The sequence below is a fragment of the Flavobacterium sp. I3-2 genome (assembly GCF_013389595.1).
Taxonomy (GTDB): domain Bacteria; phylum Bacteroidota; class Bacteroidia; order Flavobacteriales; family Flavobacteriaceae; genus Flavobacterium.
This window is the reverse complement of record NZ_CP058306.1, coordinates 634,091-749,433: the sequence shown is the minus strand read 5'-3', so window position 1 is coordinate 749,433 and position 115,343 is coordinate 634,091. Positions and strand designations below refer to the sequence as shown.

The following is a 115,343-nucleotide window of genomic DNA, read 5'->3' as shown; positions in this document are numbered from 1 at the left end:
GTGATTTCGTTTTTGTTGTATTTCCCGATGATTTGTTCGTAATCTGTATCTATTTCGTAAATGATGCCATCTTCAAACCAATAAAAATCATTTACAATTTTTTGTTTTTCTAAGTCAATTTCACAAATACTTAAATCTTTATAATAAACTTCTAAAATATTATCAGATGCAATATCGTATTCAAAAACGCTTCCGTTCAAATATTGCGCGCTCATATTTTGAATAATGAATAAAAAGGCTAGAATAAGAAGTTGTTTCATTTCAGAAATCTGTTTTCGATTTATATGGATAAGTGAAATTAATAAATTTATCTTTGTAAAAAATTATCACGTGCAAAATATTCAAGTAATATTATATACAGACGGTTCTTCGCGAGGAAATCCTGGTCCTGGTGGCTATGGATTGATTCTAGAATGGGCAGGTAAAAATGTTTTTAAAGAAGTTTCTCAAGGATATCGAAAAACCACAAATAATCGCATGGAGCTTTTGGCAGTTATAACTGGATTAGAAATGTTAAAAAATCCTGGCATTTCTGTTTTGGTTGTAACCGATTCTAAATATGTTGTTGATGCGGTCGAAAAGAACTGGGTTTTTGGTTGGGAAAAGAAAGGATTCAAGGATAAAAAAAACCCAGATTTATGGAAACGTTTTCTGAAAATTTACCGCCAACATCACGTTTCTTTTAAATGGATTAAAGGACATAATAACCACAAAATGAATGAACGTTGTGATGTTTTGGCAGTAAATGCTGCAACTAGCGGAAATTTTTTAATAGATGAATATTACGAAACTTTTGAGAATAATTAAATTGTGAATTATTAACATTTTCAGTGGTTTAAAAAAGTTGTAGAAATTTGAATTTTAAGTATATTTGCGTCTTCATTTAGAATAAAGAATATGAATAAATTATTGATTGTAGGAACGGTTGCTTTTGATGCAATTGAAACACCTTTTGGGAAAACAGATAGAATACTTGGTGGTGCAGGAACTTATATCGGATTATCTGCTTCTCACTTTAATGTAAAATCTGCGATTGTTTCTGTTGTAGGTGACGATTTTCCTCAAGAATATTTAAATCTTTTAACAAGTAAAAATATCGATACAACAGGAATTGAAGTAGTTCCTGGCGGAAAAACTTTTTTCTGGAGTGGTAAATATCATAACGATTTAAATTCGCGTGATACTTTAGATACACAATTAAATGTTTTGGCAGATTTTAATCCAATTGTACCAGAAGATTTTAAAGATGCTGAAGTGGTAATGTTAGGAAATTTACATCCAAATATCCAAATCGGAGTTTTAGATCAAATGACTAAAAAACCTAAATTAGTGGTTTTAGATACGATGAATTTTTGGATGGACTGCGCTTTACCAGAATTAAAAGAAGTAATGAAGCGCATCGACGTTATTACAATTAATGATGAAGAAGCACGTCAATTATCTGGCGAATATTCATTAGTGAAAGCTGCTGAGGTTATTCACCAAATGGGGCCAAAATATGTGGTGATCAAAAAAGGTGAACATGGAGCTTTATTGTTTAATGACGATCACGTTTTCTTTGCGCCAGCTTTACCTTTAAAAGAAGTTTTTGATCCAACAGGAGCTGGAGATACTTTTGCTGGAGGTTTCTCTGGGTATTTAGCTCAAAGCGAAAATATTTCGTTCAGTAATATGAAAAATGCCATTATTTATGGTTCAAATTTAGCATCGTTCTGCGTTGAAAAATTCGGAACAGAACGTATGGTCAATCTTTCTGCAACAGAAGTTGATGCTCGCTTACAACAATTTAAAATGTTAACGCAATTCGATATCGAATTAGCTGACTAACTATATACAAAATCAAGCCTCCTCGTGGGGCTTTTTTTCATCAAACAACACAACAACTACAAGAAGCTATGAGTGACGCGATCAAACACGAATGCGGAATTGCACTTTTAAGGTTAAAAAAACCTTTAGAATTTTATAAAGAAAAATACGGTTCTTCTTTTTATGCGATACAAAAAATGTATTTGCTTATGGAGAAACAGCACAATCGTGGGCAAGACGGTGCTGGTTTAGCTAGTATTAAATTAGATATGGAACCTGGTGAGCGTTACATTAGTCGCGTACGTTCTAATAAAACATCTCCAATTCAAGATATTTTTTCTCAAATCAACGGAAGAATTAACGAAGAATTAGAAGCTCGTCCAGAATTAGTTAATGATGTTGCTGCCCAAAAAGCAGATTTACCATACGTTGGCGAAGTGTATTTAGGACACGTTCGTTACGGAACTTTCGGAAAAAATAACATCGAAAGTGTTCACCCATTTTTACGTCAAAACAATTGGATGCACCGTAATTTAATCGTTGCAGGAAATTTCAATTTAACTAACGTAAAAGAATTATTTGCAGATTTAATTCGTTTGGGACAACATCCAAAAGAAATGGCGGATACGGTTACCGTTATGGAAAAAATTGGACATTTCTTAGATGATGAAGTTACCGATTTATATTTCGATTGTAAAAATGAAGGTTTGTCTAAAAGAGAAGCTTCTCCGATTATTGGCGAACGTTTAGATATTGGACGAATTTTAAAACGTGCTTCTAAAAACTGGGATGGTGGTTTTGCAATGGCTGGTATGATTGGTCATGGTGATGCTTTCGTTTTACGCGATCCGGCTGGAATTCGTCCAGCTTTTCATTATGAAGATGATGAGATTGTTGTAGTTGCTTCAGAACGTCCGGTTATTCAAACGGCGTTTAATGTGCCATTAGAAAGTATTAAAGAGTTAAATCCTGGTGAAGCAGTCATTATCAAGAAAAATGGTAACGTTTCTTTTGAGCAGATTTTAGACCCTTTAGAAAAGAAATCTTGTTCTTTTGAAAGAATTTATTTCTCACGTGGAAATGATGCGTCTATATATAAAGAGCGTAAAGCTTTAGGTAGATTAATGATGCCTTATATTTTAGATGAGATTCAAGGTGATACTCAAAATACGGTTTTCTCTTATATTCCAAATACAGCCGAAACTTCGTTCTTTGGTATGATTGAAGGAGCTCAAGATTATTTGAACGAAAAGAAAATTGCTGCTATTCTTGCTAATCAAGGAGAATTATCAGCTGAGAAGTTAAGTGAGATTTTATCTACTACAATTCGTACAGAAAAAATCACGATTAAAGATGCTAAACTTCGTACGTTTATTACAGATGATAGTAGTCGTGATGATATGGTTGAGCATGTTTACGATGTTACTTATGGAGTTGTAAAACCTACAGATACTCTGGTTGTTATTGACGATAGTATTGTTCGTGGTACAACTTTAAAGAAATCAATCATCAAAATGTTAGACCGTTTAAATCCTAAAAAGATTATGGTAGTTTCATCGGCGCCGCAAATCCGATACCCTGATTGTTACGGAATTGACATGGCTAAGATGGAAACTTTAATTGCTTTTACGGCTTCATTAGAATTATTAAAAGACCGTAATATGTATCATATTGTTGATGAGGTTTATGCAAAATGTAAAGCACAAGAAAATTTACATGATGCAGAAGTGATTAATCATGTAAAAGAAATTTATGCTCCGTTTACTGACCAAGAAATTTCTGATAAGATTTCTGTGATGTTACGTCCAGATACAGTTAAGGCTGATGTGAAAATTGTTTTCCAAACGGTTGAAAATTTACATCAAGCTTGTCCAGATAATTTGGGTGATTGGTATTTTACCGGAAATTATCCAACGCATGGAGGTAATCGAGTGGTAAATCGTGCATTCATGAATTTCTATGAAGGAAAAGACGCAAGAGCGTATTAAATATAAATCTTAATTTTTTAAAAAAGCATCAAGTTTTCTTGGTGCTTTTTTTTTGTTTACCGCAATTTTTTATCGGTTTACCTATGTTTTGTTGCTTTTTTTTCTTTTGGCACAAGTATTGAAATTCTCTTAGCAAATAAAATAACAACAAAATTTAAATATCATGAAAAAATTAATGACCGTAGCCATGTTAGCTTTATCAGTAGCAACTTTCGCGCAAACAGGAAAACAATCAGATAAAAAAAGTAAAGAAAATCAATCAACTGAAGTTCGAGTTAAGAAAGAAGGCGATAAAAAGGATTGTAATAAAAAAGAAGGTCGTAAAGACGGTAAACATAAAGGAGGTAAAAAAAGAGGAGGAGATAAATTTGCTAATTTAAATTTAACGGATGTTCAAAAATCACAATTAAAAGATTTGAAAGGCGAACGCAAATCTAAAGGAGAATTAGCTCAAAATACAAAACCGTCAAAAGAAGAAATACAAGCAAAAAGAGCAGAGCGCGATGCAAAAATCAAAACGATTTTAACTCCAGAACAATATCAAAAATTCTCTGCTAAAAAAGAGATGAAACAAAAAAAAGAAAGTAAAAGTTAATTGCTGAATTAACATTAAAAAAATAGAAATTATGAAAAGTGTTTATTTAATTGCAATGTTTGCTCTTTCGTTTGGAGCATCTGCGCAGCAACGTTCGGTATATCAAGAGGGGCAATCTCCAAAATATCAGCACGAACGACGCGAAGTTGGAAGACAACAACGTCTTGACCCGTATAAGCAAAAATATGATTCTAAAGATTTTGATTATCGCGGATTAGATTTGTCACGTAGTCAAAAACTAGAATTAGATGATTTAATGTTTCGTATGCATCAAGATATAAAAATCGCACAACGTAACTACCGTCGTCCAGAATTTCAGATTCGAAAAATTGAAAAAGCTTACGATTTAAAAATCTCTAAAGTTTTATCTAAATATCAGTACGATAAATTTATGAAAATGTATGCATATCAATATCCAGGCTTTGGTTATGGAAGCGTATAATTATCAATCTAGTTTTTTAGTATATTTATGAAATCCAATAAACATCATTTTGTTTGTTGGGTTTTTTGTTGTTTTGTCAGAAACGATTTGTATTTTTACATCTTTATTTAAAATCATTCTAAATATCATGATGAAAAAATTATTCACTTTTATGTTGTTATTAGCAACGACATCAATATTCGCTCAAGAATTAAAACCGTATCAAATTTATAATTCAAAAGGAAAGAAAATCACATTTGAAAAAATGGTAAAAGAACTTCAAAAATCCGATTTGATTTTGTTTGGAGAATTTCATGATAATTCAATCGTGCATTGGTTGCAATTAAAGACGATAAAAGCTTTAGCTGAGAATAAGCCGTTGATTTTAGGAATGGAAATGTTTGAACGAGATAATCAGGTTTATTTAAATGATTATTTAAACGGAAAGTTATCTGATGAGGATTTTGGAAAATCGGCTCGTTTATGGAATAATTATAAAACGGATTACAAACCATTGGTTGACTTTGCAAAAGAAAATAAGATGGAAGTGATCGCTACAAATGTGCCAAGAAAATTTGCAAGTCTTTTATATAAAGAAGGAGAAGAAGCTTTGTTAGCTTTGAATGATGAAGATAAACAATGGATTGCTCCGTTGCCTTTTCCTTATGATGCAAGTTTACCTGCTTATGTAAAAATGATGGATATGTTCAAAGATAGTGACCATGCAAATCCCAATTTTCCAAAGGCGCAAGCTATAAAAGATGCAACGATGGCATATTCAATTGTTCAGAATTTTAAGCCAAATAATTTGTTTGTGCATTTTAATGGAGCGTATCATTCTAACGATTACGAAGGTATTTTTTGGTATGTCAATAAATATAATTCAGATATAAAAATGACTACAATATCTGTTTTACAAAAAGCTAATATTAATGAGATATCTTTAACAGAAAAGCAACTTGCTGATTATATTATCATTGTAGACGAAGATATGACAAAAACTTTTTAATGTTTTGCTTGAATGGGTTCTTATTTGTAATCATTTTAAATACGTAACAATTAGAACAAATTACTTTGCTTGTTTTTGTAAATAGCCTTACTTTTGTATGATTTTTTTAAGGAAAAAAACTACTAAAATTACATTATGGCAAAATCTGCACTTTTAAAGTCGTCAATCGGTAAGAAATACTGGATGGCACTTACGGGTTTATTTTTATGCGTGTTTTTGATAGGTCACTTAGTGGGTAACTTACAGTTGATTTTTGGAACTGATTTGCAGTTCAATCAATATGCTTACTTCATGACTACAAATCCTGCGATAAAAGTTTTATCTTATGTTACGTATATTTCAATTTTATTCCATGCTATCGATGGTATTTTATTGACAATACAAAACAAAAAAGCAAGACCAGTTGGTTATGCAAAAAACAATGCGGCAGCAAATAGTACTTGGGCATCAAGAAATATGGCTGTTCTAGGAACCTTGTTATTGGTTTTTATCGCTACTCACATGGTGAATTTCTGGGCTAAAATGCATTTTGCTGAAATGCCTTTACAAACTCAAACGTTGACTAACCCAATGGGACAAAGTGTTGTTTATAACACAACAACGGGTAGTTTTGTTGATGCAGCTCAAGTTCAGATGGGTCAATTAGAATTAAAGAATGGAAAAGAATTTTACATTCCTGGTTCTGATATTAAATTTGCAGAAGGGTACAAAGATTTATACAAAATCACAGTTGATTTCTTCAAAGATCCAACTTACGGATTAGTATTTACGTTATTCTATGTGTTATCAATGGTAGTTTTAGCTTTCCATTTATCACACGGTTTCCGTAGTGCTTTCCAATCTTTAGGAGCTAATAATCCTAAATATAACGGGTTAATTAATGTAATTGGTTTAGGATTTGCTTATATCGTTCCTGCGTTATTTGCTATTATTCCATTATACCTTCATTTTGTTAAGTAATCTAAAAAGATAATTGATTATGAGTTTAGATAATAAAATACCTCAAGGTCCAATCGATACGAAATGGACAGATTATAAAGATCATATTAACTTAGTGAATCCTGCAAACAAACGTAATATTGATGTTATTGTTGTTGGTACTGGTTTAGCAGGTGGTTCTGCAGCTGCTACTTTAGCTGAGTTAGGATATAACGTAAAAGCTTTTTGTTACCAAGATTCTCCTCGTCGTGCGCACTCAATTGCAGCTCAAGGAGGTATCAACGCAGCAAAAAACTATCAAGGTGACGGTGACTCAATCTACAGATTATTTTATGATACTGTAAAAGGTGGAGATTACCGTGCTCGTGAAGCAAACGTTCACCGTTTAGCTGAAGTTTCTGTAAACATCATTGACCAATGTGTAGCTCAAGGTGTGCCATTAGCTCGTGAATATGGAGGTTTATTAGATAACCGTTCATTCGGTGGAACGCAAGTTTCTCGTACTTTCTATGCTAAAGGACAAACAGGACAACAATTATTATTAGGTGCTTATTCTGCAATGAACCGTCAAATCGGTCGTGGAAAAATCAAAATGTACAACCGTCACGAAATGTTAGATGTTGTATTAGTTGGTGGAAAAGCACGTGGTATTATTGCTCGTAACTTAATTACTGGAGAATTAGAACGTCATTCTGCTCATGCTGTAGTTATTGCTACAGGTGGATACGGAAACGTTTTCTTCTTGTCAACAAATGCAATGGGATCTAACGTAACTGCTGCTTGGAAAATCCATAAAAAAGGAGCATATTTCGCAAACCCTTGTTATACACAAATTCACCCAACTTGTATTCCTGTTACTGGAGATCACCAATCAAAATTAACTTTGATGTCTGAATCTTTACGTAATGATGGACGTATTTGGGTTCCTGCAAAATTAGAAGATGCTCAAGCAATTCGTGAAGGTAAAAAGAAACCTACTGATTTAGCTGAAGCTGACAGAGATTATTACTTAGAGCGTCGTTATCCATCTTTCGGAAACTTAGTACCTCGTGACGTTGCTTCACGTGCGGCTAAAGAACGTTGTGATGCTGGTTTCGGTGTTAACGCAACAGGAGAAGCTGTTTATTTAGATTTCGCTGCTGCAATTGATCGTTATGGTAAAGAACAAGCTCGTATTCACCATTTAGACGAAAATGATGCTAAATTAGTTTATGATTTAGGTCAAAAAGTAGTTGAAAATAAATACGGTAACTTATTCCAAATGTACTACAAAATTGTAGATGAGGATCCGTATACAACTCCAATGATGATTTATCCTGCAGTTCACTACACAATGGGTGGAGTATGGGTTGATTATAACTTAATGACGACTATCGAAGGATGTTACTGTATTGGAGAGGCTAACTTCTCTGATCACGGTGCAAACCGTTTAGGAGCTTCTGCTTTAATGCAAGGTTTAGCTGATGGTTATTTCGTATTGCCATATACAATTGGTAACTACTTAGCTGATGATATCCGTACAGGAAAAATTCCTACGGATACACCTGAATTTGACGAAGCTGAAAAAAATGTAAAATCATTAATTGATCATTTAATGAGCAATAATGGTTCACATTCAGTTGATTATTTCCATAAAAAACTTGGAAAAGTAATGTGGAATAATGTTGGTATGGCTCGTAACGCTAAAGGTTTAACTGAAGCTATGGACGAAATTGCTGCTATTAGAGAAGATTTCTATAAAAATGTAAAAGTTTCTGGAACAGCTAACTCTTTCAACCAAGAATTAGAAAAAGCTTTACGTGTTGCCGATTTCCTTGAATTAGGAGAATTGTTTGCTAAAGATGCTTTACACCGTGAGGAATCTTGTGGTGGTCACTTCCGTGAAGAGCATCAAACTGCTGAAGGTGAAGCGCAACGTGATGACGCAAACTTCGCTTATGTAGCTGCATGGGAATACAAAGGTAATCCTAGAGAAGCTGTTCTTCATAAAGAAGACTTAGTTTACGAAAACATTAAAATGGTAACTCGTAGTTATAAATAATTTAGTCAAAAGTTAAACGTCAAAAGTTATAATGCCCTGGCTTTAAGACTTATGACTTTAAGACTTTAAAAACTAGTCAAGATGAATCTTACATTAAAAATTTGGCGTCAAAAAAACGCACAAGATAAAGGTCAAATGGTCGATTATAAAATCGGCGGTATTGAACCAGATATGTCTTTCTTAGAAATGCTTGATGTTTTAAACAATGAGCTTGTTGAGAAAGGTGACGAACCAGTTGCTTTTGATCACGATTGTCGTGAAGGTATTTGTGGAATGTGTTCTTTATTTATTAATGGTGAAGCACACGGTCCAGATCGCGGAATTACAACTTGTCAATTACATATGCGTAAATTCAAAGAAGGCGATACAATTTATATCGAACCTTGGAGAGCTAAAGCATTCCCAGTAATTAAAGATTTAGTTGTAGACCGTTCTTCTTTTGATCGTATTCAACATGCAGGTGGATTTATTTCTGTAAATACATCAGGAAATACGCAAGATGCAAACAATATTCCAGTTAACAAACACGATGCAGACCGTTCTTTCGATGCTGCAACTTGTATCGGATGTGGTGCTTGTGTTGCAACTTGTAAAAACTCTTCAGCAATGTTATTCGTTTCTGCAAAAGTTTCTCAGTTTGCTTTGTTACCTCAAGGTAGAATTGAAGCTACTGAACGTGTGTTAAACATGGTTGAAGCTATGGATAACGAAGGTTTTGGTAACTGTACAAATACAGGTGCTTGTGAAGTTGAATGTCCTAAAGGAATTTCTTTAGAAAACATTGCTCGTATGAATCGTGAATATTTATCAGCTTCTATTAAATAATTTGTTAAAAATTATCATTATATTTAAAGCTCTCTATGCAATAGAGAGCTTTTTTTATTTTAAACCAACTCTATTTTATGAAGAATTATTTACAAATGGTACTGTTTTTTTTAGCTTTTAATGCTAATGCACAGTTTATTCATTTAAACTCAAATGAAGAATCTGAAAATCCTGTTACTATAGTTTTTGAAGACGGATCTGTTAAAGATGGATTTGTTAAGAATAATAAACCGAAAAATAAAATACTTCGTGCTGTTGCTATGGGGTCTAATTCAAATGCATTTTCAAATCCTGAATTAATTGTAGATAATATATTATTTAAACCATCTGAAAATGAAACTGAGTATAAAGAAATTGATGTAATGACAATTTCTCAAGTCATTTTTAAAAATGTTGAAAATGGATTTATTATCTATGATAGAACTACTATGTACGATATTAATGCCAAAACCCTTAAAATAGATTATGATAACCCCAAAAAAATGTTTTTCCAATCCAATAATCTAACAGGTTTTAAACGTTATAGAATTTTTATGAGAGCTACAGAACGAGGTAAAACTGTTATGTACACACCATATTATTTTATCAAATCACCTAATAAGAATGAAGTTGTTTCTATAAATCCTTGGAGTATGATTATACATAATCGCGTAGTTAATTATTTTAAATATATGGGAAGCGATTGTCAAGCTTTTCTAGATTATCTAACGCTTTTAGAAGATAAAAGTTCAATTGAGTTTAAAGAATTTAAAAAGGCAAAGAAAGAATATAAAGCAGCTTTTAAAAAAATGATTAAAGAAGAAGCTAAAGAAAATAAGAAAAATAAAATTAGTAACCAATATCTTGTTCAAGAAAATAGTGCAAGATATTATGAAGGAATTTTTGAATACATGTATCAAAAATATCTAGAATTTAATTGTAAAAAGTAATGATTTCAATGCAAATATACTATTCCGTATTTTTGCATTTTAAATAATTACTATGAAAATTGCTTTAATTCAATATGCGCCAGTATGGGAAAATATTGATATAAATATTCAAACCTTAACTGCTAAAATAGATCAATTAGAATCAGATGTAGATTTGGTAGTTCTACCCGAAATGTTTTCTACGGGATTTACAATGAAGCCTGATTTGGTTTCTGAAACTGAAAATGGTAAAGCCATTAAATGGATGATTGAAACTGCAAAGTCCCAAAACATTGCCATTACAGGGAGTTTAGTAATCTCAGAAAATGAAAAGTATTACAACCGTTTGTTTTTTGTTTTTCCTGACGGAAATTATAAAACCTATAATAAGAAGCATTTGTTCTCTTTAACTGGAGAAGAAAATGTCTATGAGCCAGGAAATGATAAATTAATTGTCAATTATAAAGGTTGGAATATTTGCCCGTTGATTTGTTACGATTTACGTTTTCCAGTTTATTCTCGTATTGTTGACAAAGCTTACGATTTGTTGATTTATGTGGCTTCTTGGCCAGACCAGCGTATTTATGCTTGGGATACACTTTTAAAGGCTCGAGCAATAGAAAATATGAGTTTTGTTGTTGCTGTGAATAGAAGTGGAAAAGATGCTTTAGAAAATAAATATTCAGGGCATTCTCAGGTGATTGATTATATGGGGCAATTCATTCAAGAACCAATGATTGATGAACAAATTGTTATTGTTACTTTGCAAAAAGAGGGTTTAGAAAAAGCTCGAAATCGTTTTGCTTTTTTAGACGACGCTGATCAATTTAAAATTAGATAAAAACAAAAACCGAGTTTAAAAGCTCGGTTTTTTTATACTAATTTGGTATGACTAATGTTTCATTAACTTCCCAATTGGCTCGTACATCAATTGGTTTTTCAAACAGATAAACTTTTTCTGGTTGTTGTTTTAAAAGATAATTTCCAGTGTCAAATTTTCCATTTTTGTTTTCATCAACTATAATTCGAACAAAATATTTACTTGGCTTTAAATTCGGAAATTCAACCGGATTATTTTCTTCAATTATTTTAAATGCAATAATTTGTTCCTTCTCGTTGAGCAATTCAATAATCAATGGAAATTGTGAAGTGTTTCCTAAAGTCAATGTTAGATTTCCAAATTTGGTATAAGCATCAGTCTGAAAAGTAGTTGATAAACTATCGTTTGATTTGTTGTAAAAATCGACAATTGCACCTGGTAACATTTCAAATGAATATTTTTGATTTTCAAGTTTTTCAAAATCAATAATCATTTTCAAATTCAATTCGTCATTGATGATATTGAAAGGAACTTGAATAGAATCCTTGTTGATTAAATTCATCTTTTTAATATCAAAAGATTGAACTGGTGTAGAAGTTAAAAGTTCAATTTTATCTGTAAAATCAATGTTTCCGTTCTTGTTAAAAGAAATACTAAGCGAATCAATCTCTTTTAATTTTCGTGGTTTATTGACGAATGATTTCTCGTAATTACCATTTTTAAAATTAAACTGAATCGAATCGTAAGCAATCTTTGGAATAAAAATATGAACCGAATCTTTTTCTTGAATCTTAGAAAATCTTACATCAATTGGTCTATTGTTCGCTAAGGCTTCAATTTCTAAGTTTTTATAATCTCCTTCAAAAGGAACCAACCATTTGTTTTGACTAACCATAGAGGGTTTTGATACTGACGGAAGTTTTTCTTCTTTAAATAAAACTAATTCTCTTAAAGAATCGTTTGGTAATTGAATAGGTCCTCCAAAAAATCCGATTTTCTCTGTCTTTGGTTCAAATTTGTTGTTGCCATTTCGGTCTTTCATCGCAACTAAATAATATGAACCTTCTTTTATATTTTCTATTGAGAAGGTGGTCAAGCTGTCTAAAGTGTTTGTGATGTAGATTGGTTTTTCTTTATAAACAGTCGAATCGTTAAAAGTCGTTGCATCATACAACATTACTGAAACAAAATTATCTTTTTTGAAATTATAACTTTCTTTTATTGAGCCTTTGATTTTTAAAGAATCAATATAGCTACCAGTTGAAAAAATATATTTAAAATCAGTTAGAATATTCCCTTCATTATTATCAGCAATACTTTGACCAAAATTAAAACTATAGGTAGTGTTTGATTTTAGTGAATCTAAAAGTTTTATTGTAATTGTTTTAGTTGCAGCACCTGCTGGAATGATTTCTGGTTGTGTATTAAAAGGAGGTGAAATGATTAAATTTTGATTGATTTTGTTTAATTTAATATATTCATCAAATGTGATTTTTATTTCTTTGGCATCAAAATTCGTTGAAAAATTTTCAGGGATACATTTCAAAACAACTGGCGCAAGTGTATCCGCAGCTCCTCCAGTAATATAACCGCGTTTTGCACAACTTGTTAAAAGTAAGCATGAAACAAAAAAGATTGCAAGTGTGTATGTTAGAAATTTCATTAATTACAAATTTCTACAAAGTAACTATTTTATTTTAGAGTTTAAAAATGTTTTATGCGATGTTATTTCGTCACAGCTATAAAAAATGTACTTATTTTACAATCGGGTATTTTTAGTAATTCTTTTCCCAAGATTTCTATTGTAGAACCAGTGGTCACAACATCATCAAGAATCATAAAATGTTTACCATGATCAGATTCGTCAAAACAAACTGTAAATAAATCCGTTTTTAAAGCGCTTCGTAGAAATAGATTTTTTTTCTTTGCTTGTGGAGTTGTATAAAAATTTCGAATTAATCTTTTTTTATTATAAGGAATTCCAGTTAATTCAGATAATCGATTACCAAAAGAATCAATTTGATTATAACCTCGTTCTCTCTCTTTTTTTTTATGAAGTGGAACTGAAACTAGCTCGTCAATATTTCTGAAAGCAAGATGGTTTTTAAAATTTTCATAAGTCAATTCCGCAAATAGAACACCTATGTTCTGTTGGTTTTTGTATTTTAACTCATGTATTAGATTGTGTGAAATTTCTTTTTTGTCATAATATAATAATCCGTTGGCGCTAACTAGTGGAATTTTTCCAAAAAAACGAGTAAGTAAAGTCGGATTAGAATCATTTCCAGGAACAACAAAATCTAAACTATGTAAACATTCAATACATATAAAATGATTTGTATTGATAATTGTTTCATTACAACCAAGACATTTTTTCGGAAAAATTAAATTGAATAGATGTTGAAACATATTCTTCGTTTTTAGGTTTTGTTAATTTACAAAAAAATAAATCAACTAAGTTTTTAATTTTTTACAAAGAACAATTATTTATAAACTATTTGCTATTTTTGCACTATGGCAAAACAAGAAGATATTTTTAAGAATGTAGTTTCGCACGCAAAAGAGTATGGATTTATTTTTCCGTCAAGCGAAATTTACGATGGTTTGAGCGCGGTTTACGATTATGCTCAAAATGGAGTAGAATTAAAGAAAAACATCCGTGAATATTGGTGGAAATCAATGGTTCAAATGCATGAAAATATTGTAGGTATTGATGCTTCAATTTTTATGCATCCAACCACTTGGAAAGCATCAGGTCACGTGGATGCTTTTAATGATCCATTAATTGATAATAAAGATTCTAAAAAAAGATATAGAGCGGACGTTTTAATTGAAGATTATTGCGAGAAACTTTGGCAAAAAGCACAAAAAGAAATCGAAAAAGCTCGTGCGCGTTTTGGTGAATCTTTTGATGAAGAACAATTTGTTGCGACAAACGGTAGAGTTGTAGAGTATCTTTCTAAAAAGAAAGAGATTTTAGAACGCATGGCTCATGGTTTAGAAACTGGTGACTTAGCAGATGTTAAGTTGCTGATTGAAGAATTAGGAATTGCTGATCCAGAAACAGGTTCAAAAAATTGGACTGATGTTCGTCAGTTTAATTTAATGTTTGGAACTAAATTAGGTGCTTCTGCTGATTCGGCTATGGATTTATATTTACGTCCAGAAACAGCTCAAGGTATTTTCGTGAATTTTTTAAACGTTCAGAAAACCGGACGAATGAAAATTCCTTTTGGAATCGCTCAAACAGGAAAGGCTTTCCGTAATGAAATTGTTGCACGTCAGTTTATTTTCCGTATGCGTGAATTCGAACAAATGGAAATGCAATTTTTTGTAAAACCAGGAGAAGAAATGAAATATTACGAGTATTGGAAAGAAACTCGTTTAAGATGGCATTTGTCTTTAGGTTTAGGAAAAGAAAATTACCGTTTTCATGATCATGAGAAATTAGCTCATTATGCAAATGCTGCAGCTGATATTGAATTTAACTTCCCATTCGGATTTAAAGAACTAGAAGGGATTCACTCTCGTACAGATTTCGATTTGAAAGCACACGAACAATTCTCAGGAAAAAAATTACAGTTTTTCGACAACGAATCAAATTCGTCTTACGTTCCGTATGTGGTAGAAACGTCTGTTGGATTAGATCGTATGTTTTTGGCAGTTTTCTCTAAAGCTTTAGAAGAAGAAACTTTAGAAGATGGTTCAACAAGAACAGTTTTAAAATTACCTGCAGTTTTAGCTCCAACAAAAGCAGCCGTTTTACCATTAGTTAAAAAAGATGGCTTACCAGATGTAGCTCGAGAAATCATCGAAGATTTAAAATGGGATTTCAATGTGGCTTATGATGAAAAAGATGCGGTTGGTCGTCGTTACCGTCGCCAAGATGCATTAGGAACACCTTTCTGTATTACGGTTGATCATCAAACATTAGAAGATAAAACAGTTACCATTCGTCATAGAGATACCATGGAGCAAGAACGTGTTGCAATTTCTGATTTGAGAAACATCATTAACGAAGATGTTTCTATGAGAAAATGGTTGATGAAAATGTAAAAATAAAAAAAGTTGCTTTTTTAAGTAACTTTTTCTTTTTTAATTAAAAAATTATATTATATTTGAACTGTTTCTGAAATATAAACTATTTCTGAAACAAAAATGAATATTTGATTCATTTTATAAGTGGTTGGTTAGGTTGCTCAGAAATGAGCAACCTTTTTTTTATAAATAACAATTCTTTAAGAAAAAATGATGTAGTTATTTATCATTTAGTTTTTTAACTTTGTAAACTAACTTAATTGTATTTATTATGTATCCAGAAGAAATAGTAAAACCAATGCGCGAAGAATTAACTTTAGCAGGTTTTCAAGAATTATATACAGCTTCAGATGTTGAACAGGCTTTGTCTAAACCAGGAACAACCTTAGTTGTTGTAAATTCTGTTTGTGGTTGTGCGGCTCGTAATGCACGTCCAGGAGCTCGTTTTAGTTTAGATAACGAAAAAAAACCAGATCATATTGTAACTGTTTTTGCAGGAGTTGATAAAGAAGCTGTAAATGCCGCTCGTGAAAAAATGTTTCCTTTCCCTCCATCATCTCCGTGTATGGCATTGTTTAAAGACGGTGAATTAGTTCATATGTTAGAGCGTCATCATATCGAAGGACATCCTGCGGAAGTAATCGCTGAAAATTTAAAAGAAGCTTACAATCAAAATTGTTAATCTTTTTGCTTTGAGATAAAACAAACCACCTTTTTTGAGGTGGTTTTTTTTATAAAATCGTATATTTGAACCAAAATATTTGTTATAGTGGAAAAAATTATATCATATCCTATAAGTGCAATTTTTTATCTTTTACTAGGTCTTTGTTTGGTAATTTTTCAACCAATTCAATGGGTATGCTATAAGTTCTTTGGTTATCAGGTACATAATCAAAGTGTGGTTGTTTTAAATTGGTTTTTATTAAGATGTGTTAATGTGCTTGGAACTACTGTTTCTGCAAAAAATGTAGATCTTATTCCAAACGATAAACCTATAATTTTTGTTTCTAATCATCAGTCGATGTTTGATATTAGTGCAATTATTTGGTTTTTACGAAAAGCACATCCTAAGTTTGTAAGTAAAAAAGAATTAGGAAAAGGAATTCCAAGTGTTTCTTTTAATTTAAAATATGGTGGTTCTGTTCTTATCGATCGTAAAGATCCAAAACAAGCTTTACCTGCAATTAAGGGATTGGGTGAGTATATTCAGAAATATAATCGTTCGGCAGTAATTTTTCCAGAAGGAACTAGATCACGAACGGGAGTTCCGAAATCTTTTTCTGAAAATGGCTTGAAAATGTTAGTGAAATATGCGCCAGATGCTTATGTTGTGCCGCTAACAATTAATAATTCTTGGAAATTGTTTAAATACGGAATGTTTCCGAATGGTTTAGGTGCAAAGGTTTCGTTATTTGTGCATGAACCTTTAAAAGTTTCAGATTACGACTTTAAAACTCTTTTTGAAAAGACTCATGAAGCAGTAATCTCTAAAATTGAATACTAATTGTTGTTATTAAACAACGAATAAAATGATAATATGTCAATAAAAAATGTGCGTTTAGAAGTAATGCAATTTCTGGAAAAAAATATAGATAGTTTTGTAGAAAATTATTTAATTCCAGTTGAAAAAATTTGGCAACCATCGGATTTATTACCTGATTCAGAAAGTGAAAATTTTTTAGAAGAAGTAAAAGAATTACGTGAGTATGCTAAAGAATTGCCTTACGACTTCTGGGTTGTGATGGTAGGCGACACAATTACAGAAGAAGCATTACCAACTTATGAATCGTGGTTGTTAGATGTTGAAGGTGTAGATCAAAGAGGTGGTGAAGACGGAAGTGGTAACGGTTGGGCAAAATGGATTCGTCATTGGACCGGAGAAGAAAATCGTCATGGAGATTTGTTAAATAAATATTTATATTTATCAGGTCGTGTGAATATGAAAGAGGTTGAAATTACTACGCATCATTTGATAAACGATGGGTTTGATCCAGGAACAGATAGTGATCCATATAAGAATTTTGTATTTACAAGTTTTCAAGAATTAGCTACTTATGTCTCACATAATCGTGTTGCACAAATGGCTAAAAAACATGGTGATCATAAGTTATCAAAAATCTGTAGATTAATTGCAGGGGATGAAATGCGTCATCATCATGCTTATTCAGAATTTGTTGATCGAATTTTTAAAGTAGATCCATCTGAAATGATGTTGGCTTTCCATTATATGATGAAAAAGAAAATCACGATGCCAGCAAACTTAATTCGTGAATCTGGCGGAAAAATTGGGGATGCTTTTCATAATTTTTCTGATTCTGCTCAAAGAATAGGTGTTTATACGTCAATGGATTATGTAGATATTTTAGAAAAATTAATCAACCGATGGGAAATTGATAAAATCAATAATCTTACCGATGATGCAGAAAAAGCTCGTGATTATTTAATGAAATTACCAGCACGTATGGCTAAATTAGCTGACAGAATGAAGGTTGCAGAAGAATCTCATGTGTTTAAATGGGTAACTCCGGCTATAATAAAGTAACGAAAGAAAGCTGATGATAACATCGGCTTTTTTTAATTCTATTAAAAATGAATAAGATAGAACAAACGATTAGTTTTGTAAAACAGGAATTGCAAAATGCAGAATCTGGACACGATTGGTTTCATATTGAGCGTGTTTATAAAAATGCATTAAATATAATTGAAAAAGAAGATGCTAATAAGGAAGTTGTATTATATGCAGCTTTGCTTCATGATATTGCCGATAGTAAATTTCATCAAGGTGATGAAACTGTCGGTCCTAAAAAAGCGGCTTCGTTTTTAGAGTCAATTTCTGTCAATCCCGAAATAATAGATCATGTAGTAAAAATCATCGAAAATATTTCTTTTAAAGGTGGAAATTTTCAACGTAATTTTAACTCAATCGAATTAAATATTGTTCAAGATGCAGATCGACTTGATGCTATCGGTGCGATCGGAATTGCTAGAACATTTAATTATGGAGGGTTTAAAAATAATTCAATCCACGATCCTGAAATGGCTCCTAAAATGAATATGGCGAAAGAAGAATATAAAAATCATAAGGGAACTACGATAAATCATTTTTATGAAAAATTATTACTTCTTAAAGATTTAATGAATACCGAAACAGGTAAAGAAATTGCAAAACAAAGACATGATTTTATGTTGTTGTTTTTGTCACAGTTTTATTCAGAATGGGATGGAGAATTATAATAATAAAAAAGGCACTTTTATTTAAAAGAGCCTTTTTTGTTAGATGTATTAAAATTATTTTTTGATTACTTTTTTGGTAGCTTGGTTTGCACCATCTTTAATTGTAAATAGATAAATACCTGATTCATATTGATCTAGATTAACTTCAGTCGAAATTAAACCTGAGTTTTCAATGTTATAAATATTTAATTTACGACCTCTAATATCATAAACTTCAATTGTTATTTCATTTCCAGTATTTGAATTAAATGAAATGGAAACATTATCAGTAGTTGGGTTTGGATAAATTTTTAGGTTTTCAAACTCAAAATCTTTTTTTCCAGCCGTAATATTTATTTCAATAGGTTTAGATACCGTGTAGAAGATGTTTCCTACAGCTTCGATTTTAACATGAGCAAAACTGCTTGCGTCTGTTAACGCTGGAACGGTTATGGTGTAGCTACCGTTGTTAGGTACATTTGATCCAACAACAAATGGATATGTTTGACCATTATCTTCAGACATTAGAATGTTAACATTTGATGTGTTTATTCCATTTGCTGTTGTTCCTGCAACATTCCAAGTAATTGTTTTTTGTTCTCCAACTGACCAGTTTGGTTCTGTAGTTGTTGTAATATTATTAGGATATGTTATAACAAATGGACCAACATTAGCAAAAGTAATTTGTATATCAGCAGAAGTGGTTTGTCCACCATTAGTTGCGTTATTATCTCGAACTGTAGTTGCAAATGACATGTTTCTAGCTACTGAAGGTAATTTTTCCCATGTAGTTGAAACTACACCATCACTGTTTGATGTTCCTGCTAAAACGGTTGCTGTAGAAGGAAAAGATCTTGATGAATTACTAGTTGGTGCAATTGATCTAAAATTTGGACCTGTACTTGAAGTTGCCACAGGTGGTTGTGTTGATGATTGGTTATTAGTTTGTTCCCAAGTGTAAGTTAAGCTATTTGGATTATTGGAGTCCGTAGCTGTTGTTGTTAATATGAAAGGTGTTGAATGTGGAATGGTTCTGTTTCCAGAAGTTGATGTGATTACTGGTGTCGGGTTTGATGAAGAGATTATTGTTGCACAGTTATTTTGACTTGATTGTAAGAAATCGACAATTTCTCTAATGCTTATTTGATTAAAATAGGCGTCTGAGTTTTGTTGTACATTAATTTCATCTCCACAAATTCCAGCGTAAGACATTATTGTTGTGCCACTTCCAGGTTCAACAGCAGTTGGTAAATTTCTGTTTCCGCCACCGCAAGATCCAGTAGTTCCATTGAAAGTATGATTTGCTCCAAATTGATGCCCAATTTCATGAGCAACATAATCAATGTCAAAAGGATCGCCTATAGGATTCGAAGAACCCGTCATTGCAGTGGCTTTAAAAGAATTATTACACACTGAACCTAATGCAGCTTCTCCGCCATCTCCAATACTTACAACGTGACCTAAATCAAAATTTGAGCTACCAATTACATTTGTTATAATTACTTGATTTTCTCCTGCTAAATCGGCATTCTCACTATCTGTAAAATCGTCAGAATTTATAAATATTATTGTATCGTTGTTACTAACTAGAATTAAACGAGTTGATAAATCTCTTTCGTAAATAGCATTGATTCTGTTAACGGTTACATTCATAGCGGATAAAACAATTGCTTTTTTTTCAGCTTCTGTAGTTTGCGGAATGTTGCTTGGGGCGTTATTTACATGATACGCTGCGTATTGAGTTGTACAAGCTAATGCTAATCTGAAAGTTCTGAATTTATTATCAACACTTAAGATTTGATTTTCAAAATTTTCGTTTTCAAATGAATGATTTGAGTCGTTAGCTTTAATGTTGCAAGTAAAGTTTGTGTTTTTGTTGACGATATTCTTTTTTTTGTAATAAATAAATGAATTGAAATCTGTTGTAAAAGTGTCTACATAGTAAGTTGTTCCTTCGCCGTCATAGCCCATTATGTGCATTCCAAAAGCTGGAGTAATGCTGATTTTTATGATATTAGTTGGGTCTTTTTTATTGATGCCAGTAAAATTTTGAATATTTGGATATTTATTTGCTAGTTCGGGTTCAAGCATTGGTGAATTGTAAATTTCGAAAGCAGAAATATTTCCATTGGCATCTGGAAAATTGATGAATACATTTGAAACTGAACTGCTATAGTCTACAGGTGCTAAGATTAATTGATCAATTAAAGAGTTTAAATTTACTTTAAATAAAGTGAATTCATTTGGAGAATTTTTTCGTGGTAATTTTTCAATATCTCTAAGTTCTTTTTCATTTGTTTTTATCCATTGAACATTTTGAGCAGAACTTGTAAAAATTGAAAATATTACAAATACTAGGTAAAGATAATGAGATTTTTTTTTCATTTTTTAAGTTTTAAGTTAGTTGATTGATGTAAATTTAATATTTTTTTAATAAAAAATTAATTTTATTAAAAAAAACACAAAAAAATGAATTTATGTTTTTTGTCTGAACAACAATTACTATTTAGAAACTTAAGTTTTAATAAAAAAACAGCGAAACTAATTTTAATTAGTTTCGCTGTTTTTTTATTTTGAAAAGCTATTTTCAGTAAATAAATTAATCTAAGGGATTATTTTTTAATAACTTTTTTTGTGGCTTGGTTTACACCATCTTTTATTGAAATTAAATAAATTCCTGATTCATAGTTGGCTAGGTTGACTTCAGTAGATATAAAACCTGTGTTTTCTATATTATAAGAATTCAATTTACGACCTCTAATATCAAAAACTTCCATCGTTATTTCATTTCCAGTATTTGAATTAAATGAAATGGTAACCTTATCAGTTGTTGGGTTTGGATATAATGAGAAATCTTCAAAATCAAAATTTTCATTTGCAGCTGTAATGTTAATTCCAATTGGTTTTGATACTGTGTAGAAAATGTTTCCTACGGCTTCAATTTTAATACGAGCAAAACTATTTCCGTTTGTCAAAGCAGGAACGGTTATCGTGTAACTACCATTGTTAGGAACGTTTGATCCAACAACAAATGGATAAGTTTGACCATTATCTTCTGACATAAGAATATTAACATTTGATGTGTTAATTCCATTTGCTGTTGTTCCTGCAACATTCCAAGTAATTGTTTTTTGCTGACCAACTGACCAATTTGGTTCTGTAGTCGTTGTAATATTGTTAGGATATGTTATAACAAATGGGCCAGCGTTTGCAAATGTAATAGTCACATCAGCAGATTTTGTTTGTCCACCACTTGTTGCGTTATTATCTCTTACCGTTGTAGCAAAAGACATGGTTCTAGCTACAGAAGGCAATCTCTCCCAAGTGCTTGGAACAACTCCGTTCGAGTTAGTAGTTCCTGCTAAAACGGTTGCTGTAGAAGGAAATGATCTTGAAGAATTTGTTGTTGGACTTAATGATCTAAAATTTGGACCTGTACTTGAAGTTGCAACAGGAGGTTGAGTTGATGATTGCGTGTTGGTTTGTTCCCAAGTATAAGTTAAACTGTTTGGATTATTTGTATCTGTTGCAGTTGTAGTTAGTATAAATGGTGTTGAATGTGGAATAGTTCTGTTACCAGAAGTTGATGTGATAACTGGTGTTGGATTTGTTGAAGAGATTAATGTTGCGCAGTTGTTCCAGTTTGATTGTAAAAAACTTACAATTTCGCGAATACTAGTTTGATGAAAATAAGCATCTGAGTTTTGTTGTACATTGATATTATCTCCACAAATTCCAGCATAAGCCATAATTGTAGTTCCACTTCCAGGTTCCACAGCAGTTGCTAAATTTCTATTTCCGCCACCACATGATCCAGTAGTGCCATTAAATGTATGATTAGCTCCAAATTGATGACCAACTTCGTGTGCTACATAATCAATATCAAATGGGTCTCCAACTGGATTAAATGAACCTGTAATACCGTTTGCTTTACTACTAGAATTACAAGGGGCTGGAGATGCAAGACCACCGCCACCAGTACTTACTGTGTGCCCGATGTCGAAATTTGCACTTCCGATTGTATTTGTAATAACAGATTGACTTTGGTCAATTAAATCGTATGCTTCCCAATTGTTGAAATTATCACTAGTAATAAAAATAATATTACTATTGTTAGCTACTAAAACCAAACGAATGGCTAAATCTCTTTCGTAAATAGAATTTAATCTGTTTACTGTAACATTCATTGCAGATAATACGATACTTTTCTTTTGAGCTTCTGTTGATTGAGGAACGTTATTAGGTGCAGCGTTTACATGAAAGGCTGCATATTCTGTAGTACAAGCCATAGCTAGACGATATCTTCTGAATTTGTTATCAGTACTTAAGATTTGATTTTCAGAAGTAATTTCATTTTCTTCTATGTTTGCATTATTTGGTTCAACTAAACATCTAAAGTTTGAATTTGAATTTTGAATATCATTTCTTTTGTAAAAAATATATGAATTAAAATCAGTTGTATAAGTATCTATGTAATATGTAGTACCTTGACCATCATATCCCATAATATGCATACCAAAGGCAGGAGTAATACTGATTTTGATTACATTTGAAGGGTCTTTTTTATTAATTCCTGTAAAGTTGTGAATGTTTGGGTATTGAGCTGCTAACTCAGGTTCTAACATTTGTGATTTGAAAATTTCAAAACTTGAAATGTTACCATTCCCATCAGGAAAATTAACATAAGTGGTTGATGAATTATTTGTTTCATCATCGGGCGCACTTAAAAGTTGATTTGTTAAGCTAATTAGGTTAACTTCAAAAAGTTGAGAAGAAGTAGGGTGGTTTCCTCTTGGCATCTTTTCTTTTTCAGAAAGTTTTTTTTCATCAATTGATTTCCATTGATTACTTTGGGCAAAAACTGTTATTGTTGAGAAAAATAAAAAGAATAATGCTAATAATTTAGTTTTATTTGACATTTTGTAATGTTTGTTGAATTCTATTTTGTAAAAGTAGCTTTTTTTTTAGAGAATATAAAGTTGAGTTTAGTTAAATATATCTTTAAAAGCTGATTTTTTTTTGATCAAAAAAACTAAATTTGCATAAAATCTTATTATTTTGAAAATTTTTCATTCCATTTTTGACTTTGCGTCTAATAAAAAAACGGTTTTAACTTTAGGTACATTTGATGGAGTTCATTTAGGACATCAATCAATATTAAATAAAATAATTGAGTCGGCTCATCATGCCGATGAGGAAAGTTTAGTGCTGACTTTTTTTCCTCACCCAAGAATGATTCTCGAACAAGATTCTGATATAAAACTTTTAAATACAATTCAAGAAAAAGCAGATTTACTAAATAAGCTTGGCTTAGATCTTTTGGTTATTCAAAAATTCGACAATTCATTTTCGCAATTAACTCCAGAAGATTTTGTTAAACAGATTTTAGTTGATATATTTAATGTTAAAAAAATTATCATTGGATACGATCATCGCTTCGGAAAAAATAGAGCCGCAGATATTCATGATTTAATTGCGTTTGGTAAAAAATATAATTTTGAAGTAGAAGAAATTTCGGCTGAAGAAGTAAATCACGTTTCCATAAGTTCGACTAAAATCAGAACTGCATTACAGCAAGGAAATATTTCATTAGCTAACGAGTTTTTAGGTTACGAATATTTCTTAAGCGGAACAGTTAAAAAAGGACGTCAATTAGGAAGAACAATTGGTTATCCGACGGCAAACGTTTATGTTGATGAAAAGTATAAATTAATTCCTGCAATCGGAGTTTATGCAGCTTATGCAATTGTTGATGAAGTAAAATATTTTGGAATGGTCAATGTCGGAACGAATCCTACAATTAGCGAAAATTCATTGACTATAGAAATAAATATTTTTGATTTTGATCAAGATATTTATGACAAACAAATAACAATTGGTTTTATTGATAAAATTCGGGACCAAAAAAAATTTGATTCTTTAGATTATTTGAAATCAGCTTTAGCTAATGATAAATTAGTGACTCAAAAATTAATAACTTAATAATATGACACAAAAACTTTTTAAGTCGGTTGACAACGCTCCTTTAATTTTATTTAGAATTTTCTTTGGACTTGTATTTGCCTTTGAAAGTTTTGGTTCACTTGCAACAGGTTGGGTTACTCGTAATCTTGTTGAACCTCGTACAAATTTTACCTTTATTGGATTTGAGTTTCTCTTAAATCTGATGGGAGATTATATGTATGTTCATTTTGCGATTATGGGAGTTTTAGCTTTTGGGGTTACTTTTGGTTATAAATATCGATTTAGTATTATTACCATGACCATTATGTGGGCGATGGTATATTTTATGCAAAAAACTTCTTATAACAACCATTATTATTTGATGATGTTGGTTGGAATTATTATGAGTTTTTTACCTGCAAATAGATTTGCTTCAGTAGATGCTAGATTGAATCCTTCGATTAAGAAAAATTATATGCCCAATTGGATTTTGTTGGTTTTTATAATTCAAATTTCATGTGTGTATTTTTATGCAACGATTGCTAAATTCTATCCAGATTGGTTAGACGGAACGGTAACTGGGAATATGTATCGAAGTATGAAAAAGTTTCCTGCTTTTACCGAATTGTTTCAAAATCATTATTTTCATCTGTTTATTGCTTATGTTGGAATTGCTTTTGATGGTTTAATTGTTCCTGCATTGTTGTGGAAAAGAACTCGAATTTTTGCAGTTGTTTTATCGTTGATTTTCCATATTAGTAATTCCATAACTTTAGAGATTGGCGTTTTTCCTTATTTCGCATTAGCTTTATGTGTTTTCTTTTTTCCTCCTGAACAAATCAGACGTGTGTTTTTTAAGAAAAAACAACCATTGGATGAGACAACACCCGTAGTTGATTTAGAATCAAAAAAAGTGTTTCAGTACTTTTTTATACCTTATTTAATCATTCAGGTTTTACTTCCAATTCGTCATTGGTTTATAAAGGGAGATGTTCTTTGGACGGAAGAAGGTCATCGGTTAAGTTGGCGAATGATGCTTAGAAATCGTTCGGGTTACGCTAGATTTCATGTGGTTGATAAAGCTACTGGAGAAAAATTGCCTTTTAAGATGGACGAGTTTTATAATAAAAAACAACGAGCACGTATCAATACGCCGGATATGATTTGGCAAGCAGCTCAATATATAAAGAGTGAATTTGCAAAAGAAGGAAAAGATGTTTCAGTGTTTGCTGCTTCGAGCTATGTTTCTATAAATAGTAAACCGGGTTGTCAGTTGATTGATCCTGAGGTTGATTTAACTACAATAGAATGGAGTCATCTTAAACATCACGATTGGATTTTACTTTTAAATTGCTCTGTAGATTTATCATCTCGAAAAGTCATTAATTCAAATATTCCGTTAAAAGTTATAACACCGTAAGTGAAATATTGAATCCAATCGCCTAAATTTACATAAGTTGTTTTGTTCTCAATGTTTAAGGTCATTGGTAAGTGTCGATGTCCAAAAATAAAATAGTCGTTTGGATGAGTTTGCATTTTTTTCTTTGTATAAAGAATTAGCCATTCTTTATCTTCGCCAAGATATTTAGCGTCTTCATCTCCAGAAATTAATTTGTTTTTTACAGATAGATATTGAGCTAGTTTAACTCCTAAATCTGGGTGTAACCAACGGAATAGCCATTTTGAAAACGGGTTGGTAAAAACGCGTTTCATTCTTTTGTAGCCAAAATCTCCTGGACCTAAACCATCACCATGTCCAATAAAAAACTTTTTTCCAAAGAATTCAAATTCTTTTGGTTCGTGATAAACAGGGATGTTTAGTTCTGTTTGGAAATAATCTTTCATCCATAAATCATGATTTCCTACAAAAAAGAAAATTTCAATTCCGTTGTCTCGCATTTCGGCTAATTTACCTAGAATACGAACAAATCCTTTTGGAACAACTGTATTATATTCAAACCAAAAATCAAATAAATCTCCTACGATAAATAAAGCAGCGGCATCTTTTTCGATTAATTTTAACCATTCTAAAAATTTCTTTTCGCGAGGTAAACTTTGTTCACGCGTTGGTGCACCGAAATGATGATCCGATGTAAAATATACTTTTTTATCTGTAGGAATATTTAATTTCAATTCTTATAAATTATCAGATTGATACCATTCTGCATAAGAACTTTCGGTTTCTTGTAAACGCAAAGAAAATAATTTGATGTTTTGGGGTAAACGATTTTTAATTTTTTGAGCAAAATCAATTACCATATTTTCGCTTGTTGGTTGGTAATCTACCAAAATTACATGATGACCTCTTTCTTCCAGTTCTTTTGCTAGTTCAACATGCGGTGTGTTTTTGTTAAAAACAGTTGCGTGATCAAAAACTTCGACGATTTCTTCTCTAACAATTTTTTTTAAATCGCTAAAGTCTATGACCATTCCAAATTTTACATTATTCGAATCTTCAATCGGAGATCCAATTACAGTAACAGAAAGTTTGTAACTGTGTCCGTGTACGTTTCTGCATTTGCCATCATATCCATATAAAGCATGACCTGTTTCGAACGTGAATTGTTTGGTGATTCTAATATTGCTCATTGTTGTAAAAATTTACGCAAAATTAATAAAATATGCCGAACAAATTCTTAAAGCTAATTAAAAAAGCATCTTTTCGAAGATGCTTTTGTTTTTATTTGTTTTTGAAAGCGTTTAAAGCCTTAACTGTAAAATCGGACAAAACTAATTTGCCAGAAATTCCAGCGCGTTCTTTTAGTAATTCTGTCCAATGTTCAGTGTCTTTCCATAAAACTTTTTTCATTTCAAGTAAGGCTTCTGGGTTGTAGTTTGATAACCTTGTTGAGAATTTTTCAATTTCTTTGTCCATTTCTTGAATGGTAGAGAATACTTGAGTGAATAATTTGTTTTCTTTAGCCCATTTTGCAGATTTCCACGTTTCGGCTTCTAAAGTCATTTCGCTCATAGCAGGAAATCCAATTTTTCTTGTAACTGCCGGCTCAATAACAAAAGGTCCAATTCCGATTGCTAGTTCCGAAAGTTTAATTGAAGCATTTTCTGTTGCAAAACAATAATCGCACGCTGCTGCTAAGCCAACGCCTCCGCCTACGGTTTTTCCTTGTACTCGTCCGATTATTAATTTGTTTGAAGTTCTCATGGCGTTTATCACATTTGCAAAACCGCTGAAAAACTTTGTTCCGTTTTCTAAATTATTGATTTGTAATAGTTCGTCAAAAGATGCACCTGCACAAAATGCTTTTTCGCCTTCGCTAGCAAGTATGATTAATGTGATTTCTTTGTTAGAATTTAATTCGTTTATTGCATTTGTTAAAGCTTGTAATTGTTCGCTTGGAAATGAATTGCTAGCAGGATGATAAAAAGTTATGGTCGCAATTTTCCCTGTAAGTGTTGTATTTATAGTGCCTGTTGTTTGCATTTTGTGTTGTTTAATGCGACGAATTTAATCATTTTAAAATTAATGTTTAATTATTTAACTTTGTGTCTTTAAAATTAAGTAGGTTATGATAAAAGATTTAATTTCTACTGTATTGATATTGTTTTTTGTGAATGTTTATGCTCAAAATAATTTTGACTTTTACAATGTTTATGAATTAAATATTTCTGACTTAAATAACTTGACAACAAATGAAAATTATGATTTCGGATATAATTTTTCGATTGATTCTTCAAAATCAATTGATTTAGGTTATTATTTATGGATTGAGAATACGTGGTATAAAGTTATAAATGATAAGGAGATTTTTTTGGTAGAAAAAAAATCACCATTGTATTTTAAAGTTGATAAATCCAATCGTAAGGAATTACAAATTAAAGATTCAGTTGGAACGGTATATTCTTATAAAGTTGAGTTGTTGGAATCTTATTTAGTTTCTGAATTGATTTATAAAACTAATTTGAATGTTATTCAAAATATTGCTCAGGCAGAATTAATTCCTATTATTGATAAATCAAAAGCTAAAATTGATGAAGTTGTAGATGTTTTACCTGTAGCTTTGAATGACAAAGATAATTTGAACTCATCAAAAAAAATTAATGTTGCTAATGCTGATGCAATGTTTTTTAATGATGCTACTATGTTGGATGAGAATTTCAATAATCAAGATGATGATGTGATTATGTCAGAAAAAAATAAGGTAGAGATATTTGAGTTGCAAAGTCAAAACCAAATACCAAAATTGATGACAGGTTTTTTTATTGCGCCTAATGTCGAATTAACTATTTCTGCAAGAAATGGTAGAGTTCTGTATTTTGATTTATTTGATTATTATGAGAAGAATTTTGCTAATTTGGTTGTTAGTAGTTCAAAGGTGCCTTCTGAAGTAAAATTGTCAAATCTGAATTTTGAATATCAGGTGACTTTTTTCAATGATCAAGAGATTGAAATTTTGGAAATTTCGAAAACAGGTGTTTTGAAATATAAAATTATGAATTCAGACTCTTCTAAAGTTTCGAATATAAATGTTAGGTATTTCTTAAAATAATTAAATCTAATTTTTTAAATGAACCAGTCTACAATAGACTGGTTTTTTTTGTATCTATTTATTTTTTAATTAAAAAAGTAAATATTTATTATATTTTAATGCTTAATGTGTTTTTTTTTAGAATATTTTTAGTAATAAAAAGTTTTTTTTTATTGTTTTTGTTAACTGATTTTTAATAAAAATGCATTTTTTTTGATTTTATTGTATTTTTTACTCTATTAGTTTAATTTTGTGTAATTATTTTTGTTAATAATTGTTTTTTTTAGAAAGTTTTTCTTAATATTGTCTTAAATAACTAAAATACATAGAAAATATGAAAAAGATTACATTATTAGCGACCTTATTAGGTTCGGTTTATTTTTCAAATGCTCAAGTTGGAATTGGAACTCCAAGTCCAAGTCCATCTGCAATGTTAGAAGTGCTTACAGAAGACAATAATTCTAAAGGGGTGTTGATTCCTAGGGTTACATTAGCTGACACAGAAACAGTTTTGAAAGCAAGTGTTGTTCAAGAGAATAGTTTGTTAGTTTACAATATAGCTGTCGGAACTACAGCAGGAAAAGAAGTAAAGCCTGGGTTCTATTATTGGCAGAATACAGGTTCAATTGCTAGTACAACTGGTAAATGGATTAGAATTATAAATCAAGCTGATTTAGACGCTGTGATTGGAACTCAAAATTCAGATATTACCAAAATAAAAGCGCTATTGAATGCTGTTTATGGTACTAATAATATTGGTGGTGCTACAGGCGATACGTTTGGAGGAATGGTTTTTACTCCTGCAATTGTAGACTGAGATGATCCAAGCACTCCAGCGGTTGAAACAACATTTAATAGTCCTGCTAAAATTGAATATTTAAAATGGAATGGAACTGCTTATGTAAAAGAAGATATTACTTCAGTAATTTCTAATTTGATTAATGCAAACGAATCTAAAACTTCATTACAAACTTCAACAAATAAAAAGTATCAATACTATGTTTCTGAAACTTATTTAGGGGTTTCTACAAATCCAGCGGTAACTCAATCTGTAGTTGATGGTTGGGCTGCATCGCCTCCAACAGGTGTTTATATCATTGATTTTGTAAAAGGCGTTTCTAATAGCTTTTTAGAGCTTTCGACTTCGATTACTAATATAGCAAATACAACAGGTGGATTTTATACTGTAGAAGAATATATTCAAATGTTAGCAAACACGCCAGTTAATGGAGATACCAAAATCGTTTTGACTGGTGCTGGTACTCCAGCTGATCCATATATAGCAAAACTACAAAAATGGGATGCCTCTGCAACACCACCAGCGTGGGTTGATGTAGATAATGCTGCTTTTTCTAAAATTGTAAAAGATAACGAAACAAAAACTGTTGTAAAAACTTTAGATGGTAGAACATTTTATTTCTCTGAAGCTTTTACTGGAGATGCTTCTACTGTAACTACGGCAGCCGCATCTGGAGTTTTTGAATTACATATGGGAAATACAGGTTTTACAACTGCTGAAATACCTTTGGCTCAGAATCCAGGTGGAATTGTAATACCTGCAAATACATTGTATTATATTAATGCAACAGGTGTTAAAATAGCTATTCCAATGAATGATATTGTTTATCAAGGTATCAATCAATTTACTAATCAACAAATTAATAGTACAAAATTAAAATTAGGCGATGATTTGTCAACGACTTCGTTTACTGGAGATACTATAATGATTGGGACAACTTTGAATTATATTTATCGAGGTGCATATACAACAACAGTAACCGCTAAAGAAGCAAATACTTCGGGAGTTACATTAGGAGTTTCTGGTAATAAAATTTTATCTATTGATGTAAGATATGACACAGGTATTGTTGCTTCGGTTACTGATATGACTCTATCTGGGACTGCTCTAGGTTTTAAAATTGGTTCTGGAAAAATGTATTATGTGTTAGGAGATACAAATATTACCGCAGACGTAATAGTTGAATTTGCTTCAACAGTTGCACCTTCGTTTGTGACTCCTTAGATTACAAAAAATATCGACAACACCAAGTCAGATTTTGATTTGGTGTTAAACGATATTTTTTAAATACTTCAAAATTACATACACGCCCAAATTATGAAAAAAATATACTTAGCATTTTTATTTCTTATTTCAATTTTCGCACATGCTCAAGTAGGTTACGGGACACCTACGCCAGATAAATCTGCTGCTATTGAAATACTTGCGCCAGATAAAGGAATTTTGATACCGCGTATTGAACTTACTTCTGATACACAAAAATTGCAATCTAGTATTAATAATGCAAATGCTTTATTAGTTTTTAATAATGGAGCCGCTTTAACACATGGTTTTTATTATTGGAAGGCAAATTTCAATAATCAAAATGAAAATGATGGAACTGGTAAATGGATAGCATTAGGGTCGGATTTTTCTTCGATGCCTAAGTTCTTTTACATGCCGTCAATCATTATTAATACAAGTGTAAATGGTACTTTTAAAAGAAATTTATATGCAGAATATAAGGCTCAATTTACTGGTAAGGAATTTATTTTAAACTCTTCAACGGGGGGTGATGTTGGGGCAAATAACAGCCTGAAGTTTGTGAAAAGTACTGGAGGATCACCTGAAACTACTGCGCCAAACGAAATTCCTTTTGTTTTACAACCAGCAGATTTGTGGTACTATATAACAGATTACGATGCAACTGCATTGAGTAGTTTAACTATAGATGCAAATGGAATCTTGACATATACAGTTATAGGTTCTGGGACTGATTATTCTTTCGTGAACATTGTTTTCGTAGTGAAATAGTTGTTTAACTTTTAAACTTAGAAAATGATGAAAAAAATAAACATATTAAAAAATTTGTTCATATTGTCTTTTATGATGATAGGGGCAAATGTGTTTGCGCAAAAAGTAAGACCTACAACTTCTTCTTCAACAAATAATACTTTTGGAGTTGGCCTTACTGTTGCGCAAAGATTAAGAGCGTATGATGTTTCTGAGACTGTAAATGAAATAATTATACCAGGTGAAGATACTTTTACCCAGTTGACAGTTCCTTCTAATCTTGCACTTTATTCAACAGCTCCTAAATTAACTCTTGAACATTCTTCTATAGTTGTACCTGCAAATAAAAATTATTTTATAAAGTTTGACTTAAAAGAAGGTCAAATTTTAGATAGTGTATTGGGAGGCTATGTTGGAGATTTATTAAATAATGTAGTTAGTGCAATTGCAGGGGGGATTCCAAATACTAAATTTACTTTTTCAAATTCCACTACATCTTTTTCTGCTGGAACACATGGTTACTCTGTTAATGATCAACTTAAGATGAAGTTTTTAAGAGATGGATTGGGAAATAATTACATTATGGTTAATTTAGATTTTCCATTTAATAAAATAGAAATTCATCCAGATGCAGGTGGTGTATTAGGTATTGCCGAACGTTGGACCAAAATTTATGATTCTTATTATTATAGTTCAAATCCAGAATGTTTTTCGTTTTTAACCTATAGTCAAGTTTCACAATCTCTTTTAACTGCAGCAGGAACTTCTGGTATACAAAATCCACAAAGTGCTATAGATAATAATCTTGAAACATATTCAACTTTTGGAAATCAATCTTTATTAAGTTTAGGTTTAGGGATGAGTATGGAACAATTTTTCCAATTACCTGATCCTTCTAATAATAAGTTAGTCCGAATTAAGATGCAGATGCCAGCTAGCTTGCTAGATGTTTCTGTAGCTTCAGGTATTGAAGTTAATTTTTATAATGGTTCTACAAAAATAAGTTCTCAAATGGTCGATTCATCTATAATAGGGGCTGATGTATTAGGTTTAATTAATGCAGGAAATAATGTTCCATTTAGTTTTCTAGCAACGCCGCCAACCGATGCTGCAGGAAATAGATTAAATTTTGATAAGGTTTCAATCAGTGTAAAACAGCCAGTTAATTTAGAAGTGTTAGATGTTACTGGTGATTTAAGAATTTACGATGTAGCTTTTGTTGATATTAAACCAGAGGTTAAAAAAGTATGTTCTAGAGAGTTTATTACTAATAATATTCGCGAACGTAAGTTTGATATCAGACATATCATTCCAAATTTTAATGAAATAATTCCGGGTAGATATTTAATTGTCGATCAAAATCAAAATGTTATTATAGATCAATTAAGTACTGCAACTTATCCTACAGTTGAAAGTGTTAAATGGCAACCTTTAGGGACATATTATATAAAAGGTATCAATGAACCAGGTTATTGTTCAAATCAATACGAAAGTTTTGTTGCTGAACAAGATAAACAATATACTATAACAGGGAAAAGTGCTATAAGTTTGCCGTTGGATTCTAATAATGATAATACTCCTGACGCTTCATTTATATTTACTTCGTCGTTATATAGTTCTGATTTACCAGATAACACTGGAGTTCGTATTTACGATGAATTAACAAATATTGATGTAACAAATCAAACAGTTAGTTTTTCTGCAATTGGAAGTTATAATTATTATGCAAAATCTGTAAATGCTGCTAATGATACTAATGTTACTTGCGATATTGTAAAAAGAATCACAGTTTATGTTTACGATCAAGAAGAGTGTGAATATAGATTTCAAAGAGTAGGAGCTAATTATGAAACAGTTAGTCAAGTTACATTACTAGGTATTCCATTAGCAGGGTCTTCAAATAGTGCGGCAACTATAGATAAGTCTTTGCAAATTACTCCTGATCTGTATATGTATGACTTGTCTACACATGGATCCATATTTAATGAACTTACATTGGCAGGTTTAGGAACTATTTCTCAAGATTTACTTTTTAAAACGGGTGATAATATAAATGCTTCTAGTCCAAATAAACAAATAGCTCCGGGGACTCCTTTAACAATAAAATTAGGTCAAGATTATAGTGTTTTAGAAGTTTTAGGCGGTATTACTATTAGGCCAATCAATACATTTGGACAACCTGTTGGTTCTCTTTTATCTATTGGTGAATTTGACTTGGCAAATGTTTTGGTTGGAGATAATGTTTTTGAATACACTTTTGTACCCAAAGGAGATAACGGTGAAAATATTTGGTATTCCGGAGTCAGAATCAATTTAGGATCTGTACTAGGTGTTGGTAATACCGTAAAAATTTATGGAGCTTATATTGATGAACGTGTTGCAATAGCTGGTTACAAATGTAATTCAAATATTGTAATTGAAGGGGCTGAATCTAGAGTACGTGATGCAAATGGTAAATTAGAGACAAATTTAGATACACATTTACTATTGAATACTTCTGCTAGTGATGTATTATATGGGACTGAGGATACTGGGTTAGGTGTAGCTACGTCTTTAAGTTCGGTATTGTATCCCTACTACGCAGCGGATGCAATTGAGGATACTACAAATGTAAATAATCCATTAAATGGGACACCTAATTATCAAACAGCAGCCGTTTTTAATTCTTCAGTAGGAGCATTAAATAAACAAACTTTAACAGTTAAGTTTAAAGATATTGCTCGTCCAGGCGATAAGGTTAGAATTACAATGAGTTCAGAAGGTATACCTGTTTTAGATTTAAATCTATTATCAAACTTTACAGTCCAACGTTATTTAGGTTCAACACCTATTGGAGATGAAGTTACAAAAGATGACTTTTCATTAATAAAATTGGATTTATTAAAGTTAATTGCAGACCAAGCTTCAAATAAATATGTATTGACTTTAGAAGGTATTGGAGCTTCTTTTGATCGTGTTGAATTACATATGGATAATGTTGTGTCAGCAAATCTATTAGGAACAAAAACATATATTTACGACGTTTCGGTAATTCCAAATTTCGAATTCAATGAAAACGTTATATTCTGTACATCTGCTCCTTTTAGAGTTGAAAAATTGGATCCATGTTCTGGATATAATTTGTCATTTGTTTATGCTACATTAGGTGCAGTTGCTGATCCTATTACTGGGGAATTCGATATTCTTGGTTGGAATGATATTCAAAATTCAACTCTTCCAGAAATCGGTGCTAATGACCCTCGTTATGATGATGAATATCATCAATACCAATTAAATAAATTATATGCAGAATATAGCTCTGTTAATAATTTATATTTAAAGGTTGTTACAAAACGTCAAGGGTGTATATACGGAGATACTCAATATTTTAAAATAAAAATAAAAAATTGCAGTACAATATCCAATCCAATGATTCGTACAAGATTGAAGAGTAATTAATCTAAAAAGCAAAGTATGAAAAAAATGAATTATCTTTTAGGTAGTATAATCTTATTAGCTTCTGTTTTTGGATTTGCACAAAACAACGTCGCGGTTAATAACGGAATAATGTATATTTTACCAAATACATTAATGTCCTCACATTCTAATTTTGAGAACTCAACAACTGGAATTGTGTTTAATGATGGCGAATTTCAGTTTTATAAGAATTATAAAAATAACGGTATGTTCACGCATACTACAAATGCTACATCAGGATATACGGTGTTTCAAGGAAACGATCTCCAAATAATTTCAGGAACACAACCTTCAAAACATTATGATTTGTTATTTAATAATCAATCAACAGCTTATGCATTTCAATTAAATAACGATTTTTTAATCGATGGAACTGCAAATTTTTTAAATGGAATTGTTAAAATAAATCGTAATCAAGAAGGAGCTATGTTGTTTACAGAAACTGCAAAACACATAAACACATCTGATAAAAGTTATGCCGAAGGAATGGTCGAAAAAAGTGGTAGCGCATCTTTTACTTTTCCAGTAGGCGATCAACAGTTTTATCGAGCTGCATCAATAGCTTCTTCAAAAAATATTAATTCGCTTGTAAAAACAGAATACTTTTTCAAAAATTCAAATAACATTCATCCACATCACCATAGAGCTAATGAGCTTGAAATTATTGACGACAAAGAATATTGGACAATTAATAGAGAAGAATCTAATAATAATCTAATATTAACATTGACTTGGAATGAACAAACAACACCAGCTGATTTAATAGACGGTGCTCAAAATCTTGTTATTGTTCGCTGGGATGAAGAAACAAATTCTTGGATTAATGAAGGTGGAATTGTAGATTTTGCTGAGAAATCTGTAACATCTCCTGTTGCTATTTCAAAGTTTGGTGTGTTTACTTTAGGTAAATTGAAAGATGCTGAAATTCCTGAGTTTGATGTAATTGTTTATAACTATTTAACAACGAACGATAACGGTAAAAACGATTATTTAATAATCAAAAATATCGAACGATACCCTGAAAATAGTTTAGAAATATACAATCGTTATGGAGTTAGGGTTTATAAAACGAATGGATATGGTATAAACGGAAATGTTTTTGCTGGATATTCTCAGGCTAAGGTAACCGTAGATAAGAATGAAAAACTTCCGACAGGAACATATTATTATATTCTTAATTATACGAAGCATGACAAATCTGGAGGCACTCAAGTGATTAAAAAAGTAGGATATATTCATTTAGAAAATCATTAAACATGAAAAGAGATTTTAAATTAATTGTATTGTTCATATTGAATATTTCTACTGTTTCTGTCTTCGCTCAACAAGAAGCTAATTTTAGTCAATATATGTACAATTCTTCGATAATAAATCCTGCATATTCAGGTTCTCGAGAAGATTTAACTATTTATGGTCAATTTCGTTCGCAATGGGTCGGAATGGAAGGAGCTCCACAAACAGCTTCATTAACCGTGCATTCACCGTTTACTTATTCAAAATTAGGTTATGGTGTTTCTATAATTAGTGATAAGTTGGGAGCAATGAATGACAATACAGTTGCAGTTGATTTAAGTTATACCATTGATTTTGATAGCGATTATAAATTAGCTTTTGGTGTAAAAGTTTCCGGAAGTTTTCTAAATGTAGATTACAATAAATTAACTATTTATGATGAAACAGAAGGAACAGATAATCTAAAAAATCAATTTAATCCGAATGTAGGTGCTGGACTTTATTTATATTCAGAGCAAACTTATTTTGGAATTTCAGTTCCATATATGTTAGAATATGATCGAGGAAATGATCAATTGTATGCTACGATGAAACGTACCATGCATTTTTATGGAACTTTCGGTCATGTTTTTGATCTTTCAAGAGAAATCAAATTTAAACCAACTTTACTAACCAAAGTAATTCAAGGAGCACCATTACAAGTTGATCTTTCTGCAAATTTCTTATTTAGTGAACGTTTTACAGTTGGTGCTTCATATCAGTTTGATTCGTCAGTAAGTGCATTGGTAGGTTTCCAAATATCAGAACAGTTTTTTGTTGGATATTCGTATGATTCAAATGTTACTAAGTTAGCTCATTATAACAGTGGCTCTCATGAGGTTTTTTTACGTTTTGAATTATTTAATAAGTACAAGCGTTTTACTACACCAAGATTCTTTTAAATATGATAAAAAAAATAACAATTTTAGCTTGTGTTTTTTGTGTGTTTATATCTAATGCACAACATGTTCAAGAATTAAAGGCAAATCGTAATTATCAAGATTATGCATACATTGATGCTATTTCAATTTATACTAAACTTGCTGATAAAGGTTATGAATCAGAAAATATACTTAGAAAACTTGGAAATGCTTATTATTTTTCGGCAAATTATCCAGAAGCTGCAAAATGGTTTGGTAAACTTTTTCAGATGACAACCGAGGTAGAGCCCGAAATTTATTTTAGATATTCTAATGCCTTAAAATCGATTGGTGAAATTGATAAAGCAAATCAATTTCTAGAAAAATTTAATCAATTAAGTCAGAATGATTCTCGAGCAATTAAATTCAAAAATAATCCGAATTATCTTAAAGATATTGAGAAGCAAAAAGACAAATATTCGATTGGAAAAGTAAATTTAAACTCAAAATATTCAGATTACGCAGTGACTTTTTGGAATGATAAACTGATTTTAAGTTCAAATCGTCCGGCTAGTTCTAAATCCAGTAAAAAGAATTCTTGGGATGGTCTTCCATTTTCTTCTTTGTTTATATTGAATGAAAATCAAATTGAAAATTTTGATGAATTAGATTCAAAATACAATATTTCAACACCAGCTTTCACTAAAGATGGAAACACCGTTTATTTTACACAAAATAATTTGAAGAAAAATAAAAAAGAACATGGTTTTACATCACATTTGAAAATTTATAGAGCTGATTATATCAATGGAAAATGGGAAAATATTTCTGAACTTCCTTTTAACCATGCAGATTATAGTTGTGCACATCCTGTTTTAAGTACTGATGAAAAAATGTTGTTTTTTTCTTCTGATATGAACGGTACTTTTGGAGATAGTGATATTTTTAGAGTTAAAATATATGAAAATAATCAATATGGTTTACCTGAAAATTTAGGAAAAAAAGTCAACACAGAAGGAAAAGAAACTTTTCCATTTATAAGCTCTGACAATGTATTGTATTTTTCGAGTAACGGACAACTTGGTTTGGGTGGATTAGATATTTTTAAAATCGATTTTAATGATGAAAATGCTGAGGTTGTCAATCTAGGGGAACCTATTAATGGTCCATTTGATGATTTTGCAATTTATTTAAAGAATGATAATAAAACTGGATATTTTGCATCAAACAGACCTCAAGGTTTAGGTTATGATGATATCTATTCGATTAATGATATTGTACGTCCTCCAAAACCGATTCCATATTTGCATTCATTTTCAGGAAAAGCTATCGATCGATTAACTGAAGCTCCAATAAATCAAGTGAAAGTTTCCGTGTTAAATGCAAATTTTGATTCTATTTATGATGTACTTTCTGTTGCAAACGGAACATTTCAATTACCAAAGATTGCGGGAGCGCCAGGAGATATCGTTTATATAAAAGCAGAGCATCCTGATTATATTACAGAAGAAAAACGAATGGTTTTGCCTGAAATTGCAGGAAATACTCCAGTTGTAATCAAAATGGATAAGCGAATTGTCGAAGTTAAAAAAGGTGATGATCTTGCAAAAGTTTTTGAAATTGAAAATGTAATTTATTTTGATTATGATAAATCAAATATAAGAAAAGATGCAGCTGTTGAATTAGCTAAAGTTTATGAAGTTTTGTCTGAATATCCGAAAATGAAAATTGATGTTCGTTCACATACAGATAGTAGAGGATCTGATGCTTATAACCAGAAACTATCGGAGCAACGAGCTCGTGGAACAATCAAATGGTTGGTTGAACAAGGAGTTGATCCATCTCGATTAACCGGAAAAGGTTATGGCGAATCGATGTTAGTAAACGAATGTGAAAATGGAGTTACGTGTTCTGAAGAACAGCATCAGAAAAATCGTAGAAGTGAATTTATAATTACAGATTTATAATAAGTAAATTAAATAATCATATTAAATAAAAAAGGCATTATACAATTTGAGTATAATGCCTTTTAAATTCAGTCGTGTTTTTTTTGGTTGTCTTCTTTGGTTTTAAAGACATTTCAAATGTAGCATACTTATTAGTATTGTGCGTAAGGGTTTACCCTGAATCTTTTATTTTAGTGTAAATTTTCTGATTTTTTTCTATGTTTTTTAATCATATAAAATATTTATTCAACATTTCCAATACAAATGTATTTAATATCAACATAATAATCCATACCGTATTTCGAGCCTTCTCGACCTTGACCGGATTGTTTTACTCCGCCAAACGGAACCATTTCTGATGAAATTAAACCGTCATTTATTCCTACAATTCCGTATTCTAAAGCTTCACGAACGCGCCAAGTTCTGTTTAAATCTTTGGTGTAAAAATAACTAGCTAAACCATAAATCGTATCATTTGCCATTTCAATTGCTTCTTCCTCGGTTTTGAATTTAAATATCGGAGCAATCGGTCCAAAAATTTCGTTCTTAGCTAAAAGCATATCTACAGAAGCATCTATCATTATAGTTGGTTCAAAAAACTGAGGTGCTATAAAATTACCGCCAAGTACAACTTTGCCACCTTTTTTAATTGCGTCAGTTATCATTTCTTGCATACGAGTAATTGCCTTCGAATTGATTAAAGGTCCGATTTTTACATCCGTATCTAAACCATTCCCTATTTTTAAGGATTTAGTAGCTTCAATAAATTTTTCGACAAAAGTTTCATAAATGTTTTCTTGAACCAAAATACGATTCACGCAAACACAAGTTTGACCTCCAAATCTGAATTTTCCGGCAATCGCTCCTGCAACCGCTAAATCAATATCGGCATCATCAAAAACAATAAATGGAGCATTTCCGCCAAGTTCCAAACTCATTTTCTTTAACGAATCTGAACATTGTTGCATCAAAATTTTACCGACAGTTGTTGAACCGGTAAATGAAATTTTAGCCACTTTTGAATTTTCACAAAGTTCTTTTCCCATTTCAGAAGCATTGGTACCAACAACCGTATTGATTACACCTTTTGGAAAACCAGCTTTGTGTGCCAAATAGTTTATAGCTAAAGCAGTTAAAGGTGTTTCTTCACTTGGTCTAATTACAACTGTACAGCCAACAGCTAACGCCGGAGCTATTTTTCGTGTTATCATTGCTAAAGGAAAATTCCAAGGTGTGATTGCACCAACAACTCCAACAGCTTGTTTTAAGGTAATGATTCTTTTTTCTGTAGTGAATCCAGGAATAACATCTCCGTAATTTCGTTTGGCTTCTTCAGCAAACCATTGAATGTATGAAGCACCGTATTCGATTTCTCCTAAACTTTCAGCAATCGGTTTACCCGATTCTAAAGTCATAATAGTTGCGATTTCATTTTTGTTTGCAATAATTAAATCGTACCATTTCATTAAAAGTGAACTACGTTCTTTAGCCGAAGTTTTTTTCCAAGTTTTAAAAGCTTCCGAAGCTGAATCGATTGCTCTTTTAACCATGGTTCGGTCGTCGTTATAAACGCGACTTATTATAGATAAATCAACGGGATTTATGATTTCAAATTGTGTTGTGTTTTCGTTTATCCATTCGCCATTAACAAACGATTTTTCGAATAATAAATCGGTATATGTCATTTGATATGTTTTTATTACAGATGTTTTTTCAATGTATTAAAGTTACAAAAGAAAAGTTGATTGTGTTAATTTTAAATAAAAAGACCAACTATTCAGTTGGTCTTTTAGTGTCATCTTTATGTTGTTCACGAACAGCTTTGTAATAAGCAGCTCTACTTAATGGTTCGTATTCTTCAGTTTCGCCAAGCATTACAATATCTTGATTTTGTGCTTTTCTGAAACTAAAATGAGCTAAATTTCCGGTGCGTGTGCAAACTGCATGAACTTTAGTAACATATTCGGCAGTTGCCATTAATGCAGGCATTGGTCCAAACGGATTTCCTTTAAAATCCATGTCTAAACCAGCAACAATAACTCTAATTCCTGCGTTTGCTAAATCGTTACAAACTCGAACAATTTCATCGTCAAAAAACTGAGCTTCATCAATACCAACTACATCGCATCCGTCAGCTAAAATTCGAATATTTGCTGCAGCCGGAACGGGAGTTGATCGAATGGTATTACCTTCGTGCGAAACCACATCAACATCGTCGTATCTTGTATCAACAGCAGGTTTGAATATCTCAACACGTTGTTTAGCAAATTGGGCACGTTTTAATCTACGAATTAATTCTTCTGTTTTACCAGAAAACATAGATCCACAGATGACTTCGATCCATCCAAATTGCTCTTTATGATTTACGGTATTTTCAAGAAACATTTTCTAAATTTCGGGTTGTGTAAAACAGAATTTTCTGTTACTTTGTAAAAGACAAATTTATCAAAAAAAGATTGGTATTATTTCAAATCTAAAAAAAGTTATGAAGAAAATAATTGAATCGGAATTAATCAGTATTGCACATCGAATTCTAAAATTGAAAGATAAAGCCGATATCGATGCTTTGTATAATGAATCTAAAAATGTCTTTGAAAAAATTTCCGTTTTAAAATTTTATGAAGATAATAAATTTAGAATAGATCCTTCGATAACTGAAGAAAATATACAGAAAGCTTTGTTTTTACAACAAGATAATGAATCTAATTTGGTTGCACCAAAAGAAACAAACATTGAAATGCGCGATGCTTCGATGAATCAAGATTTGATAAACGAGTTGATTGAAGATTCAGAAAATTCGGAAATTATCTCATTTGATGATCAAATCAATTTTGTTTCTGTTGATGATATATCGATTAAACAAAATCAAGATTCTGAAATTTTCGAAATTAAAAATACTGATGATGAAAATCGATTCGTTGAAAAAGAACAGCTTGAAGTTTTATCCAATGAAGATGAGGTAACAATTGAAAAAGCACATGTTTTGTCAGAAGAGCTTAAAGTTGATCCTATTTTTGAAATGCCAATTGAAGAAATATATTTTGAAAAAGTTAATTCAGAAAATACATTACAAGATTTAATCTCTGAAGAAGAAAAACATCCAAATTTCGAGAATCAGCATTTGATTGATAAGTCTGAAAGTAATGAAATTCCGTTTCATCAAATTCCAATCAATAAAACTATTAACGATGCTTTTTCGCATGTAATTACTGTTGGGTTAAATGATAGAATAGCCTTTGAGAAGAATCTTTTTAATGGAAGTTCAGAAGATTTAAATCGTGTGATTTCGCAGTTAAATACGATCGAGTCTTTTCAAGAAGCTCAAGATTTTATTGATGATTTGGTAAAACCTGATTTTAATTATTGGAAAGGTAAAGAAGAATATGAAGAAAGATTTATGCAGTTAATTCAAAAAAGATTTTTATAAGTGAGTAAATTATATATCGTTCCGACGCCAATTGGCAATTTAGACGACATGACTTTTAGAGCCATTCAGGTTTTAAAAGATGTTGATTTAATTTTGGCCGAAGACACAAGAACCAGTGCAAAGCTGATGAAGCATTTTGATATTACTACTCAAATGCATAGTCATCACATGCATAACGAACATAAAACAGTCGAAAATATTATTCAAAAATTAGAGCAAGGAATGACCATTGCTTTGATTTCAGATGCAGGAACTCCAGCAATTTCAGACCCAGGATTTCTTTTAACTCGTGCTTGTGTCGAAAAAGGAATTGCAGTTGAATGTTTACCAGGAGCTACCGCTTTTGTCCCTGCATTGGTGAATAGTGGATTGCCGAATGATAAATTTGTGTTCGAAGGGTTTTTACCTGATAAAAAAGGACGACAAACACGTTATTTAGCTTTAGCAGAAGAAACACGAACGATGATTTTGTATGTTTCGCCTCATAAGTTGGTTAAAACATTAGGTGAGTTTATTGAGTATTTCGGTGCAGATAGGCAAGTTTCTGTTTCGCGTGAATTATCAAAACTACATGAAGAAACGGTAAGAGGAACCGCAATCGAAGTTTTAAAACATTTCGAAGAAAAAGCTCCAAAAGGAGAAATAGTAGTTATTGTTGCAGGTAAAGAAAAAGTAAAAAAAGAAAAAAATGGCAACACACAAGATTAATACAGTTTGGAAAGGTAATATGCAATTTGAATCTTCAAATCCAGGCGGTTCTTTAAAAATTGATGTTGCTGAAGATTTAGGTGGGAATTCTGATGGTTTGCGTCCTAAAGCTTTGATGCTTTCTGCACTTGCGGGATGTTCAGGTTTAGACGTAGCTTCGTTGATGAAGAAAATGCGACTTGAAGTTTCTGATTTTTTTATCGAAACCGAAGGTTTTTTAACAGATACCGAACCAGCAGTTTACGAAAAAGTAATAGTTACTTATAATTTTTCTGGTGAAAATCTAAACGAAGAAAAATTAACTCGCGCTGTCGATTTGTCGGTCGAGAAATATTGTGGCGTCATGCATATGTTTCGCTCTTTTGCCGAAATAGAAATTAAAATTATATTTAATAAATAATATTTTGGGCGTTCCCTCGCTCATTAATATATAATTATATTTTAGTGGAAAGCTCGGTCGGGCTTTCCGCTAAATCTTTTTTTTAGTATTCTATTGTCATTCCGACGATAGGAAGAATCTCTAACTTTTATAGTTATTACCAATTAATATAAACCAAAAAAAGGATACCGCTTTAATCCCTAACGCAATCCAAGTCTTAAAGTCAAAAGTTCAAAGTCAAAAGTTTAATGACCAAAGTTTGAAAAAATATCCTGCAAGGTTTTCAAAACCTTGTAGGTATAAACTAAGATTTTAATTTTTTTGTCATTCCAACGACAGGAGGAATCTTTTACTAACTCCGACAGAGTTTCAAACGCTGTCGGAGTTTTTTATTATCTGTGATTGTTTAAAGTAGTATTGTCATTCCAACGTAATGAGAAATTTTTTTTATGATCTAAAGATTCCCGACTTCGTTTCACTACGCTCAGAATGACAGTTTTTATTTGTTATTAACTTCGTTTAGTTTGAATTTTCCATTTATCCTTGATTTTTTTCTAAATCTGATAGAGTAATATTAAAATTATTCGTCATTTTAAATAAGAGATATGATATATAACGGTATTTTTAAATATAATTCAATAAATCAACTAAAAAAAAATAAATTTTTAGTTTTTTATTTGTTTTTATTGTGTTTTTTTAAATAAAAATAGTTTTTTAACAATTAATGGGTTATATTCGTTGGTATTAGAATTAAAAAATTGTTAACCTTTTAAAAAAAGTGAAGAATGAAAAAAATTTACTTATTGTATCTGATGCTCTTACTGCCGCTGATACATTACGGACAAATAAACCAGTCCTATAATTGGGATTCTGGTTTAGAAGGATGGGTTTCATCTGGTAGTACCACAATGAATTCTACAACTTATGGATGTAGTTCAGGTGCTGTGAGAACGAATATTTATTTTGATTTTTACGATTACATTAGTTACGAAACAAATAATTTTCGTTCTCCATTATTATCAGGCTCTAATGGTGATCTAGTTACTGTTAATCTTAAGTATCGAGCTGTAAATTATAATTATAGTGCTCCAGCAGCAGCAGCAGCTTCTGGTTCATTTGAAGTTCAAATGCAATGGTCAAGTACTGCAAGTGGACCTTGGACTAATTTTGGGACTTTAACAATACCTGCACTTGGTTGTACTGATTTTACAGGTACTTTTACACCTGGGACTGGTGATGTTTATATAAGATTTGTTTCTAATCTTTTAGATGATGATGAAGATCTTCAGATTTATTTTGACGATTTAACTATTCTTCAAGGACCACCACCGACATGTATTGCTCCGACAAATGTTGTAATAACAACGGTAACACCTAACTCAGCAATAATTAATTGGACAGCATCTACAAGTTTGCCAGCTAATGGTTATATGTATGAAGTTCGAACAGATACTAATCCAGGTGTAGCTGGAGCTGCTCTAGTTGCTTCAGGTACAACAGTAGCAGGTATTACAACTGCGAACCCAAATACATTATCAGCAAATACACAATATAATGTTTATGTAAGAGCAAATTGCGGATCAGGAGATTTGAGTGGATGGAGTGCGATTTCAACATTCAGAACACTTTGTTTGCCTTCTAATGTACCATATCTAGAAAATTTTGATTCATATGCAGTAGGTGCTTTTCCACAATGTTGGACGAGACCAGTACTATATTCTGGTTATCCTTCAGTTGTTGCATCAAATAGTTCAAGTGGACCAAATTCGCTTAGATTTCAATCTTTGACCACAGCACCCACTTATGCTATTACACCAGCATTCAGCCCGAATATTGAAACATTACGTGTGAAATTTAATCTTAAAAGAGAGGGCGCTAATTCAGGTCAAATCGAAGTTGGTGTAATGACAGATCCAAGTGATTTGAACTCTTTTGTGTTGATTCAAAGTATCAATCCTACAGATTATGTTTCACATGAATATACAATTCCATTAAACACTTCTAGTATAACAGGAACAAATCGATATATTGCGTTCAAGCATATATCAGGTGCTTCTAATTGGTATTATTGGCTAGATGACGTTGTTGTTGAAGAATTGCCTTTATGTTCAGATGTTTTTGGTTTGGCTACTTCAAATACAACAAAAAGTACGACAAGAATTTCTTGGAACGGTATTACACCTGAACCAGCAAATGGATATTCATATGAAATTAGAACATCTGGATTACCAGGGACTCCAGGAGCAATCCAGTCAGGGACTGTTGCATCAGGTGTTCATTTTAAAGATTTGATTAATTTAGTACCATTAACAGATTATACCGTTTATGTTAGATCATTATGTGGTTCAACTCAAATAGGAAATTGGTCTGCACCTTTTGTTTTCAAAACACTTTGTAATCATCCAGATTTAGTTTTAGCTACACCGGCAGCAAGATGTGGTGAAGGAACGGTTGACTTATCTGCATCATTTGATTCAGGAGTTTTGAATTGGTATACTTCTCAGACAGGAGGAAGTGTATTAGGGTCAGGAAATACATTTACAACTCCTGTAATTAATACAACTACTAGTTTTTGGGTAGATTCAAGTTTAATTGGAGCGACAGAAATAGGTGGTAAAGCTGTGCCAGGAGGTGTGTCTTATACGAGTGCCTCAACTTATGGTTTAATTTTTGATGCCAATTCAGGATTCAAAATAGAAACAGTTGATGTGTATTTAGCATCTAATAATGCAGGAAGCATTGTCGTAAATCTAACAAATAATTTAGGAACAGTTATAGATTCTCGTACAATAGCTGTGCCAACAGGAAATGCTATTTCTCCGGTATTGCATACATTGAATTTGGATATGAATGTTCCTGTAGGTACTGGATATCGATTACTTGCTACTTCTTCATTAAGTTTAGTGAGAGATTCTTCTGGTAATACATATCCGTATGCTTTGGGTAGTTTAGGTTCTATAACAGGAGGGTATTTATCAGGTGTGTCATCTTCATATTATTTCTTCTATAACTGGTCAATTAAATCAAACTGTAGTTCACTTCGTACAGAAGTTGTAGCTACTGTTACTCCAGCTCCAGTTTTGACATTGTCTGATAATCAATTAGAAATTTGTGCAAATACTTCAGCTTTACTTTCTGTAACTGCAGGAGCTTCTGATTATGATTCATTTGTTTGGTCTCCAGCTACAGGTGTAACGGGTAATCAAACGACAGGTTGGACATTTAATCCTACTCAAACTACAGTTTATACATTAACTGCTTCACAAACTAGTGGTTCATTATGTGTAACTACAAAAGAGTTGAATGTGGTTGTTAATCCATTACCTGTATTTACTGCTTTAAATGCAACTTATGATTTTTGTGCCAATGTAGCTCAAGAATTGAATACTAATTTAGTAAATACATCTCAAGTAGTTGTTGGAACTGGAACAAACGAATCGCTTTCAACAGACAAAGAAACGGCTTTTGAAAATTATTATGGAGAAGCTAAAAAGCAATTCATATATACAAAACAAGAACTTAATGATTTAGGAATTACTTCTGGAACAATTTCAGGTATTGCATTTAATGTTTCGTCATTAGGAACTTCAGCAACTAATAATAATTATACAATTAAAATTAAAACTGTAGCACAATCAAATTTTGCTAATAGTACTTTCTTGACTGGTGGTTTTACAACAGTTTATGGACCTGTTACACATACTCATACAGCATCTGGTTGGCAACAAATTGATTTTTCAACTCCTTTTGTTTGGGATGGTGACTCAAATTTACTTGTAGAAATTTTTAATGATGGTGCTGGAACAGGATCAAATGCTAAAACGCAATTTACTGTCACTTCTGATAATAAAAGTTTGTACACAAGGTCAGATACAGCAGGTGAATCCTTGAATGCAACTACGGGTACTTTATCAGCAAATAGATTAAATGCTAGGTTTGTATTTCAAGATTTAGCAACTGCGACTTGGTCACCACAGACAAATCTGTATATGGATCAAGCGGCTACTCAACCATATACTGGAGGACATGCAACGAAAGTTTATGTTAAGAGTTCGCAAAATGGAAATACTGTTTATACTGTTAATATGGTTAGTATAGAAGGTTGTGTACAAGATGCAACAACATCAGTCAATATAACTACAGTATCTGATCCAGTAATTGCAAATCAAACTTTCTGTGATGAAACAGAAGTTTCAGATATAATTGTAACAGGATTAACTACCGGTGCAACATTGAAATGGTTTGATTCGATAAACTCAACAACAGAAATTACTTCTATTACAACTTCAGGAACTTACTATGTGGTTCAGGAACTTAATGGTTGTTCTTCTTCGAGAGTTTCTGTAGATATCAATATAAATGATGTAAATGTAGATCCAGTAACAAACGCAACCCAAGTTTTTTGTGGTGTTTATACAGTTGCAGATTTAGTAGCAACTCCATTAACTGGAAATACAATTGGTTGGTTTGATAGTGCTACTTCAAATACACCTTTAGCTACTTCGGCTACTTTAGTTAGTGGAACTTATTATGTAGCGCAATTTAATGGTAATTGTTGGTCTCCTAAAGTTGAGGTTGTGGTTACAGTTGGTACTGTTCCTGCTGCACCAACAAGTGTTAATCAAATTTTCTGTGGAGTTCATACTTTAGCAGAAGTTGATTTGGGTCAAGCATCAAATGCTATCTTAAATTGGTACACTTCAGCAACTTCTGCTTCTGTGTTACCATTGACCACTCAGATTATAACAACTACTTATTTTGTATCTCAAACAATTGATGGTTGTGAATCTTCAAGAGTTGCAGTACCGATGACTGTTCAAGCTGTTTTATCAGCGCCAGCTGCACCTGCAACACAATTGTATTGTGGTATCACTACAATAGCTAACCTTAATGCAACAGCAGATGTTGGTGGTACAATTGGATGGTTTGATTCTTCAACTAGCAATACTCCATTAGCTTCAACACTGAATGTGGTTACTGGAACTTATTATGTAGCGCAATACAATGGAGCATGTTGGTCACCAATGACTACTATTCAGGTGACTGTTGGTTCAGTTCCTGTAACTCCTAATAATGCACCTTTGCAATTATGTGGTTCATATACTTTAGGACAAATTTCATTAGGACAACCAAATAATGCCACATTAAATTGGTATGCGACACAAACTTCAATGCCTGTTCTGCCATTATCAACAAATGCAATAACAGGTACCTATTATGTTTCGCAAACAATTGGAGGTTGTGAGTCAGCTAGAGTAATGATAAATGTTACTTCAACAGCAGCTCTTGGATTACCAACAACAGTTGCTCAGACTTTTTGTAGTAGTGCAACTGTTGCAGATTTAGTCGTGCAAGGTGTTTCTGGGGCAACTATTAATTGGTATAATGCAGCTAATGCTTTGAATCCATTAGCGCCAAGTACAGTTTTAGTTACAGGTACTTATTATGCAGAGCAAGCAATGAATGGTTGTACGTCAGCTAGAATTGGAATTGCAGTTCAGATTACTTCAAGTGCAGCTCCAACAGTGAATCCATTTGATTTCTGTGGAAGCGGACTTGTCTCAGATTTAGTAATTCCAGCTCCAACAGGAACTACTTATAAATGGTATAATTCGCCTTCTAATCCGACAGAGTTAACTCCCGATACGGCTTTAGCTACGGGAACTTATTACGTTTCTAGAGTTCAAAGCGGATGTGAATCTGCTAGAGCTTCAGTAGAGGTAACAATTCATTCAATACCAGATGCTCCAACAGGAATTACGCCACAAACATTTATTGAAGGTTCAACAATAAACGATATTGTAATGAATCAATCAAATGTAACTTGGTATATATCTGCTGAAGATGCTGCAAACGGTGTTAACCCTTTGGTTCAAGGTATGCCATTGGTAAACGGAACAACTTACTACGGTGTAATAATCGGAACAAACAATTGTCCAAGTTTACCATTTGTGTTAACAGTAGATGTTTATCTTTCTGATAAAGGATTTGTTAAAAATGAATTGAAATATTATCCAAACCCTGTTGAAGATATTTTTAACGTTACATATTCAGAACGTATTTTACAAATAGAAGTTTTTGATATTTTAGGTAAGCGAGTTAAAGTCAAATCAACAGATGATAAAGAAGTTAATATCGATTTATCAGATTTAGCAAGCGGAACTTATATGCTCCAATTGAAAACAGTATCAAAACAACAATTTATAAAAGTTGTAAAAAAATAAGAATTTAAAAGACTTATGATTTTAATCCAGAGGGGAATTTTTCTCTCTGGATTTTTTAATAAATATTTATAGAAAAAAATAATCTATTTTGTTTTTTGTAATGTATTTTTTAACATTATTTTTTTATATGTAAAAAAATAATCTATTTTTGTTAGTTACTATAATTATTAATTAACTTAAAAAAGTTATTTCTTATGAAGAAAATTTACTTACTTTTTTTGATGCTTCTGCTCCCATGGGTGCATAATGCACAAATAAATTATTCTTATGGATGGGAGCCAACTGGCTTAGGTAACTGGGTAAACTCTGGTTCTGCTAGTATGGGAAGAACAACAACTGCACCTTGTGAAGGTACTGCATCTGTTAGAACTAATTTCTATTTTGATTGGTTTGATTATTATTATGATAATATTTTTAGGTCACCTTCTTTAGGTACTTCAAATCAAGGTTTGGTTACTGTTAATTTATCTTATAAGGTAATTAATTATGCTTCAACAGCTACACCTGCATCTTATTTTAAGATTAAGATGCAATGGGCTAATGCAACTACTGGTCCATGGAATGATTTTTATGAAATAAATAGTTCAAATCATACAGCTTCGACAACCTGTAGTACGGTTACTGCAACTTTTGTTCCTTCTTCAGGGGATACGTATATGAGATTTGTATCAGAAGATTTGTCGGATGGTGATGGAGATTATTATATTTATTTTGATAACGTAAATGTTACTCAAGGAGTCACTCCTACATGTTTTAGACCAACTGATATTTTAGTTTCGGGTGTAAATTCAAACTCTGCTACTATAAGTTGGACAGCTCCTACAAGTATCCCTTCTGATGGCTATATTTATGAAGTAAGAACAGATGAAAATCCTGGAACTGTTGGTTCTGGTTTGATTGCTTCGGGAACTACTTTGTCAGGCGTTTTGACTGCAAATATTTCTAATTTATCTGAATTAACTAATTATAATGTTTATGTAAGATCAAATTGTGGCTCAGGAGATTTAAGTTTTTGGAGTTCTAAAGTAGCTTTTAGAACAACATGCGATAACGAAATTGCGCCAACTGCTGTAGAAACATTTAGTACTTACACGGGGTCAATTTCTACAACTAGTTTACCATGTTGGCAAGAGAGAGTTGGTGCTAATATAGGTGATGCTTTAACAGGAACTACTAGTAGTTGGACTTCGGGAGATTATAATAGTTCAAGTTCAAATCCTAATGGGAAAGCTTTATATATAAATTTGTATGGTGATGATAAAGAATGGATGATTTCTCCTTCAATAGATTTAGGCTTAGTTTCAGGTCCTAATTTTAGGCTTAAGTATGATGTGTCAGTTATTCCCTATTCAGGTTCTTCAAGTGTTACTAGTATGGGAGCTGATAAATCAGTGACAGTTTTGATTTCAACAGATAATGGGCAAACTTGGTCAACTACAAATATTCTAAAGGTTTATAACGATTCAAATATACCTTATAATTTAGTAAACCCTGAAACTATTGATTTAAGTGCATATTCAGGAGTTGTTAAATTCGCTTTTTTTGCAAAAAGCACTAGTACATCTACTGATTTTAAATTTTATATAGATAATTTTGTTGTTGAACCACTACCAACTTGTCCAGATATTACAGGTTTGCAGGTGTCAAATGTAACTAAAAATACCGCCAAACTTTCTTGGAATGTACCAAATCTATTACCAGGAATCGGATATGAATATGAAGTCAGAGCCTCTGGAGATCCAGGAACACCTGGAGCTATATTTACAGGAGCGGTTTCTTCAAGTGAATCATTCCATAACCTTGGTAATCTATTGCCATCTTCGCAGTATACAGTTTATTTAAGAGCGGTTTGTAGTGTATCTCAATTTGGTTTATGGTCTTCAGGAATTACGTTTACAACACTTTGTGATTATCCTGATTTAGTTTCGGCGCCACCGGTAACCAGATGTGGTATAGGGACTGTAAATTTATCTGCTGATTTTAATTCATCGCATGTTTTTTGGTTTGATAATGCAGTAAGCGGAAATGTTTTAGCAATTACAGAAGATTTTACGACACCTCAATTGTCAGCTACTACTACTTATTATGCAACAGGTGGAAATGTAAGTACAACTCCTTCGTTAATTAATGCAGGTGCTGGTGACTTAACTTCAAATACTTATTCTAATCCGTTTTATAGTGCTTGGAGCAATAATCATACACAGCATTTAATTACGGCAAGAGAATTATTAAATTATGGTGTTGGTCCAGGAGCAATTAATTCAATCGCCTTAGATGTTACAAGTATTGGTACTTTACCAATGATTAACTTGTCGATTAAGGTTGGTACAACAACACGTTCTGCATTAGAAACTTTTGATACAAATGCAGTAATGACAAGTGTTTATACGTCAGCTTCTTATTTACCAACTGCTGGTGTTAATACTTTTGTGTTTACAACTCCATTTGTTTGGGATGGTAAATCAAATATCATAATTGAGTTTTGCCACGGAAATTCAGCTTCGTCAGCTACTATGAGTAGAACTATAAAGTCTGTAGAGACTCCATATAAAGCTACAGTAAAGGCTCATGTTACTTCTTCTACTTCTGCAGAAACAGTTTGTGCAAACACTTCATCGAATTTAGAGAGTTATTTAAATAGACCTCAGTTTATATTCAATGCAAATACAGTTTGTGTTAATACTACAGGTACAGCAGTAGTTGCTACTGTTACACCAGCTCCAGTTTTAACATTGTCTACAAATAGTGTTGAAATTTGCGAAGGACAAACGTCAACAGTAACAGTTACAGCAGGTGCTGCAGATTATAGTTCATTTGTTTGGTCTCCAACAACAGGAGTTACAGGGAATGCGACAACTGGTTGGGTATTTAATCCTACAGAAAGTACAGTTTATACATTGACAGCATCTCAAAGCACAGGATCCTTGTGTTCTAATGCGCTTATAGTTGATGTTAAAGTAAACCCACTTCCTTTAATGTTGGATTTAGGAGAAGAACATCAAGTTTGTGCAGGAACAGTATTGCAGCTAAAAGTTGGTGATAATACAGTTTGGCCGTCTAATTATTTTAATTCGTTTGAGTCATCTCAAGTTCAAGGTTTTGTTACAAGTGCTACAGGAGGTGTTTCTACAAATACCACGACCCTAGTTGCAAGTGTTGGAGCAAGATCTTTACAAATTACACATGCTTCTAGTGCTTCTGGATATGTTACGCTTACAAATTCACTTGATCTGTCTAGTTTTGCAACACCATATTTATCTTTTGATCATATTGCAGCATTGGAAGGTTCGGGAGATTATTCATATGATTATGGATACGTTGAATATAGTTTAGATGGAGGAACAACTTGGGTTGTTTTTAAGCCAGCAGATTATGTTGGAACAGCTGAAGCTATAGGTTCAACTGATGCAATTGGACAACGTTTTTCAACGAGATCTTATGCTGATTGGAAAGCGGCTATAACTTCTTCATCTAGTGACCCGACGAACGCTTTGTGGAAACCAGCTCGTTTTAATTTTCCAACAAATGGAGATCTTTCAAATGTAAAAATTAGATTTAAAGTAACTTCTGATAGTTCAACTAGCTATGCAGGTTGGTTCATCGATAATGTAAATATTAAAGAAGCTCCACTTACAACAGCAATTTGGACCCCAGCTACTAATTTATATACCGATGCTGCTGCTACTGTACCTTATGTTGCAGGTTCAGATGCTGCTATAGTTTATTTTAAATCTGCTGTAGCTATGGCTGAAACAGATTATGAAGTAACAGTAATTAGTGCAGCTGATTGTTCAGTAACTCAAACAGTAGCAATCACAAATGTTTTTGTTGATACACCAGTTGCTGCAGATCAATCATTCTGTGATGAAGTAGAAGTTTCTGATGTAATTGTAACAGGCTTAACTACTGGAGCAACATTGAAATGGTATGCTTCAGAAACTTCAACAACAGAAATTACTTCAATAGCTGCTACAGGAACTTACTATGTAGTTCAAGAGCTTAATGGATGTTCTTCATCTCGAGTTGCTGTAGAAATTGAACTAAACGGCGTAAATGTAGCTCCAGTTGCTCCAGCAAATCAGAACTTCTGTGGTATCGCTACAGTTAGTGATTTAGAAGTTACGGCTTTAACAGGAAATACCATTGGATGGTTTGGTAGTGAAACATCTACAACAGAATTGACATCTACAACAGAATTAACCTCAGGAGTTTATTATGTTTCTCAGTATAATGGACATTGTTGGTCTCCAAGAGCTTCAGTGACGGTTTCAGTTGTACCTGTGCCTAGTGCGCCAGCAGTAACAGCACAAAACTTCTGTGGAACACGTCCTTTAAGCGAAATTAATTTTGGACAAGCGTCAAATGCTACATTGAAATGGTATGAAACAGCAACATCAACTGCAGTTTTACCAATGACATTGTCAGTAGCAACAGGTACATATTATGTTTCTCAAACAATTGGAGGATGTGAGTCATCTCGAGTTGCAGTTTCAGTAACTGTTCAAGCAGTTTTACCAGCTCCAGTTGCACCAGCAACTCAGTTATATTGTGGATCAACATTGATTTCAGATTTAGCAGCTAATGCAGCTTCAGGCGGAACAATCGGATGGTTCTCCTCTATGACTTCAACTACGCCAATTGCTTCAACTCAGAATGTTTCAACAGGAACATATTATGTAGCTCAATTTAATGGAGCTTGTTGGTCAGATAAAACTACCGTTCAAGTTACAGTAGGAACTGTGCCACCAGCACCAAGTAATGCAAATGTACAGTTATGTGGAAACTATAATTTTGGACAAGTATCTATTGGTCAAATATCAGGAGCTACTTTAAATTGGTATGAAACATCAACTTCGACAACACCTCTAGGGTCATCGACAAATGTTGTAGGAGGAACATATTATGTTTCACAAACAGTAGGAGGATGTGAGTCGGCACGTGTAATGATTACTATAACACAAACAGATGCTTTAAGTAACCCAACGGCAGTTTCTCAAACTTTCTGTGGTTCAGCAACTGTAGCAGATTTAGTAGCTCAAGGTTCAGTTGGATCAACGATAGTTTGGTATAATTCATCAGTAGCATTAAACCCATTATCGCCAAGTGCAGCTTTAGCAACAGGAACATATTATGCGGCTCAAACAAGAAACGGATGTTTTTCAGCTAGAGTTCCAATTTCTGTTTTTGTAGTTTCAGTAGCAGGGCCAAATGTAGATACATTTAATTTCTGTGGAAGTGCAAAAGTTTCAGATTTGGTATTGCCAACACCAACAGGAGTTGTTTACAAATGGTTTAATTCACCATCAAGTTCGACACAATTAAATGCTGATACAGCATTAGCTTCAGGAACATATTTTGTTTCACGTACACAATTCGGATGTGAATCAGCAAGAACGGCTGTAACAGTAAACATAAATTCTGTTCCAGATGCGCCAACTGGAATAAGTCCTCAAACATTTATTCAAGGTTCTACGATAAATGATATCGTAATGAATCAACCAAATGTGGTTTGGTATATTTCAGAACAAAATGCAAGAAATGGAGTAAATCCATTAGTTCAAGGAATGCCTTTAGTAAACGGAACAACTTACTACGGTGTAATAATCGGAACGAACGGATGTCCAAGTTTACCATTTGCGTTAACAGTAGATGTTTATTTATCAGATGATAAATTCGTAAAAGAAGATTTGAAATATTATCCAAACCCAGTAGAGGATTTGTTAACAATATCATATTCAGATCGTATTTTACAGATAGAAGTATTTGATTTATTAGGTAAGCGAGTTAAAGCTCAATCAACAGATGATAAAGAAGTTAAAATTGATTTATCAGATTTAGCAAGCGGAACTTACATGATTCAATTGAAAACTGAAAATAAATCACAGTTCTTGAAAATTATCAAAAAATAAATTTTACTAAATTAAAATTGGTTTTAATCCAGAGGGAAATTTTCTCTCTGGATTTTTTTATTAATTATTTTGACAAAATTATGAAGTGCTAAAAAAATATGAAATGTCAATTTTGATGTATTTTAATAAGAAAAGTGTTTTTTAATGATTTTTTTTTGATATGTAAAAAAAAAATCTATTTTTGTTAATTACTATAATTATTAATTAACCTAAAAAATTATTTTTTTAATGAGAAAAATTTACTTATTATTTTTGGTATTGTTACTCTCAATGTTAAGAGTCAATGCTCAGTCTAGTCTTTATCAATTTACAATTGAAAATGGGACTTATGTTCCGTTAACAGGAGGAATTGTTTTTCAGACATCTTCAGGTGATCCGATAGCAGCTGTTAACGGTGATCCAGGACAAGATTCAAAAACTTCTGCAGCAGTTACAATTCCTGCATTTGAATTTGCAGGGGTTACTTATACAAGTGTAAGGGTAACTTCAAATGGTCAAATGGTTTTTGGGTCTACAGGAACTCTTTCTGCATATGAGTATAAGGCTATTAGTACTAGTTTTGCCGATAACAAAGTATTATCCCCATTCGGTGCAGATTTAAATGTTGGAGCTACTGGGATTTCAGATATAAGATTTCAGGTTGTTGGAAATGAAAGTGTAGTTGAATGGAGAAATTTTAGAAGATTTGGAAAAACAGAATCATTTAGTTTCCAAATTAGAATGAATAATACAACAGGCGTAATAAAATTTATATATAATGGTAATCCACCTTATGATGTTTCAACAGATTATTATCCGCAAATTGGTATAAAAAATAGTACAAGTGATTATCAATATCTAATTTTAGGTTCAGGTGATTCATGGGTGAATGCAAATACATCAATTACAGGAGTTACTTCGAGTTCAATATGTAAGTTTAATGGGGTAACTGGTTTTGTAGATGGATTGACCTATGTTTTTACTCCTCCACTTCCTTGTGCAGGTGTTCCAAATGGTGGTTTAGTTTCAGTTGCCAGACAAAACTTGTGTTCAGGTGCAACTCCTACAACAATTTCTGTTGGTCTTGTAAATCCAGGTTTATCAGGTATTTCTTATAAATGGCAAGAGTCAACAGATAATGCTACTTGGACTGATGTTGCAGGTGCAACAGCAGGCATTACATTAAGTTATACGCCGCCAGCATATAATGGAACGACTAAATATTATAGATTAAAAACAACTTGTGCTAATGGGGCAGGTGTAGCCTATTCTACTGTTTGTGAGATTACTGGTGCAGGAGCTCCTTTGTCAGCAACATCATTAACTTTTTCTAATGTTACAGATTTTTCTATGAATATAGGATGGATTAATGGTGGAGGAAATCGTAGAGTTGTTGTAATTAATGATACTAATACTTTTGTTAATCCAGTTGATGGAAATGATGCTGCTTTAGTTGCAGCAACAGCCTATTCAGGTTCTGGACAGCAAATTATTTATGACGGAACAGGGACGTCGGTTTCTGTAACACAATTAAACTGTTCTAAAACATATTATGTGCGTGTTTATGAATATGTACGTTGTGGTTCAGCGGCACCATATAGTTATAATTATGGTGTAGCATTAAGTGGTTCTCAAATGACAACCGCAACTACATTGAGTACAACTGTTGTAAACATGCCTGAGGCAATTACTTTAACGGGCTTTACGGGTTCAAATTTATCAACAGTTTCACCTGGTTGGGATGAACGAGCTGGTGACGGATCTTTTACAACAACAACTTCAGCATGGACAAATAGTTCAGTTAATGGAGTTACAACCGCTAGAATTAATCTTTATACTACTTCAAGAAAGGAATGGATTATTTCACCTCCTGTTAATTTAAATGAAGCTTCGAGAGTAACTTTCAAGGCTGCTATGACTGCTGCCACTTCAACAACTGTTGCGAGTAACGGGGGGATGGTTAATACAGATGATAAAATACAAGTGATGATTTCTACAGATGCTTGTGGAAATATTTGGACTCCGTTGTACACAATTGACGCCAGTAATGCTGCGCAATTTGGAACTAGTTTAGTTCCACAAGAAGTATTGATACCTTCCTCATATATCGGTCAAAATGTTCGAATTGGATTTAAGGCAGTCGATGGTCCAGTGGATGATACTAACGATTATTACTTCCATCTTGCTGATATTGTCATTGAGAAATTACCAGCATGTTCAGATGTTTTTGGAGTTACAATTACAAATGTAGCTAAAAATTCAGCTACAATTTCTTGGAATGTTTCTACTCCTGCGCCGACTGTTGGATATGAATATGAGATTAGAACAACAGGTGAGCCTGGTACACCTGGAGCTATTCAGACGGGTACTGTTACTTCTGATTTTAATACTAAAAATGTGACTGGATTGCTTCCAGAGACTGGATATACAGTTTATGTGCGAACAAACTGTCTTTCTGGTCAGAATGGCGCTTGGTCAGAAGTTAAGACATTTACAACACTTTGTGATTATCCAGATTTGGTTTCAACTACTCCAGGTTCAAGATGCGGATTTGGAACAGTGAACTTGTCTGCTAATTATTTAAACAACCCAATTGTTTCTTGGTATAGTTCTTCAACAGGTGGTTTGCCATTGTTTACAGGTGCAAATTTTGTTACTCCAAATGTTGATACAACGACTAGCTATTTTGTTCAAGCTGGTGTAGCAACGCCTAATTCAGTTGTTAAAGTAGGAAATGGAACTTCAAATTCAACAGCTGCTGGAGAGTCACCACTTTACTATAATTATGGAGGGTACAAGCATCAATATATTTACACTGCTGAGGAGTTGTTGAATGCGGGTTTAATGGCTGGTCCAATAAATTCTGTTGCTTTTGATGTTAAAACAGCTAGTTCTGTTAATAGATTAGGTTTTACTATTTATATAGGAACTACTACTCAAAATACAGCTACTTCAACACATATTTCTGGTTTAAATTTAGTGTATTCTAATGCTGCACAACCAATGAATTTAGGAGTAAATCCATATGTGTTTACTACACCATTTGTTTGGGACGGAACAAGTAATATTGTGGTTCAAGTAAATTGGAGTAATAATAATGGAGGTAATAATTCTGAATCTGGTTCTGTTGCTTATCATTCAACATCTCCAGCTAGTAAAACTACATATACATATGTAGATAATAGAACAGTTGCTCAGCTTTTAGGAACATTAACAGGAGGCGTGCCAAATGATTCTGGTACAACTTCTGGAGGAACTACAACAAGTTCGAGTAGAGCAAATACATTTTTTAATGGGGTTGCGATATGTTCTTCACCACGAACAGAAGTAGTTGCTACTGTTACACCAGCTCCAGTTTTAACATTGTCTACAAATAGTGTTGAAATTTGCGAAGGACAAACGTCAACAGTAACAGTTACAGCAGGTGCTGCAGATTATAGTTCATTTGTTTGGTCTCCAACAACAGGAGTTACAGGGAATGCGACAACTGGTTGGGTATTTAATCCTACAGAAAGTACAGTTTATACATTGACAGCATCTCAAAGCACAGGATCCTTGTGTTCTAATGCGCTTATAGTTGATGTTAAAGTAAACCCACTTCCTTTAATGTTGGATTTAGGAGAAGAACATCAAGTTTGTGCAGGAACAGTATTGCAGCTAAAAGTTGGTGATAATACAGTTTGGCCGTCTAATTATTTTAATTCGTTTGAGTCATCTCAAGTTCAAGGTTTTGTTACAAGTGCTACAGGAGGTGTTTCTACAAATACCACGACCCTAGTTGCAAGTGTTGGAGCAAGATCTTTACAAATTACACATGCTTCTAGTGCTTCTGGATATGTTACGCTTACAAATTCACTTGATCTGTCTAGTTTTGCAACACCATATTTATCTTTTGATCATATTGCAGCATTGGAAGGTTCGGGAGATTATTCATATGATTATGGATACGTTGAATATAGTTTAGATGGAGGAACAACTTGGGTTGTTTTTAAGCCAGCAGATTATGTTGGAACAGCTGAAGCTATAGGTTCAACTGATGCAATTGGACAACGTTTTTCAACGAGATCTTATGCTGATTGGAAAGCGGCTATAACTTCTTCATCTAGTGACCCGACGAACGCTTTGTGGAAACCAGCTCGTTTTAATTTTCCAACAAATGGAGATCTTTCAAATGTAAAAATTAGATTTAAAGTAACTTCTGATAGTTCAACTAGCTATGCAGGTTGGTTCATCGATAATGTAAATATTAAAGAAGCTCCACTTACAACAGCAATTTGGACCCCAGCTACTAATTTATATACCGATGCTGCTGCTACTGTACCTTATGTTGCAGGTTCAGATGCTGCTATAGTTTATTTTAAATCTGCTGTAGCTATGGCTGAAACAGATTATGAAGTAACAGTAATTAGTGCAGCTGATTGTTCAGTAACTCAAACAGTAGCAATCACAAATGTTTTTGTTGATACACCAGTTGCTGCAGATCAATCATTCTGTGATGAAGTAGAAGTTTCTGATGTAATTGTAACAGGCTTAACTACTGGAGCAACATTGAAATGGTATGCTTCAGAAACTTCAACAACAGAAATTACTTCAATAGCTGCTACAGGAACTTACTATGTAGTTCAAGAGCTTAATGGATGTTCTTCATCTCGAGTTGCTGTAGAAATTGAACTAAACGGCGTAAATGTAGCTCCAGTTGCTCCAGCAAATCAGAACTTCTGTGGTATCGCTACAGTTAGTGATTTAGAAGTTACGGCTTTAACAGGAAATACCATTGGATGGTTTGGTAGTGAAACATCTACAACAGAATTGACATCTACAACAGAATTAACCTCAGGAGTTTATTATGTTTCTCAGTATAATGGACATTGTTGGTCTCCAAGAGCTTCAGTGACGGTTTCAGTTGTACCTGTGCCTAGTGCGCCAGCAGTAACAGCACAAAACTTCTGTGGAACACGTCCTTTAAGCGAAATTAATTTTGGACAAGCGTCAAATGCTACATTGAAATGGTATGAAACAGCAACATCAACTGCAGTTTTACCAATGACATTGTCAGTAGCAACAGGTACATATTATGTTTCTCAAACAATTGGAGGATGTGAGTCATCTCGAGTTGCAGTTTCAGTAACTGTTCAAGCAGTTTTACCAGCTCCAGTTGCACCAGCAACTCAGTTATATTGTGGATCAACATTGATTTCAGATTTAGCAGCTAATGCAGCTTCAGGCGGAACAATCGGATGGTTCTCCTCTATGACTTCAACTACGCCAATTGCTTCAACTCAGAATGTTTCAACAGGAACATATTATGTAGCTCAATTTAATGGAGCTTGTTGGTCAGATAAAACTACCGTTCAAGTTACAGTAGGAACTGTGCCACCAGCACCAAGTAATGCAAATGTACAGTTATGTGGAAACTATAATTTTGGACAAGTATCTATTGGTCAAATATCAGGAGCTACTTTAAATTGGTATGAAACATCAACTTCGACAACACCTCTAGGGTCATCGACAAATGTTGTAGGAGGAACATATTATGTTTCACAAACAGTAGGAGGATGTGAGTCGGCACGTGTAATGATTACTATAACACAAACAGATGCTTTAAGTAACCCAACGGCAGTTTCTCAAACTTTCTGTGGTTCAGCAACTGTAGCAGATTTAGTAGCTCAAGGTTCAGTTGGATCAACGATAGTTTGGTATAATTCATCAGTAGCATTAAACCCATTATCGCCAAGTGCAGCTTTAGCAACAGGAACATATTATGCGGCTCAAACAAGAAACGGATGTTTTTCAGCTAGAGTTCCAATTTCTGTTTTTGTAGTTTCAGTAGCAGGGCCAAATGTAGATACATTTAATTTCTGTGGAAGTGCAAAAGTTTCAGATTTGGTATTGCCAACACCAACAGGAGTTGTTTACAAATGGTTTAATTCACCATCAAGTTCGACACAATTAAATGCTGATACAGCATTAGCTTCAGGAACATATTTTGTTTCACGTACACAATTCGGATGTGAATCAGCAAGAACGGCTGTAACAGTAAACATAAATTCTGTTCCAGATGCGCCAACTGGAATAAGTCCTCAAACATTTATTCAAGGTTCTACGATAAATGATATCGTAATGAATCAACCAAATGTGGTTTGGTATATTTCAGAACAAAATGCAAGAAATGGAGTAAATCCATTAGTTCAAGGAATGCCTTTAGTAAACGGAACAACTTACTACGGTGTAATAATCGGAACGAACGGATGTCCAAGTTTACCATTTGCGTTAACAGTAGATGTTTATTTATCAGATGATAAATTCGTAAAAGAAGATTTGAAATATTATCCAAACCCAGTAGAGGATTTGTTAACAATATCATATTCAGATCGTATTTTACAGATAGAAGTATTTGATTTATTAGGTAAGCGAGTTAAAGCTCAATCAACAGATGATAAAGAAGTTAAAATTGATTTATCAGATTTAGCAAGCGGAACTTACATGATTCAATTGAAAACTGAAAATAAATCACAGTTCTTGAAAATTATCAAAAAATAAATTTTACTAAATTAAAATTGGTTTTAATCCAGAGGGAAATTTTCTCTCTGGATTTTTTTATTAATTATTTTGACAAAATTATGAAGTGCTAAAAAAATATGAAATGTCAATTTTGATGTATTGTGGTTATTCTTTGTGATTTTTTGTTATTGTGATTTTTTATTTAAAATAATTACTTTTAAATTGTGTATATATCTGTTGCTTTTGTTATTTTTTTGATTAATTTTAAAAAATATATATTTAACTAATTTTAAAACTTTGTTTTTTTTTTACTAACTAACAATTAATTTATGAATGAAATTACTTTAAACAAATTAAGAAGAGGTTATGAAAAAGGGCTCAACCGATGGCTTTTTCATAAGTTACTTTTCGTAATGGTATTATTTGGATCAATATCATTAAATGCGCAAATTCATGTAGGTGCAAGTGGAACTACTACTTCTACCTATTTCCCAATTTATGGTTTGTATGATTATAGCTATAGTCAGCAAATTGTTTTGGCAAGTGAGTATGCCGCTGCAGATGGTATAGCAGGTCCGATTACCCAAATAAAATGGAAGATTAAAACCGGTGTTAGTAATTATGAAGACTGGAATAACTGGACCGTTTATTTAAGTCATACAACGAAAACTACTTTTAGTTCTTCAACAGATTATGTTCCTTTTGCAGATTTGACTCAGGTATATTCTGGGTTAATAACTTTTGATGGAGATGATACTTGGATTACAGTAAATTTAGCAACACCATTTGTTTACAATGGAACAGATAATATTTTAGTTGCAGTTGTTGAAAATACATTAGGATGGAGTACTTCTCCTGAATTCGCTGCATATGTAGGATCTCCTTCGTCTAGTTATAGAGGTCTTTATGGATATCAAGATGATGATGAAATAGATCTTACGGATCCATCTTCAACTGTTTATAAATCTAGAGGTAATACATTGGCGCAAATTCAATTTACAGGAACATTGACGCCTTGTGCTACACCTCAGAATGTTGTAATTACCAAAACACATAATAGTGCAGTTGCAACTTGGACTATTAACCCTTCTGCGAATTTAGGGTATTTATATGAGTTGAGAACATCAGGAGCAGCAGGAAGTGGTACGACAGGTTTGGTAGAAAGTGGTACAGTAGCTGCTGGAGTAAATACAAAAACATTTAATAGTTTACTTGGTAATACAAATTATACTTTGTATTTGAAATCTAATTGTACTGGGTATACTCCTGTTTGGGGAAATGCAAATAATTTTTTAACAGAATTGTTGCTTCCTAGACCTTGGTTCGAACCTTTTAATACATCAACTGTTCCGGCAGCAATGATAAGTAATCAGACGTTAACGAACTCTGCTACAATTATGCCGGGTGGTTTTACATATTATTATTATCGTAATTTAGTTGGTGAAGGTGCTACATCAACTACTACCACAATGAATATTGGCGCAATTGTAGCTGGTGATATATTATCTTTTAATTATGGATTTAGAAATTATTATGTAGATGTTCCTAGTGCGGGTGAAATGGAAGTTTTGATATCTACTGATTATGGAAATACATTTACAAATATATCTACAATTCCAGTTCAGAATGATTTAGGTTGGCAAACTTTTGAATATCCATTGAATTCATACATAGGACAAAATGTTAAAGTAAGAATTATTTATACTTTGGCGTCAGGAGATGCTTATGTAGCATTGGATAACTTTTATATCGGACCATGCGGATTACCTGCGGTTCCAAGTGTACAGTCAGTTACTCAAACCAATGTAGTTTTGACATGGGCAGGTAACGCTTCTGATAATTATCAAATTGAATGGGGAGTTGCTGGATTTACACAAGGTTCAGGTACTGTTCTTAATGTTGGGGTTTCAGGAACTACTATCAATAATTTGACAGCAAATACAACCTATGAATATTTTATTAGAAAGACTTGTTCTTCAGGTGAATCTACTTGGGTTGGAAGATATAAATTTAAAACAACTTGTGATCCTTTTGTTGGAGCATTCTCTGAAAATTTCTCTGGTGTTGCAACTGGCTCGTCAACAAATTTAACACTTCCTGATTGTTGGTCTTTTTATGATGGAGGTATAGGATATGGATATGTGGGGACAACTGCGTTGGCTTCACCTAAGTCATTCCAGATGTATGATAATGGAGATTTAATAAATCCGTATATTTTAATTTCTCCTGAAACACAAAATTTAGGAAATGGTGGTTATAGAGTAAAATTTAATGCGAGATCAGGTACTTCTGGACAAACATTAATATTTGGAACAATGTCTAATCCTTTAGATGCTTCAACTTTTACTCCTTTGCAAACATTTGCATTGCCAACAACATATAATGTAAATGCAACACCATATTTTGTCGTGTATTTACCAGAAGGAACGAATGATTATTTTGCATTTAAACATGGCCAGCAAAGTACATACGTAACGATTTATATTGATGATATTTCTTATGAACCAAATCCTGCTTGTCCTGAACCAGTGAATTTAAGCGTTGAAAAGAATTTAAGTAGTTTAACAGCTAATTTAAGATGGGATGGACCAGCTAATATTCCTAATAATTTTGAAGTAGAGTGGGGAGTTGCTCCATTTGTTCAAGGTGCAGGAACTGTAGTTAATGCAACAAATACTTCTACAATGATTTCGAGTCTTATTGCAGACGAAACCTATTCGTTTTATGTAAGAAGAATTTGTGGAAATGAAAGTACTGCTTGGGTAGGACCATATACTTTTGAGATGGGATATTGTACTTCTATTCCTACTTCAAATGATGGAACAGGTATTGGAAATGTGACTATCGCAGGAGTAAGTATGGATTCTCCTAATGATGTTACATATGAAGATTTTACAAATCAAGTTATAACTTTTAATGCAGGAGAAGTAGTTCCAGCTTCTATCACTTTTAATACTGGTTTTACATATAATACTAATATTTGGGTTGATTTAAATAATAACGGAGTTTTTGAAAATAATGTAGAATTGATTTATCAAGGAGAATCTTTAAATGATAATCCAACAACATTAGATGTTTCTTTTACTATTCCAGATGATTTAGGTTATCTAACTGGAGCTTATAGAATGAGAATTGGAACTGCTGATTCAGGTCAAGCTATACCTAATTCATGTTATTCGGGTTCTTGGGGAGTAACAGTAGATTTATTAGTAAATATTACATTCCCATGTATCCAACCAACAAATGTTAATTTCTTGGATATTGGATATGAGTACGTAGTGTTAGATTGGGATGGACAAGGAAATTCAGGATTTGAATTAGAATATGGTGTAACTGGTTTTACTCAAGGAACAGGTACAACGATTCTTAATGTTACAAAACCTTATACATTAGAAAATTTAACTCCTGGTACAACTTATGATTTCTATGTAAGAAAAAAATGTGGTGATTTATATAGTGATTGGAGTACAGTAACAACTACTTATGTATTCTGTGATACACCAGAACCTACTGGAGATGGTGCGCAAACATTGGTTTCAGATGATACTTTGGCTCAACTTGTAATTAATGGAGTAAATCTTAGATACTATTTAGATCCAACATTGACTACTGAAGTTCCAGCTTCAACAGTGCTTCAGTCAAGTGGAGTTTACTATGTTACGCAAACGATAAACTGTCAAAGTGATGCATATTTGATTGTTGATGTTACAGTTTTACAGCGAATTGCAATGCCAGTAGTGCCTTCAGGTCAAAACTTCTGTGATAGTGGTACTATTGGAGATATTCCGGTTACTTCAGTTTCTGGTGCAACTGTTATTTGGTATGCAACTGAAACTAGTACGACACCTTTACCTTTAAATACGCCACTAGTAACTGGTAATTATTATGTTGTTCAAACTGATGGAGTTACAACTTCTCATAGAGTAATGGTGCCAGTTGTTATTAATACAACTCCTCCAAATCTTGTTTCTCAAACAATCAGTTTGTGCGGAAGTTATACTTTCGGAAATTTATCAATTAATAATCAAACCGGTACAACTGTAAAATGGTATGTTTCGCAAACTGCAACAACTCCAATTGGAAATAATGTACCAGTTGTTACTGGAACTTATTATGTAACTCAAAGTTTCGGTACTTGTGAATCTCAGAGAGTTCCTTTCCAAATAACTCAAAATGAGTCATTGAATAAACCAATTGCGGGCGCTCAAAACTTCTGTGGAAGTGGAACAGTTGCTAATTTAATAGCTCAAGGAACTGCAGGTGCACAAATACTTTGGTATTCTTCTGCAACATCAACTAATGCATTGTCGCCTTCAACTCAATTATCAAACGGAACATATTATGTAGCTCAAACTATGAATGGATGTTCATCTGAGAAAAGAGCGGTTGCTGTAAGAGTGATTTCGATTTCGGCTCCTCAAATTTCAGCATTCACAGTTTGTGGAGGTGGTACGATTTCAGATTTATACATTTCGACACCTGCTGAAACATCATATAAATGGTATTTATCTCCATCTAGTGATTTTGAATTAGCACAAACAACACCTTTGGTTCAAGGTACATATTATGTTGAAAGAGTTCAATATGGTTGTGTTTCTGCTAGAGCGATGGTTCAAGTTAATATTGGTGCAGTTCCAAATCCGCCAACTGGTGTAGCTTCTCAATCTTATGTTGAAGGTTCAACAATTGCTAATTTGGTACTTAATCAATCGAATGTTGTATGGTATGCTAGTATCAATGATTCTCAAAATGGAGTAAACGCACTACCATCTTATACGCCTTTGGTAAATGGAACTGCTTATTATGCGGTAATTATTGGTTCTAATGGATGTCCAAGTTATCCATTTGCAGTAACTGTCCAAGTTTATTTATCTAACGATGAATTTGATAAAGAAGGATTGAAATATTATCCAAACCCAGTAAATGATGTTTTAAATATCAATTATGTTGAATCTATTAGATCGGTCGAAGTTTTCGATTTATTAGGAAAACGAGTTAAAGCTCTAAATACTAATGAACAAAATATTCAAATTGATTTATCTGGTTTGGCTTCTGGAACTTACATGATCCAGTTAAAAACGGATACAAAAACACAATTTATTAAAGTAATTAAAAAGTAATAATGAAAAAGCCGGGATGTAAATCCTGGCTCTTTTTATTTTGCGATTGGAGATAAAAAAACGATGAAAAATATTTTCATCGTTTTTTTTGTTATTTAGATAATTCTGTAAAATATTTAAAAAACAAAGGAATGGTTTCGATTCCTTTTAAGTAATTAAATACGCCAAAATGTTCGTTTGGTGAATGAATCGCATCAGAGTCTAATCCGAATCCCATCATGATTGTTTTTGATTTTAATTCTTTTTCAAATAAAGCTACAATTGGAATAGAGCCTCCTGAACGAACTGGAATTGGAGTAACTCCAAAAGTATCGGTATAAGCTTTAGAAGCAGCTTGATATCCAATAGAATCGATTGGTGTTACATATCCTTGACCGCCATGATGTGGGGTTACTTTAACTTTTACAGATTTTGGCGCAATACTTTCGAAATAGTTTTTAAATAAAGTTGTGATTTCTTCCCAATCTTGATTTGGAACTAAACGCATCGAAATTTTAGCATAAGCCTTTGAAGCGATAACTGTTTTTGCACCTTCGCCAGTGTATCCACCCCAAATTCCATTTACATCTAAAGTAGGACGTATAGAATTTCTTTCGTTTGTAGTATAACCTGTTTCACCATAAATATCTTCAATGTCTAAAGCATTTTTATAATCTTCTAATGAGAATGGACGTTTTCCCATTTCGTCTCTTTCTTCACGAGAAAGTTCTTCAACTTTATCATAGAATCCAGGAATGGTAATGTGATTGTTTTCATCATGTAGCTGTGCAATCATTTTAGATAAAATGTTAATTGGATTGGCAACAGCACCGCCATATAAACCTGAATGTAAATCTCTGTTTGGACCAGTAACTTCTACTTCAACATAACTCAATCCTCTTAAACCAGTGGTAATAGAAGGTTGTGTATTTGAAATCATTCCTGTGTCAGAAATTAAGATTACATCGTTTTTAAGTTTTTCTTGATTTCTTTCTACAAACCAAGCTAAAGATGCAGAGCCTACTTCTTCTTCACCTTCAATCATGAATTTTACATTGCAAGGAAGTGTATTTGTTTGCATCATTAATTCTAAAGCTTTAACATGCATAAACATCTGACCTTTGTCATCACAAGCTCCGCGAGCAAAAATAGCTCCTTCTGGATGAATAGAAGTGGTTTTAATGATTGGTTCAAACGGAGGTGAATCCCATAATTCGATTGGATCTGCTGGTTGAACGTCGTAATGTCCGTAAACTAAAACTGTAGGTAATGAAGAATCAAAGATTTTTTCGCCATAAACAATCGGGTATCCTGGTGTTTCGCAAATTTCAACTTTATCACATCCTGCTTTTTCTAAAAAATATTTTACTTTTTCTGCAGTGTTTAAAACATCTTGAGAAAACGCACTGTCTGCACTAACAGATGGAATTTTTAAAAGGTCAATTAGTTCATTTATAAAACGTTCCTTGTTTTTGTCGATGTAATTCTTAATGTGTTCCATGGTTTGATTTTGTATGAAAGGTTAAGTTTTACAAATATAATTATAAAAAAAATAATATTTTTTCTTGCAGGATAAAAAACCATTCGTATATTTGCAACGTCTTAAAGAAACAACGGTAGCTTTTGTGAAGTCAATGTTTCTAAGCCATAAGCGGGTATGGTGAAATTGGTAGACACGCCAGACTTAGGATCTGGTGCCGCAAGGTGTGAAGGTTCGAGTCCTTTTACCCGCACTTCAAAACCTCTTCAGAAATGGAGAGGTTTTTTTATTTATCCCTAAAATAATATTTTTTAATTGATCAGCTTTTTTGTTTTTTAATTACGTATTTTTGAAAGTTAATGAAAATTATAAAACTAAAACAAATTAGTGTTTTTTTTGTTGGTTTAAATATCCAAAACTTTTAGAATACTTGATTAGTTTTGAATTTAGAGTTAATAAATTGTTTATCTGATAAAAATTGGTTTAAATATTTTATATTCTACATTCTAAGTCTTATTTTTGCGTTTACACTATTAATGAATTTAGCCTAGCTTAACTATAAAGCATATTTTATGAAAGAAATTACAAAAGAAGTATATCTAAAATGGTATGAAGACATGCAATTTTGGAGAAAGTTTGAAGATAAACTTGCTGCTTTATATATTCAACAAAAAGTAAGAGGATTTTTACACTTATATAATGGACAAGAAGCGATCCTTGCTGGTGCATTACATGCAATGGACTTGTCTAAAGATAAAATGATTACAGCTTACCGTAATCACGTGCAACCAATCGGAATGGGAGTTGATCCTAGACGTGTAATGGCTGAACTTTTAGGTAAAGCAACCGGAACTTCTCAAGGTTTAGGAGGTTCTATGCATATCTTTTCTAAAGAACATGGTTTTTACGGTGGTCACGGAATTGTAGGTGCACAAATTCCTGTTGGAGCTGGAATGGCTTTCGCAGAACAATATAAAGGTACAGGCGGAGTTTCATTAACTTATTTTGGAGATGGAGCTGCTCGTCAAGGTTCATTACACGAAGCTTTTAATATGGCGATGTTATGGAAATTACCAGTTGTTTTTATCTGTGAAAATAACGGGTACGCAATGGGAACTTCTGTAGAAAGAACAGCGAATCATTCTGATGTTTGGAAATTAGGTCTAGGATACGAAATGCCTTCATTTGCTGTTGATGCGATGAATCCTGTGAAAGTTGCTGAAGCGATGTTCGATGCAATGGAAAGAGCACGTCGTGGAGAAGGACCAACTTTCTTAGAAATGAAAACGTACCGTTACCGCGGGCATTCAATGTCTGACGCGCAACATTATCGTACAAAAGAAGAGGTTGAAGAATACAAAAAAATCGACCCGATTACACAAGTATTAGATGTAATCAAAGAAAATAACTGGGCAACTGACGAAGAGATTGAAGTTATTGACCAACGTGTGAAAGATTTAGTTTCGGAATGTGAGCGTTTTGCAGAAGATTCTCCATATCCAGAATTAAATGTTATGTACGATGTGGTTTACGACCAAGAAAATTATCCATTTATACCTCATAAATTATAAAAAATGGCAGAAATTATTACAATGCCACGTTTAAGCGATACCATGACTGAAGGTACCGTTGCAACTTGGCTTAAAAAAGTTGGAGATAAAATTTCTGAAGGAGATATTTTAGCAGAAATTGAAACGGATAAAGCGACGATGGAATTTGAATCATTTCATAACGGTGTTTTATTACATATTGGAATCCACGAAGGTGAAACAGCTCCAGTTGATAGCGTATTGGCTATTATTGGTAATGAAGGTGAAGATATTTCAGCTTTATTAAATGGTGCTTCTGCTCCGGTTGCTGAAAAAAATGTGGAAACTTCTGCTCCAGTTCAAGAAGTAAAAGCAGAAGCTAAAACTACTGAAATACCTGCTGGTGTAAAAGTAGTAACTATGCCTCGTTTAAGTGATACGATGACGGAAGGAACAGTTGCAACTTGGTTGAAAAAAGTTGGAGATAAAATTTCTGAAGGTGATATTCTTGCTGAAATTGAAACGGATAAAGCTACTATGGAGTTCGAGTCGTTTAACGAAGGAACTTTGTTGTATATCGGAATTCAAGAAGGACAAACAGCACCAGTTGATAGTGTTTTAGCAATTTTAGGTCCAGAAGGAACTGATGTTTCTGCTATTGTTGCTAACGGCGGAAAAGCTCCTGAAGTTTCTAAAACTGTCGAAGCTCCAAAACAAGAAATTAAATCTGAAGTTAAAGAAGTTACAACTCAAGTTGTTTCTAATGCAAACGGTAGAGTTTTAGCTTCGCCTTTGGCTAAAAAAATTGCACAAGATAAAGGAATTGATATTTCTAAAGTTGCGGGTTCTGGTGAAAACGGACGTATCGTAAAAAGCGATGTGGAAAACTTTACACCACAAGCAGCAGTTGCTACAACTGTTTCTGCTCCAAAAGCTACGGTTCAAACATTTGTTCCTGCTGGAGAAATGAACGCTGAAGCAATCAAGAACTCTCAAATGCGTAAAACAATTGCGCGTCGTTTAGCTGAATCTAAATTCACAGCGCCGCATTATTATTTAACTATCGAAATTAACATGGATAACGCTATGGAATCTCGTAAGTTAATTAATTCGTTGCCAGAAACGAAAGTGTCTTTCAATGATATGGTTGTGAAAGCATGTGCAATGGCATTGAAAAAACATCCACAAGTAAATTCATCTTGGACTGAAGAAGCTACAATTATTAATCATCATGTGAATGTTGGTGTTGCAGTTGCTGTTGAAGACGGATTAGTAGTTCCTGTGGTTAATCATACAGATTTGTTGAGTTTATCTCAAATTGGTACATCAATTAAAGATTTAGCAGGAAAAGCACGTAATAAAAAATTACAACCTAAAGAAATGGAAGGTTCAACATTTACGGTTTCTAACTTAGGGATGTTCGGAATTGAAGAGTTTACTTCAATCATCAACCAACCAAATTCTGCTATTTTATCTGTTGGTGCTATTATCGAAAAACCAGTAGTTAAAAACGGACAAATTGTTGTAGGTAATACAATGAAAGTTACTTTAGCTTGCGACCACAGAACGGTTGATGGTGCTACAGGGGCAGAATTCTTACAAACATTGAAACATTTTATTGAAAATCCAGTTACCATGCTGGCTTAGTCAATATTTTTGAATAAATCTCAAAAGCCCGTTTTGTTACTTCAAGACGGGCTTTTTTTTGTATTTTTGTTTTCAAATCATGCAATTATGAAAAATATATCTTTAGTGTTTTTACTTGCTTTAGTTGGATTGAGTTCGTTTGCGCAAACTAATCAAACGTATCAAATTAAAGAAGAAAATATAATCAAAACTTTAAAATATTTAACTTCAGACGAATTAGAAGGACGTGATTCTGGCTCAAAAGGAATTGAATTAGCTGCTAATTATCTGGAAAATCAGTTTAAAGAAGTTGGAATAAAGCCTTATTTTAAAACCTACTTTGATACCTTATCAAACTTTAAACCTGTAGCCTATAATGTAGTTGGTTTGATTGAAGGAAATGACTCAGAATTAAAAAACGAATTTGTTATTCTTGGTGCACATTACGACCATATTGGTAGAATCGCTGCTGTTGATGGAGATGATATTGCAAATGGTGCAAACGATAATGCTTCTGGAACTACGATGGTATCTGAAGTTGCTAAATACTTTGCAGAAACTAAATCGAACAAACGTAGTATTTTGGTTGTTTATTTCTCTGCCGAAGAAAAAGGTTTACTTGGCGCTTATTCATTAGCTGAAAAATTAAAAAAAGAGAACTTTAATTTGTATTTGATGTTGAATTTCGAAATGTTAGGAGTTCCGATGAATAAAGATTACGAAGTTTTTATTACTGGTTTTAAGAAATCGAATATGGCTCAGAAAATGAACGAATATGCAGGAAGTAATTTCGTAGGATATTTACCTCAAGAATTCCAATATCGTTTGTTTATGGCGTCTGACAATTTTCCATTTTACACGGAGTTTAACGTACCTTCGCAAACCATTTGTACGTTCGATTTTGATAATTTTAAATATTATCATCATGTAAAGGATGAATTTGAAGTTATGGATACCAAGCACATGACCGAATTGTCAAATAAATTATTACCAATTGTTACCAAGATGGTTAATGCAACATCGCAAGAAATAAAATTAAACGAAGAATGAAAAATATATTGATAACCGGGACTAGCCGAGGTATTGGATTGGAATTGGTTAAAAAATTAGCACACGAAGGAAATCGTATTTTAGCAGTTTCAAGAAAAATTGCAGATGAATTAAGTTTATTATCAAATGTAACTTATATTTCTGCTGACTTATCTAAAGCGTCAGATTTAGAAAAAGTAAAAAATGAAATTCAAATCAATTTCAAAAAAATTGATATTCTAATTCACAATGCGGGGGCTATCGTAAATAAACCATTTGCAGAGATTTCTTCAGAAGAATTTGAATACGTTTACAAAGTTAATGTTTTTGGCGTAGCAGCTTTAAATCGTACCGTTTTACCTTTTATGCCAAACGGAAGCCATGTGGTTACTATTAGTAGTATGGGCGGTATTCAAGGAAGTTTAAAATTCCCTGGATTAGCAGCTTATAGTTCAAGTAAAGGAGCTGTAATTACGCTTTCTGAGCTCTTGGCCGAAGAATATAAAGTGCAAGGTGTAGCTTTTAATGTTTTGGCTTTAGGAGCCGTGCAAACTGAAATGTTACAAGAAGCTTTTCCTGGTTATCAAGCACCAATTAATCCGGAAGGTATGGCAAATTATATTGCTGATTTTGCATTGAACGGGAATAAATATTTCAACGGAAAAGTTTTAGAAGTATCATCATCAACACCATAAATTTGCAAACGGTTTTACAAAAATATTTACCCGAACATGCGGTCGTGCCAGTTTTTGAATTGATAAAAAATAATCAAGTTCATTTAAAAGTGGTTAATGAACGCGTAACTCGTCATGGAGATTATCGTAAAAATCCCGATGGTTCACATGCGATTACAGTAAATTCAAATTTAAATAAATACCGTTTTTTAATTACCTTAATACACGAAATTGCTCATTTAGTAGCTTTTAAAAAATACGGTCGAAACATCAAACCGCACGGAATAGAATGGAAACATTCGTTTCAATTATTGATGATTCCGTTTATAAATCCGAATATTTTTCCGAATGAAGTTTTACCTTTAATCGCTAAACATTTCCGAAATCCTACAGCAAGTAGTGACACCGATGCGATGCTTTCGATGGCTTTAAAACGTTATGATGCTCCTAACGAAAACTATTTTATAAATGACTTACCTTTGGGATGTTTTTTTAGAATTCCGTCTGGAAGAGTTTTTAAGAAAGGTCATTTACGTGTAAAACTTTTTGAATGTATGGAAGTAAAAACCGGAAAAACTTATTTGTTTAAACCTAATGCAGAAGTTGAGCTGCTGAAAATTAGTTAATCTAATGAACGAAAATTATTACGCAATTATAATGGCAGGCGGTGTAGGTTCACGCTTTTGGCCAGTAAGTACACCTGAGTTTCCTAAACAATTTCACGATATGTTAGGAACGGGAGAAACTTTGATACAAAAAACATTTACACGTTTGAGTCAATTGATTCCAAAAGAAAATATATTGATTTTAACCAACGATAAATATGCTGAAATAGTTCAAGAACAATTGCCGATGATTAATAGCGAGCAAATTGTTTTAGAACCAGAAATGCGAAACACGGCTCCTTGTATTTTATATGCATCGATGAAAATTAAAAAAATGAATCCGAATGCGTTGATGATTGTTGCGCCGTCTGACCATTGGATTGAAGATGAGGTACAATTTGTAGCTAACTTACAACGTTCGTTTGACATTTGTGAGCATGATAATGTGTTGATGACTTTAGGTATTTTACCAACATTTCCAAATACCGGTTACGGTTATATCGAGTTTGATAAGTTAGATTCGCGTCAGGTTAAAAAAGTGGTGCAATTCCGTGAAAAACCAGATTATGTTACCGCTAAAAAATTCATTCAGAGTAGAAATTTCTTATGGAATTCAGGAATTTTTATTTGGAGTGTTTCGTCGATTTTAAATGCTTTTGAGAAATTTCAGCCAGCAATGTATCATTTATTTAACGATGGTTTTGATAAATTAAATACAGAAGATGAAGCTGATTTTGTGGCTGATAATTACGGTAAATCGGATAATATTTCGATTGATTATGCGGTAATGGAAAATGCTCAAAACGTATTTGTTTTGCCTGCAACTTTTGATTGGAATGATTTAGGAACTTGGGGTTCACTTTATGATAAGTTACCGAAAGATACCAATGAAAATGCAGTTGTAAATGCTACGATAGTTATTGAAAATGCTTCGAATAATATCATCAGAACCAACGCCGGAAAAAAAGTGGTTATCGATGGTTTAAATGATTACATCATTGTAGATGAAGACGATGTTTTATTGATTTATCCGAAAAAGAAAGAACAAGATATTAAGCAGATTGTTGCTAAGATAAACGCAAAGTAAAATCTATTTATAAAATAAAAAACGCTTCGATATCGAAGCGTTTCTTGTTTTATACTTTATTCTTATTGTGGAAATTACGAATCTCTTTTAATAAGTCTGATGAATATACAAAGTCAATAATATCTGGATTTTCTGTGTGCATAATTTCTTTATTAGTTCCAGTCCAAGCTAATTTTCCGTCTTTTAAGAAAACAATATGTTCTCCAATTTGTAAAACCGAGTTCATATCGTGTGTGTTAATTACGGTCGTCATTTGATATTCGTGTGTGATTTCTTGAATTAATTCATCAATTACAATTGATGTTTTTGGGTCTAATCCTGAGTTTGGTTCATCACAAAATAAATATTTCGGATTATTTACAATAGCACGAGCAATAGCAACACGCTTTTGCATTCCTCCAGAAATTTCAGATGGCATTTTTAAATTTGCATCTTTTAAATTCACACGTTCAATAACTTCTTGAGCGCGTTCTTTGATTTCTTTGTCTGTTTTTTGAGTGAACATTTTTAAAGGAAACGCAATATTTTCTTCCACATTCATCGAATCAAACAAAGCTGAACCTTGAAAAACCATTCCAATTTGTGTTCTGATTTCACGTTTTTGCATTATATCTAACGTAGCGTAATCTTGACCGTCAAATAAAATTTGACCACTATTTGGTGTGTGAACTCCTAAAAGTGTTTTCAGCATTACGGTTTTTCCCGAACCTGATTGCCCAATGATTAAGTTGGTTTTTCCTTTTTCGTAAACAGTAGAAATTCCTTTTAAAACTTCTTTTCCGTCAAACGATTTTCTAATATCTTTTACCTCAATCATTAGCTTAATAAAATTTGAGTTAATATATAGTTCACTAAAATGATGGCAACACTCGTCCAAACGAATGATTTTGTACTTGCTTTACCTACTTCAAGTGCACCACCTTGCATATAATATCCAAAATAAGATGGAATGGTTGCTAATAAAAATCCAAATACAGCTGTTTTAATAAAAGCATAAACGATATGATATGGTGTAAAAGAATCTTGTAAACCATAAATAAATTCTTCACTTGATAAATATCCTGCAAAAACACCAGCAATGTATCCTCCAAAAATTCCAATAAACATACTAATTGCAATAATGAACGGATAAGTTATTGAAGCAATTAATTTAGGGAAAACTAAGTAGTTCAATGAATTAATTCCCATTACTTCAAGTGCGTCAATTTGCTCAGTTACACGCATGGTTCCAATACTTGAAGTGATATAAGAACCCATTCTTCCGGCCATAATTATGGAAATAAAAGTAGGCGAGAACTCTAAAATAATAGATTGTCTTGCTGTAAAACCAATTAAATATTTGGGAATAAGCGGATTGTTTAAGTTTAAAGCGGTTTGTATGGTAACAACGGCACCAATGAAGAACGATAGAAAACAAACAATTCCTAAAGACCCGATGATAAGTTCATCTATTTCTTTGAAAATTAATGTTTTCATAATTCTCCATTTTGTTGGACTCTTGAACATATCAGCCAACATTATGAAGTATTTACCTATACTTTTTAACATGTTTATCATACGGAATAAAATATTTCGCTAATTTACCAATTTCAAATGAGTTTCTTGTTTATTAAACCAAAAACTAACCAAAGACTTTTTCTTTAATTTTTTTCCAACGGTAATTTCTGATGAATTTTGCTTGTTCTGTGGTTACCAATAAAGGTTTGTTTTCTTTTTTTGCTTTTCTAAAACCGTTGATGTAATCGATAAATAACAAAGGTTTCTTTTTACGCAAAGCTAATTTTAAACCTGCAATTGCGGTTATTGTAAATCCGTATCCTAACGTATAAAAAGCTTCACCTTGTTTGTAACGTGCAGTTTTATTGTAATTAGCGCCAGTTGGTTTTAAATGTTTAACCTTTAGTTCAGCAATTGTTTTTATTTTCCAACCGTAAAATCTACATAAAAGTTCATCGACCGTATCCCAACCCATTGCAGTTTTTAGACCACCAATTTGTTTAAAACAATCTTTTCGGTAAGCCTTAAATGCTCCTCGAATATGGTCTTTATCGGTTAAGTTTTCTAAAATCCATTCGTTGTTTTTTTCGATATAAGCAAATCCGCCAACCATTCCAATTTTATTATCAGATTGAAATGTTTTTGCGATTTCTTCAAAATAGTTATTTGGTAAAATCAAATCGGCATCAAGCTTTACAATAAAATCATAATCATCATCCAAAACTTCTAAACCTTTTTCAAATGCCTGAATTACTTTACTTCCTGGTAAATGAATGTTTTCTGAGACTTTTAAAACTTGTTTGAAAATTCCATATTTTGATTCAAATTCAGAAATAATTTCAGATGTTTTATCGGTTGAATTATCATTAACTACGATTACTTTTTTGGGAAGTAAAGTCTGATTCAAAATGGATTGCAACGTAACTTCGATAAATTTTTCTTCGTTGTAAGCTGGAATAATTATGTAATAATTCATCTTAGATGCGTTCTGCGTAAACTAAATAATAACGTGGTGTAAATTTTCTTAAAATCGGACGAATTCCAATTTTTTTTACTGGATGCGCCCATTTGATTGAATCGATGATTTTAAAACCAGCTTTTTCTAATAACCAATCCAATTGCCAATCTTCAAATTCGTGATAATGTCTGTCCCACATATCGGTTTTGCTTCTGTAAGCAGGCGAAAACCACAAGCGCAACGGAACCGAAATAAAAATCTTATCAGCTTTACAATGTTGTAAAACAGTAAACGGATTCAATAAATGTTCAAATATTTCAAAAGCTGTTAACACGTTGTATTTGTTATTGTCAAGCGATTCATAATTCAAATCAATATCTTCACCTTTGGTGTTTTGAACTTTAAAACCTTCAGTTTTCATCAACTTCGAAAGCGGATTTTCTACACCTAAATCCAAAATATCCTCAGATTTTTTTAAGTGTTTATTTAAGAAATTCAAGGTTTTTTCGAATCTTTCTTTCGGATATGTTTTTTCGTACATCTTTTAAAACTATATATCTTTTCACTTTTCAAAAAGAATATCAATATTACGATTATATTTGTAAAAATTACCACAAATGGATTCTAAATTTTCGAGTAAACAAGCCTTATTATTCTCAATAATCAACTACATTGGAGTTGCTATTGGAATGATTTCGACTTTGTTTATTTATCCGAATGATAAAGAATTTCTCGGAATTGTAAGGTTTATCGACGGGTTTGCTCAAATTTTATATCCGATTATGGTTTTTGGTGCTTCAACTGCATTGTTAAATTTTCAGCCACAGTTAAATGCTTTTTTACAGCGCAAATTATTCTCGTACAGTGTAGTTTCTATTGTTTTTATGATTTTATTCTGTACTTTTTTTGTTAGCATTTTTTATTTTCTAGAAGTTACTAAAAACACCGAATATTATATTTACGGATTTATCATTGCTGTTTTTTTAGCCTTTGTTGATTTGATGAAACGGCAAGCTTATAATTTACAAAAAATAGCAGTGCCTACTTTTTTTGAAAAAATAATTCCAAAAATAACCTTGCCTTTAGCCTTTATTTTGGTGCTTTATTTTTCTTTTTCATATCATCAAGCTTTAAGAATTTATACGTTTTCTTTTTTAATTATTTTTATCGCAATTGCTTGGTATTTGCTTCGCATTTTTAAGCCTGTTTTTAGTTTTAATTATCAAGATTTGTTTCAAGAAATTTCAAAAAAGGAATATTATAAATACAGTTTATATGCTTTTTGTGCAAGTTTAGGTTCTTTTTTTGCTTTTCGTATCGATTCGATTATGATTCCCGAATTTATTTCTAACGAAGCAAATGGAGATTTTAATATCGGTGTAAATTTAGCAAACGCTTTGATGATTCCAGCAACTGGAGTTTTTGCGCTTTATAGTCCGATTATTTCTGAAGCTTTAAAAAATAACGATTTTAAAATCTTAAATCTCAAATATGCAGAAGTTGCTAAGAATTTATATTTTATTGGAATTTTAATGTTTGGATGTTTGCTTTTAGGAATTTCAGATTTTATTGCATTGCTTCCTACAGCTCAAAAATTAGCACCAACAATTCCAATTTTGTATATTTTAGGATTAAACGTTATCTTAAATATGGCAACCGGATTTAATACAGAAATCATTGCATATTCTAAATTTTATAAATTTAATTTAATTGCCATTTTATCGTTAGCTATTTTAAACATCGGATTAAATTTCTTAATTCTTACTCAAACTTATTATGGAATTATTGGAGTTGCCTATGCATCATTATTTTCAATGTTTATTTTTAATCTAATTAAAATGATTTTTATTTATCGTAAGTTTAAAATGGTTCCTTTTTCAATGACTTATTTTAAAACGGTTGTTTTATCAATTATTTTATTAGGGATTTGCTTTGTACTACCGTTAGATTATTTCAATAAATTCGGATTTATCGTTCGATGTATTTTATTTTCGTTCGGATTTATGAGTATTGTTTTTATGACAGGCTGGGTTCCAGAACTTAATGTAAACGTTATAAAAATATGGAAAAAACTAAAAAGTTAAATTATTTAGAATGATTCAAAATAATTTGGTAAGTTAAGATTTTTAAAATAATTTTGTCGAAAATTACTGTTTAATTCAATTGTAATGAGCAATTGTACGACCCACATTTCAATGAAATTATTTTATTCACTTTGCTTTTTCTTAATCAATTTCTATTCGATTAACGCACAAGAATCACTTATTAAGGTTGAACAATTTTCACTAGATTCTAAAATTCTTGGAGAAAATCGCGAAATTGATATTCATTTACCTAAGAATTATTTTAATACAGAATTCGATAAAGCTTATTATCCTGTAGTTTATGTTTTGGATGGCGAAAGAAATTTTCCGATGTTAACAGCATTAGAAATTTATGGTACACGTAGCATGTATCGTGCTTTTCCAGAAATGATTATAGTTGGTATTCGTAATATTGACAGAAATAGAGATTTTACACCTACTGTTCCTTCTGATACATCTTCAACTAAAAAAGCTAATTTTCCAACATCAGGAAAAGCAACAGAATTTTTATCGTTTATAAATGACGAATTAAAACCTTATATTGATTCAAATTTTAGAACAAATGGATATAATATTTTACATGGACATTCATTTGGAGGATTGTTTGCTTTAAATACATGGGTTTCTAATCCAAATAGTTTTGATGCTTATATTGCAATTGACCCGAGTTTATGGTGGGATAATCGTGTTGTTTTTGATAGATTGAAAGAAGCTGTAGAAAATAATACACTTCCGGTTAAAAATGTTTATGTAGCATTAGCCTTTGAGTCTCAAGAAGCCTCAAAAGATAGATTAAATCACGGTGGTTCAATCCGTGAATTTTGTGAAAAAGTTTTAACTTTAAATCCTAAAATCGATGAATTATCAGACTGGAAATATTATCCAGATAAAGACCACGGTACTGTTCCATGGCCATCAAGTTTAGATGCTTTTACATCGTTATTTCAAGGAATGCAATTACAAGTTAAAAAAATACCATCAAATCCAGAATTGGTAAAAAAACAATATGAACAATTATCTTTGAAATTGGGACACAAAATTTTACCAGACGAATCATTACTTTTGGAATTGGTAAAATACACAAAGAAAAATAATAAGAGTGAAGAAGCTCAAATTCTAATAGATTATTATAAAGAAATTTATCCTAAAAGTAAACAACTTCTGAATCTTTAGATAAAGTAGATGTTACTTATTTGTTGTTTGTTAAAAAGCTGCTTTCGTACTAATTCGAAAGCAGCTTTTTTTATTAGTTTAATTCTAAACGATAATCGTTTAATTTATTTTGAATTTTTAATGAATCATTTGTGAAAAACGATAGATCTGTTGTGAATAGATTTTTATAATATGTAATTCCTTCCAGTAAATTATCTTTTAATTTATTCAATTTTTTTAATTTAATAGAAGTTGGTTCTGCCTCGTAAGCTAATTTTACGTTTTTAAAATGCTCAATATACATGCCTAATTCTTTAATAAAAAAATGAGGTCTTTCGGTCGTTTCAATTAAATTGATTCTACCATAAATATGATTAATCATTTCTTTTAAAGTTGCTTCTTTAGTAAAATAAGCGATGTTTGGACCTGGGCAAATAACCACACCCTGTTCTTCACCTTTAATTTCTAATCCCAAATCAAGCAGAGATGCATTTGCCAAACCGATACATAAACATGATTTTTCTACAATTTTATCATACTGTTCTTGATATTCATCTTGCGAAAATTGTTCTTTTTGTTCTTCTAATTTTGCTAATGCCAATTTCTGATGTTTTCTAGAAGCTGTACAAGTTCCTTCAATATCAAAAGTTTTATCTAAAGCCAAGTATTTTCTTGGACATGCACTTCCAGGATTGTTTTTAATGATTCGTTGTTGTTTGATGTATTCGTTTGTGGTGCCATGAATAGTGTTAAAAGGAACGCCAAGTGGTGAAATATTGCTTAAATATAAATCAGATTCTTCTGCTTTAGCTAATAAATTTCGCGTGTTTACATCGGTCGAAGTTGCTTCGGTGACAAGTAAAAATGGTGAACCCCAACCAGCAGCATTTAAACGATAATGATTTAATAAAAAATTGTGTTCTTCGGCAGTTCCAATTCCGCCTTGAGCGGTGATTAATAAATTTAAAGGTTGCGCAGGAATATGTTTTCCTTTTTCTTCTAAAGATTTGCAAAGTAACTGGTGTGTAGTTTCTATTAATTCATTCTTTTTTTGTTTGAATGATTCTAGAATAGTTCCCATTAATTGGCCATCAGTTGCAAAAGCGTGACCGCCGCAATTTAATCCTGATTCGATTCTGTATTCAGACACCCATAAACCTTTTTTAGCTAATTGCTGTCCTTGAATTAAAGCTGACCTGTAATCACTAACTTTTAAAACAATTTTCTTTTCTAGCATATTTTTTTCATTCGGATAAAAACTGTCAAACTCTTCAAAATAGCTAAATAATCTTGGATTCATTCCGGCAGATAAAACCACAGAACCGTTTACTTTACTATTTGCAAATCCACGTAAAGCCGCATGTGCATCGTTATAAATACTAGGTAACGCTTCTTTGCCTTTATAATGTTCACGGTCAACTTTTGTCATAATATTGACATCAATACTTCCGGGTTGAAAATATTCGTCCAATACATTTTTTAAGTAATTTAAAGAATGATTCTTTTCTAAATAGTGTTGAAGTTCTGTTTTTAAATCCGATACATTAGGTAGTGAACTTATAAAATCTTCTACTGATTTTTTACTTTCTAAAAGATTTCTTTTTACTTCCTGAAATTTGTTTTTTACAATCGTATCAACTGTATCAAGATAAGAAGTAATTCTTTTTGCTCTGAAATCTTCTATCTTATTTGTAATTTCTTTATATGGTAATTTAAATTCTTTAGAATAAAAATTATTCATACGTTCAATTAACTCATCGTCCATTACAGAAATAACAGAAGAAATACCAAGATGAGCCACTCGAATTGGCGAATCAATGGTATATGCTAATCCCATTACCGGGATGTGAAAATTATGTGTGTTATAACGACTCATCTTTTTTTGTTTTAGTAAAGTCGCTAATTTCATGATTCTGTTATAAAGAATTAATGATAATAATCATGTTTGAGTTTTCTTTTTGTCTGTAAATAATTGATATTATTGTTTTTATTTAGGCGTTTTCTTTGAAATTATATATTTTTGATTACATTTGACGGCAAGAATTAATAAATTATTAAAAAAGACACATTATGAATGATAAAACTTTTACTATCGCTGAAATAAATTCCTTTTTAAAAGGCGATGTTGAAGGATATTATTCTGGTAAACTTACTGGTCCAGAAAATATAGATTCAGCTTTAACTTCTCAAATTACTTTTATACGTGATAAAAAATTTGAAAAAAAATGGCACACTTCAAAAGCATCTGTTGCTATTGTTAATAAAAATGTTTCTATTGAGCCAGGAGAAAAACGTGCATTTATCAAAGTTGATAATGTTGATTTAGCAATGTCTCAAATTTTAAGTATTTATGCATTGCCTTTAGCTGAAGTTAAAAATGAACAACATGTTACCGCAATAGTTGATCCAAGCGCAATTATTGGAAAAGGTGTGAAAATAGGAGCGGGGTGTTTTGTTGGACCAAGAACTATTATTGGAGATTATACGATTCTGTATCCGAATGTGACAATTTTAGATGATTGTGAAATCGGTAATAATAATGTATTTTGGTCAGGATCTGTAATTCGTGAGCGTACGGTTATCGGTTCTAATTGTATTTTCCATCCAAATGCGACAATTGGTGCTGATGGTTTTGGATACAGACCTTGTCCAGAAGTTGGATTAGTAAAAATTCCACATATCGGTAATGTAATGATTGGCGATTGGGTTGAGATTGGTGCTAATTCGTGTGTAGATCGTGGAAAATTTAGTTCGACAGTTATTGGAACGGGATGTAAAATAGATAATTTAGTTCAAATTGGTCATAATAGTGTTCTAGGTAATTTTTGTATAATGGCTGGAAACAGTGGTTTAGCAGGTTCAGTAAAATTAGGAAATGGTGTAGTAATTGGCGGAAGTGCTTCTATAAAAGACCATACCGTAATTGGAGATGGGGCTGTAATTGGTGCAGGTTCTGGTGTAACAGGAGATGTTGCAGCTGGAGTTACAATGCTTGGTTATCCTGCTTTAGTTGCAAAAGATACATTAAAACAATGGGCTTTTGTCAAACGAATTACAAAAGAAAGAAGTAGTATATAAAAAAAAACACTATCAGCATATTTAAAACTGATAGTGTTTTTTTTTAATATCTGTAAACTATTGCATTGATATTCATTCCGGCACCGACCGAACAAATAATTGCGCAATCACCTTTATGAATACGATGATTATCGATTTCTTTGTTTCTTAAAATATCAAGTAAAGTAGGGATTGTTGCAACACTACTATTTCCTAATTTACCGATGGTCATTGGCATGATGTGCTCTGGAACTTCCATATTAAAAAGTTTGTAGAATCGGTAAACTATAGCTTCATCCATCTTTTCATTTGCTTGATGAATCAATATTTTTTTAATGTCATGAATCGATACGCCACTTTTTTCTAGACAAGCTTTCATAGCAGCAGGTACGTGAATTAGTGCAAATTCATATATTTTTTTACCAAACATTTTTATATATCTAATATTTGGGTCGTGGTCGTTGTTATATGACTTTCCAAAATGAATAAATTCAGATTCCTCAAAAGTATAAGATTCTGTTGCGTGAGCAATAACACCATATTCAGATGTTGTAGCTTCCAATACAGCGGCTCCAGCACCATCAGCGTAAATCATGCTGTCGCGGTCATGTAAATCAACTACTCTTGACAATGTTTCTGCTCCAATAATCAAACAACGTTTTGCGATTCCTGCTTTAATAAAAGCATTTGCCTGTATAACACCTTCGACCCATCCTGGACATCCGAAAAGTAAATCGTATGCTACGCATTTTGGATTTTTTATTTGAAGATTTTTTTTAACTCGTGCTGCCAATGAAGGAACAGCATCAGATTGAATAGTTCCGAATTTTACATCTCCAAAGTTGTGTGCAAATATGATATAATCTAAAGTTTCAGGGTCAATTTGTGCGTCAACAATTGCTCGTTGTGCAGCAATCAAACCAATGTCTGAAGTAACTAAATCTGTTTCAACATATTTACGTTCTTTAATTCCTGTAATGTCCTTAAGTTTTTCTGCAATAAATTCACTTTTTTGTTTAAGTGCTATTCCTTGTTCATTTAAGAATTCATAATCTTTAAAATAAAGATTGGTAATGGTTTGTGTAGGAATGTAACTACCAACACCGATAAATTTACTTCCCATTTTGAGTGTGTTTTATTATGTTTTATTTTTTTATAAATATAAAGGTACTAATATATACGGTTTATTGTATGCGTGCATATTATTTTTTTTATTGTGTTTAAAATGTTATTTTTTCTATTTGAAGGTAAATTTTGATTTTGCATAAATAATTTGTGATTTTTTTTATGATATATGTTTTTTCAACTTTATTTTGTTTTTTTATTTTACGATTGTTTCAATTTATGTCTATATGTTAAAAATGAACTAAATAATTTATTAATGTATTTATGTTGTGAGAAATTGTAATTATTTTTCTTTATAAACTTAACTAAAACCAAAAAAGCTGAATCCGATATCGAACCCAGCCTTTTCTTGCTATGAAAAAGATTTATAAAATATACTTTACAATTATAAAGGAAGTAAAGTATATGTAATTTCAGTTGTGATTGTTTTTCCGTATTGATCCAAGAAAGCCGAAGTGTTCGCAGCCGGAATTGCATAAACCAAACTATAAACATCCGCTTTTGTAGCTTTAGGAGAAGCAACAATTTCTTCTGCTGTTGCATGTTTCAAGCTGTTATTGGTTCTGTTAGAAATTGCAGCTTCGTCATTTCCGCTTGTTTTAGCAACAATCAAATCGATATTATTTGTACTTACTGAAGTGTTATCAGCAGTTCCGTTAAATTGAGCTGAAGAAACTTTTGCAGTAACTGCATATTTTCTTGAAGAAAAAATAGTCATTGTAATTGGAGTTGACTCACTTCCGCTTGCAAATTTTGCTTCGCTATCTAACAATATTGTTGCATTGTCGTTGCTTAAGTTTAAGCTGTAAAATTCACCAACATTTACTGATAATTTATTTGTTTTTATTTTGTTGTCATTTTGTGCATTTGCACCGAATCCAAACATTAAAGCGATTGCTAAAATTGATACTGATTTGAAGATGTTTCTTGTAGTTTCCATTTTTGTAGTTTTTTAAAAAGTTATTTTGTTATATTTTTTTGTTTCATTTTGATATGACAAAGTAACAACGGAATTCAACTTAGCTTTGTAGTAAGGATTGTCTATCAATTGTAGAAATTGAACTACAATGTTTTTTTATTATTTTATTAAAACCAAAAAAGCTGAATCCGATTTCGAATCCAGCCTTTTCTTGCTATGAAAAAGATTTATAAAATATACTTTACAATTATAAAGGAAGTAAAGTATATGTAATTTCTGTTGTGATTGTTTTTCCGTATTGGTCTAAGAAAGCCGATGTATTTGCAGCTGGAATTGCATAAACCAAACTATAAACATCCGCTTTTGTAGCTTTAGGAGAAGCAACAATTTCTTCTGCTGCTGCATGCTTCAAGCTGTTATTGGTTCTGTTAGAAATTGCAGCTTCGTCATTTCCGCTTGTTTTAGCAACAATCAAATCGATATTATTTGTACTTACTGAAGTGTTATCAGCAGTTTCGTTAAATTGAGCTGAAGAAACTTTTGCTGTAACTGCATATTTTCTTGAAGAGAAAATAGTCATTGTAATTGGAGTTGATTCACTTCCGTTTGCAAATTTTGCTTCGCTATCTAATAAAATAGTTGCGTTATCGTTACTTAAATTCAAACTGTAAAATTCACCAACGTTTACTGATAATTTATTTGTTTTTACTTTAGAATCTTGTGCATTTGCACCGAATCCAAACATTAAAGCGATTGCTAAAACTGATACTGATTTGAAGAAGTTTCTTGTAGTTTCCATTTTTGTAGTTTTTTAAAAAGTTATTTTGTTATATTTTTTTGTTTCATTTTGATATGACAAAGTAACAACGGAATTCAACTTAGTTTTGTAGTAAGGATTATCTATCAATTGTAGAAATTGAACTACAATGTTTTTTTGTTTTAATGCGAAAAGCTTTATTTTACGGCTTTAATAATCAATCCATAATACAGAATTACTTTTATGAAAAAATTTATTTTATTATTATTTGTTTCTATAAATGCTTTTGCTCAAGAGAAGTACGAGGCTTTTCAATATGAAAATAAATTCGGAATTGTAAATAAAGAAAACTTAGAAGAATATTTAGAACCAAAATTTGAAGAATATGCACCAATTTTTACCGATGTTCTTGCCTTTGTAAATAAAGATATTTTTTATTTTTTTAATAAAGAAACTGGTGAAAGTATAAGTTATAAGACAAAAGATGAATATTTATATTTAAAAAACAGAAGCAAATATTTTCATTTTTTAGAAGATAATAAAAGTCTATTAATTTCATCAACTGTATTTGCTGATAAATTTTTGTTAGAAAAAGAATATAATAATTTTGAAAATTCTTCCGATTATATCATTGCTTATTCAGATGATAACAAAATTGATGTGTTTGATAAGGATAACATGCGTCTAAAAATTAGAGATATTCCAGCTAAAAGATACATGGAACAAAAAATTTTAGATACTAATACTCAAATAGAATTCTATGTTAATGTTTTTTTTGGTATGGAAACAGTTTTGTTTTATGACGAAGATTATAATTTACTTAAAGAAATTGAAACAAAAGTACCTGACCGTTTTGAAGCCTTTAGTTTAATTAAAAAACATTTCACAATTGTAGAAAGCAATTTAGAAAGGGGTGCTGGTGGTCGTGCCGAAATTATAAGATGGGAATCAAATAAAGTAAAAGATAAGACAGCGTTTACCTTTGGTCATCTTGGATTTGAAATTGCAGGTTCTTATGAAGAAATTCTTTTTCCAATTAATTCGATATATAAAGATTCAAAAAGTCTAAATTATTGGGTAGTTCTTAATAATAAAGAAACTAAAAATTTGCATGCATTCAAAATTGATTATAAAAACAATGCGTTTATCTATCCAAAAAAATATCTAAAGAAACTTAAATTAAAAATGAAAAAATTATAAACGGAAACGCTTCCTAATTTGGAAGCGCTTTTGTTTAAAAATACATTGCCGAAATATTATCTTCAATTCGCATGAATGAATAATTGCTATCGTAAAATACTTCGAGTTTGGTTTGCACTCCATTCGTAATTTTGAAACTTTGCCAATTTACATCTTCTGTATCTTTAGAATTAAAAGGTTCATAAACCAAATGCAAGTTGTATTTATATAGTAAATTTCGTGTCTGTAAAATCAATTTAAAAAAGCTGACACACAAATTTATATCAACTCCGTTTTGATAAAAAACTTCTGATATAATTTGCTTTTCCTCGTCAAAGAAATCAATTTTTTCTAATTCTAATGATTTCTTGATATCATTTAAATAAACTTCTTTCTCCATAATTATAAAAAAAAGAGGAACTTTCATTCCTCTTAAAATTATTCTTCTTTTAATACTTTTTTTGCCACTTTTCCAACCGTTAATCCTTGAACTACGATCGAGAATAAGACCACAATATAAGTAATTTCTAATAAAACATCTTTAATTTCTCCTGCCGAATTTGGTATCGACATCACCAATGCAATCGAAACTCCACCGCGAATACCTCCCCAAACCATCGTAATCAAAGAACCTCTTGAATACGTGTTTTTTCGTAAAATTGTTGAAGCAGGAATAAAAATAGAAAGTGTACGAGCCAATAATCCAATGAAAATTGTAACAATTCCTAACAATAATTGATGCTGTAAATCTGGTAAGACCAACAATTCAAAACCAATAAATAAGAATAAAATAGCATTTAAAATTTCATCTATCAATTCCCAAAACTTACCTAAATAATCGCGTGTGGTTTCATTCATTGAATGCTTTTTACCGTAATTTCCAATAATTAAACCAGCAATTACCATCGCTAATGGAGAAGAAAAATGTAATTCAGATGCGATTAAGAAACCGCCCATTACAATTGCTAATGTAATTAATACTGTTACTTTATAATCGTCAATCTTTTTCATTACTCGAGAAGCAGTAATTCCAAGTAAAGCACCTAAAAGTACTCCTCCACCAGCTTCAATTAAAAACAGCCAAGAAACAGAACCAAATGTAGCTTCGAATGAAGTATCTGTAGCCATTTTTAAAACGACAGCAAACATTACAACGGCAACTCCATCATTAAATAATGATTCTCCAGTAATTTTAGTTTCAATCATTTTTGGAACTTTAGCTTCTTTTAAAATTCCTAAAACCACGATTGGGTCTGTCGGAGAAATCAAAGTACCAAAAAGCAAACAATAGATAAACGGAATTGTAATTCCAAAAATTGGTGCAACATAAAACAAGATACCTGAAATAATAAACGCTGATAAAACAACACTTATGGTTGCATAAGTAAAAATGGGCCATTTATGTTCTTTTAAATCTGAAATATTCACATGGAGGGCTCCGGCAAATAATAAGAAATTAAGCATGGCTCCCATCAAAATTTCGGTAAAATCGAATTCCTTTATTAACTGAAAAAATTCTTGTGTAGTTTGTGGAAAGAATTGGTCTCCAAGAAGACGAATTCCAACAGAAACCATCATTGCGATAATCATAATACCGATGGTTCCTGGAAGTTTTAAAAAGCGTACGTTTAAATACGCAAATAACGAGGCTAATACAATTAGAACTGAAAACGTATAATATAATTCCATAAATTTTTATTTGCTCAAATTTACGATTTTAAGATAAAAATCGGAATAGGAATTTCTTAATAATTTGGCTTTTTTTTGCATAAGGCGCATACTTTATCTTAAAATCGAACCAGTTTTTTCGATGAACAATCGTTTTAAAATGAACAAAAGTATCAAAGCCGAATTTTCCGTGATAATTTCCTAATCCGCTTGCACCAAAACCACCAAACGGAACTTTATCATTTATAATATGCGACAAAACATCGTTAATACAACCTCCACCAAATTGTGTTTGCGTCATAAATTTTTTAATTTCAGATTCGTTGGTTGAAAATAAATACATCGCCAAAGGTTTTTCGTTTTGATGATTGTGTTCGATAACCTCTGCTAAATTTTTAAAAGTCAAAATCGGAAGAATAGGACCAAAAATTTCATCTTGCATAATTGCATCATCAAAAGAAATGTCATCTAAAATTGTGGGTTGGATATAATTATCAACAGCATCTGTTTTTCCTCCGAAGTAAATTTTTCCGTCAGATAGATATTTCTCTAAACGCAAAAATTGTTTTTGATTAATGATTCTTGGAAAATCAGGATTCGGTTGCATTTCGTTTCCATAAAAATCAATGATGGTTTGTTTTAAAATGGCTATGAATTTATCTTTAATCGTTTCATCAATCCAAATAAAATCTGGTGCAATACAGGTTTGCCCAGCATTTACAAATTTTCCGAAAGTAATTCGTTTCGCAGCAATTTCAAGATTCGCAGATTTATTTATCACACACGGACTTTTCCCTCCTAATTCTAAAACAGTCGGCGTTAAAGTTTCTGCCGCTTTTTGTTGTATGATTTTCCCAACCGAAGTACTTCCTGTAAAAAAGATTTTATCAAATTTATTTTCGAGAATTTCAGTTGTTTTTTGAACATCACCTTGAATAACCGAAATATATTCTTGTGGAAAAGTTTCGGAAATCATCTTTTGTAAAACTTTGGAAGTATGAACTGAAATTTCAGAAGGTTTCAGAATTACACAATTTCCTGCTGCAATTGCTGAAATCATCGGTTGAAGTGCTAATAAAAGTGGATAATTCCAAGGTGAAATAATAAGAACAACGCCGTAAGGTTGCTTGTAAATAAAGTCAGAAGATGGAAAATTTAATATTGAAGCTCTTACCTTTTGTGGTTTTGCCCAATGATATAAATTTTTTAAATGATTTTTAATCTCCAATTGTAACATGGCAAACTCAGTTAACAAAACTTCGTATTCAGATTTTTTAAAATCGTTATAAACGGCTTGAATTAATTCATCTTGATGTTTTTCTAGGCTTTTTTTTAACTTCAACAAAGCTTCTTTTCTATAAGAGATAGATAAAGTATTTCCGTTATAAAAGAAACATCTTTGTTTTAAAACAATTTCTTTTGGAGTTTGCATTTTTGTTTACAATTTACAATTTATTATGTCAACTAAAACACAAAAGATAAATTGTATAAATTGGTTAAAAAAAACTTCTTTTTTTCATTTTTTTAATACCTTTATACAAATATAAAATTGAATAGAAATGAAAAAAATGATTTTAGCTGCAGCTGTAATTGCTGTAGGATTTGCATCTTGTGATAAAAAAGCGGATGCTAATACATCTACAAACGATTCGTTAAACCAACCTGCTACAACTGAGCAAACGGAAACTCCTAAACCAACAGAAGAAAAACCTGATGGAAGCACTGCACAAACTGCATTGGATTGGGCTGGAATTTACGCTGGTACTTTACCTTGTGCTGATTGCGAAGGAATTCAGACAGAATTAGCTTTAAATGATGACAATACTTTTGTAATTAAACAAACGTATTTAGGTAAGAAAGAAACGATTGAGGACAAAGGTACAATTATGTGGCACGATGGAACCATCGCTCACCTAAAAGGAAAAATAGTGGATATGAAACTTAAAGTTGAAGAAAATCAATTGGTATTCTTAGACCAAGACGGAAAAGTTATTGATGGTCCATTAAAAGATAAATACATTTTCAAGAAAAAATAATCCTAAAAAATGAAGCTCTAAAGCTTCATTTTTTTGTTTATTAAAATGCATTTAATTTTCAAAATTAATTGTTTGGTGTAAAATTTTTTATTTCTAATTCATAATATGCGCCACCTAAAGGACTATCACCTTTGTATGAAGTTGAGTAATAAATTTTTTCTGGATAATGAAATTCTTTATTATACGACACAGTAATTTGGACTCCCTTTATTCCATTTTTATCTTGATTTAAAGCATCTTGATAATCTGATTGGATTTTATTAAAAACTTCATCAATTGTTTTAGCATCAGCATAATCTGAATCTCCTATTGCAATCCCATTCTCAACAAGAACATTTATTTCAAAAGGTCCACTTGATGCAAAATAATCGTATTGATACGAATAATTGGACAGATTATTTTCTTTCCATAATTCGCGCTGTTGCGTAAATTCTGCTTCGTTGAATTTCACTTGATACGAATTGTCATCACTTGAACAAGAGAAAAAAAAACCAGAAATAGCAAAAAATAATAGAAGGTTATTTTTTTTCATAATTTTTTAGTTTAATTACTCAAATATAAATAAATAAACAAATAAATTAATAAAAACCTTTATTATTTGTGTTAGGGATTGCAGCGGTATCCTTTTTTGTAGCGAAGCGAAGAAAAAGATTTAGCGGAAAGCCCGGCGCGAGCGTTGGCGAATAGCCAAAAGTGAGCGCAACATCATAAAAAAAATCCGCTAACTGAGAAGCTAACGGATTTGATTTTTATTTTTTATAGTTTGCGAAAAATTCTGATAAAGTACGAATTCCTGTTCCTGTACCACCGTGACCTTTGTAATTTTCTGGAGCTTCTGTGAAAGCTGGACCAGCAATATCAATATGCACAAACGGTTGTTTTGCGAAATGTTCTAAGAATTTACCCGCTGTGATGGTTCCAGCAAAACGTCCACCAATATTTTTTAAGTCGGCAATAGACGATTTAATTTGCTCTTTATAATCGTCCCACAAAGGCAACTGAACCATACGCTCGTACACTTTTGTTCCAGCATCTAGAATTTGTTTATTAATCGATTCGTCGGCATTGCTCATTAAACAAGCGGCGCGAGAACCTGCGGCAACTAAAGCTGCTCCAGTTAAAGTAGCTGCATTGATGATTAATTCTGGATTGAAACGATCTGCATACGAAATAGCATCGGCTAAAATCATACGACCTTCGGCATCAGTATTTAAAACCTCAACGGTAGTACCGTCCATCATGGTAATAACATCACCTGGTGCATACGCATTTTGTCCTGGACGGTTATCTGTTGCTGGAATTAATCCAATAATATGAACGTTAGATTTATTTAAAGCTGCTGCATAAATAGTTCCTGCCATCATGGCTGCCCCACCCATATCAGATTTCATTAAATCCATTGAACCAGCAGTTGGTTTTAAAGACAAACCTCCAGTATCGTAAACAACTCCTTTACCAACTAAAACAATTGGTTTTTCGTTGATTGGATTTGATGGTTTGTGTTCTAAAATGGTAAATGTTGGTGGCTCAATCGAACCCATGTTTACAGCTAACAATCCACCCATTTTTAATTTTTGGATTTCTGACTTGCCTAAAACTTCAACTGAAAAACCTGCTTCGTCTCCAATTTCTTGAATTTCTTTTGCTAGTTGATTTGCTGATAAATAAGAAGATGGTTCGTTTACCATATCTCGTGCCCAAAAAACAGCTTGAATTGTGTTATTCATTTCGGTGATTGAAGCTTGAGCAACATTTCCTAAAATAAAGATGTTTTCTAACTGATATTCGCGCTCATCTGCATCTTTAAAATATTTTAAGAATTGGTAGTTTGACAAAGTCAATCCTTCTGCTAATGCTAAGGTAGTTTCGTCATTTCCAACAATGGTAATCGCCGTTGCTTTTTTATCTAATTTTTGACGAATGGCAAATCCGGCAACGCGCATTTTTTCTAAATCTTGTTTTTCTTTTACGAAGAAATAATTTTTGTTTCCAACTTTAATAAAATCTTCTTTAGCATCTGAAGTTTTAAATGCTTCGAAAGTTTCTTGTATATATTGTGGAAATTGTGAATCGATACTTGTTTGCTCGTTTACAACGTAAACAACTGCATCTGTATTTAATGTATTTGTTAATTGTAACATTTTGTTGTTTTTTATCTGAAAATCAAAAATACAAAAACTGTAAGATATTTCTAATTTACATGAGTTAAAAAGTACAGTTATGATTTATAATTTGAAAATTTAAAAAAACATCTTTTTGAAAATTAAAAAGTAACAAATAACCATTCTTTCAGAAAAAGAAGCTTTTCATTATTAATAAAATAAAAGATGATATTTAAACCAATTGGTCCCAATATTAAAATTGAAATTATTAAACGAAGTAACATGTTTTTTATTATTCTAAAAGTAAAATCAAAAATAGTTGAAAGTACAAAACCACTGCCTAAATAAAGTAGTATGAATCGTTTGGTATTGAATAAACTTAAATCTAAAGATTCTTTAAAATTGGATATTAAAAAAATGGAATATCCCAACAGGACACACATTAAAATAATTTTAGAAAACTTTGAAACAGGGTTTTCTTTGTATTCATTAAAAATTTCTTTAATCAATTTTTTTTCATCATTTCTCTCAAGTCGTTCATAAAGTTGATATAAGTCTTTTTTCCATTTTTCGATGTCTGTTTTTTGATTTTCTTCGGTAACAAATATCATGTAATCTTCTATTGTTTCAATAATAAAAGTATTCATATCATTCGTATTATCTGGAGATAATTTTGAAATTAAATTGTCGATAATTAGTTTGAAATTTTCATAATCATATAAATAAAATCTTTCAATACAAATTCCATCAATAACATCTAAATCGTCTTCATCAACTTTTTCTTTAATCAATAAATTAAATAAACGGTCCATTTCTTGTCTTAAAAAGTCGAAATGTAAATCGGAATATTTTGATAGCGATTCATAAATAATTTCTAAAACAGAAGAATCATCAGGTTCTAAATTATTTACATAAGTTTTAAATTCAGCTTCATTATCATTTGCGAAATCAACAATTTCGTCCATGAAATTTTGCTTGAAAGAATTTGATTTTTTATTCCAATTTGTTAGGCTAAAATTATCAAATTCTTGCAATTGTTCTAATATTGTCATTTTAATAAGTTTTTGGTTATATAAAAGTACCTAGAATCTAGAAAAAAAGCAAATATTATTCTAAAACAATTGCTATTTAAAATTTAGGTATAAAAAAAAGACACTTCAAAAAAATGAAGTGCCTTTAACTAAAGTGAAAAGAAATGAAAATTATTTTTTTATGACCTTATAAACATTTTGTGTGCCGTTAGTTGCAAAAATTTTCAACAAATAAACTCCAGAAGAAACTTCTGTTAAATCAACTTCTTTTGCTTTAGATGTCAAAATTTGTTGTCCAGCAACATTATAAACTTCAATACGATCCAATAAAATTTCTGTAGAAATATTAAATATTCCTGTTGAAGGATTTGGATAAATACTGATAGCTGTTTTATCAAATGGTTTTACACTAGCTGTTGCATCTTGAATCTGAATCGTATAATCTTCAATTTGACCATAATACGCGTCAGTACAAGCGTTAAATTCACCAGCTTCGTAAATATTCCATTGATCTTTGATAATACGCATTCTTGTATTTCCTACGAATGCATCTGCTGGAATAAGAATTGGAATTATCACATTTACTTCATCTGTACCTGTTGATGGTAATAGTGATGCCGTATAATACTCTGTTTCCATATCAAAAGTGAAATCATGATTCCAATCAATAAACACTCTAATATCATGTTCAAAGTTTCCATTTGTATTTCCTTTAACCGTTAAGTTATAGCTTGTTTCTTTTACTACATTTGCAACCATTGAAGTAAAGTTTTCGTAGGCTGGAGTTCCATCAACATTAGCAGAAGTTGAATTATTCAAGTCTGAAAAATTAACCAAAGTGATTGGTTCTACACCATACTCAACAGTAACTTCGCAATAATCATCTTGTATGATGTTACTTTCGATTACTTGTAAATTATAATCTATTGCGATTCCGTATGAATTAATTGTTCCACAAGCATGAAGGTTATCGGGAGCAGAGTTAGGGAATTGTAACATTACACGTAGACGATACAATCCTGGTGTAGTATTCTGAGGAACTGTAAATTCAAAACTGCCATCTCCAGTTGATGTAATTCCTGTGTTATAATAACCAATTTCTTCTTCATTGTCAAACACGAAATTGTTGTTGTAATCAACCCATGCACGAACATTTACATAATTTGGATCTTGCCAGTTCGAATGAAAATTTAAAACATATTGGTTTCCAGCTAAAAGATCTACAGATTCTGAATTTGTATAATCTGCATAACCAGCTTCGTTATATAATACTGGATTAACATTCCATGTAAGTGTTTCACCTGACAAAGAAATATTATTAACTACAATTTCATCTGCAGAAGACGGATAGAAAAATGTTGGAATACAATATTCTGTTTGATCTTCTTCGAATTCAATTGTTACAGATATTTCATCAAACTTAGTTAGATCAGCAACCGAAGTAGCACGAACTAATACAACGCCATTTGCAACAGCAGTTACAACTCCATTTTGATTTATGGTTGCAAACTCTTCACCAGAAACAATAGACCAAGTTACTTCTTGATTTTGGCTGATTGGATTTACAGCAGCAAGTAATTGTAAAGTACCATTTTGTGATAAAATTTCTGGATTTATATTATTCTCAGTTGTTACAATTACATTTTCGATTGGTACAACTGGTTGTTTAATTTGAAAATTATCAAAAGATAAGTAATAATCTCCTGCGGTACGTGTTGCTGAAATTCTAATTTTTACATATTCAGATTGATAACCTTGTAAAGAGAAAATTTTATGAATATATGTACCGTTTTCTTCTCCTTGCTCATCTTCTACAATTCCGATTTGAGACCAAGTTTGTCCAAAATCAGTTGAGATTTCAATTGTAAAATTCCCCCAAGTTGTTAATGGCGCATAAGGAGAATTGTAACTTCCTTGTCTGTAATCGAATGACAATTCATAGTTATTTGTATTCAAAGGTCCAACTGGAATAGTTGTGAAAGTTCCTGAAGAAGAAGATCCAGAACCATATAAGTTTTTATGTAAATTCATTCCTGGATTACCTGGATAACCAGAAGCAGTTCCTAAACTCCAACCTGAAATTGTCCATCCCGAAGGAGTTGTATTTCCAAACTCTTCTAACCATGGGACAGGAGCCGTTGGAATGGTTGAGAATGTAGTTTGTTTCCATGGACTTTTATCATCGTTTGAACATGCTCTTCTTACAAAAACATAATAGGTTCCGTTTGATAAACCACTTACTTGTATTGTCGAATTTGTTGTAGTTTCGAAAATCTCATTTTCTGAAGGCATATTGTTGGTTAAAGAAATAAAATATTCATATCCATTTGTTGGCGTTCCCATAGAATCTATCCAAGAAACTGTAGCTCCATCAATTGTAGGATTTGATGCGGCAGCACTTTGTAATTCAGGACAAGTTGGTATTGGTTCCCAAATCAAATCATCTACACATAAATAAGAATAAGAACTTCCGTTTATTCTTCTGATTCCGATATAATTTGCATTTCCTGAATAATTGTTAAAGTTTACAGAAAATTCTTGATAACTTGGCGTAAGTTCAGATGATGTAATTGTTCCGATAAGTTCAATTTCTGTATCAGCAGTATTAGATGACAATGCTACAACTTGTAAATCATAAGTTCCCCCAGAACTTGACATTTTAGCACTGAATCTTAATCTATGTGTTCCTTGACCAACATTAGAAAGCTCTGGACTTACCAATATTGCTTTGTTATTTAAGTTTGTCATATCTGCGCCATTTCCGTAGAAAGTAACACCGTTGGGTGCAGAATTTGCATACGTTGATGTTACATTTACAGTCGGAACAGAAGAACTATCGCCAACCGTAATTTTTGACCAACAGTTTGGCAAAACATTACCCGTAACTTGATCAAATGTTTCGTAAAAAGTACCAGCTGGAAGACATGTAGTAAAAATATTTCCTACTGTAGCATAATCACTTTCACAAATTGTAGTTGCATTTTTTCCTCTAAAATAATATTTTGTATTTGGATTAAGTCCTGTAATATTTAAAGAAATATCTTCAGTTCCAAGCGTGAATGGAGAATTGGAAACCATATTAGTAAAGTTCAAATCTGTAGCGACTTCAAGAATTCTATTCATTGGTAATGCATTTCCATTTTCTCCAATTGGCCAACTCAGTGTAAATGAATTCGATGTCGCTGCACTTGCTGTTATACTGTTTAATGTGATAGGGCAGTTTGTAATTGAATCAACTAATGGGTTTGTTACTAAATAAATTGGACCTCCAGTACATTCAGAATTTACAGCGTAAATAGTAAATGTATATGCATTATTACCTCTCACGCCTTGATTGTAATGAGTTTGAAAAGTTGTACTTGAACCATAAGAAACCACATATGCGTTTAATGCATTGTTCTGACCAACTGCATATACATTTCCGTTTACTGGAACATTTGGAGTTTGTCCTTCGATATTTCTTAAAATCAAATATTTATCTGCAGTTGGATTTGAAACAGTAAATGTCCCATTAATTATAATTCCAGATTTTGTTAAAACTAAATTGGTTGGTTGTGCAGTTGGTTCAACACAATTCGAATTAAGTTTTGTTGAATATGAAATTTTCTTTGAAGAATTAAATAAATCAAAATGTTGATTTGCATGTGCAAAGTAAATTGAAGTAAAAAAGATGAGTGTAAGTACTAACCATTTTCTCAACATACTTGTACAATTTTCATTGTTTAAAAGTCGATTTTTAATCATTTTTATAAAATTTAATTAAACATTTTTTCTAATGGAAATCAATAATTTCCAAATACAAATATCTTTATTTAGATTAAATAAAAATAAGACAACTTGATTTTTATTATTAAAACAATATAAAGTGTTCAATATTGAACATCAAACAAACTTTGAACTATGTTGAAAAAAAATCTACAAAATTATCTTAAAAAAAGAGATGAAAATTCAGTGATAAATTTTAAAAATATAAGACAAATAAATATTATTAAGACGTAGTCTAAATAAAAACAACTAGAAGTAGGATAGTTATTTCTTCATTTGTCTGAAAGTTAGACTGATTCGAGGAGATGTTATTTTTTTTGTAGTTGCAATTTGATGTAACCAATGTTTTTGAGTTTCGCCTTTCATTTCGATTAAAGAACCATTTAGTAAATCGAACTCTCGCTTTTCTGAAGTTTGTTTGTGTTTGAAAACAAATTTTCGGGTTGCTCCTAAACTCAAACAAGCAATAGAACCGTTCTCGATTAAATCTTTTTCTCCATCGCTGTGCCAACCCATCCCTTCTTCTCCATTGTGATACAAATTCAACAAACAGGAATTATACATCGCATCGGTATATAATTCAATTAATTGTTTTAAAGCTAAAAGTTCTTCAATCCAAGGTTCAGCAATTCGAGTTACTCCTGAATAGGTGTATGAAAATTCGCGAGATCCGTACCAAGCTACTTTGCGTTTGGTTTCAATTTCTTGACCATTTACCAAAGCCCTGTCATGATACCATTCTATTTTTTCCATTAAATCATTATAGAATTTTTCTGATTCTAATGTATCTAATAGAATACCGTGATAAAAAACTTCGCCATTGTAAGGTAATAAATTTTGTTCGGTAGGTTGGTTTGAAAATAAATCCATAATTTCTTTTTATCAAAAATAAACATTTTAAAAGTTTTTCAAAAACGACAAGTTTTGACTTATCTGATTTTCAAATTTGCATCAAAGAAATAGAGATATGAAAAATTATTATAGACATCAGTTAAACATTTTACAAATAGACATGAAGATTGCTGATTTTGCGATTCAGAAAGCAACGTGGGAAGAAATTAATGAAGAAAGAACGGTTCTAGAATATCAAGAAAAAATAAACTTATTAGAACAAGAAAAAACAGATTATTTGAATCAGCTTTTTTTGTCACTTCATAAAACAGAGATAACTGAAGAAAACTGTTCTGAAATCAAATTATGTTATCAACTTTTAGAAAAATATTCTAAATCTGAATATAGTGTTTTATTCACAGCTCATTTGAATCGAACTATTGAAAAACATCAAAAAGAATATGGTAGCTTTTTAATAAAATCGCAAATTAAAAAAGCTTATGAAATTGAAAATAAAATTCAAATCCTTGAAAAAAACGCATAAAAAAAAGACTTCATCTTTGAAGTCTTTTTTCAATATAAATTAAGTTTAATTTACTAAACTAGATAAAACGTTAATAGTTGCGTTTGATAAATTTGTATTTGCTGAATTTGCAATTGTAATTAATGCGTTTGTAAATTGGCTATATTCATTTCCGCTCATAGAAGAAGAAATACTAGACATTGCGTTTGATTTGTATTTCTTTAATTGTGTCTTATATTCCTGACTACCAGTGTTTAAACCTGCTAAACTGTTGTATTGTGCAACGTAATTACTTAATGTTGTACCAATTACAGAAGCTTGCGAAGGAGTTAAATTCATCGTATTTAACAAGTTGCTAATTTCTGCAACGGTATTCGCAACATTTATTGCGTTTACGATAGTATTAGAACTTGTCGTGTTTGAAGTCGATGTACAACTTGACAAAACAGAAATCAATGATAAGGCTAAAACAATCTTTTTCATATCTAAAAATTTAAGAAATATAAAATTACGGATTTTTATTTAAAGAGAAATCATTCCAAAAAATAAACAGAAAATTATTTTGAAACATTTCTCATATTATCAAATAAATTGGCGTTTAATTTATTTTTAGGTTTATCGATAGCATTCAATTTTACAGTCTTTGTCGGCATAATCACATTGATACCGGAATCTGAAATCTCGTAAGTTATCGTTCCATTTTTGAAAATTAATTCGTTTGTGTTTGAATTAAAAACGAAATCTTTATTATGATATAATTCAATTATTCCATCCGAATTTAGAAATCCATAGAACAATTCATTGTCGATAAATTCATACAAAACCATTCGTTTTCCATTTTTAAAAGTCAATTCAAAAATCGGCCCATTAGCATCGTAAGGTAAAGTGTGATATTTTTTTGTTATCATTTTACCATTTTCTAATTTCGAATGAGTATAATCTACTAAAAAACCTAAAGTTCCATATGATTCTTCAATACTTTCTATCAAAACCGGTTTGTTATTTTCTACTTTATAAGTATTATATTGATGCCAACAGCATCCGCTTTTAGTCATTGTTGAGATTTGTTTTTTTTCTGAATCGGTAATAAAAAAGCCGCAATAACTTTGAGCTAAATCTGTAAAATCTTCATCAAAATCAAATGTGTTTTTATGAGCTAAATACACATTGTAAGCTGGGCCACCATAACAACTATAATATCCGACACGTACTGCAATGTCATCTATTCCGTCAAAATTAAAGTCATCATAAATTAAAATACTTTGTTCACCATAAGGAAACTCCAACACATTGGTTTTTACTTTTTTGTCTTCTAAATCATATTCAGATACAAAAGCATGTGTTTCTAGAACCGTTTTCTTTAGTTTATTATCATAAATGAGCAAAGTAGCATTTTCTTCTTGGTTATCATTTGAATCAGAAATTATTGTCAGTTCACCTGAATATCGATCAGAAAAGTCTATTAATTTTATCTTCTGAGGATGAACAGAAATAAACATCAGGCAAAATAATATTGTAAAATTTAATTTGTTCATAGTAAATTTATTAAAGTATTAAAATTAACAAATACCATAAAATAGGAATGCTTTCTACCCAAAATAATGTGTAATATTTTGACCTTCTATCATTTGCAAAAAAGGTAAAAATAAAAATTACGTTTATAAGTATTAAGTTAACAATCCACTGATTTTGATAATGATTTGATTTAAAAAATTCTAAAACAAAAAAACATATCGATAAAAAATAAACAAACTTTTTGGTGTTTTTAACTCCAATTGCTTGCGGAACCGTTTTTAAACGAACATCATCATATTTTAAATCATTAATTTCAAAAATTAAAATAAGAATTAAGGTAAGAACAAAACGTTGTAAAAATTTGAATATGAAGTTGTTTTCAAAAGGAAAATCAGCATTTAGTAACGGAATCATTGTTGTAACTCCAGCCCAACAAAAAGACACAATGTAGATTTTAATACCTGCTAAATTTCTTAAATTTTGTCTTTTTTTTCCGAATGGAATTAAATATAAAACACTTAGAAATGCAAAAAATAAAACAGCTAGTTGCGCTGCGAAACTAAATTTAAAAAAAAGAAAAGTACATAAAATAAAACTGAGTACACTGAGTGCAACAATTAGTTTTAATGTTTTTTTTAGAACTTTATTTTTCAGAATATAGCTTCCGTATTTAATAGTGTTATAACTTAAAAGTGTTCCGCAGAAAACAAATAATAATATATTGAAATTTATCTGCATTCTGTTAAAATAATAAGTCATTAAAACCAATGAAGCTGTTGCTAGTGAAACGTGTAAACTAGAATTTATATAAAAATCAAATATGGATTTTATTTGTTTCAAAATCATTATTTAATCATCAAAGATAATAAACAATTTCTCGGGTCTTGTTTCAATTTAGTACTTAAAAATAAAAAAGGAAAATTTCAATACAACATGAAATTTTCCTTTTTTTAATATAATAAGTGAAATTTAATCTAAAATTGTTATTTCTACTCTTCTGTTTTTTTGTCTTCCTTCAGGTGTATTATTATCAGCAACTGGTTTAGATTGCCCAAATCCTTTAGTTGACATTCTTGAAGTTTCAATACCTTCTGCTTCAAGATATTTCATAACAGAATTAGCCCTGTTTTCAGACAAAACATTGTTATACTGAACTGTTCCAGTGTTGTCTGTATATCCGTCAATTCTAATTTTCTTGTCTCTGTTCTTTTTCTTATTAAGCAATTTCACAAAATCTTTCAAAGCACCTTCTTCTTGCGTAGTTAAAGTATAAGAGTTCGTTGCGAAAAGTAAATCAGAAGCAAAAATTAATTTTGTTCCTTCTTCGGTTTTAACAACTTCAGTAACAACTTCGCTCTCAACAATTTCAACTACTTCAGGTTCTTCTTGTACTTTGTTATTTTTCTTTGACTTACAAGATGTAAAACTTAAAATACCAGCAAAAATTGCAATTAATAATATTCTCTTTTTCATAAAAAACTATATTTAAAATACAAATTTAAATAAAATATAATTAATTAACAAAAATTAAGAATTAAGACATTTGAAAATTAAAAAACACCAATATAATGATTACCTGGTTTATTAATTAATTTTGCTCCTTTAGTTACAGCTCCAGTTTTACTGTTTAAAATATAGATATTACCATCTTTACCTACTGGTGTTACAGCAATATAAACTTCGTCTCCATCAACAACAAATCCTTGATATTGTCCAAAATTTAAATCTGCTTCGTAAGGTAAGTTTACTTGTGAAGCTGTTTTAGCATTTAAATCAACACGAGCAACAAATCCTTGTTCTGTACCCGAGTAAGTGTACATTACATAAGCAATTCCATTACCAGCATATCTCCAAGAATCAACATAAGTTCCAGTTACTCCTAAAGCTGAATCTAAACTAAATACATATGAATTATCATATTGATTGTTTTGTCCAATTTTTAATATATGAGAACCTTTAGTACCTCTTTGAGTTGCCTGATACATATTTCCGTCATCTGCAACGAATGCGTTAAAACTACGGTAACCACTTGTATCTCCATTATCAACTTCAGAAGTAATTATTGTTGGATTTTCTAATGAAGGATAATCAACAACAATTGATTTTGTACCTAAACGCCCATTTGTAAAACCGTTTTGTCCAGTCGTTGGGTTGGTTTGTCTCATCCAAGTTCCAATAATCAATTTGTTTCCAGCCTTGTTTAAAACAGGAGAATCAAGTCTAAAAATATGATGTCCTTCTAATTCTTCTTGTGTACTTAACGGTAGTTCGTATGTTTTGTAACCTTTAATTGAAGTATTTTCCAAATCTAAGGCTAATACTGTTGCTGTTCCTCTATAATATTTAAAAGGAAGGCTTGTATCATTTGCATTATTAGCAGCTGGTGTAGTTACATTTACTGCAATTCCCGTTTTATCTCCGTCAAATAATTTTGCCCAACGAGGTGAAGTCCCAACATATTGAGAAGCATTTGCACCTTTTATAAATCCAAAAGCATTTCCTCCTAAAACATTATATTTATCTAGCTGACCTCCGTCAACACCAGTATATTGTATATTAAATAAAACTTTACCATCTTGAGTTGATTGTAAACGTGCAGTTCTTTGCGAATGTACTGCGAAACCATTATCATAAGCTGAAATCGAAAATTCAGGATCTTTTGCTTGAGTTTTAGATACTGCATAAACTACAGTACCACCATTTCCATCACCTGGAGTTCCATCAGTTCCCATTTTAGCACCAGCAACTGTTATCCAACGATCTTGAGGTTCTATTGGTTTTGTTTCATCGGTTGGTGAACTATCATCACTAGAACAACTTGTAAAAACAAAAGCAGAAGCTACTACACTAAAAGTTATGAATTTAAATAATTTGTTTTTCATTTTGATTATTTATTAAATGTATAATTGATTTTTAAGTAAAAAGCTCTTCCTGGTTTTTGAACAGCAAAGTTGTCGTAAGCTTGATTATTGAAAATATTTTTAGCATCAAAACTTACTACAAATTGATTTTTTGGAAATACATAACTAAAACCTAAATCTTGAATAAATTGCTTTGGCGTTTCTGATTCTTTTAAAATATCATCTCTATTAGAGATTCCTTTAGGCATAGACCAAACGGTATAAAATGATTCAACAAAACCAAAGTTATAATTCAAAAACAACTTGCTTTGTTTCATAAAAATATCATTTAACTGATATTGTAAAGATGCATTTGCTGTGAAAAAGGGTTCGTTTGGAACTTGTTCTCTATAATTATCGAAAATATTTCCATTTTCGTCATATTTTAAATTTGATAAGGTCTGGAAACGAGATAAATTTCCATTAAAAATCAATCTCTCGTTAAAACTATAACTTAATTCAGCCTCAAAACCAATACTTTTAGATTTTCCTAAGTTCGTAAAAGGTGCCGTTTGCAAAGCTTCATTAATTCTGTTATCAACTTTTCTTATAATTTTATCTTTGGTATCTCTGATAAAACCTGATCCTGAAATCGAAAATTTATGTTTATTGATTCGATAAGACCCAAATTTAAATCCAAGATTATAATTATTACTTATCTCTGGTTTTAAACCAAGATTAGAAATCATATTTTCAGAAGGATCACCAAATATTTCATTCTCAGATGGTAATCTCAATGCCTTTTCTGCTGAAAACAAAATTACAATTGAAGGCGTAATTAAATAAGAAGTTGCTAGTCCGTAACCCGTTTCTGATAAATTACTTGTTTTGACATTGTCAACTTTTGTTGGATTTCCGTCAACAAGTACCGAAGTTGGATTTACTTGCTTGATACGTTGAGAATAGAGTTTCGTAAAAATATTTCCTTTTAGTTTATTTTCAAAAACTCTAAAATCATAAGCAAATGAAGTTATATTTTTTTGTAAGAAATTTTCAGTCGCGTAAACTCTTTGAGAGATTGGCTTTAATTGATCTTCATCAGTTCTGTTAATATCATACAAATGATGATTAAGCATCAAAGCATGATTTTCAATAAATTCATAACTTACACCTGATCTAAATGTTTTAATATTTCTATTGATATGATTTAAAGTTGGTGCACCTTGTTGCGCTCCTTTATCAGTTTTAATAACTTCACCATAAATACCTTTTACAACATCGCCATACCAATTATAACGATCAGAAACCGTATCATTAACAACTTGTTTTCTATCACTAATCATTCCGCTTAAAGTAAAATCTAATCCGTCAGTAAAAAGATTTTTCTTTGCGTATTCTAAGCTAAAAATTTGCGCATTACTTTCTGTAAATCTTCCTTTATAAGGAATAGTCATATAAAGGCCATGCTGAATTTCGTTATAAGCTTTTGACGAATTAAATCCTAACATAAAACTATCAGCCCATTTAACGTCTGTAAAACCTACTTCAACTCTACCACCTGTCGATTTATATTTATCGTTAAATCGTTTAACTTTTACAAATTCGTATTGTCCAAAAGCGTCTATATTTCTAGCAAACTTTCCCCAAATAGTATAATCGTTATCCGAATAATTATGAAACCCCGAAGCTTTAAAAGTCAAACCTGTTTTTTGATTTCTAAACATTCCGTTTAAATTCGTTTGAAACGTATTGAACGAACCATAAGAAACAGAAGCATTTACTGAGTTACTTAAATTTTTCTTTAAGATGATATTAATAGCTCCACCTAAAATATCGTCCGACAGATGAATTGGAACAACACCTTTATATACTTCAATACGTTCGATTAATGCAGGCGGAATACTATTTAAATCAAATGAAGAGCCGTAAGTTGAAATCGGCAATCCGTTAATAAAAATACGAACAGCATTACCTGACATTCCGTTTAAATTATAATTAACTGCAGCACCTAATCCTCCATTTTGTCTTACTCGAACACCAACAGAACGGTCTAAAAGTTCATTTGTTTGTATATTACGTAGCGCTGCTTCTTTTGTTTCGATTACATTCATCGCGTAACCTTCTTTCTCTAATTGAGATTTTATTGATTCAACATGAATAAGCATATCGTCTAAATTCTGACCACTATTGTAAGAAAATAAATAGATATCCTTTTGCAGATTTGAGTTTTTAACTTCTATTTGAATTTGTTCGTGATAAGCACCAACAGAAACAAATAGTTGATAATTTCCATTTGCAATATTGTCAAAGACATAATTTCCGTCATTATCGCTAAAAACAGACTTCGAACCTATTTCATTAACAATCGAAACCTCAGCAGATGTTAATTTATTACCAGATCCATCATAAGCAACACCATAAACTTTAAATTGCGCGTGCATTGCACTGAAATTAATTAAGAAAACAAAAAAGAATAAAAAACTCTTGAACTGCATTATATTTTTTTTTGGCAAAATTACATTTATTTAGACAAAGTCCAAATAAAAACAATAATAAAAGTTAAAAAATTGAATCGTTATAATATTTCAAAAAAGACATTCAATTAAATGATAAATAATTAGATATATCCAAATAAAAAGTTTTAATTTTGCGAATTACACAACTAAAATTATTTTTATTGTAGATGAAAACAAATGCATTTGCTTTAAGACACATCGGACCAAGACCGACCGATTTGCCACATATGTTTAATACCGTTGGTGTTAAAGACATGGACCAATTATTATTTGAGACTTTCCCAGATAAAATCCGTTTACAAAAAGATTTAGAATTAGATCCTGCAATGACAGAATATGAGTACATGAGCCATATTACTGAATTAGGAGCTAAAAACAAAGTATTCAGATCAATGATCGGTTTAGGTTACAACGAAGCGATTGTTCCTGCTGTTATTCAACGTAATATTTTTGAAAACCCAGGATGGTACACGGCTTACACGCCTTACCAAGCTGAAATCGCTCAAGGTCGTTTAGAAGCTTTATTAAATTTCCAAACTACAGTTATTGAATTAACTGGAATGGAAATCGCGAATGCATCTTTATTAGACGAAAGTACTGCTGCTGCTGAAGCAATGGCTCTTTTGTTTGATGTAAGAACTAGAGATCAAAAGAAAAATAACGCAAATAAATTCTTCGTTTCTGAAGAAGTTTTACCTCAAACCTTATCTGTTTTACAAACGCGTTCTACTCCAATCGGTGTTGAATTAGTTGTTGGAAATCACGAAACTTTTAACTTCTCAGAAGAATTCTTTGGAGTTATGTTACAATATCCAGGTAAATACGGACAAGTTCATGATTACGGAGATTTTATCAATACAGCAAAAACGAAAGATATTAAAGTTGCAGTTGCAGCAGATATTTTATCATTAGTTCGTTTAAAATCACCAGGAGAAATGGGCGCTGATGTTGTTGTAGGAACGACACAACGTTTTGGTATTCCATTAGGATTTGGTGGACCACACGCTGGTTTCTTCGCAACGAAAGAAGAGTACAAACGTTCAATGCCGGGTCGTATCATCGGAATTTCTCAAGACACAAACGGAAACCGTGCATTACGTATGGCTTTACAAACTCGTGAGCAACACATCAAACGTGAAAAAGCAACTTCAAACATTTGTACGGCTCAAGTTTTATTAGCTGTTATGGCAGGAATGTACGCCGTTTATCACGGACCAAAAGGTTTACGTTTTATTGCAAACAACGTTCATGCAACAGCTGTTACTATCGAAACTGAATTAGCTAAATTAGGATTCGAGCAAGCAAACGATGCATATTTCGATACGATTTTAGTCAAAGCTGAAGCTGCTAAAGTTAAAGAAATTGCTGAGAAAAACAGATACAACTTCTTCTATGCAGATGCAAATCACGTATCAATTACAGTAAACGAAACAACTTCTTTAAAAGATGTTAATCAAGTAGTTGCTATTTTTGCTGAAGTTGCAGGAAAATCTTTTGAAACAGTTACAGAATTATCTGGTTTAGCTTTAGTTCCTGTAAGTTTAGAAAGAACATCTACTTTCTTAGAACATGAGGTTTTCAATACGTATCAATCAGAATCTCAATTGATGCGTTATATCAAAAAATTAGAGCGTAAAGATTTAGCTTTAAATCATTCTATGATTTCTTTAGGATCTTGTACAATGAAATTAAATGCTGCTGCAGAAATGTTACCTTTAAGTTTACCAAACTGGGCAAACATGCACCCTTTTGCACCAGCTTCTCAGGCAGAAGGTTACTTAACGATGTTACATAAATTAGAACAACAGTTAAATGTAATCACTGGTTTTGCAGGTACAACTTTACAACCAAACTCAGGAGCTCAAGGAGAATACGCAGGATTAATGGTGATTCGCGCTTACCATGAATCTCGTGGAGAAGGTCACCGTAACATTGCTTTAATTCCATCATCTGCACACGGAACAAACCCTGCTTCTGCTGCAATGGCTGGTATGAAAGTAGTAGTTACAAAAACAACTGAAGAAGGTAATATCGATGTTGAAGATTTAAGAGCAAAAGCTGAATTACATAAAGATAATTTATCTTGTGTAATGATTACTTACCCATCAACTCACGGTGTTTACGAATCATCAATTATCGAAATCACAAACTTAATCCATGAAAATGGTGGTCAAGTTTATATGGATGGTGCAAACATGAACGCTCAAGTTGGATTAACAAATCCAGCAACAATTGGAGCTGACGTTTGTCACTTAAACTTACACAAAACATTTGCAATTCCTCACGGAGGTGGTGGACCAGGTGTTGGACCAATTTGTGTAGCTAAACATTTAGTTGAGTTTTTACCTACAAATCCAGTTGTAAAAGTTGGAGGAGATAACGCAATTACAGCTATTTCTGCTGCACCTTACGGATCGGCTTTAGTATGTTTAATTTCTTACGGTTACATTTCGATGTTAGGTGCTGAAGGTTTAAGAAAATCTACAGAAACTGCTATCTTAAATGCAAACTATATGAAAGCGCGTTTACAAGAAGGATACGAAGTATTATATTCTGGAGAACGCGGACGTGCAGCTCACGAAATGATCATCGATTGTCGTATGTTCAAAGCTAACGGAATTGAAGTTACTGACATTGCGAAGCGTTTAATGGACTACGGATTCCACGCTCCAACAGTTTCTTTCCCTGTTGCTGGAACTTTAATGATTGAACCAACTGAATCTGAAGATTTAGCTGAATTAGATCGTTTCTGTGATGCAATGCTTTCGATTCGTAAAGAAATCGAAGCTGCAACTGCAGAAGACACAAACAACGTGTTAAAAAATGCACCTCATACTTTAGCGATGTTAACTGCTGAAACTTGGGAACAACCTTATTCACGTCAACAAGCAGCTTATCCATTAGAATATGTTTCTGAAAACAAATTCTGGCCAACTGTTCGTAGAATTGATGATGCATTCGGAGATAGAAACTTAGTTTGTTCTTGTGCTCCAATCGAAGCATACATGGAAGCTTAATTAATTTCTTATTATAAAATGAAACGCTCAACTTAACAGTTGAGCGTTTTCTTTAATTTAAAAACTGAAGGTCAAATTCATTTTGTACTTTTTTAGGAAGCGATATTCTTCTATTTTCAACATCGAAATAAAAAAAATATTTCTTATTTGTTTTTTTATCTTTAATTTCTATAAAGCGCCAATCGTTAGTAATCAAATCAAAATCACCTTTTAATTTAAAATAAGGCATGCCTTCAAATTCAAAAATAGTATATTCATTTGAATATTTTAGGTACCAATCTTCCCAATACATACCTTGAGTTATTACTTCTGACGTAACGAAATCTTCTTTTAAAATATTTAAAATTTCGTTGTTATTTTTCCCACTCTTATCATAGCTTTTAGCTAATTCAAAATTATCATTATACACAAATATGCCATTATCCGTATAAAAAACATAATAACGTTTATAATCTTCCGAGCCTGCTTTATAAATTCTTTCATTAATAAAATTAGATGCTTTTATAGTTAAAATTATTTCGTTCAAATTTTTATATTTAAAAACATCGATAGTATTATCATCATTAATTCCAAAAAGCAATTCTTTTGTACTTTCTAATTTTAAATATTGTTTTGGAAGAACTATTTTCTCGTTCTCAGAATTTACAACTTTACTTTTATTATCTTCTATAATATGAAGTCGTAACGAACTTTCTCCCATTTTAGAAACCAAATCTCTTAAATAAAAGCTATCATCTTGTGTCTTTTTGTAAATCGATTTTTCTCCGTCAATTTTATTAAACAAAATCAATTCATCATTGGTTACAAAAGAAATAAAATCTCGAAAAAAGATTTTATTTTGCACGAATTCTGGTTTAATAAATTCGTCACCTGTTAGAATATTTACAACCCCAAATTTATTGTCAATTCCAAATACAGCATATTTTTTTTGTGCGTAAATAAAAGTAGATACAAACAACAAACAGAATAATAATGTTTTTTTCATAAAGTAAATTATAACATTTTTATATTTAGTAATTTTTGATATTTTTTAGGTAATAAAATTTTATTGTTATCAAAATCTATTATAAAAGAAACTTTCATTTTTGACGTTGTATCTATCAAAGAAATCCAATTTTCTATTTCTTTCTCATTTCTGTAACTATAGTATATTTTTAAGTTTGACAATACATAATCACCTTTTATTTTAAAAGATATATTTTTCTCTTTTAAAGTGATTATTGTAAAGTCATTATCATTTACAAATTCCCAAGATTTAATATCACGTTCTCTTCCATCTGTCATAAAGTTTTTGTCATGAACTTCAAAATCGCTAGAAATTAATTCGAATAATTTTTTTTGATTCGTTACAGCTTCTTTATATTCTTTAATTAAATCAAACGAATCGTCATATACCAACACATTTTCTTTTCCGTAAAGAATAATAATCTTTTGTATTTCTTTAGTTTTTTTATTTAAAAAATAATCATTGTATATATCTTCAGCTCTAATATTTTCCCATTTAGGTTTGTCGTAATTATCTTTAGAAAAAACATCATAAGATTCTTTATTTTTCGCTAATAAATTACCATAAATACTTTCAATACTTTGATAATTTTTGTCAAAATTGATTGTCTGATTCGATTTTTTTGTAGGTACAACTACTCCTTTTTTATCTTCTTTAAAATAAAAATATTTTTCATTAGATGAACTGTAAAATATATCATAATGTGATGTGAATTTTTTTTGTTCGCCTGTCATTTTATCAAAAAGATACAGTTCAGCTTTTTGTGTAACAGCAACATCGTCTTCGAAAACGGGTGCATAACTATCGAATGTAGGAATAACAAACTCTTCTAAAGTATTTGTATTTACAACACCAAATTTACCCTCAAATTCAAAAGCCTCGTACTTCTCTTGAGCAAAAGCATTTATAGAAACAAATAATAATAAAAGCAATTTTTTCATAAAAGTAATTCTGTATTTGGATTGATTATTAAAGCCGTAAAACTAAAGCTTTTCGCATTAAAACAAAAAAAACATTGTAGTTCAATTTCTACAATTGATAGACAATCCTTACTACAAAGCTAAGTTGAATTCCGTTGTTACTTTGTCATATCAAAATGAAACAAAAAAATATAACAAAATAACTTTTTAAAAAACTACAAAAATGGAAACTACAAGAAACATCTTCAAATCAGTATCAATTTTAGCAATCGCTTTAATGTTTGGATTCGGTGCAAATGCACAAAATGACAACAAAATAAAAACAAATAAATTATCAGTAAATGTTGGTGAATTTTACAGCTTAAACTTAAGCAACGACAATGCAACAATATTGTTAGATAGCGAAGCAAAATTTGCAAGCGGAAGTGAGTCAACTCCAATTACAATGACTATTTTTTCTTCAAGAAAATATGCAGTTACTGCAAAAGTTTCTTCAGCTCAATTTAACGGAACTGCTGATAACACTTCAGTAAGTACAAATAATATCGATTTGATTGTTGCTAAAACAAGCGGAAATGACGAAGCTGCAATTTCTAACAGAACCGACAACAGCCTGAAACATGCAGCAGCAGAAGAAATTGTCGCTTCTCCTAAAGCTACAAAAGCGGATGTTTATAGTTTGGTTTATGCAATTCCAGCTGCAAATACTTCGGCTTTCTTGGATCAATACGGAAAAACAATCACAACTGAAATTACATATACTTTATTACCTCTATAATATTAAAAAAATTATCATGTGTTTTTGGAAAAGGCTGGGTTCGATATCGGATTCAGCTTTTTTGGTTTTAATAAAATAATAAAAAAACATTGTAGTTCAATTTCTACAATTGATAGACAATCCTTACTACAAAGCTAAGTTGAATTCCGTTGTTACTTTGTCATATCAAAATGAAACAAAAAAATATAACAAAATAACTTTTTAAAAAACTACAAAAATGGAAACTACAAGAAACATCTTCAAATCAGTATCAATTTTAGCAATCGCTTTAATGTTTGGATTCGGTGCAAATGCACAAAATGACAACAAAATAAAAACAAATAAATTATCAGTAAATGTTGGTGAATTTTACAGCTTAAACTTAAGCAACGACAATGCAACAATATTGTTAGATAGCGAAGCAAAATTTGCAAGCGGAAGTGAGTCAACTCCAATTACAATGACTATTTTTTCTTCAAGAAAATATGCAGTTACTGCAAAAGTTTCTTCAGCTCAATTTAACGGAACTGCTGATAACACTTCAGTAAGTACAAATAATATCGATTTGATTGTTGCTAAAACAAGCGGAAATGACGAAGCTGCAATTTCTAACAGAACCGACAACAGCCTGAAACATGCAGCAGCAGAAGAAATTGTTGCTTCGCCTAAAGCTACAAAAGCGGATGTTTATAGTTTGGTTTATGCAATTCCAGCTGCAAATACATCGGCTTTCTTAGACCAATACGGAAAAACAATCACAACTGAAATTACATATACTTTACTTCCTTTATAATATTCTATAATTTTCATAAGTGTTTTTTTTAAAGCTGCATTCGATATCGAATGCAGTTTTTTAGTTTTAATAAAATATAAAGATTGTCTTAGTACTCCAATTGAAATTTTTATTGCTATTACAATCTCGTAACAAAACACCCCAAAAAGTATCAAAGCTTTTGAGGTGTTTTTTAAAAATAGTTATAAATTGATTTAGCTTTAAATTAAAAAAAGTATTGAATAAGACTTGTGTAATATAAAGTGAGATTTCAAATATTTATAATACATCAATCCGCTACAAATTGAAATGATTATCAAATAGATTCCCATAACTGCTGCCATTGTTGTTGCATCTTTATCGAAAGTTTCAAAATCGTTAAGCTCAGAAATAAGAGCGAAAAATAAAAACATCGATGAAAATGAAAACAACGTCGCTAATATAATTCCTAGTATTTTATTGCGAATTACATTTTGTACTAATGCTAATATAAGCAATCCAATCGCAACCGGATTCCAAAATTCCGAACTGTTTATCCAATAAAAAAGTATCAACGGAAGCATTAATACATCCGAAAACTTGACGATGATTTCTAAAGATTTTTTCATAATTCGTTTTGTTAGTTTTATTTTTAAACGATTCTGTTTTGCTTTTTATTATTTTTTCCGAAATCTTTTTTAGTTTGTTTTTTTCAATTTGAAATTCTATTGTACTAGTAATTGGGTCTTCATCTGAACCAAGTACAATGTATTTATTTTCTAGATTCTCAATTTTTAAAATCTCATTATTTATAGAAACTTGTATTCTTCCAAAATATTCAGTTGGCTTGTTTAATTTGTATAAAGTTGAATCGAAGGAATTTTTTTTATTTTTGAAATAGAATTCTTCTCTGTTTATGAATATTAATGAATAACCTGAATCTAAATTTTTTATGTTATAAATTGGTTCAATTTCTTCGTTTTCAATATTATGTTTGCCATTTTTAATTGAGATAGTTAGGTTTTTAGTTTCAATTACATTTAAATCTTTAATTAAATAATAGGAAGCATAATTGGTGAAAACTTCTGTACTTGCAGAAGAAATTCCATTAAAACATAAATTTTGTTTTATTTGATTTTCTGTAAATACACAAATACGTTGAGGTTTTAATTCAACTAAATAGGTAATTGCTTTTGCGATTTTATCGACATCAAATTGAGATTGATTAATTACTAATGTACTCCCCTTATTATTGTTTATGAAATCCATTGGATAATACCAATTCTCAGATCTCGTTTTTGAATTCCAAAATAATCTAAAATTACAAGGTAAAATGTTTTTGAAATCAGTATAAGTTCCTACAATATAATTATTTGATTTATTAACAATATAATCGTAATCCATTCGAATATACACTTTTTCAGATGCAAAATTTCGTAAAATATAATTATTAAGATATTCAGCATAATTTGAATACAAATTAACTAGTTCTTCATTTTCATTATCTAATTTTAAAGTAATGTGAATATTGCTTTTTTCAATTGCAAAGAATTGGTCTTCATGAGACCATGCGAATTGAAATGTTAATAGAAATAGTAAAGTGAATTTTTTCATTATGTTAATTTGGTTTTTTAAATATATAAAAAAACGAGCTAATTTTTTAGGTTAACTCGTTTTCTGTTTTTATATCAATCCCGCACGTTTTAAAAGTGCTTCAGGTTTT

Annotated in this window: 85 protein-coding genes and 1 tRNA gene (2 of these 86 running past the window's edge); 49 read left to right on the top strand and 37 right to left on the bottom strand. The window is 31.7% G+C overall.

Going from position 1 to position 115,343, the window contains the following annotated elements:
- On the bottom strand, positions 1-260 hold the 5' portion of the coding sequence (locus tag HW119_RS03530; protein WP_177760571.1) for a hypothetical protein. Its footprint begins 250 nt before the window's first position; 260 of the gene's 510 nt are visible here — the first part of the coding sequence; its start codon is at positions 258-260; its stop codon lies off the left edge, out of view.
- A gap of 70 nt (positions 261-330) precedes the next feature.
- On the opposite strand from HW119_RS03530, the gene rnhA reads away from it, so the two are divergent.
- The 11 genes from rnhA to HW119_RS03475 all read left to right on the top strand — a co-directional run bounded on the left by rnhA (position 331) and on the right by HW119_RS03475 (position 11,373).
- Positions 331-807, top strand: a complete 477-nt coding sequence (gene rnhA, locus HW119_RS03525; protein WP_255497977.1) for a ribonuclease HI — start codon at positions 331-333, stop codon at positions 805-807.
- A 90-nt stretch (positions 808-897) separates the two neighbouring features.
- A complete protein-coding gene (locus HW119_RS03520) occupies positions 898-1,827 on the top strand; it encodes a PfkB family carbohydrate kinase (RefSeq protein WP_177761283.1) in 930 nt (309 codons plus the stop codon).
- Between the two features lie 68 nt (positions 1,828-1,895).
- Entirely contained in the window at positions 1,896-3,794 is a 1,899-nt protein-coding gene (locus HW119_RS03515) for an amidophosphoribosyltransferase (protein WP_177761282.1), read from the top strand.
- Positions 3,795-3,957: 163 nt separating this feature from the next.
- On the top strand, positions 3,958-4,389 hold the full coding sequence (locus HW119_RS03510) for a hypothetical protein (protein WP_177761281.1): 432 nt from the start codon (positions 3,958-3,960) through the stop codon (positions 4,387-4,389).
- A gap of 31 nt (positions 4,390-4,420) precedes the next feature.
- Positions 4,421-4,831 carry a hypothetical protein gene (locus tag HW119_RS03505; protein ID WP_177761280.1) on the top strand — a complete coding sequence of 137 codons (411 nt, stop codon included), beginning with the start codon at positions 4,421-4,423 and terminating at the stop codon, positions 4,829-4,831.
- Positions 4,832-4,958: 127 nt separating this feature from the next.
- A complete protein-coding gene (locus tag HW119_RS03500; protein ID WP_317171504.1) occupies positions 4,959-5,819 on the top strand; it encodes a ChaN family lipoprotein in 861 nt (286 codons plus the stop codon).
- Positions 5,820-5,954: 135 nt separating this feature from the next.
- Positions 5,955-6,779 carry a succinate dehydrogenase cytochrome b subunit gene (locus HW119_RS03495; RefSeq protein ID WP_177761279.1) on the top strand — a complete coding sequence of 275 codons (825 nt, stop codon included), beginning with the start codon at positions 5,955-5,957 and terminating at the stop codon, positions 6,777-6,779.
- A gap of 19 nt (positions 6,780-6,798) precedes the next feature.
- Positions 6,799-8,799, top strand: coding sequence for a fumarate reductase/succinate dehydrogenase flavoprotein subunit (locus tag HW119_RS03490; protein ID WP_177761278.1), 2,001 nt, complete (start codon positions 6,799-6,801; stop codon positions 8,797-8,799).
- A gap of 81 nt (positions 8,800-8,880) precedes the next feature.
- On the top strand, positions 8,881-9,624 hold the full coding sequence (locus HW119_RS03485; protein WP_177761277.1) for a succinate dehydrogenase/fumarate reductase iron-sulfur subunit: 744 nt from the start codon (positions 8,881-8,883) through the stop codon (positions 9,622-9,624).
- Positions 9,625-9,701: 77 nt separating this feature from the next.
- A complete protein-coding gene (locus tag HW119_RS03480) occupies positions 9,702-10,553 on the top strand; it encodes a hypothetical protein (protein WP_177761276.1) in 852 nt (283 codons plus the stop codon).
- Positions 10,554-10,605: 52 nt separating this feature from the next.
- Positions 10,606-11,373, top strand: a complete 768-nt coding sequence (locus tag HW119_RS03475; RefSeq protein WP_177761275.1) for a nitrilase family protein — start codon at positions 10,606-10,608, stop codon at positions 11,371-11,373.
- A gap of 37 nt (positions 11,374-11,410) precedes the next feature.
- Here HW119_RS03475 and HW119_RS03470 read toward each other — a convergent pair whose 3' ends face one another.
- Complete coding sequence (locus HW119_RS03470) at positions 11,411-13,015, bottom strand: Ig-like domain-containing protein (RefSeq protein ID WP_177761274.1); 1,605 nt, start codon at positions 13,013-13,015, stop codon at positions 11,411-11,413.
- Positions 13,016-13,077: 62 nt separating this feature from the next.
- Entirely contained in the window at positions 13,078-13,761 is a 684-nt protein-coding gene (locus tag HW119_RS03465) for a ComF family protein (RefSeq protein ID WP_177761273.1), read from the bottom strand.
- A 105-nt stretch (positions 13,762-13,866) separates the two neighbouring features.
- Here HW119_RS03465 and HW119_RS03460 point away from each other — a divergent pair, with 105 nt between their 5' ends.
- The 5 genes from HW119_RS03460 to HW119_RS03440 all read left to right on the top strand — a co-directional run bounded on the left by HW119_RS03460 (position 13,867) and on the right by HW119_RS03440 (position 18,624).
- The gene (locus HW119_RS03460; protein ID WP_177761272.1) at positions 13,867-15,408 is read left to right on the top strand and encodes a glycine--tRNA ligase; all 1,542 of its coding nucleotides are present in this window, start codon (positions 13,867-13,869) and stop codon (positions 15,406-15,408) included.
- A gap of 253 nt (positions 15,409-15,661) precedes the next feature.
- A complete protein-coding gene (locus HW119_RS03455) occupies positions 15,662-16,072 on the top strand; it encodes a BrxA/BrxB family bacilliredoxin (protein WP_177761271.1) in 411 nt (136 codons plus the stop codon).
- An 87-nt stretch (positions 16,073-16,159) separates the two neighbouring features.
- Positions 16,160-16,894 carry a lysophospholipid acyltransferase family protein gene (locus HW119_RS03450; RefSeq protein ID WP_177761270.1) on the top strand — a complete coding sequence of 245 codons (735 nt, stop codon included), beginning with the start codon at positions 16,160-16,162 and terminating at the stop codon, positions 16,892-16,894.
- A gap of 33 nt (positions 16,895-16,927) precedes the next feature.
- Complete coding sequence (locus tag HW119_RS03445; protein WP_177761269.1) at positions 16,928-17,932, top strand: acyl-ACP desaturase; 1,005 nt, start codon at positions 16,928-16,930, stop codon at positions 17,930-17,932.
- 47 nt (positions 17,933-17,979) lie between these two features.
- Positions 17,980-18,624 carry an HD domain-containing protein gene (locus tag HW119_RS03440; RefSeq protein WP_177761268.1) on the top strand — a complete coding sequence of 215 codons (645 nt, stop codon included), beginning with the start codon at positions 17,980-17,982 and terminating at the stop codon, positions 18,622-18,624.
- A gap of 54 nt (positions 18,625-18,678) precedes the next feature.
- Here the strand turns inward: HW119_RS03440 and HW119_RS03435 are convergent, their stop codons facing one another.
- The gene (locus HW119_RS03435) at positions 18,679-20,988 is read right to left on the bottom strand and encodes a reprolysin-like metallopeptidase (protein ID WP_177761267.1); all 2,310 of its coding nucleotides are present in this window, start codon (positions 20,986-20,988) and stop codon (positions 18,679-18,681) included.
- 227 nt (positions 20,989-21,215) lie between these two features.
- Positions 21,216-23,522: a reprolysin-like metallopeptidase gene (locus tag HW119_RS03430; protein ID WP_177761266.1), complete on the bottom strand. Its 2,307-nt coding sequence runs from the start codon at positions 23,520-23,522 to the stop codon at positions 21,216-21,218.
- Between the two features lie 139 nt (positions 23,523-23,661).
- Between HW119_RS03430 and HW119_RS03425 the strand changes: the two genes are divergently transcribed.
- The gene (locus tag HW119_RS03425) at positions 23,662-24,585 is read left to right on the top strand and encodes a bifunctional riboflavin kinase/FAD synthetase (protein ID WP_177761265.1); all 924 of its coding nucleotides are present in this window, start codon (positions 23,662-23,664) and stop codon (positions 24,583-24,585) included.
- A gap of 4 nt (positions 24,586-24,589) precedes the next feature.
- Complete coding sequence (locus tag HW119_RS03420) at positions 24,590-25,966, top strand: HTTM domain-containing protein (protein ID WP_177761264.1); 1,377 nt, start codon at positions 24,590-24,592, stop codon at positions 25,964-25,966.
- On the opposite strand, the gene HW119_RS03415 is transcribed toward HW119_RS03420, so the two are convergent.
- The 3 genes from HW119_RS03415 to HW119_RS03405 form a co-directional block, all read right to left on the bottom strand.
- Entirely contained in the window at positions 25,873-26,679 is an 807-nt protein-coding gene (locus HW119_RS03415; protein WP_177761263.1) for a UDP-2,3-diacylglucosamine diphosphatase, read from the bottom strand. The two genes, HW119_RS03420 and HW119_RS03415, sit on opposite strands and share 94 nt — an antisense overlap.
- Positions 26,680-26,682: 3 nt before the next feature.
- Entirely contained in the window at positions 26,683-27,135 is a 453-nt protein-coding gene (locus HW119_RS03410; protein WP_177761262.1) for a 6-pyruvoyl trahydropterin synthase family protein, read from the bottom strand.
- Positions 27,136-27,226: 91 nt separating this feature from the next.
- Positions 27,227-27,988 carry an enoyl-CoA hydratase/isomerase family protein gene (locus HW119_RS03405; RefSeq protein WP_177761261.1) on the bottom strand — a complete coding sequence of 254 codons (762 nt, stop codon included), beginning with the start codon at positions 27,986-27,988 and terminating at the stop codon, positions 27,227-27,229.
- A gap of 85 nt (positions 27,989-28,073) precedes the next feature.
- Here HW119_RS03405 and HW119_RS03400 point away from each other — a divergent pair, with 85 nt between their 5' ends.
- The 8 genes from HW119_RS03400 to HW119_RS03365 all read left to right on the top strand — a co-directional run bounded on the left by HW119_RS03400 (position 28,074) and on the right by HW119_RS03365 (position 39,379).
- Complete coding sequence (locus HW119_RS03400) at positions 28,074-29,054, top strand: hypothetical protein (protein ID WP_177761260.1); 981 nt, start codon at positions 28,074-28,076, stop codon at positions 29,052-29,054.
- A 313-nt stretch (positions 29,055-29,367) separates the two neighbouring features.
- On the top strand, positions 29,368-29,850 hold the full coding sequence (locus tag HW119_RS03395; RefSeq protein WP_177761259.1) for a hypothetical protein: 483 nt from the start codon (positions 29,368-29,370) through the stop codon (positions 29,848-29,850).
- Between the two features lie 117 nt (positions 29,851-29,967).
- Positions 29,968-31,056, top strand: coding sequence for a hypothetical protein (locus tag HW119_RS03390; protein WP_177761258.1), 1,089 nt, complete (start codon positions 29,968-29,970; stop codon positions 31,054-31,056).
- Between the two features lie 93 nt (positions 31,057-31,149).
- On the top strand, positions 31,150-31,845 hold the full coding sequence (locus tag HW119_RS03385; RefSeq protein ID WP_177761257.1) for a hypothetical protein: 696 nt from the start codon (positions 31,150-31,152) through the stop codon (positions 31,843-31,845).
- A gap of 72 nt (positions 31,846-31,917) precedes the next feature.
- Positions 31,918-35,262, top strand: coding sequence for a hypothetical protein (locus HW119_RS03380; protein ID WP_177761256.1), 3,345 nt, complete (start codon positions 31,918-31,920; stop codon positions 35,260-35,262).
- 15 nt (positions 35,263-35,277) lie between these two features.
- Positions 35,278-36,534 (top strand): gliding motility-associated C-terminal domain-containing protein, encoded by a 1,257-nt coding sequence (locus HW119_RS03375; RefSeq protein WP_177761255.1) that lies wholly within the window; start codon positions 35,278-35,280, stop codon positions 36,532-36,534.
- A 2-nt stretch (positions 36,535-36,536) separates the two neighbouring features.
- Positions 36,537-37,454 carry a type IX secretion system membrane protein PorP/SprF gene (locus tag HW119_RS03370; protein ID WP_177761254.1) on the top strand — a complete coding sequence of 306 codons (918 nt, stop codon included), beginning with the start codon at positions 36,537-36,539 and terminating at the stop codon, positions 37,452-37,454.
- 2 nt (positions 37,455-37,456) lie between these two features.
- Entirely contained in the window at positions 37,457-39,379 is a 1,923-nt protein-coding gene (locus tag HW119_RS03365; protein WP_177761253.1) for an OmpA family protein, read from the top strand.
- Between the two features lie 221 nt (positions 39,380-39,600).
- On the opposite strand, the gene HW119_RS03360 is transcribed toward HW119_RS03365, so the two are convergent.
- Both HW119_RS03360 and HW119_RS03355 read right to left on the bottom strand, forming a co-directional pair.
- Positions 39,601-41,043, bottom strand: a complete 1,443-nt coding sequence (locus HW119_RS03360) for an NAD-dependent succinate-semialdehyde dehydrogenase (RefSeq protein ID WP_177761252.1) — start codon at positions 41,041-41,043, stop codon at positions 39,601-39,603.
- Positions 41,044-41,131: 88 nt separating this feature from the next.
- Positions 41,132-41,743 (bottom strand): thymidine kinase, encoded by a 612-nt coding sequence (locus HW119_RS03355; protein ID WP_177761251.1) that lies wholly within the window; start codon positions 41,741-41,743, stop codon positions 41,132-41,134.
- A 100-nt stretch (positions 41,744-41,843) separates the two neighbouring features.
- Here HW119_RS03355 and HW119_RS03350 point away from each other — a divergent pair, with 100 nt between their 5' ends.
- The 7 genes from HW119_RS03350 (at position 41,844) to HW119_RS03320 (ending at position 67,605) form a co-directional block, all read left to right on the top strand.
- Entirely contained in the window at positions 41,844-42,785 is a 942-nt protein-coding gene (locus tag HW119_RS03350; protein WP_177761250.1) for a hypothetical protein, read from the top strand.
- The gene (gene rsmI / locus HW119_RS03345; RefSeq protein WP_177761249.1) at positions 42,786-43,493 is read left to right on the top strand and encodes a 16S rRNA (cytidine(1402)-2'-O)-methyltransferase; all 708 of its coding nucleotides are present in this window, start codon (positions 42,786-42,788) and stop codon (positions 43,491-43,493) included.
- The gene (locus HW119_RS03340; RefSeq protein ID WP_177761248.1) at positions 43,474-43,893 is read left to right on the top strand and encodes an OsmC family protein; all 420 of its coding nucleotides are present in this window, start codon (positions 43,474-43,476) and stop codon (positions 43,891-43,893) included. Before rsmI ends, HW119_RS03340 begins: the two co-directional genes overlap by 20 nt.
- Positions 43,894-44,657: 764 nt before the next feature.
- A complete protein-coding gene (locus HW119_RS03335) occupies positions 44,658-50,096 on the top strand; it encodes a T9SS type A sorting domain-containing protein (RefSeq protein WP_177761247.1) in 5,439 nt (1,812 codons plus the stop codon).
- Between the two features lie 194 nt (positions 50,097-50,290).
- The gene (locus tag HW119_RS03330; protein ID WP_177761246.1) at positions 50,291-56,005 is read left to right on the top strand and encodes a T9SS type A sorting domain-containing protein; all 5,715 of its coding nucleotides are present in this window, start codon (positions 50,291-50,293) and stop codon (positions 56,003-56,005) included.
- 228 nt (positions 56,006-56,233) lie between these two features.
- On the top strand, positions 56,234-62,524 hold the full coding sequence (locus tag HW119_RS03325) for a T9SS type A sorting domain-containing protein (RefSeq protein ID WP_177761245.1): 6,291 nt from the start codon (positions 56,234-56,236) through the stop codon (positions 62,522-62,524).
- A gap of 290 nt (positions 62,525-62,814) precedes the next feature.
- Entirely contained in the window at positions 62,815-67,605 is a 4,791-nt protein-coding gene (locus tag HW119_RS03320) for a fibronectin type III domain-containing protein (protein WP_177761244.1), read from the top strand.
- Between the two features lie 91 nt (positions 67,606-67,696).
- Here HW119_RS03320 and HW119_RS03315 read toward each other — a convergent pair whose 3' ends face one another.
- A complete protein-coding gene (locus HW119_RS03315) occupies positions 67,697-69,085 on the bottom strand; it encodes a dipeptidase (RefSeq protein ID WP_177761243.1) in 1,389 nt (462 codons plus the stop codon).
- A gap of 150 nt (positions 69,086-69,235) precedes the next feature.
- Here HW119_RS03315 and HW119_RS03310 point away from each other — a divergent pair.
- The 7 genes from HW119_RS03310 (at position 69,236) to HW119_RS03280 (ending at position 75,614) form a co-directional block, all read left to right on the top strand.
- A tRNA-Leu gene (locus tag HW119_RS03310) sits at positions 69,236-69,317 on the top strand.
- 319 nt (positions 69,318-69,636) lie between these two features.
- Positions 69,637-70,635 (top strand): pyruvate dehydrogenase (acetyl-transferring) E1 component subunit alpha, encoded by a 999-nt coding sequence (pdhA, locus tag HW119_RS03305; RefSeq protein WP_177761242.1) that lies wholly within the window; start codon positions 69,637-69,639, stop codon positions 70,633-70,635.
- Positions 70,636-70,638: 3 nt separating this feature from the next.
- Complete coding sequence (locus HW119_RS03300) at positions 70,639-72,240, top strand: pyruvate dehydrogenase complex dihydrolipoamide acetyltransferase (protein ID WP_177761241.1); 1,602 nt, start codon at positions 70,639-70,641, stop codon at positions 72,238-72,240.
- An 87-nt stretch (positions 72,241-72,327) separates the two neighbouring features.
- Positions 72,328-73,269: a M28 family peptidase gene (locus HW119_RS03295; protein WP_177761240.1), complete on the top strand. Its 942-nt coding sequence runs from the start codon at positions 72,328-72,330 to the stop codon at positions 73,267-73,269.
- Positions 73,266-73,943 (top strand): SDR family NAD(P)-dependent oxidoreductase, encoded by a 678-nt coding sequence (locus HW119_RS03290; RefSeq protein WP_177761239.1) that lies wholly within the window; start codon positions 73,266-73,268, stop codon positions 73,941-73,943. Before HW119_RS03295 ends, HW119_RS03290 begins: the two co-directional genes overlap by 4 nt.
- A gap of 2 nt (positions 73,944-73,945) precedes the next feature.
- Positions 73,946-74,548, top strand: a complete 603-nt coding sequence (locus HW119_RS03285; RefSeq protein WP_177761238.1) for an ImmA/IrrE family metallo-endopeptidase — start codon at positions 73,946-73,948, stop codon at positions 74,546-74,548.
- A gap of 4 nt (positions 74,549-74,552) precedes the next feature.
- Entirely contained in the window at positions 74,553-75,614 is a 1,062-nt protein-coding gene (locus HW119_RS03280) for a mannose-1-phosphate guanylyltransferase (RefSeq protein ID WP_177761237.1), read from the top strand.
- Positions 75,615-75,663: 49 nt separating this feature from the next.
- On the opposite strand, the gene HW119_RS03275 is transcribed toward HW119_RS03280, so the two are convergent.
- The 4 genes from HW119_RS03275 to HW119_RS03260 all read right to left on the bottom strand — a co-directional run bounded on the left by HW119_RS03275 (position 75,664) and on the right by HW119_RS03260 (position 78,610).
- Positions 75,664-76,431 (bottom strand): ABC transporter ATP-binding protein, encoded by a 768-nt coding sequence (locus HW119_RS03275; RefSeq protein WP_177761236.1) that lies wholly within the window; start codon positions 76,429-76,431, stop codon positions 75,664-75,666.
- Complete coding sequence (locus HW119_RS03270; protein ID WP_410503971.1) at positions 76,431-77,171, bottom strand: MlaE family ABC transporter permease; 741 nt, start codon at positions 77,169-77,171, stop codon at positions 76,431-76,433. Before HW119_RS03270 ends, HW119_RS03275 begins: the two co-directional genes overlap by 1 nt.
- A gap of 64 nt (positions 77,172-77,235) precedes the next feature.
- Complete coding sequence (locus HW119_RS03265) at positions 77,236-78,087, bottom strand: glycosyltransferase (protein WP_177761234.1); 852 nt, start codon at positions 78,085-78,087, stop codon at positions 77,236-77,238.
- Position 78,088: 1 nt separating this feature from the next.
- The gene (locus HW119_RS03260) at positions 78,089-78,610 is read right to left on the bottom strand and encodes a methyltransferase domain-containing protein (RefSeq protein WP_177761233.1); all 522 of its coding nucleotides are present in this window, start codon (positions 78,608-78,610) and stop codon (positions 78,089-78,091) included.
- Between the two features lie 76 nt (positions 78,611-78,686).
- On the opposite strand from HW119_RS03260, the gene HW119_RS03255 reads away from it, so the two are divergent.
- Positions 78,687-80,153 (top strand): polysaccharide biosynthesis C-terminal domain-containing protein, encoded by a 1,467-nt coding sequence (locus HW119_RS03255; protein ID WP_177761232.1) that lies wholly within the window; start codon positions 78,687-78,689, stop codon positions 80,151-80,153.
- A 111-nt stretch (positions 80,154-80,264) separates the two neighbouring features.
- Positions 80,265-81,326, top strand: a complete 1,062-nt coding sequence (locus HW119_RS03250) for an alpha/beta hydrolase (protein WP_177761231.1) — start codon at positions 80,265-80,267, stop codon at positions 81,324-81,326.
- A 73-nt stretch (positions 81,327-81,399) separates the two neighbouring features.
- Here HW119_RS03250 and HW119_RS03245 read toward each other — a convergent pair whose 3' ends face one another.
- Positions 81,400-83,181: a hypothetical protein gene (locus HW119_RS03245; RefSeq protein WP_177766511.1), complete on the bottom strand. Its 1,782-nt coding sequence runs from the start codon at positions 83,179-83,181 to the stop codon at positions 81,400-81,402.
- Between the two features lie 194 nt (positions 83,182-83,375).
- On the opposite strand from HW119_RS03245, the gene lpxD reads away from it, so the two are divergent.
- Positions 83,376-84,383 carry a UDP-3-O-(3-hydroxymyristoyl)glucosamine N-acyltransferase gene (gene lpxD / locus HW119_RS03240; protein ID WP_177761230.1) on the top strand — a complete coding sequence of 336 codons (1,008 nt, stop codon included), beginning with the start codon at positions 83,376-83,378 and terminating at the stop codon, positions 84,381-84,383.
- A gap of 43 nt (positions 84,384-84,426) precedes the next feature.
- Here lpxD and HW119_RS03235 read toward each other — a convergent pair whose 3' ends face one another.
- From HW119_RS03235 to HW119_RS03225, 3 genes are all read right to left on the bottom strand, one after another.
- The gene (locus HW119_RS03235) at positions 84,427-85,485 is read right to left on the bottom strand and encodes a 3-oxoacyl-ACP synthase III family protein (RefSeq protein ID WP_177761229.1); all 1,059 of its coding nucleotides are present in this window, start codon (positions 85,483-85,485) and stop codon (positions 84,427-84,429) included.
- Between the two features lie 387 nt (positions 85,486-85,872).
- A complete protein-coding gene (locus HW119_RS03230) occupies positions 85,873-86,427 on the bottom strand; it encodes a hypothetical protein (protein WP_177761228.1) in 555 nt (184 codons plus the stop codon).
- 226 nt (positions 86,428-86,653) lie between these two features.
- Entirely contained in the window at positions 86,654-87,205 is a 552-nt protein-coding gene (locus HW119_RS03225) for a hypothetical protein (RefSeq protein WP_177761227.1), read from the bottom strand.
- Between the two features lie 201 nt (positions 87,206-87,406).
- Between HW119_RS03225 and HW119_RS03220 the strand changes: the two genes are divergently transcribed.
- Positions 87,407-88,363 carry a hypothetical protein gene (locus tag HW119_RS03220; RefSeq protein WP_177761226.1) on the top strand — a complete coding sequence of 319 codons (957 nt, stop codon included), beginning with the start codon at positions 87,407-87,409 and terminating at the stop codon, positions 88,361-88,363.
- Between the two features lie 34 nt (positions 88,364-88,397).
- Here HW119_RS03220 and HW119_RS03215 read toward each other — a convergent pair whose 3' ends face one another.
- From HW119_RS03215 to HW119_RS03205, 3 genes are read right to left on the bottom strand one after another with little or no spacing between them, the layout of a single operon-like run.
- Positions 88,398-88,769, bottom strand: coding sequence for a hypothetical protein (locus HW119_RS03215; protein WP_177761225.1), 372 nt, complete (start codon positions 88,767-88,769; stop codon positions 88,398-88,400).
- An 11-nt stretch (positions 88,770-88,780) separates the two neighbouring features.
- Entirely contained in the window at positions 88,781-90,031 is a 1,251-nt protein-coding gene (locus tag HW119_RS03210; RefSeq protein ID WP_177761224.1) for a cation:proton antiporter, read from the bottom strand.
- Positions 90,032-90,059: 28 nt separating this feature from the next.
- The gene (locus HW119_RS03205) at positions 90,060-91,442 is read right to left on the bottom strand and encodes an aldehyde dehydrogenase (protein ID WP_177761223.1); all 1,383 of its coding nucleotides are present in this window, start codon (positions 91,440-91,442) and stop codon (positions 90,060-90,062) included.
- Positions 91,443-91,569: 127 nt separating this feature from the next.
- Here HW119_RS03205 and HW119_RS03200 point away from each other — a divergent pair, with 127 nt between their 5' ends.
- Complete coding sequence (locus tag HW119_RS03200; RefSeq protein ID WP_177761222.1) at positions 91,570-92,046, top strand: copper resistance protein NlpE; 477 nt, start codon at positions 91,570-91,572, stop codon at positions 92,044-92,046.
- A gap of 64 nt (positions 92,047-92,110) precedes the next feature.
- Here the strand turns inward: HW119_RS03200 and HW119_RS03195 are convergent, their stop codons facing one another.
- The 5 genes from HW119_RS03195 to HW119_RS03175 all read right to left on the bottom strand — a co-directional run bounded on the left by HW119_RS03195 (position 92,111) and on the right by HW119_RS03175 (position 99,814).
- The gene (locus tag HW119_RS03195; protein WP_177761221.1) at positions 92,111-92,578 is read right to left on the bottom strand and encodes a DUF6174 domain-containing protein; all 468 of its coding nucleotides are present in this window, start codon (positions 92,576-92,578) and stop codon (positions 92,111-92,113) included.
- A gap of 217 nt (positions 92,579-92,795) precedes the next feature.
- The gene (locus tag HW119_RS03190; protein WP_177761220.1) at positions 92,796-94,187 is read right to left on the bottom strand and encodes a leucyl aminopeptidase family protein; all 1,392 of its coding nucleotides are present in this window, start codon (positions 94,185-94,187) and stop codon (positions 92,796-92,798) included.
- Positions 94,188-94,309: 122 nt separating this feature from the next.
- Entirely contained in the window at positions 94,310-95,200 is an 891-nt protein-coding gene (locus tag HW119_RS03185) for a hypothetical protein (protein ID WP_177761219.1), read from the bottom strand.
- Between the two features lie 150 nt (positions 95,201-95,350).
- Complete coding sequence (locus HW119_RS03180; RefSeq protein ID WP_177761218.1) at positions 95,351-98,923, bottom strand: GEVED domain-containing protein; 3,573 nt, start codon at positions 98,921-98,923, stop codon at positions 95,351-95,353.
- Positions 98,924-99,208: 285 nt separating this feature from the next.
- A complete protein-coding gene (locus HW119_RS03175) occupies positions 99,209-99,814 on the bottom strand; it encodes an alpha-ketoglutarate-dependent dioxygenase AlkB family protein (RefSeq protein ID WP_177761217.1) in 606 nt (201 codons plus the stop codon).
- Between the two features lie 97 nt (positions 99,815-99,911).
- Here HW119_RS03175 and HW119_RS03170 point away from each other — a divergent pair, with 97 nt between their 5' ends.
- Complete coding sequence (locus HW119_RS03170; RefSeq protein WP_177761216.1) at positions 99,912-100,319, top strand: hypothetical protein; 408 nt, start codon at positions 99,912-99,914, stop codon at positions 100,317-100,319.
- A gap of 45 nt (positions 100,320-100,364) precedes the next feature.
- Here the strand turns inward: HW119_RS03170 and HW119_RS03165 are convergent, their stop codons facing one another.
- The 6 genes from HW119_RS03165 to HW119_RS03140 form a co-directional block, all read right to left on the bottom strand.
- Positions 100,365-100,781, bottom strand: coding sequence for a hypothetical protein (locus tag HW119_RS03165; RefSeq protein ID WP_177761215.1), 417 nt, complete (start codon positions 100,779-100,781; stop codon positions 100,365-100,367).
- Positions 100,782-100,855: 74 nt separating this feature from the next.
- Positions 100,856-101,833, bottom strand: coding sequence for an XAC2610-related protein (locus HW119_RS03160; protein WP_177761214.1), 978 nt, complete (start codon positions 101,831-101,833; stop codon positions 100,856-100,858).
- A gap of 10 nt (positions 101,834-101,843) precedes the next feature.
- On the bottom strand, positions 101,844-102,653 hold the full coding sequence (locus tag HW119_RS03155; protein WP_177761213.1) for a hypothetical protein: 810 nt from the start codon (positions 102,651-102,653) through the stop codon (positions 101,844-101,846).
- A 129-nt stretch (positions 102,654-102,782) separates the two neighbouring features.
- Complete coding sequence (locus tag HW119_RS03150) at positions 102,783-103,286, bottom strand: OmpA family protein (RefSeq protein WP_177761212.1); 504 nt, start codon at positions 103,284-103,286, stop codon at positions 102,783-102,785.
- Positions 103,287-103,363: 77 nt separating this feature from the next.
- The gene (locus HW119_RS03145; RefSeq protein WP_177761211.1) at positions 103,364-104,695 is read right to left on the bottom strand and encodes a hypothetical protein; all 1,332 of its coding nucleotides are present in this window, start codon (positions 104,693-104,695) and stop codon (positions 103,364-103,366) included.
- A gap of 5 nt (positions 104,696-104,700) precedes the next feature.
- Positions 104,701-107,148 carry a TonB-dependent receptor gene (locus tag HW119_RS03140; RefSeq protein ID WP_177761210.1) on the bottom strand — a complete coding sequence of 816 codons (2,448 nt, stop codon included), beginning with the start codon at positions 107,146-107,148 and terminating at the stop codon, positions 104,701-104,703.
- Positions 107,149-107,336: 188 nt separating this feature from the next.
- Between HW119_RS03140 and gcvP the strand changes: the two genes are divergently transcribed.
- A complete protein-coding gene (gene gcvP, locus HW119_RS03135; RefSeq protein WP_177761209.1) occupies positions 107,337-110,186 on the top strand; it encodes an aminomethyl-transferring glycine dehydrogenase in 2,850 nt (949 codons plus the stop codon).
- A gap of 52 nt (positions 110,187-110,238) precedes the next feature.
- Here the strand turns inward: gcvP and HW119_RS03130 are convergent, their stop codons facing one another.
- Complete coding sequence (locus HW119_RS03130) at positions 110,239-111,171, bottom strand: hypothetical protein (RefSeq protein ID WP_177761208.1); 933 nt, start codon at positions 111,169-111,171, stop codon at positions 110,239-110,241.
- 8 nt (positions 111,172-111,179) lie between these two features.
- Positions 111,180-112,133 (bottom strand): hypothetical protein, encoded by a 954-nt coding sequence (locus HW119_RS03125; protein WP_177761207.1) that lies wholly within the window; start codon positions 112,131-112,133, stop codon positions 111,180-111,182.
- Positions 112,134-112,335: 202 nt separating this feature from the next.
- Here HW119_RS03125 and HW119_RS03120 point away from each other — a divergent pair, with 202 nt between their 5' ends.
- Both HW119_RS03120 and HW119_RS03115 read left to right on the top strand, forming a co-directional pair.
- Entirely contained in the window at positions 112,336-112,890 is a 555-nt protein-coding gene (locus tag HW119_RS03120; protein ID WP_177761206.1) for a hypothetical protein, read from the top strand.
- A 217-nt stretch (positions 112,891-113,107) separates the two neighbouring features.
- Positions 113,108-113,662, top strand: a complete 555-nt coding sequence (locus tag HW119_RS03115) for a hypothetical protein (RefSeq protein WP_177761206.1) — start codon at positions 113,108-113,110, stop codon at positions 113,660-113,662.
- Positions 113,663-114,097: 435 nt separating this feature from the next.
- On the opposite strand, the gene HW119_RS03110 is transcribed toward HW119_RS03115, so the two are convergent.
- A complete protein-coding gene (locus HW119_RS03110; RefSeq protein ID WP_177761205.1) occupies positions 114,098-115,234 on the bottom strand; it encodes a hypothetical protein in 1,137 nt (378 codons plus the stop codon).
- A gap of 69 nt (positions 115,235-115,303) precedes the next feature.
- Positions 115,304-115,343 carry the 3' end of a M3 family metallopeptidase gene (locus HW119_RS03105; protein WP_177761204.1) on the bottom strand. Its footprint extends 1,979 nt past the window's final position, so the window shows 40 of its 2,019 coding nt (coding positions 1,980-2,019); the start codon falls outside the window, past its right edge — the gene reads right to left on this strand; it ends in the stop codon at positions 115,304-115,306.

What these genes read in the sequence shown, in the direction of transcription:
- HW119_RS03520 (WP_177761283.1), top strand. Translation starts at nt 898, where the DNA reads ATGAATAAATTATTGATTGTAGGAACGGTTGCTTTTGATGCAATTGAA.
- HW119_RS03515 (WP_177761282.1), top strand. Translation starts at nt 1,896, where the DNA reads ATGAGTGACGCGATCAAACACGAATGCGGAATTGCACTTTTAAGGTTA.
- HW119_RS03510 (WP_177761281.1), top strand. Translation starts at nt 3,958, where the DNA reads ATGAAAAAATTAATGACCGTAGCCATGTTAGCTTTATCAGTAGCAACT.
- HW119_RS03505 (WP_177761280.1), top strand. Translation starts at nt 4,421, where the DNA reads ATGAAAAGTGTTTATTTAATTGCAATGTTTGCTCTTTCGTTTGGAGCA.
- HW119_RS03500 (WP_317171504.1), top strand. Translation starts at nt 4,959, where the DNA reads ATGATGAAAAAATTATTCACTTTTATGTTGTTATTAGCAACGACATCA.
- HW119_RS03495 (WP_177761279.1), top strand. Translation starts at nt 5,955, where the DNA reads ATGGCAAAATCTGCACTTTTAAAGTCGTCAATCGGTAAGAAATACTGG.
- HW119_RS03490 (WP_177761278.1), top strand. Translation starts at nt 6,799, where the DNA reads ATGAGTTTAGATAATAAAATACCTCAAGGTCCAATCGATACGAAATGG.
- HW119_RS03485 (WP_177761277.1), top strand. Translation starts at nt 8,881, where the DNA reads ATGAATCTTACATTAAAAATTTGGCGTCAAAAAAACGCACAAGATAAA.
- HW119_RS03480 (WP_177761276.1), top strand. Translation starts at nt 9,702, where the DNA reads ATGAAGAATTATTTACAAATGGTACTGTTTTTTTTAGCTTTTAATGCT.
- HW119_RS03475 (WP_177761275.1), top strand. Translation starts at nt 10,606, where the DNA reads ATGAAAATTGCTTTAATTCAATATGCGCCAGTATGGGAAAATATTGAT.
- HW119_RS03470 (WP_177761274.1), bottom strand. Translation starts at nt 13,015, where the DNA reads ATGAAATTTCTAACATACACACTTGCAATCTTTTTTGTTTCATGCTTA.
- HW119_RS03465 (WP_177761273.1), bottom strand. Translation starts at nt 13,761, where the DNA reads ATGTTTCAACATCTATTCAATTTAATTTTTCCGAAAAAATGTCTTGGT.
- HW119_RS03460 (WP_177761272.1), top strand. Translation starts at nt 13,867, where the DNA reads ATGGCAAAACAAGAAGATATTTTTAAGAATGTAGTTTCGCACGCAAAA.
- HW119_RS03455 (WP_177761271.1), top strand. Translation starts at nt 15,662, where the DNA reads ATGTATCCAGAAGAAATAGTAAAACCAATGCGCGAAGAATTAACTTTA.
- HW119_RS03445 (WP_177761269.1), top strand. Translation starts at nt 16,928, where the DNA reads ATGTCAATAAAAAATGTGCGTTTAGAAGTAATGCAATTTCTGGAAAAA.
- HW119_RS03440 (WP_177761268.1), top strand. Translation starts at nt 17,980, where the DNA reads ATGAATAAGATAGAACAAACGATTAGTTTTGTAAAACAGGAATTGCAA.
- HW119_RS03435 (WP_177761267.1), bottom strand. Translation starts at nt 20,988, where the DNA reads ATGAAAAAAAAATCTCATTATCTTTACCTAGTATTTGTAATATTTTCA.
- HW119_RS03430 (WP_177761266.1), bottom strand. Translation starts at nt 23,522, where the DNA reads ATGTCAAATAAAACTAAATTATTAGCATTATTCTTTTTATTTTTCTCA.
- HW119_RS03420 (WP_177761264.1), top strand. Translation starts at nt 24,590, where the DNA reads ATGACACAAAAACTTTTTAAGTCGGTTGACAACGCTCCTTTAATTTTA.
- HW119_RS03410 (WP_177761262.1), bottom strand. Translation starts at nt 27,135, where the DNA reads ATGAGCAATATTAGAATCACCAAACAATTCACGTTCGAAACAGGTCAT.
- HW119_RS03405 (WP_177761261.1), bottom strand. Translation starts at nt 27,988, where the DNA reads ATGCAAACAACAGGCACTATAAATACAACACTTACAGGGAAAATTGCG.
- HW119_RS03400 (WP_177761260.1), top strand. Translation starts at nt 28,074, where the DNA reads ATGATAAAAGATTTAATTTCTACTGTATTGATATTGTTTTTTGTGAAT.
- HW119_RS03395 (WP_177761259.1), top strand. Translation starts at nt 29,368, where the DNA reads ATGAAAAAGATTACATTATTAGCGACCTTATTAGGTTCGGTTTATTTT.
- HW119_RS03385 (WP_177761257.1), top strand. Translation starts at nt 31,150, where the DNA reads ATGAAAAAAATATACTTAGCATTTTTATTTCTTATTTCAATTTTCGCA.
- HW119_RS03380 (WP_177761256.1), top strand. Translation starts at nt 31,918, where the DNA reads ATGATGATAGGGGCAAATGTGTTTGCGCAAAAAGTAAGACCTACAACT.
- HW119_RS03375 (WP_177761255.1), top strand. Translation starts at nt 35,278, where the DNA reads ATGAAAAAAATGAATTATCTTTTAGGTAGTATAATCTTATTAGCTTCT.
- HW119_RS03370 (WP_177761254.1), top strand. Translation starts at nt 36,537, where the DNA reads ATGAAAAGAGATTTTAAATTAATTGTATTGTTCATATTGAATATTTCT.
- HW119_RS03365 (WP_177761253.1), top strand. Translation starts at nt 37,457, where the DNA reads ATGATAAAAAAAATAACAATTTTAGCTTGTGTTTTTTGTGTGTTTATA.
- HW119_RS03360 (WP_177761252.1), bottom strand. Translation starts at nt 41,043, where the DNA reads ATGACATATACCGATTTATTATTCGAAAAATCGTTTGTTAATGGCGAA.
- HW119_RS03355 (WP_177761251.1), bottom strand. Translation starts at nt 41,743, where the DNA reads ATGTTTCTTGAAAATACCGTAAATCATAAAGAGCAATTTGGATGGATC.
- HW119_RS03350 (WP_177761250.1), top strand. Translation starts at nt 41,844, where the DNA reads ATGAAGAAAATAATTGAATCGGAATTAATCAGTATTGCACATCGAATT.
- HW119_RS03340 (WP_177761248.1), top strand. Translation starts at nt 43,474, where the DNA reads ATGGCAACACACAAGATTAATACAGTTTGGAAAGGTAATATGCAATTT.
- HW119_RS03335 (WP_177761247.1), top strand. Translation starts at nt 44,658, where the DNA reads ATGAAAAAAATTTACTTATTGTATCTGATGCTCTTACTGCCGCTGATA.
- HW119_RS03330 (WP_177761246.1), top strand. Translation starts at nt 50,291, where the DNA reads ATGAAGAAAATTTACTTACTTTTTTTGATGCTTCTGCTCCCATGGGTG.
- HW119_RS03325 (WP_177761245.1), top strand. Translation starts at nt 56,234, where the DNA reads ATGAGAAAAATTTACTTATTATTTTTGGTATTGTTACTCTCAATGTTA.
- HW119_RS03320 (WP_177761244.1), top strand. Translation starts at nt 62,815, where the DNA reads ATGAATGAAATTACTTTAAACAAATTAAGAAGAGGTTATGAAAAAGGG.
- HW119_RS03315 (WP_177761243.1), bottom strand. Translation starts at nt 69,085, where the DNA reads ATGGAACACATTAAGAATTACATCGACAAAAACAAGGAACGTTTTATA.
- pdhA (WP_177761242.1), top strand. Translation starts at nt 69,637, where the DNA reads ATGAAAGAAATTACAAAAGAAGTATATCTAAAATGGTATGAAGACATG.
- HW119_RS03300 (WP_177761241.1), top strand. Translation starts at nt 70,639, where the DNA reads ATGGCAGAAATTATTACAATGCCACGTTTAAGCGATACCATGACTGAA.
- HW119_RS03295 (WP_177761240.1), top strand. Translation starts at nt 72,328, where the DNA reads ATGAAAAATATATCTTTAGTGTTTTTACTTGCTTTAGTTGGATTGAGT.
- HW119_RS03290 (WP_177761239.1), top strand. Translation starts at nt 73,266, where the DNA reads ATGAAAAATATATTGATAACCGGGACTAGCCGAGGTATTGGATTGGAA.
- HW119_RS03280 (WP_177761237.1), top strand. Translation starts at nt 74,553, where the DNA reads ATGAACGAAAATTATTACGCAATTATAATGGCAGGCGGTGTAGGTTCA.
- HW119_RS03275 (WP_177761236.1), bottom strand. Translation starts at nt 76,431, where the DNA reads ATGATTGAGGTAAAAGATATTAGAAAATCGTTTGACGGAAAAGAAGTT.
- HW119_RS03270 (WP_410503971.1), bottom strand. Translation starts at nt 77,171, where the DNA reads ATGATAAACATGTTAAAAAGTATAGGTAAATACTTCATAATGTTGGCT.
- HW119_RS03265 (WP_177761234.1), bottom strand. Translation starts at nt 78,087, where the DNA reads ATGAATTATTACATAATTATTCCAGCTTACAACGAAGAAAAATTTATC.
- HW119_RS03260 (WP_177761233.1), bottom strand. Translation starts at nt 78,610, where the DNA reads ATGTACGAAAAAACATATCCGAAAGAAAGATTCGAAAAAACCTTGAAT.
- HW119_RS03255 (WP_177761232.1), top strand. Translation starts at nt 78,687, where the DNA reads ATGGATTCTAAATTTTCGAGTAAACAAGCCTTATTATTCTCAATAATC.
- HW119_RS03250 (WP_177761231.1), top strand. Translation starts at nt 80,265, where the DNA reads ATGAAATTATTTTATTCACTTTGCTTTTTCTTAATCAATTTCTATTCG.
- HW119_RS03245 (WP_177766511.1), bottom strand. Translation starts at nt 83,181, where the DNA reads ATGAGTCGTTATAACACACATAATTTTCACATCCCGGTAATGGGATTA.
- lpxD (WP_177761230.1), top strand. Translation starts at nt 83,376, where the DNA reads ATGAATGATAAAACTTTTACTATCGCTGAAATAAATTCCTTTTTAAAA.
- HW119_RS03235 (WP_177761229.1), bottom strand. Translation starts at nt 85,485, where the DNA reads ATGGGAAGTAAATTTATCGGTGTTGGTAGTTACATTCCTACACAAACC.
- HW119_RS03230 (WP_177761228.1), bottom strand. Translation starts at nt 86,427, where the DNA reads ATGGAAACTACAAGAAACATCTTCAAATCAGTATCAATTTTAGCAATC.
- HW119_RS03225 (WP_177761227.1), bottom strand. Translation starts at nt 87,205, where the DNA reads ATGGAAACTACAAGAAACTTCTTCAAATCAGTATCAGTTTTAGCAATC.
- HW119_RS03220 (WP_177761226.1), top strand. Translation starts at nt 87,407, where the DNA reads ATGAAAAAATTTATTTTATTATTATTTGTTTCTATAAATGCTTTTGCT.
- HW119_RS03215 (WP_177761225.1), bottom strand. Translation starts at nt 88,769, where the DNA reads ATGAAAGTTCCTCTTTTTTTTATAATTATGGAGAAAGAAGTTTATTTA.
- HW119_RS03210 (WP_177761224.1), bottom strand. Translation starts at nt 90,031, where the DNA reads ATGGAATTATATTATACGTTTTCAGTTCTAATTGTATTAGCCTCGTTA.
- HW119_RS03205 (WP_177761223.1), bottom strand. Translation starts at nt 91,442, where the DNA reads ATGCAAACTCCAAAAGAAATTGTTTTAAAACAAAGATGTTTCTTTTAT.
- HW119_RS03200 (WP_177761222.1), top strand. Translation starts at nt 91,570, where the DNA reads ATGAAAAAAATGATTTTAGCTGCAGCTGTAATTGCTGTAGGATTTGCA.
- HW119_RS03195 (WP_177761221.1), bottom strand. Translation starts at nt 92,578, where the DNA reads ATGAAAAAAAATAACCTTCTATTATTTTTTGCTATTTCTGGTTTTTTT.
- HW119_RS03190 (WP_177761220.1), bottom strand. Translation starts at nt 94,187, where the DNA reads ATGTTACAATTAACAAATACATTAAATACAGATGCAGTTGTTTACGTT.
- HW119_RS03185 (WP_177761219.1), bottom strand. Translation starts at nt 95,200, where the DNA reads ATGACAATATTAGAACAATTGCAAGAATTTGATAATTTTAGCCTAACA.
- HW119_RS03180 (WP_177761218.1), bottom strand. Translation starts at nt 98,923, where the DNA reads ATGATTAAAAATCGACTTTTAAACAATGAAAATTGTACAAGTATGTTG.
- HW119_RS03175 (WP_177761217.1), bottom strand. Translation starts at nt 99,814, where the DNA reads ATGGATTTATTTTCAAACCAACCTACCGAACAAAATTTATTACCTTAC.
- HW119_RS03170 (WP_177761216.1), top strand. Translation starts at nt 99,912, where the DNA reads ATGAAAAATTATTATAGACATCAGTTAAACATTTTACAAATAGACATG.
- HW119_RS03165 (WP_177761215.1), bottom strand. Translation starts at nt 100,781, where the DNA reads ATGAAAAAGATTGTTTTAGCCTTATCATTGATTTCTGTTTTGTCAAGT.
- HW119_RS03160 (WP_177761214.1), bottom strand. Translation starts at nt 101,833, where the DNA reads ATGAACAAATTAAATTTTACAATATTATTTTGCCTGATGTTTATTTCT.
- HW119_RS03150 (WP_177761212.1), bottom strand. Translation starts at nt 103,286, where the DNA reads ATGAAAAAGAGAATATTATTAATTGCAATTTTTGCTGGTATTTTAAGT.
- HW119_RS03145 (WP_177761211.1), bottom strand. Translation starts at nt 104,695, where the DNA reads ATGAAAAACAAATTATTTAAATTCATAACTTTTAGTGTAGTAGCTTCT.
- HW119_RS03140 (WP_177761210.1), bottom strand. Translation starts at nt 107,148, where the DNA reads ATGCAGTTCAAGAGTTTTTTATTCTTTTTTGTTTTCTTAATTAATTTC.
- gcvP (WP_177761209.1), top strand. Translation starts at nt 107,337, where the DNA reads ATGAAAACAAATGCATTTGCTTTAAGACACATCGGACCAAGACCGACC.
- HW119_RS03130 (WP_177761208.1), bottom strand. Translation starts at nt 111,171, where the DNA reads ATGAAAAAAACATTATTATTCTGTTTGTTGTTTGTATCTACTTTTATT.
- HW119_RS03125 (WP_177761207.1), bottom strand. Translation starts at nt 112,133, where the DNA reads ATGAAAAAATTGCTTTTATTATTATTTGTTTCTATAAATGCTTTTGCT.
- HW119_RS03120 (WP_177761206.1), top strand. Translation starts at nt 112,336, where the DNA reads ATGGAAACTACAAGAAACATCTTCAAATCAGTATCAATTTTAGCAATC.
- HW119_RS03115 (WP_177761206.1), top strand. Translation starts at nt 113,108, where the DNA reads ATGGAAACTACAAGAAACATCTTCAAATCAGTATCAATTTTAGCAATC.
- HW119_RS03110 (WP_177761205.1), bottom strand. Translation starts at nt 115,234, where the DNA reads ATGAAAAAATTCACTTTACTATTTCTATTAACATTTCAATTCGCATGG.